Source organism: Bacillus vallismortis, from assembly GCF_004116955.1.
In the GTDB taxonomy this organism is placed as follows: Bacteria; Bacillota; Bacilli; order Bacillales; family Bacillaceae; genus Bacillus; species Bacillus vallismortis.
Window position 1 is genome coordinate 3,242,223 of sequence record NZ_CP026362.1, and the last position, 100,278, is coordinate 3,342,500.

Consider the following 100,278-nt stretch of genomic DNA (forward strand, 5'->3'; position numbering starts at 1 on the left):
TCAGATCCCGAAGACTATAACGAAAAGCTGCGTAACAGCACAATTGACGCTGACAAATCCGTTGAAGGGAACCTTTTCTATATTGTAAATAAAGGAAAGAAATACGAGCTTAATTATATGCCGGAATACTATGGTGATAAAAAACCAAAATCATTTACATTTAAAATTGACGGTAATGATAAAAAAGTCTTAGCAACAGCTGATCAACTTCAAGACTCTGCCAAAGCATTATCTGCTTATATAGATGTGCTCATGTACGGTAAAAACAATCCAGAATTCGAAAAAATCACCGGAGCTAATAAAAACAAAATAGTAAATGAATTTAATCAAAACGCTAAGGATGGCTTTCTGCGAGGTTCAGGCCTGTATAGCAGTGAAGTTAACAATGCATCGCTTGATGGCATTTTAAACGGCATAAAAGCTGGTTTGAGCAAAAGTGCTTCATTCAAAGCCGAGACTACATCTATCTCAGGAGATGAAGCTGTTGTGCAAGCAACAGTAAAACCTATTGACGCCTCTACTCTTTCTGATCGTTTAAAAGAAAGGATGGAAGATTTCTACAACAAAAAGGGCCCTGATGCCGATGATAATGAAGCATTAAAGTACGCGCTGAAAGTTTATCCAGAAGAATTTCAAAAACTTGGGCCAGCATCAACTGAAGAGAAGATTGAAGTCAAAATGAAGAAAAATGACATCGACCAATGGCAGCTTGATATGGACGATTACAGAGCGGCAGATTTAGTCGAAGCTTTCATACAAAAATAAACACCAAAGGAAATAGCCACCGCGGCTATTTCCTTTTTTATGTGAATATCTTGCTGATAAATTCCACTTCATCTTCGGTCAGTTCAATGTTCAAGGTTTTCAAGTTATCTTTCAACTGCTCCGGACGTTTAGCGCCTGGAATGATGGCGTCTATCGCTGGTCTCGTTAACAGCCACGCCAAGGCGACATGTGTCGTCTCCGCTTGTTTCTCCTCCGCCACCGCTTTCAGCTTTTCTACTTTTCTAAGATTGTGAATAAACGTTTCCCCCTGAAATTCCGGCTTATCCTTTCTGAAGTCATGAAAGACCGTATCCTTCGTGAATTTACCTGTCAGCAGTCCGGACGCGAGCGGAAAATAAGGAATAAAGGAAATGCCGTGTTTTTCACAGTATGGAAGAATCCCCTTCTCAGCATCACGCTGAATGAGAGAGTATTCTGCCTGGAAGACCTCCAAATAGCCGTCTGCATTAAATTCCTGCAGCTGCTGATCATCGAGGTTCGAAGCGCCGATCGCTTTGATTTTGCCCTCATCCTTCAACTCCTTCAGCGTGCCTGCCACCTCAGCGAGAGGGGTTTTGCCATCAGGGAAATGAACATAATACAAATCAATGTAATCTGTTTTCAGCCGCTTCAGGCTCTTTTCCACTTCGCCGCGCAGAAACTCACGGCTGTTGTCTAATTCAATGCTGCCATCCGCTTCTTTATGGGCCCCTTTAGTGGCAATGATGAGCTCATTCCGCATGCCGCGTTCCTGCACAACTTTGCCGATTAATTCTTCAGAACGCCCCAATCCGTATATAAAGGCGGTATCGATAAAGTTGACGCCGCCATCCAATGCTGTGCGCACCAAATCCTTCCCTGTCTCATCATTCAGATTTGGAAATAGATTATGCCCGCCGACCGCATTCGCGCCGAATCCGATCCGCTTCACCTGCAGCTTCGTCTTGCCAAGTGTACGTGTTTGATCCATTGTTCCTTCTCCTTTGAAACCAATTTTGATGAAAAATAGGGCAGGGTCACTTTCTGTATTAGATATCCTTTTTCTATTTTCCTTCTTTTTTCAGGATATACAAAAAGGAGAAAGTGTATTTCTCCTTTTGCAAGTTTATTTTGGCAGAACCCATTTATCCTTCAAGAAGAAGGCTCTGGCCAGTAAATAGAATATGGCGATGAGCACGGCGATGGTTCCTGCCGTGTATAGAATGGCAGCTGGGTCAATCATTTGGCCGTTCAACGAAAAGCGGTGCTCATGAAGGCATGGGCACGTACATCATTCAAAAACTGGTGAAAAGCGCTTCCGGCAAATTAGATTTTACCTACCGCCATCCTGTCTTCCGGCTAGAGATCAAGATACCGTTCCAGAAATAAAAAAACCTTGAAAAGCCCGGCTTTTCAAGGTTTTTTCGTTAAGATGATAATGCTTGCGCAAAACGATCCGCTTCATCTTGCAGCGTGCTTTCAATTTCTTTGTAGCGGCTGGAAATCGTTGATGCGCTGACGCCGTATTTTTTCGCCAATTTGGCTTGAGATACGGACACCCCGTTAAGAGAAATCGCATTCACATAATATTCAACTGCCGCTGCAAAAGCTTCCGGCTTTCTGATGACTGGTGATTTTTTCTCGCAGAATGTTTTCCAAATGTCAATGACAGCCGGAATTAGTTCAGTCGGATACTCATCTCCGCTCATGCCTTCTTCGATAGCCGCAGCTGTTTCTTTCTCCAAGTCGTTTGCCCACTCAACATTGCTTTCTTCCGCTGCCTCTGCTTGCGGCTCTTCATCCTTCTCCGCTAACAGTGCGAATAGAACGCTGTTGAATTCTTGCTTCATGAAGTCCTCAGGCGTTTTGCCGTTCTTCACAGCGGCATCCGCATATTTCTTCACCTTGCTGATCAGCGCTTCGGTTCTCTTCACCGGGAAGATCGTGAACTGCATGAAGAATTCCGCTTTTTCGGCCTCATGGATTGGGTATCCGAGAATCAGGCTTCCCACTGGCGGTAAGTCTTGATTGTTGGCGTCCATTTCTACTTCGAATTGTTTTGTCGTAATGACATCCTCAAAGTGAATGACACCTTCTTTCAAGTCTTGCAGCAGCAATAACGCAGGCGTCATGCTCTTCCATGATTCAACGATGTCACGCGTTTTCGGACGAGTGATCGAATCGCCTTTTTTCTGAAGATAATCTTCGAAAATGGTCTTTTCACCAGCAAGAGGGTGGAAGAAGATTCCCCAGATCCCTAAATTAAATACGCTGATATCTTTCGTCTGTCTGTCCATAGCAGAAAGAAATTCATGCTGGTTGATAAATCCTGACATGCTTTCTCTATGTACTGTGAAGGCAAACTCCACTAGGTCTTCCTGAATTTGTTTTGCTTCTTTTGCCGCTAGTTCTGTCGGGAAGTCGACAACTTTACTTCCGCAGCATTTTTTATATTTCTTGCCGCTGCCACATGGGCAAGGAGCATTTCGTTTCACTTTTCCCACAATAAACCCTCCGAATTCTGTTGTAACTTTTCTATTTTAACAAAAATAACTTCTGAGGGCTTGGTTTCGGGCTAAAAAAGAATTTGGCAATATGAAAAGCTTGGTGATCGTGTCTATTTACCTATGATATTTTACCTTTTTTTCGTGATTTAAGACTTATAACCTATTCCATCTAAAGGCCCTTCTTTTTTACAATCATTAGGTGTTTATCAAAATGTAAGGAAGTGTTTATGTTGGAACCAGCTGGTTTTATGCTGCGCGCCTGCGCTTTACTACTTGATGTGATCATAGCAGCCGCAGTGATTGTGGCATCCGGATTTACGTTTGGCGATGGGTCCGCCGGCGTCATTGTTACCGCCATATTGGTGTTGCTTGTGTATCCATTGCTGATGCCGCTGACAAATTGGAAGGGTACACTCGGAAAAAAAATCATCGGGCTGCAAATTGTGAGGGACGAAACCTACGAAAAAATCACCTTCCCACAGGCTATTGCCCGTTACATGATCTCTTGGGTGCATGTGTTCTCCCGCCTGATCTATTTAACAGCCGCCTTTACGAAGAAAAAACAAGCCGTTCATGATATGGCTGCGAAAACCATTGTGCTGAAAGCAGAATAACCTTGAAGAATAGACATTCTTCAAGGTTATGTTTCTTATTAGTTCGTATTTTGGCCCCCGCCGTTGAGCCCTTCTTTAATCAGGCTGTTGACTTGGCTGCTGTATAGAAGCCCGATGTGGCCAACACCATGAATTTGAACGTTTTTGGCACCGTCTAATTTTGATAAGTAATTCATGACAATCATATCGGCACTGCTGTAAATGGATGTGTACAAAATCTTTTGATTAGGATCTGTTCCCGGAAGCGCCTTGCCTGTCGTCAAACGATTCGCGCCGCCAAGCGTTACGACGTTTTCAATTTTATTTCCGCCGTCCAGATTTTTTATGTAATAAAGTGTGTTCGCGCCCCCCATGCTGTGAGCGACAATATCCACTTTTTTCGCACCTGTTTCGTCCAACACCTTTTTCACAAAACGTGATAATACAGGGCCATTGTTATAATTCGTGCCTGTCTTGTCCCAAAAATCAACTGCATACAGCTTGCTCCGTGACCAGCCCTGAGAGACAAGATAACTCTTGATTCCCGAAAAATTGTATGATGCTCCTCCAATACCATGTACCATAACAACAGGATTGTGTTCAGCAGCCTTTGCTGACGGCTGCACCGCAAACAGCGATGTAACTGACAGCGCCAAAATTGTTACAAGTGCAATGAACTTACTTTTTACAAATTTCATAATTTCCTCCTTTTTTGTAACAAATTCTTCAATTATATTACGTTACCAAATTAGTTAGGTAAAGGGTAATTTTACCTTATTTTTAAAGAGATTTTAAGGTTTGGAGAGAGAATATTTTCCTATTTTCGTTTTAAAATATAAATATTGACAATCTCCTCGCCGTTTTTGAGGTCATTCATCTTTGTACTCACGACCAATCAAATGATGAAAGGTTTGAACTTCGCGTTGAATATAGTAAAGGGTTTTGTGTTTGGGGCTTTAGGGGCGTTATTTATGGCAAATATAAGAGAACATTTTTCTTTCACAGTGACAATCATCGTTTTAGTTGTTGTGATGACAGCTGCTTTCATTTTTGATGGTGTGTGGATCAGGCACAAAAAAAAGAGAGAAGGAGAGTAATCCTTTTCTCTTTTTGATTTGGTTTGATTCTCGTCTTTGGGTTTCGTTGATTTCGTGGAGTATCCAGCTGCTAATAAAAAGACAATGGCAAGTAGGTAAGCTAGAATCCCTTGGTGAAATACGTATATTGAAATGACATGAGATGCTGCGGCAAGAAGGATGAGGATCATTGTGTATCTATTGAATCGCAAATGAGGGAGACCTCCCTTATCGGTTTCTTACATCATTTTATCATTAGCAAATTCAAAGATAAAGAAAGCTAAAAGGACCCAGAGACCCTTTAATTTTTGTTTTTCATACAGTCAATTTCTCTTGACAACTGATGGTTGAATCAAGATAATAGACCAGTCACTATATTTTTATTTTTGATTGCAATTCAGTGAGGTGGGAATGTGATGAGTTATGGAGATTCCCGTGAGAAAATTCTTTCAGCAGCTACCCGGTTATTTCAGCTGCAGGGGTATTACGGCACGGGGCTGAGCCAGATTATAAAGGAAAGCGGCGCGCCTAAAGGCTCTCTTTATTACCACTTTCCGGGCGGTAAAGAACAACTCGCGATCGAAGCGGTGAATGAGATGAAGGACTATATCCGCCAGAAAATCGCGGACTGCATGGAAGCCTGCACCGATCCGGCGGAAGGCATTCAATCCTTTTTGAAGGAGCTCTCCTGCCAATTTTCATGTACGGAAGACATTGAAGGCTTGCCTGTCGGCTTGCTTGCGGCTGAGACGTCATTGAAAAGCGAATCATTGAGGGAAGCCTGCCATGAAGCCTACAAAGAGTGGGCATCTGTGTATGAGGAAAAACTGCGGAAGGCGGGCTGCAGCGAGAGCCATGCTAAGGAAGCCAGCACCGTGATTAACGCGATGATTGAAGGCGGTATCCTTCTATCATTGACGGCAAAAAACAGCACACCGCTCCTTCATATCTCCAACCGCATACCCGCCCTGCTGAAGAGATAAAAAGAGACATACTTATATAAGCTGAATGAATACATTCAGCTGACAGAGAGGGGAAATGATTTTGGAAACAGCAGCTAAAGCATCTCCGCAATACAAAGTGATGCCGATTATGATTTCCTTGCTGTTGGCCGGTTTTATCGGCATGTTCAGTGAAACGGCACTGAATATCGCGTTAACCGATCTTATGAAGGAATTAAATATTACAGCAGCAACCGTTCAATGGTTGACGACAGGCTACCTGCTAGTGCTTGGTATCCTCGTTCCTGTATCAGGCCTGCTCTTGCAGTGGTTCACAACAAGACAGCTTTTTACCGTGTCACTGATCTTTTCAATTGCAGGCACCTTGATCGCGGCGCTTGCGCCCAGCTTCCCGTTTTTATTAGCGGCGAGGATCGTTCAGGCTATTGGAACGGGGCTGTTATTGCCGCTGATGTTTAACACGATTTTGGTGATTTTCCCGCCTCATAAACGAGGCGCGGCGATGGGGACGATCGGACTTGTCATTATGTTTGCACCCGCCATCGGCCCGACTTTCTCCGGATTGGTTCTGGAGCATCTCAACTGGCACTGGATTTTCTGGATCTCTCTTCCGTTCCTTGTGCTGGCCCTTGTTTTCGGTATCGCATACATGCAAAATGTATCTGAGATTACAAAGCCGAAAATTGATATATTGTCTATCATCCTGTCCACGATTGGTTTTGGCGGCATCGTGTTTGGATTCAGCAACGCGGGTGAAGGCTCCGGCGGATGGTCCAGCCCGACTGTTATCGTCTCGCTGATTGTTGGCGTTGTCGGTCTTATCCTGTTTTCAATCCGCCAGCTGACGATGAAGCAGCCAATGATCAACCTCCGTGCGTTCAAATATCCGATGTTTATTTTGGGCGTGCTCATGGTGTTCATTTGCATGATGGTCATCCTGTCCTCTATGCTGCTTCTGCCGATGTATTTGCAAGGCGGCTTAGTCCTGACGGCATTTGCCTCTGGCCTTATTCTCTTGCCGGGCGGCGTTTTAAACGGATTTATGTCCCCTGTTACAGGCCGTCTGTTCGACAAATACGGACCGAAATGGCTTGTCATCCCGGGATTTGTGATTGTGACTGTTGTCCTTTGGTTCTTCTCAAACATCACAACCACTTCAACGGCTGTGATGATTATCATCTTGCACACCTGCTTGATGATCGGAATCTCTATGATCATGATGCCTGCGCAGACAAATGGTTTAAACCAGCTTCCGCCTGAGTTTTATCCAGACGGCACCGCCATCATGAATACGCTCCAGCAAATGGCGGGCGCTATCGGAACAGCGGTTGCGGTCAGCATTATGGCTGCGGGCCAGCATGATTATTTGAGCACAGCCAAAAACCCCGCCGATCCGGCAGTCATCCCGCAGGCTTTGACAGCGGGCATACAGCACGCGTTTGTGTTTGCGATGATTGTGGCGATTATCGGTTTAATTGGCGCTTTCTTTTTGAAGCGGGTGAAGGTTGATCATTAATATGGAAAGCCCCTGATCTCAAGGTCAGGGGCTTTTGTTTGTTTACATGTGCCGCAATCAGCGTGCGGAGAAAACCGCCGCGATTTCATCAATCGCATGGCGCAATTCATCCTTCGTGTTGTAAAAGTGGGGAGCGAGACGAATGAGAGTGTCCCGCGGCGCGCAAATCACTTTTTTCTTCTTTAGCAGCGCCGCCGTTTCAGATGCCCGCTCATCCCAGATCGCGACTATACCCGGATGATCCCCCGCTGGTGCCGCCGCCAGCTGCAGGCCTTTATCAGCAGCATATTGACATGCATCAGCACAGATCGTTTTCACATGCTCCCGGATGCGGGAAACTCCGATATGGTTCAGCAGTGATAAAGCCGATGCCGCGGCGTATACACTGATAAAAGCAGGAGTGCCTGTTTGAAAACGACGCGCGCCTGTGGCATAAGCCGCATCAAATCCGTTCCTGCCAAACCAAGCTGATGACTTCGGCTTCAGTGCGTCCGCAAGCTCCTTTCTCACATAAAGAAATGCCATTCCCGGTATGCCGAGCAAATACTTCCGGGTGCCTGCTGCCAGCATATCTACGCCCCACTCCTTCACATCAATGGGAATGTGCCCCGCTGATTGATAAGCATCCACAAATAACAAAGAACCCTTTTTCTTAGACATCTCTGCGATCGCTTTTACATCCTGAACAAAGCCGTCCCGATAATGAACGTGCGGAACACACGTCAGCACTGTTTCATCTGTGATATCTTTTTCATATTGTTTGGGGTGCAATCTACCGTCTATTGTTGGAATGACAGATACGGTATAATCGGATTGCGCCTGCCAAACATGGGACACCGCCGGAAAATCCATCTCCGTATACACAACATGCTTCTTTCGAAAACCAGATAAAGACGATGCGACAGAGACCAGCGCATCAGAAACTGACGGCACAACCGCAATTTCATCCGGTCCAGCCCCTATCAGCTTTGCAAACTCGTTTCTCGCACTCTCTGTTTTTTCGATTGCTTCATTCCAGTTCGTTCCCATAAGCAACAGGCTGTCATGATAGTCTTTGATCGCCCTTGACACAGGCTCTGCCAACGCGCTCTGAGAACAGCTGGCAAGCATCGTATGTGTCTGCACAGTTGGGAACAGCTGGCGATACTGCTGCGGCAAATGCTCCATTGTGATTCACTCCTTTCTATTATTTTGGTGAAAAACCCAAAAATAAACAATAGAATAAAAGAAAAAAGGAGATGGGAAGATGAGAAAAAAAGTGCTGATCACAGGCTTTGACCCTTTTGACAAAGAAAAAGTCAATCCATCATGGGAAGCGGCGAAACAGCTGAATGGCTTCGAGACAGATGGAGCCATCATCACAGCAGCACAAATTCCGACTGTCTTTAAAACCGCTTTGGACACTCTGCGGCAAGCTATTCAGAAGCATCAGCCGGATATCGTGATCTGCGTTGGCCAAGCCGGCGGACGGATGCAGATCACGCCGGAACGGGTCGCGATCAATCTCGCAGACGCGCGCATCCCCGATAATGAAGGCCAGCAGCCGATTGATGAAGAGATTTCTCCAGGCGGGCCTGCCGCATACTGGACCGGGCTTCCCGTGAAAAGGATGACTGAGAAAATGAAGGAAAACGGCATACCAGCCGCTGTTTCTCATACGGCGGGCACATTTGTATGCAACTATTTGTTCTACGGGTTAATGGATCACATTAGCCGGACATCTTCACACATTCGCGGCGGATTTATTCATATTCCTTTCATTCCTGAACAGACCATCGACAAAACAGCGCCGAGCCTCAGCCTGGACACGATTGTCCGGGCATTGAGGATCGCCGCTGTTACGGCAGCACAATACGATCAGGATGTGAAGTCACCCGGCGGTACGCTGCACTAAGCGGCCGCCGTTTCGCTTGTCAGTCTCTTTTTGTAAACAAACGCCGATAAGGTGACACTCACTTCAAACAGGACAAGCAGCGGAATCATGACGAGAAAATCAGAAATGAAATCAGGCGGTGTAATCAATACGGACACGACAATCAACAAAAAATAGGACAGCTTTCTCGCTTTGGCCAGCCGGTAAGGATTTAAGATGCCCAGTCTTGTTAAAAACATCACCACTAAAGGCATTTCAAACAGAAAGCCAAACGGCAGGCTCAAATTCACCATAAACCTGAAATAACGGTCAGCTGTAAACATCGTTTCAAAATGGCCGGAAGACAAATGAGTCAAAAAACTGAGTACGATCGGAAACAAGACAAAGTATCCGAAAGAGATCCCCGCCAAAAACAACGCAAACAACCCGGGTATGTACATGAGCGTCACCTTGCGCTCCGTTTTTGTCAAAGCCGGGGCAACGAAACGCCACAGCTGGTACGCGGCAACAGGGATGGAAGCCGCAATGGCACAAATGCCGGCAAGCATCATATACACCCAGAGGATTTCACTCGGCCCAAGTACAGCCAGCTTCCCATCCAAATCCCTGATCAGCCAGTCATAAATATCCTGCACAAACAAAAAAGCCGTGATGAGAAATAGAAGAAATACCGCGAGAGTCGCGATAATCCGGCGGCGAAGCTCTTCTAAATGCCCGATCAGATGGGTTTCTTTTTTATCCATTCAAAAAAGCCCTCCCTTTTATAAAAAAAGAGGCAGACCCGGTGTCTGCCTCATCAGCACTCAGCCCGCGTTTTTGTCCTGCTTGACCGCTGTCAGCTCAGCCGATTTTTCTTCTTTTTCATCACCAGACACAAGTGATTTTGTGGCGCTTTTAAATTCCAGCAGTGTCCGTCCGGCAGCTCGTCCGATTTCGGGCAGCTTTGAAGGGCCAAAAATAATGAGGGCGATGACAAAGATCAGAATCAAGCCCGGTATCCCAATGTTTGAAAACATACTTATTCACTCCTTAATTCGTGATTTTTGCCCGTTTTTTAATCATTTGTTTTTCATGGGCTGTGTTGTGCGCAAAGAAACGGTCCTCTTCGACTTCATCAGATTGCTTCACGCCGCCTTGGATGGTTGTGGAGGAAACCTTTCTTAACCCGGTTTGGTCCTTTTGATAAACGAATGAAGCCCTTGTTGAAACGGCTGCGCCAGGCTCTGTCACAAACGGCATCACCCGATAATCGGCTTTCCACTGGTGAGGCGTCACAGTACAGCGGACATATCCGCGATAGTCATTAAAGAACTTGATATGCGGATTTTCTTTTAAAATTTTGTCTGTGTCCGCCCGCTTATCCGCGCCGTTTCCTCCAGAAGTGATCGAGGTTCCGACAAATTCAGCCCCGAAAATGTTTGAACTTGTTTTCTCAAAGTCGACATGCAAATTCGATGCCCAGCTTGCGTGTACATCACCTGTCAGCACAACAACATTATTCAGGTTTTTGCTTTTAATAAAATTGATAACCCGCTCGCGCTGGGCAGGGTAGCCGTCCCACGAATCCATGCTGTAGATTGGGCTTGCGCTTGTCCCAAAATTCCACTTCGCAAAGAAAATCTGCTGCGCCAGCACATTCCAGTGCGCGGTCGAGCTGCTCAAATTGTTGAAGAGCCACTGCTCCTGTTCTTTTCCTAAAAGGGTCCGATTCGGATTGCGCGATTCATCAGAAGGCGGCTTATTGCCGTCGTTATTGGCTTGGTCATCCCTGTACTGGCGGGTATCAAGAACATTGAAGGACGCCAGGTTTCCGTACGTAAAGTGACGGTACAGCTGCATATCAGGGCCATTCGGCAGAGAGGAGATGCGAAGCGGCATATGTTCATAGTACGCCTGATACGCAGCCGCACGGCGGAGTACGAATGCTTCAACCGACTGTCCTTTTTCCGGTATTTTATTGGCATAGTTATTTTCGACTTCGTGGTCATCCCACGTCACAACCCAAGGGAACGCCGCATGCGCAGCTTTTAAATTAGCATCAGAGCGGTATTGGGCATGGCGGTTCCGATAGTCTTCCAGCGTAATGATTTCCGCGCTGTTGTGCGTGCGGACATTGCCTGTTTTTGAAACATATTCATTTGGGCCATATTCATAGATGTAATCACCGAGATGGAAGACAAGATCAAGCTTTTCCTTCGCCATATGCTTGTAGGCCGTATAATATCCATGCTCATATTGCTGACAGGAAGCGAACGCAAAAGTCATCTGCGGCACATTGGCGCCCGGGGCAGGCAGCGTTTTTGTTTTTCCGACAGGGCTTAGTTCATGTCCGGTTTTGAAACGGTAATAGTACACTTTGTTCGGCTCAAGCCCGTCCGCCTCAACGTGAACAGAGTGGGCGAGGTTCGGTTTGGCCATCTCGGTGCCCTTTCTCACAATCTTGCGGAAATGTTCATCCTTTGCAACCTCCCATTTGACCGGGACCGCCTGTTTCGGCATTCCCCCGCCGTTCAGCGGATCTGGCGCAAGACGCGTCCAGAGCACGACACTGTCAGAAAGCGGATCTCCAGACGCGACCCCTAATGTAAACGGATAGCTAGAGAACCTAGGCGCAGCATTGACTTCAAATGCACCGATTGACTGAGCGATGGTTAATCCAAGCGAAAGCCCTGCAATCTTCCCCGCACCTTGAATAAATTTGCGGCGGTCAAACGTATTGTTTTGAAAGCTTTCCTCTTTCAGTTTCTGTACCCATTCATCAAAACGATTGTCGTGTGCCATTCAAGATCCCCTCTCTTCTCATTGATCGCCTCCATTATAGGAGATCATTGTTAAACGGCTGTGAAGAAGTATGAACCGATTGTAAGCGTTGAACATCAAAAACAGGTCTTCGCTCACAAACCTGCTGCTGATTCGTATCGAAAGCTGGCTTAATGGCGCTTTTTCCGCTTATCCTGTCGATTGCAAGCCGCCCATTCGAACTATTTTTCTTCACAGGATCTTAAAAAAACAAAAACACCGAGCCATTTCGCAGAATGACTCAGTGCCGTATCAGTTATTTTGAAAACAATCTGCTGAAAAAACCCTTCTTTTTCGGCTTTTCAGCAGGAGGCTCTTGTTCTCTTACAATGCCTTTTTGCCTCGCTTCTTTCAGCCAAAATGGAAATTCAGTAAGCAGAGCATCATAAAGCTCATCATCAGAAATGCGGTCGATTTCTTCAATACGCAGGAAATTCGTATTATCAACAGCGCGTCCTTCTAACGTATCCAGTTTATTGAGAAAATCAAAGTTTCCGTTTCCAATGCCGACAAACTGCCAAAACACCGGCTTGTCAGAAGAGGCTGCAATAATTGGTTTGATCGACTTTTTACAACCTCCGTCATTAATAAAAACGACGAAAGCGGGATAAGAACTCGGTTCCTCTGCAACGTATTTGCGCAGCACGTCCTTCATGACCGGCGGCTCATCATTTCTGCCGAATTTATGCAAGCGGTCATTATGTAAAATTTCACGATCGACATAGCCTGAAAAATCCTTTTCAGAAACTGGCTTTAATCGGGAGAATTCGTTATCATACACCCATACATCCAGTAAGCCGTTATCATCAAATTGATCGGCCACTGCCAATATCCGTTCCACCACGTTTTGAACCGTTCCGTTTTTATAGAGCGCTCTCATGGACCCCGTGATATCAAGCACCAGTCCGACACGGGCCGTCACCTTCGTTAATTGCTTTTTCTCCAGTACGATCTTTACGCTTTTCTTTTGCAGGTCTATTGTTGCCATTCTGTCATCTCCGTTTTTACTTTCATTATCTCACAGGAATATTTTCCATTGTATATTTTTCAAATAAAAGACACCGTTCGATTTGAACGGCGCCCTGTCTCTAAAATGTGTTATATACATTTTCACACGTTTCCCCAGTCGGCTGATAAAAGCAGTGTGACTTGTATCTGGCTACAAATGGTTGATTATACCACTGGGGCGGACAGTCCCCCTCCGGTCTGAAGTACCACAAACTAAATTTTGCAGGCCAGATCCTTTCGCCATTAATCGACCGGCGTGCAAGGCTTTTCTCGCTCTCCCGTGCCCTTTGATAAAAATATCCATGCGTCACCGCCTCAAATGCGTGCGGCTGAAAAATCATCTGCCTGATGGTGCGGAGGCCTTTAAAATCTGAGCAATTTGCCCGCAGCCGATTAATTCCCACATTGCCGACAAGCAGCATTCCCTGCTTGCCTTCGCCTTCCGCTTCAGCTCTGAGCAGCCTTGCCAGCAAATCGATATCCTCGCTCGTTGCTCTTACGACCGCCATCACGTCACCTCCCCTTGATCTCCTTTCATCATATTTCATGACTTCAAAAGTGATGACGGAGGGACAGGAGAAGTTTGTAAATTTATTCATTCGGATTCGCGACAAAGCCTAAAAACAAAAGACTTGTTGTTTGTTCATCAGTAATGGCAAAGAAAAATGGGCGGTCGGCCCTCAAGGTAACGTCTGGGGCCAGTCCCCTCTCAATAACTTCCACTGAAGAGGCAGCCGCGGCTTCGGTTCCTGATTCATCCACCTTGATAAAAGTATGGTGATTCACATCATCAATTGTTACCCCGCGGCCTTCAGTAAACATGTTGGAAAAGTCAGCAGCGGAAAAGACGGATTCCATCCCCATCTCGCGAAGAGCCTGTTTTACCTGATAACTCCCATTCAATGTGAACCGGGGCATACTCAATTTCACTGCTTTGGGCTGAAATGAATTGTCCCATTCTTTTACACTTTGATTTGAAAATAGAGACATGAAAGAAGCCGTTTTTTTCTTTGGCAGAAATAAAGTGAAAGATAGGTGTTGATCTTCATATGGAAGCTTGACTGCTTGAAACAGTTCATTTTCTAAGTAAGCAAGGCGCGCAGTCTGCTTCATCATCAGCAGTTTTTTGCTCGAGCCGTCAGGCAGAAAAAACAGCTCCTCAGCGGTCACGTGCCGGTCAAACGGCAGCGACCACTTTTCTTGAAAATAGACGGCGTTTATCAAAAGCGAAACAGCCTCCGGTGAAAGACGATCCGCTATATCGTCAATATGTCCCTTTGTTTGGTGAGCCGTCCACTGATTGATCGAGTTTTTTGCGGTGTGAATATTATCAGCCATTTTAAAGACACTGCCTGAGTAGAATTGTTTAATCGTTTGTTTAAAGTCTGGCTTAGCTTCAAGCCTTGACCATATGGCATTAGCAGTCAGCAGATCACCTTTAGGCAAAGATTCGAACCTTTTCAAGAGCGCAAACGATGACTCATTTATAACGCTGTCTTGAATGTCCGACAAGTATAGGGCAGCTTTCATTTCTTTTGCTGTATCTCCAGCCGCTCCATTTGCTGTCATTATCAGCACCTGCTGTAAGCTGTATGGAGAAATCAGCAGATTATCCATTAACCTGCCATGGTCTGACATATTTCTGAACAAATCGAATCCGAATGAACGCTCTGCTTCAACAAAACCCTCATGAATATCGTAAGCTTTGTTTTTAGAAGAAGCAGGCAGCCGAGATGATTGAGCAGATGATGCGGGTTCTTCAGCAGACTTGCACCCGCCTCCGAAAAACATACACGTCAGCAAAATGGTCATCACTTTTCCCTTCATAAAAACATTCACTCCCTTATATGGACTGTAAAACGCAATTTATGGTTTAACTTTCTGCATTTGAGGAATCATACATAACAAAATCAAAATATAGAAGGAGGTCTTTTGGAATGACACATGTGAAAGCACTCGCGATTAAAGGTATTATGACAATCATTGTGTTGTATCTCGTGCTGGGTCTGGGTTTTGGTTACACGTTTGGTGATACGCTCTTAATAACACTTGTGTTAGGGATTATTTCTTATTTGCTGGGCGATCTTTATATCTTGCCGAGATGGAATAATATGATTGCAACGTTAGCTGATTTTGGTCTGGCTTTTCTCGTCATTTGGCTGATGGGCATGCCGCTCTCTATGGGTATGACTGGCGGTGAAGTTGCATTGGCGGCTTTATTTGCCGCGGTCGCTATGGCAATCGGTGAATATTGCTTCCATTTCTATATGATGAGCAAAGAGATTGGCAAGAAGCATTATCTTGAAACAAGAACAGATTCATAATCGAAAGGCCGGTGCTGATAGCATAGCACCGGCCTTAGATTGTTGACAAAGACATAAAACGGTTTTTGTTTTATGTCTTTGTCATCTATCAGCGTGATTGAAAACCCTTGAAGTCTAGGAAGGACGAGCATCGGAGCACAGCGAATGTAGGAATTCGTGAGCACCGACGCGCAGGCCTGACAACGAATGCGAGGGTTTGTCGACACGCTGAGGCCGGTGCTGATAGCATCGGCCTTTTATAAGGGGCGCCTTTGTTTACGCATCCTGCTTGTCTGCGTTCCTGATTGCCATGTAGGAAAAAAACAAACCGAAAGCTGCCAAAGATAATGGGATATACACAACAGACGAAATGGAGAAGCCCGGACTTGTTGAACTGATGAGCATCACAATCACTACAGATGAAATGTTTGTTCTTTCGTAAACACTTTTTTAGGATTTGCCGCAAATAGGCACAGCAGCTGCCATTCTGTTGACGTTAGCTGAAGCGGCTGCCCATTTTTCAAAACTGAGACATTGTCTGTATCGATCGCAAGCTGGTGAATCCGGATCATCTTATTCTGAGCCGGTTCCTCCGTCGAATATTGCGTCGCCCGCCGTATCGCAGCCTTTATTCTGGCTGTCAGCTCAATCATCGAAAACGGTTTGGCGATATAATCATCCGCCCCAAACCCCAGTCCCAATGCTTTGTCCACCTCTCCGTCTTTTGCAGAAATCATCAACACCGGAATGTTGCTTTTTTCCCGAATGATTTTCAGAAAATCCATGCCGTTCAGCTTCGGGAGCATGATATCAAGGAGAATCAAATCATATGAGTCCTGGCGAAACAGCCGGATGCCTTCTTCTCCGTCGAAAGCATGCACCATCTCAAAGCCTTCTTTTGTTAAATAATGATCCACCATTTCACTGATGGAATGGTCGTCCTCCACAAGCAATATGCGCTGCATCTTCTCACCTAACCTTTGCAAAATCAAAAAACACACACGTGATTACACATATTGTAATGGAAAAACGTGTGTGTTTTGCAAAAATTATTAACTTTTCCTTTTTTTCTATATCCCATACCTGTTATGAAAATGAAGACTTGCTCGAAACCAATGCCTTGAATAAGTGAAGCCTGTCATCGAGATGTCAAGGCAGGCTCTCCCACTGTTATGCCGGCGGCTTGCTGTGTTCCGATTTCGTTTTTAGCCCATCATGGACCCCTTCGCTATTTTTATCCCAGTCACCATTTTTTACATTATTCCACTTTTAAAAAATGAATTAAGTCACTGGAGCAGGGTTAAACAAGCACAAATCATTATGAAGGCTCCAACGGTCCGCCCACGTTTGTTTACGGCCGCTAGCCACCTCCAGAATCGTTCTGAAGATTTCCCAGCCTACGTCTTCAATACTGGCCTCTCCTGTCGCGATTCGTCCGGCATTGATATCGATTAAATCCGCCCAATGCTCTGATAATGAATGCCGCGTCGATACTTTCAGCACCGGAGCAGCGGCCAGGCCGTACGGTGTTCCTCTTCCTGTCGTAAAAACCTGCAGATTCATGCCTGCCGCCAGCTGGAGGGTACCGCACACGAAATCGCTTGCCGGTGTCGCCGCGAACAGCAGGCCTTTTTGCTCCGCCTTTTCACCTGGTCCGAGCACGCCGGAGATGGAGCTTGTGCCCGATTTGGCTACCGAGCCTAACGCTTTTTCCACCACATTGGATAACCCGCCTTTTTTATTGCCTGGTGACGGGTTTGCGCTTCGATCTGCGTCTCCCCGCCGGAGATAGCTGTCATACCACTTCATCTCTTTGATCAGCGATTGTCCGACCTCTTCGCTGACCGCCCGCGGCGTTAACAAATGAATGGCATCCCGCACCTCTGTCACCTCAGAAAATAAGACCGTCGCACCTGCTCGAACCAATAAATCAGCCGCATACCCTACGGCAGGGTTCGCTGTCACGCCTGAAAACGCGTCACTGCCGCCGCATTGCAGGCCAATGACCAAATCAGAAGCAGGACAGGTCACACGGGTTCTGCTGTTCAGCCTGATTAACCGTTCCTCCGCCATATCCAAAATGGATTGAATCATTGCCGCAAAACCTTGGTGATCTTGGAGTGAGAGGATGTCATCAGGATTCTCAGAAGCGATTCTTGCCGGGAGAAGCTTTTCACATCCTAATCCGATGACCATCACTTCGCCACCGAAGTTCGGATGCTTCGCCAGATTTTGAATTGTGCGGATCGGAATGACAGCACCGGGCGCATTGATCGCCACGCCGCATCCGTATTGATGATGCAGCGGCACAACATCATCGACGTTTGGATAGTTCGGCAGCAGCTCTTCTTTGATCCGTTTAACCGCATAATCCAAAACACCAACCACACATTGAACACTTGTGGTGATACCGAGAATATTTTTCGTCCCGGCACTGCCGTCTGCATTTCGATACCCTTCAAACGTGTAGCCTTCAAGTGACGGCAGCGGCTTCGGCACTCTGTTTGCGAGAGGAAGTTCATCTAAAGCCGGAGGAGCGGGCATTCTTACGAGGGCTTCCCTTATCCAGCTCCCGCGTTTGATCGTCTCATCGGCAAATCCGATTACCTCCCCGTAACGCACGATCTCATCTCCATGATTCAGGTCGGTTAAGGCCACCTTATGGCCTTGAGGGACATCTTCTTCAAGTACGAGCCCGCATGAAAAAACAGTGCCCTTTGGCAGTCCTCCATCATTGACAATAATCGCCGTGTTATCTGTTTCATTCACTTTGATGTAAAGGGGCGCTTGATTCTGTCTGAGGTTCATCACCATATGAAATCACTCCTCATATCATAGTAAGCGTTTTCTAAACCGGTTCAAAAAAACCGCAGCTTTTTCGGTTCAACTGCGGCTGTCTCTACAATTATTTCTCATTCATGCCTTTCAAAATTTTGTCACGGACAAATTTCAGATGCTCATACATGTGGTAATGCGCTTTGTAAGGGTCTCTTTCAGCAAGTGCATCGTAGATTTTTTTGTGATAATCGACCGTTACATCTCTCTCCCTGTAAGGAATTTGGCTGTCAATTTTCGCGTGGGTGATCAAGAGGGACTGAATCATCCCTTCAACAACGGGGTTATTGGCACTTAATGCAATAATTCGATGGAATTCTTTATCTGCTTCACCATAAAGATTGTCAGTGCTGTTGGCGATGTCGTCGATTGTCTTCTGCAAACGCTGAAGCTCATCCTCATTGATTTTTTCGGCGGCAATCGTCACGAGCCCGAGTTCTAACGCCATCCGTGCTTCAATGATAGCCGGAAGATTATCAGTGGCCAAGGCAAGCATGACGGAAAATGGCTGCATGCCAATTTTGTCGTTGAAATACGTGCCGCCGCGGGTTTTTCTCGTAATGACGCCCAACGTTTCAAGTGAACTTAGCGCCTCCCGAAGCACCGGCCTGCTGACATGCAAAATGTCCATCAGTTCCATTTCTGTCGGCAATTTGTCTCCTGCCTTTAACTGTCCGCTCGATAATAAATGGACAATCCGTTCAATGACCTGCTTGGCTAATGTTTTCCGATTGACTGTATCGACTTTCAGATCTTCTAAACCTTCGTACACGAACAACTCTCCCTTCAGTTGTTCAATTGTAAGACAAAATAGCCGGTATGACAATATTTGCAATCAAACTTATCGCACAAGACACGGGCGTTTCCGATCGAACTCCCAGTTGCTGATCAGATACTGCATAGGGATCGCATCATTCCGGGCGCCTAAATTCATTTTTCGATAGAGCTCATGCGCTTTTTCCACTTGTTCCATATCAATGTCAACACCAAGACCGGGCTTATTCGGCACCTTCACACAGCCATCGGCAATCTCAAAAGGCTGTCTCGTCAACCGCTGCCCGTCCTGCCAGATCCAATGGGTATCAATCGCCGTGATGCGTCCCGGAGCTGCTGCTGCCACATGGGTAAACATCGCAAGGGAAATATCAAAGTGGTTGTTGGAGTGGGAGCCCCATGTCAAACCCCAATCATGGCACATTTGCGCAACCCGCACCGAACCCTGCATCGTCCAGAAATGGGGATCAGCCAACGGAATATTCACCGCGTGAAGCTGGATCGCGTGACCCATTTCCCTCCAGTCGGTCGCAATCATATTTGTCGCAGTTGGAAGGCCTGTCGCTCGGCGGAATTCAGCCATTACTTCTCGGGCGGAATAGCCGTTTTCATCCCCGCACGGATCTTCCGCATACGCGAGCACATCATGCTTGCCTTTGCATAATGCAATCGCATCCTCTAATGACCACGCCCCGTTCGGATCAAGGGTGATCCTTGACTCTGGAAAACGTTTCGCCAATGCGGTGACAGCTTCGATTTCTTCCTCCCCCCGCAGCACCCCGCCTTTCAGCTTAAAATCCTGAAAGCCGTAGCGCTCCTGCGCGGATTCAGCAAGACGTACAATGGCCTCTGGGGTCAGCGCTTCCTCATGGCGGAGACGGAACCACCCGCAATCTGACTGCTCATCGCTTTGATATGGCAGGGTCGTCCGCTTTCGATCGCCGATGTAAAAGAGGTAGCCGAGCATTTTCACTTCATCACGCTGTTTTCCTTCACCCAGCAAAGCCGCGACCGGTTCCTGAAGAAACGTTCCGAGCAAATCTAATAAAGCCGCTTCCAGCGCTGTGACGGCATGTACCGTGGTGCGCAAATCAAACGTCTGGATGCCGCGTCCTCCTCTGTCCTGGTCGGCAAACTGCTTTCTGACCGTTTGCAATATCGACTGGTACGCGCCAATGGATTTTCCGACAACAAGCGGCTCCGCCAGCTCCAGTGTGCGGCGAATCTGTTCTCCGCCGGGCACCTCGCCGACACCTTGATTTCCGCTGGTGTCAGTTAAGATCACAATATTTCGGGTGAAAAATGGGCTATGCGCGCCGCTCAAATTCAGCAGCATACTGTCATGTCCCGCAACAGGGATCACCTTCATCTCACAAATTGAAGGAATATTCGATCTCTTTTCTTTTTGAACCTGCTCTTGTAGTGATGAACTCATCTATTTTCCTCCTTTTATAAAGCGCTTTCATAAATGTTAGATAGGCAATGATTGATCGGGGCCCTGCTCTTGTTTCTTTAACACGACCCGTTTGATTGGCCCGACCAGCAGCAAATAGCTAAGGATCGCCGCAACCGCATTCGCGCCGACAAACACGAGCGCGCCATTAAAAGATCCTGTGGCACTTACGATGTAGCCGATGATAATCGGTGTTGTAATCGAGGCAATATTCCCAAACGTGTTGAACAAACCGCCGCTTAATCCTGCACACTCTTTCGGAGACGTGTCCGACACGACAGCCCACCCCAATGCGCCGAACCCTTTTCCGAAAAACGCAAGTGACATAATGACGACGACGAGCCACGCTGAATCTGTATAGTTACAGATGATCATACTGCAAGACAGCAGCATGCCGACAATGATCGGCGCTTTTCTTGCAAAGGTCAGCGAACGGCCTTTTTTGAGTAAGATGTCTGACACGATGCCCCCAAGCACGCCGCCGGCAAATCCGCACAGCGCCGGAAGAGAAGCGACAAACCCAGCTTCAAGAATAGACATGCCGCGGGCCTGAACCAAATATACCGGAAACCATGTGAGAAAGAAATAGGTGAGAGTCGTAATGCAATATTGCGCGATGTATACGCCAATCAGCATGCGGTTCGTTAACAGCTGTTTGATATACGGCCATTTCGATTCTGTTTCTTGCTTGCTTTTGCTGTCATCCATGGAAATCAACCCGCCGCCCTGTTCGATATACGTAAGCTCGGCTTCATTCACCTGCGGATGTTTTTTCGGTTCATATACCGTTTTTAGCCAGACGACAGCTAGAAGAATGCCCGCTGCACCCATGACAACAAAGACGGAATGCCAGCCGAAAGAGTGGGTGAGCCAGCCCATTAAAGGAGAAAAAATGACGATTGCGAAGTATTGAGCTGAATTAAAAAAGGCTGAAGCTGTCCCGCGCTCGGAGCTTGGGAACCATGAGGCAACAACTCTGCCGTTTCCGGGAAATGAGGGCGCTTCGGACAAGCCGACCAGAAAACGCAGGGCAAACAGCAGGATAATCGCTGTGCCGGCGGAGAAAAAACCAATCGCTCCTTGCAGCAGCGTAAAAAACGACCAGAAAAAGATGCTTAACGCTATGACAGTCTTTGAACCAAACCGGTCAAGCAGCCAGCCGCCCGGAAGCTGCCCGATAACATAGGCCCAGCCAAAAGCAGAAAAGACATATCCCATGGCGACCGAGTCCAACCCCAAATCATGCTGGACGGAATCTCCCGTGATAGAAAGTGTCGCCCGATCCGCGTAGTTGATTGAAGTCACAAGAAACAGCATAAAAACGATGAACCAGCGTACAGACGTTTTTTTGCCCGCCGGTGAAACATTCGCATAGTCTTTTTTCATAGTATCTTCTCCTTTTCAAAGTAGAGAATCATATGCTGGCTGTGAGAAAGCTGGGAAAGAGACGTTAGCCTCTTTCCAGCATCATTACGGCTTCACAAAAACGGTTTTGATTGCCGTGAAAAAGTCCTTCGCTGCCTCACCCTGTTCGCGGGAGTGGGAGCTCGACTGTTTCATGCCGCCAAAAGGCGCCTGAAGCTCTACTCCCGCGCTTTCCGCATTGACTCGGACAAGCCCGGCGTCAATTTCATCAACGAATGATAGCATTCGGCCGATATTTCTCGTGAAAATGGATGCGCTTAAGCCGAACTTCACATCATTGGCAATGTCCAGTGCCTCCCCCATCGTGTCCACCTTGATCAGGGCAATCACTGGGCCGAAGATTTCCTCTTGGGCAATCGTCATCTCAGATGTCACATTGTCAAAAATGGCAGGCTGAACATAATAGCCGTTTTGATACTTTCCGTCCTCCAGCTTTTCTCCTCCGATCAAAAGAGTAGCGCCTTCCTGTTTGCCTTTCTCAATGTACGACAGGCAGTTATCAAGCTGATTCTTGCTGGCGATCGGTCCCATCCAGACATCCTCTTGTAAGCTGTCTCCGATCGTAATATCCTTTGTGCGCTGGAACAGTTTTTCTTTAAAACGGTCGTAAATTCCGCTTTGCACGATGACGCGGCTTGTCGCAGTGCACTTCTGGCCGGTTGAACGGAAGGCACCCGTAACGACAGCTTCAGCCGCAGCTTCCAGATCAGCGTCATTAGCTACGATGACCGGGTTTTTGCCGCCCATTTCAAGCTGATATTTGGCTCCTCTCGCTAAAGCGGCCTGCCCGATGATTTTTCCGACCTGATTTGATCCGGTAAACGTAATAGCGTTAACACCGTCATGCTCAGCAAGCCCCTGCCCGACAACAGAACCCGGGCCTGTTATCAAATTGATGACCCCTGCCGGCAGCCCCGCTTCTTCAAAGCAGGCAATCATTTTCGCGCAAGTAACGGCTGTTTCTGTCGCCGGTTTGATGACAACGGTATTGCCGTATACCAATGCCGGGGCCATTTTCCAAATCGGAATCGCGACCGGGAAGTTCCACGGAGAAATCACGCCGACCACACCGAGCGGAACACGGGTTGTGAACATGAGCGCGTCTTTGTCAGTAGACGGAATGACGTCACCCGTTTTGCGCATGCCCTCTCCGGCATAATAGCGCAGAATCGCAATACCCCGAGCCGTTTCTCCTTTCGCTTCCGGCAGTGTTTTTCCCATTTCACGCGTTGCGCAGGCGGCGATTTCCTCCAAGCGCTGTTCCATGATATCCGCCGTTTTGTATAAGTATTGGCCCCGCTCGGCCCCCGTCAGCTTTCTCCAAGCCCTTTTGGCTTTATTGGCGGCGGCGACTGCCCGTTCCACATCATCAGCTGTTGAATTCTGTACATAGCCGACAATATCATTCACATCCGCAGGGTTTTCAACCTTGACCATATCGCCTGACTCAGACTTCACCCACTCTCCGTTAATAAAGTTGAGATACGTGTTTTGTTCCGTGATTACAGACATGCCCATTGCCCCTTTCATGTTTTTTCTGTTCATCAAACCGTCGCGGCTTTTTTCGGAAAACGGTCAGCCGCCTGCTTCAAAATCGCCTCTAATTGCCGATAGTGCTCTTTTTCAACCGGGCCGACAGGCGGTCTGGCTGTGTTTCTCACATTTAACCCCATAATCTCCATGCCCGCTTTAATCAAAGATACAGCGTATCCTTTTCGTTGTTTGCGAATGTCGTTGATCGGCAGAATCACATGCTGATAGAGCTCCTTCACCAGCTCGTCATTTCCGTTTTTCAATGCGTCATAGAACATCCGGGAAATATGCGGGATATAATTTGAAATCGCTGAAGAGTAAGAGTGAAACCCGATCGGCAGGTAAGCCGGCATCGTCACTTCAGCCATCGGCATTCCATTGAGCCATCCTAAACGGTCGCCGAGTGTATAGACGAGGTTAATATTCAAATCCATATTCCCCACCCCGTCCTTCACACCGACAAGCTGTTCACATTCGGTCAGCCGCTTAATCTGTTCAAGAGAAAGAACGGCGTTATCGCGCTGGTAAAGAATCGCATTCAGGTCAGTGCTTTCAATAATCGTTTTCGCATACTGGTACAGCCCCTCCTGTTCGCCATGCACCAAATACGGCGGGAGGATCAAGTAGCCGTCGGCGCCTTTTTTCTCCGACAGGCGCGCCCATTCCAGCGCCGTGCTGAGGTTACCGCCAACCCCCGTGTAAACCGGCACCTTTCCTTCGGCTGCCGAGACTGCAACTTCGACCATTTGCTCGTATTCCTTCTGGCTGAGAGATTGAAATTCACCTGATCCGCAAGCGATAAAAATAGCTTCCAAGCCTTCTTCCAGCAAAAACTCAATGTTTTGAAAAAGAGCTTCTTCCTCCAGTTGTCCTTGTGTGTTAAAAGGCGCAACCGGAAAACCTAAAATGCCAGTGGGTGCTTTTCTGATTCGGTTCATCCACATAACCTCCTGTTAGTTGTGTATACAGCTCCTATCTGAAAGCGCTTTTATTGTTAGTTTGGTTTCACACCCGCTCCTTCCTCTATCCTTTTGTTTAATTGTAAGACAAATAAACAATAAGTCAATATCTTTATTTTCTGATATTTTCCAAAAAATCCGCAAAACGCTGTCCGGCCAGTATTTCTACACAGCAAAAAAACAGCCAGGACGGCTGTTTTTGTTTATATAGGTCTCTGTTTCCTTGTGTCGTGCAAAAGCTTCGCTTCCAAAAAGAACACGTGAATGAATTTTTTCATATTGACTCTCACAGGGGCGAGAGGCTCGTAACTAAGCGGAAACTATTATGATGTCGAAACCAATATCAGTTTTTTAAACAAAAGTGCTGGGGATGATTGTATGTGGCTGTGTTGCCAAAGTCCAGCTCGTCTGGGATCTGGTTTGATGGCCGTCGTGAATTTAACAGCAATTTTCTTACTGTCAAAGGTCGTTTTTGCGGCGCTGCACGACTATACACGCCAGAAAAAAGCGGGCAAAGACCCAGCCTTTTATAAAAATGTGCTTAAAAACCACAATGGCATTGAATGCTGGCCGATTTCTGACACACAGACTGACGCGCACAACAAACAAATATCGTAAAAAAAGGATGTTCAGATAGACGGGCTGAACACCTTTCCCTTTTCGTTTATTGACAAACACGCAAGCCTCCATTACGATTTTCATATCTTTTTTAAAAAATCTGAAAGAAGGCATCGGTACATTCTATGAATCCTATCCAACACATACTAGATACATACCCGCTTATTGTGCTAGACGGCGCCATGGCGACTGAGCTTGAACGCAAAGGCTGTGATTTGAACGACAGTCTCTGGTCAGCCAAAATCCTGATGGAAGAGCCGGAGCTGATCAAACAAGTGCATACTGATTATTTCGCGGCAGGCGCCGACTGTGCGATCACCGCCAGCTATCAATCTACGTTTGAAGGCTTTGCCGCACGCGGGCTGAGCGAAGCCGAAGCACGCCGTCTGATCGAGATGTCCGTCAGCATCGCAGCAGAAGCACGTGATGAATTTTGGGCGTTTGAAGAAAACCGCCTGAATCGTCCGAAACCGATCATCGCAGCTTCTGTAGGCCCTTATGGCGCCTATCTTGCGGACGGTTCTGAGTATCGTGGCCACTACGGAATCTCAGAGGATGAACTTGTTGAATTCCATCGCCCCCGCATGAAGGCGCTGATCGAAGCCGGAGCTGATGTTTTGGCATGCGAAACGATCCCGTGTCTGAGCGAAGCAAAAGCGATTGCGCGGCTGCTGAAGGAATTTCCCGAAGCGTATGCGTGGATCAGCTTCAGCGCAAAAGACAGCCAGCATATCAGTGACGGAACACCTGCCGCTGACTGCGCGTCATGGCTTGATGAGCACCGCCAAATTGCGGCGTTCGGCATCAACTGCACGCCGCTTCAGCATATCCCTTTTTTAATAGAGGAGTTAAAAAAGCACTCATCAAAACCGATCATTGTCTACCCGAATTCAGGCGAGCAATACGACCCCAAGACAAAAACGTGGAACGGCGCAGGATGCGCAGAACCTTACGGAACAAGCGCCCGCACGTGGCATGAAAAAGGGGCGAAGCTGATAGGAGGCTGCTGCCGGACAACACCAGAAGATATCAAAGAAATTGCGTCTTGGGCGCGCTCTTTAAAAACAACTTGACTTATCGGAATTGTTTGTATATTCTATCTAAAAGCCGGTTCGCCGGAATCTCGTGTCACTCGCTGACATGAGATTTTTTATTAGGAAGGAAATAAATCGCCGATAGAAAGTTGGAAAAAGATGAAATCTGTTCACAACAAGAATGAGACAAACTTTCAGAGAAGTATGAAAAGCCGGCACCTCTTTATGCTTTCCTTAGGGGGTGTCATCGGAACCGGGCTGTTTTTAAGCTCTGGCTATACCATTCAGCAGGCAGGCCCGGCGGGAACGATACTCGCCTACTTAGTCGGCGCCGGAATTGTCTATTTGGTTATGCTGTGCCTCGGTGAGCTGTCGGTGGCGATGCCTGTAACAGGCGCCTTTCACACGTATGCGGCCACATACATAGGGCCGGGCACCGGATTTACGGTCGCTTGGCTGTACTGGCTGACATGGACTGTGGCATTGGGATCAGAATTCACAGCAGCAGGCCTGTTAATGCAGCGCTGGTTTCCCCATACATCCGTTTGGATGTGGAGCGCCGTCTTTGCGCTGTTGATTTTCTTGCTGAATGCATTTTCAGTCAAGTTTTTCGCTGAATCAGAATTTTGGTTTTCCAGCATCAAAGTATTAGCCATTATTATGTTTATTCTTTTAGGCGGCTCTGCCATGTTCGGCATCATCCCGATTCAAGGCGGAGAAGCCGCTCCGATGCTGTCCAACTTCACAGCGGAAGGCGGTCTCTTTCCGAATGGATTTGTCCCGATTTTGATGACAATGCTGGCCGTCAACTTTGCCTTTTCGGGAACTGAGCTGATCGGGATTGCCGCCGGAGAAAGCGTCGATCCCGACAAAACAATACCAAAAGCGATAAAAACAACGGTCTGGCGTCTGTCACTCTTCTTTATCGGAACGATTTTTGTCCTGTCAGGGCTGATTCCAATTCAAGAAGCTGGCGTCATCAAAAGCCCGTTTGTCGCTGTCTTTGACAGAGTCGGTGTGCCGTACGCAGCCGATATTATGAATTTTGTCATTCTGACAGCGATCCTGTCAGCGGCTAATTCAGGACTCTACGCCTCTTCCCGGATGCTGTGGTCTTTATCAAAAGAAAAGACGCTTCACCCGGCATTTGCAAAGCTGACGTCAAAAGGAACTCCGTTTAACGCGCTAATGTTCAGCATGATCGGCGGCATTCTGTCATTGCTGTCCGGCGTATTTGCGCCAGACACTGTATACGTTGTGCTCGTGTCGGTTTCTGGTTTTGCGGTCGTTGTTGTGTGGATGGGTATCTCCGCTTCTCAATTTATGTTCAGAAAACGTTATATCGAAGCGGGAAACAAGGTCGCCGATTTAAAATACCGGACCCCTTGGTATCCGTTCGTGCCGATTGCCGCGTTCCTCTTATGTCTGGCTTCCGTCATCGGCATAGCCTTTGATCCGAATCAAAGAATCGCACTGTATTGCGGCATTCCGTTTATGGCCGTCTGCTATGCTGTGTATTATGCGAAAAACCGGAAAAGCAAGCAGACATCTGATATGACTTATTCAAAGTAAAAAGAACCTGCCTCCGAGCAGGTTCTTTTTTCATACTTCACACTTCCACTATCCAGTTAAACGGACCTTTCACTTTGCCAAGCTGAATATCTGTTATCGTTTCATACAGTTTTTTCGATATGTCCCCGATTTGTCCGTCGCCTACAATCACCGTTTTTCCATGAATATTGAGTTCACCGACAGGCGTAACCACAGCTGCCGTGCCCGTGCCGAAGACCTCCGTCAATTCCCCGCGTACAGACGCCGCATAAATGTCATCAATTGAAATTCTATCTTCACGAACCGGAATGCCCCAGCTGCGAATCAGTTCAATGGCAGACGCCCGTGTAACCCCGCTTAAAATGCTTCCGTTTAAAGCCGGGGTGACAGCTTCCCCATTGATGACAAAAAAGATGTTCATGCTTCCGACTTCTTCCACATATTTCTTTTCAATAGCGTCAAGCCACAGCACCTGGTCATAGCCCCGCTCATTCGCTTTTCGCTGCGCTTGAAGGCTGGCCGCGTAATTTCCCGATGTTTTTGCACATCCGACTCCGCCATTCACCGCCCGCACGTACTCATCTTCGACGTAAATTCTAACCGGCTTCAGCTGATCGCCATAATAGGATCCGACAGGCGAAAGCACGATCATAAATGTATAGCTTTTGGATGCCTTCACCCCGAGACTCGGTTCTGTGGCGATAACAAAGGGACGAATATACAATGACGTTCCCTTTTCCTTTGGAACCCAATCTTTCTCCAGTTCAATTAATTGCGTCAATGCTTCAAGCACCAGCTCTTCATCTAAAGGGGGCATACTCATGCGCTCACACGACCTGTTCAGCCGTTTGATATTTTGGTCAGGCCGGAACAGCAGCACTCTGCCATCTTCTGTCCTATACGCTTTTAATCCTTCAAACACAGCCTGGCCGTAATGAAATACAGATGAAGAAGGATCAAGCGTAAGCGGCGCATACGGTGCAATTCTCGGATGATGCCAGCCCATTCCCTCCTCATAATCCATCACAAACATATAATCCGTAAAATATTTTCCGAATTCCAATGATGACGGGTCGGGCTTTTCCTTATGAAATGCCATTTTTTCTCGTTCAATAAGCTTATTCAATCTTAGCACACCTTCCGTAGTTATTTAAATATTCAGTCTTTTTAAAATTACAAAAAACACAGCCGCTTCTTTCATGATACGCCGCTTCCAACCTATAAATTTCAGAATATTCTTTATGATCATGAGCTATTATACACCACATTCATTGTCAAATGAAGATGAAATAAAAGAAAAACAGCCAGATTCAATCCGGCTGTGACATTAGACCGCTAAATACAGGATGACAAGATGACAAATCAGCAAAATATACACTGCGATCACAAATTGCCAATTGACCTTCCGCGCCCATGCAAACACCAACATCATGACAGGCAGTATCACTGTCCCCGCCAGCTTGTGAACCGTCATATCCGGGCTGTTTGTTGCATCATAATGAATCGGCATCTCCGCCGGAAGAAACGGATAACACACAATTGAAAGGATGAAAGCAGCAATGACAGACCCCCACAGCACTTTTCCATTCGTCAAAAGAAACATAGAACCACCATTCCTTTCTTCAACACGTATTCTTTATGAATCATATGACTGTTCTACGGTGAATTTCGTTCGGTCTCCCCGCGTAATCATTTGCGCATATTCCACTATCTCTTCATTTTTATCATAGGTGAGGGATTCTGATAAAAACGCTGGCGCTCCGACATTGGTTAATAAGTGGCCGCTGATCGTTTCATCCGTTAAAATCGGTTCGATCGATTCCGTGCCCCTGCTGATTTCTATATTGTATTTTGTCCTTAATAGTTCAAAAAGCGAGCCGGTGCACTCTTCCTGTGCCAGCCCGGGTGCCGCTTTCCAAGGAATATATGAGGTGTGATACTGCAAGGGTTCCCCCTCGGCGTATCTGACTCTGATCAGCTTATTGACAGGTTCACCCTCTTTCACTTTCAAAAGCTCGGCAATGGAGTGATCAGCAGGAATCACAACCAGTTCAAGCACTTTTGATTCAGAACGCAGACCTCTCATTTGTTCTGCGAAGCTCGTAATCTTATGCGGGATCGGTGTTTGTATTTTTGCGGCTGATACAAATGTTCCTTTTCCTTGAATCCGTTTAATATACCCTTCAAGCTCAAGCTGCTGCAGGGCCAGTCTCACCGTTGTTCTGCTGACATCAAATTGTTCGCAAAACTCGCTTTCCGTCGGCAGCTGATCATTCGCCTGATATTTGCCAGACTTGATTAATTCAATGACTTTAAACTTGATAACAGAATATAAAGCTGTCATTTCATCTCCCCCCCATTCTGTATGCAATCCGTTCTTTTTATTGAGACCATCATACCACTTGCCTTTTCTATATGAAAGATTTGCACTGTCCTTTTATAACAAATTTTCAGAAAATAATATTGACAGTTTCATGATGTCGGTGCTAAATTCGTAATGACAACTATTATAAATTGATTATAACAAATATGGTGCTTGTTTATCTATGAGGGGGTGTCGCATGAGGATTATTGTCGCCGATCACTATGAAGAGCTCTGTAAGTTAAGCGCTAACATTGTTAAGAAACACGTACAGGAAAAGAAAGATGCCGTTCTCGGCTTGGCAACTGGAAGCACGCCGGTCGGCTTGTACAAGCAGCTGATTTCAGACTATCAGTCAGGTGAAATTGATTTTTCAAAGGTTACTACATTTAATTTGGATGAATATGCAGGTCTCTCTCCGTCTCATCCGCAAAGTTATAACCATTTTATGCACGAGTATCTGTTTCAGCATATCAATATGCAGCCTGGCCATATTCATATCCCGCAAGGAGACAATCCGCAGCTTGAGGCTGAATGCAAAGTATACGAGGATCTCATCCGCCGGGCGGGAGGGATTGATATTCAAATTCTCGGCATCGGCGCCAATGGCCACATCGGCTTTAATGAACCGGGCTCTGATTTTGAGGATCGAACACGAATTGTCAAGCTGTCAGAAAGCACAATACAGGCAAATGCGAGATTCTTTGGCGGCGATCCTGTACTGGTCCCGAGACTTGCCATTTCAATGGGCATTCAAACCATCCTGGAATTCAGCAGACATATTGTGCTTTTAGCGAGCGGCGAGGAAAAAGCAGATGCTATTCAGAAGATGGCTGAAGGCCCTGTCACGACAGATGTACCGGCCTCCATTCTTCAAAAACATCATCTAGTAACCGTTATCGCAGACCAAAAAGCAGCCCAAAAATTAAAGATTGAAACATACTCATAACTCAATAAAAGGAGACTGTCATGTTTAAAAAGGCATTTCAAATTCTGCAGCAGCTTGGACGCGCATTGATGACTCCCGTTGCCGTCCTGCCGGCAGCCGGTCTGTTGCTCCGTTTCGGTGACAAGGATTTGCTGAATATCCCTATTATTAAGGATGCGGGCGGCGTTGTATTCGATAACCTCCCGCTGATTTTCGCCGTGGGGGTTGCGATCGGTTTAGCCGCAGGCGAAGGTGTAGCCGGACTTGCCGCTGTCATCGGGTACTTAATTTTAACCGTCACCCTCGACAACATGGGGAAATTACTCGGCCTCCAGCCTCCGTATGAAGGCGCCGAGCACCTGATTGATATGGGCGTATTCGGAGGCATCATCATCGGGCTTCTCGCCGCCTATTTATATAAACGTTTTTCAACAATTGAACTGCATCCGGTCCTTGGATTTTTCTCTGGAAAACGGTTTGTCCCGATTATCACTTCCATCAGTTCATTGGTGATCGGCGTTATTTTCTCATTTGTTTGGCCGCTGATCCAAAACGGAATTAACGCAGCCAGCAGTTTAATTGCCGATTCAACGGTCGGCCTGTTCTTTTATGCAACGATCTATCGTTTGCTGATTCCTTTTGGCCTGCATCATATTTTTTATACACCTTTCTATTTTATGATGGGAGAATACACAGACCCGTCAACAGGCAGCACCGTAACCGGCGACCTGACAAGGTTTTTTGCGGGAGACCCGACTGCCGGGCGCTTTATGATGGGAGATTTCCCTTACATGATTTTCTGTCTGCCGGCAGTTGCACTTGCCATTATCCATACCGCACGTCCTGAAAAGAAAAAAATGATCTCCGGCGTGATGATTTCTGCGGCGCTCACATCTATGCTGACGGGTATTACAGAGCCGGTTGAATTCTCTTTCTTGTTCGTTGCGCCCGTGCTCTATTTGATTAACTCGATTCTCGCCGGCGTCATCTTTGTCGTTTGTGATTTATTCCATGTCCGCCATGGCTATACGTTCTCGGGCGGCGGTATTGATTACGTTTTAAACTATGGACTGTCGACAAATGGCTGGGTTGTCATTCCTGTCGGGATTGTATTTGCTATCATTTATTATTATTTGTTCCGATTTGCGATTTTGAGATGGAATTTAAAAACGCCGGGCCGTGAAACAGATGAAGCTGATCAGAATGAGGCAAAAGCGCCTGTTGCAAAAGGCCAGCTAGCCTTTCAAGTGCTTCAGGCCTTAGGCGGACAGCAAAATATCGCAAACCTGGACGCGTGTATCACAAGGCTTCGTGTGACTGTTCATCAGCCAAGCCAAGTCAGCAAGGATGCATTAAAACAGCTTGGCGCAGTAGGTGTGCTGGAAGTCAACAACAACTTCCAGGCGATATTCGGGACAAAATCCGATGCCTTAAAAGACGACATCAAAACGATCATGGCTGGGGGCGTACCTGATGCCGCCGCGCTGGATTCAGAGGCTGACATCCGGCAGAAAACCGATCCCGAAGAAACCTTTATTTATCCGCTCAAAGGAGAAACAGTCTCTTTAACAGACGTGCCTGATCCAGTTTTTTCAGAAAAAATGATGGGCGAGGGGTTTGCGATTGATCCATCGGAAGGAAAAGTCATTGCCCCAGCAGACGGCGAAATCGTCTCCATTTTTCCGACGAAGCACGCTATAGGCTTTAAGAGCGCCGGCGGCACCGAAATCTTGATCCATGTTGGCATTGATACGGTCAAATTAAACGGGGAAGGCTTTGAAGCACATGTGACGAGCGGACAAGCCGTCAAACAAGGTGAACTGCTTCTCACATTTGATCTCGAAACCATCAAACAGCATGCCGCTTCAGCTGTAACACCGATTATTTTCACAAATGCATCTGAGGAAGAGATGAAGCACATTCAAATAAAGTAAAAAAAACCCCCTCTACGGGGGATTTTTTCGTTCAAGTATGAAAACATCGCCACAATAAAAAAGACAAAATCCCAAAACGAAACTTTTAGGATTTTGTCAACAATCTAACAACACCTTAAAAACAAGGTGCACTATCTATTATTCAGCAGCAGCGTGATCTTCTTTTTCAATCGCTGCCAGTCTTGCGTTTACTTCTTCTTCTGTCATATTGTGCTCTTTGACATACAGGTTTCTTGAGTTCGTGCGGCATTCGTGGCTGCAGCTGCGCATATACTTATACTCATTTTCCGGTGTGCATATCATTTTTTTGTTGCAAGATGGATTTGCGCAGTTCACATAACGCTCACACGGTTCACCTGTAAAGTGGTCTTTTCCGACAATCACATGCTCGACACGGTTGACAGGCACGCTGATTCTTTCATCGAATACGTAGCACTGGCCGTCCCAAAGCTTGCCTTGCACCTCAGGATCTTTTCCGTATGTCACGATTCCGCCGTCAAGCTGTGATACATCTTCAAAACCTTGTTTCATCAGCCAACCTGAGAATTTTTCACAGCGCACGCCGCCTGTGCAGTACGTTAAAATCTGTTTGCCTTCAAGCATGTCTTTGTTTTCTTCGATCCACTCAGGCAATTCACGGAAGGCTTCGATATCAGGACGGACAGCGCCTCTGAAATGGCCAAGATCATACTCGTAATCGTTACGCGCGTCGATCACAATTGTGTTTGGGTCCTGCATTTTCTCGTAAAATTCCGCAGGCTTCAAATGCTGTCCCGTTGTTTCATTCGGATCCACATCATCTTCAAGACGAAGCGTTACAAGCTCTTCCTTATGGCGGACGAAGATTTTCTTGAACGCATGGCCTTCTTCCTCATCAATTTTAAATACCATATCCGCAAAACGAGAATCAGCTTTCATTGTTTCCATATATTTTTCAGTCTGCTCAACCGTACCTGATACCGTACCGTTAATTCCTTCAGAAGAAACAAGGATACGGCCTAGCAAACCAAGCTCCTTACAAAAAGCCAGATGCTGCTCTCTAAACGCCTCTGGATCTTCAATCGGAACATATTTATAGTAAAGTAATACTCTGTATTGTTTTTCCATGATTTAAACACCCTGTTCAATTATAGTTAGTTGCTATGCACACTCTTACTATATCATACAGGAAAGTGCCATAAAGTTGAACCTATCAGCCCACACTCTATTTTCAGAGCAGAATGGCTGATACATGGGGACGAAAAAGGGTGTTGATCAATTCGGTATGGTTTTTTCCATTCATTTACTAATAGGTTGATTTCCTGTTTATCCTACTCCACCTCTTCTTCAAACGATAAATTCACGGGTTCTTCCAAAAGTTCAGAAGCCACTTCCATATTCGTAGACGGCACATGTTTATCCCCTTCTTCAAAAGGCACTTGATCAATCCAAGTCTGGCCCGGACCGGACAATAAAACGCCAAATGAAATCACAGCGCTATTTTCCGGAACATCTAACACGATAGAATAATAATTCCAATTCGTTGTCCCAGTAATCGGCCTATTACTCATATTCTAGAATTGAAGAATATCTCCCGCCACACTATCCACCCTCATCCAAAGTGAGGAGAATTGCTGAACCGGTTTCGTCTGAATAAACTCCGAAAGCCTGATTCTTTTTCATATATAACGCCCGGTTTTAAACTGCTACATCATCGTAGAAAAGTCACCGGCATCCTGTACCGTTTTAGACTTTACATACCCCGACACCTTTCCTTGATGAACATTTTCATGATCAACCCCCATTTCAAAATGAATAGACATCACAAAAGTCTCCTTTTCCAGTATCAAAAAGCTTGTTGACCTGCCCTCAGTTAGGCTAATCAACAAGCTTATTCCATTCTAGATATCTTTATATTTCCCTGTCACTTCTCCCGGTTTACTTTCCCTTTCTTCAAAGATTTATGTTTTAAGCGCTTCGTTTTATTTTTCTCTCATGACCTGTTGAAAATAAAACCGATACGTGTTCCCCAAAAACGTCTCGACAGGCAATTGCACCTCTTGCCGATATTTACCGATGATACATGGAAAATGGTCCATTCCTTTTTGCCGAAGGTCATCTGCTTTTTCCGGCTCATTCTCTTTTACAAGCTCACGAATGAGTGTCTCTGCAACCGGCCAACATGCATTTCGAAGATTCAGAAGGGATTCATGATCCCCTGTTTGCTGAAAACGCTGTATCCAGTTCATCAGTTGTTCATCCATCATCATCACCTCCTTCAATGATAAGCCGACAGACATCATCTGCCAATCTGTTCGTTGATCGCTTGTCAGATTTTCTTCATGCGGTCCTGTTTATATTTGTTTCTATGCTCCCGCCTTTCGTAGACCTTTTTTCCCTGTTTTTCGTTTGAGTGATGATCCATCTCATATCAGCATCGTTTTCATCTATTTTCCATATTGATTAGACATAATCAAACTTGTAAAATGTACCACAATATGTAACCTAACAAAGCATATCAACTCATTTGTCAGATTACCTCCATTATATTTTCATACTTGAAGAAAAAGGAGTATTGAAACATGCATACCTTAGAAGATGTAAAACAACCCAACTTACAGGCCGCAGTAAATTATGTAAATAAAGTGTATAAAGCTGTGGAGCAGCGCAACCCTCATGAAGCGGAGTTTCTTCAAGCTGTAAAAGAAATATTCGATTCCCTCACACCAGTCTTAGCCAAACATCCAGAATACATCAAACACAATATCCTTGAAAGAATCGCAGAACCTGAACGAATGATAACGTTTCGCGTCCCATGGGTTGATGATCAGGGCTGTGTTCAGGTCAACCGCGGATTCCGCGTACAATTCAATAGCGCGATTGGCCCTTACAAAGGCGGTTTGCGGTTCCACCCTTCCGTCAATGCCAGCATTACAAAATTTCTGGGATTTGAGCAGATTTTCAAGAACTCCTTAACAGGCCAGCCGATCGGAGGAGGAAAAGGTGGATCAGATTTTGATCCAAAAGGGAAATCAGACGGAGAAGTAATGCGCTTTACCCAAAGCTTCATGACAGAGCTCTGTAAATATATAGGACCGGATCAGGATGTGCCTGCTGGCGATATCGGCGTCGGGGCGAGAGAAATCGGATACATGTTCGGACAGTATAAGAAAATAAAAGGCGGATATGAGGCCGGCGTATTAACTGGGAAAAGCCCAGGCTTTGGCGGAAGCTTAATCCGCACAGAAGCTACCGGCTACGGCACGGTTTACTTTATGCAAGAGCTCTTAAAAGACAATGGCCTTACTTTTGAAGGCAGCACCGTTGTTGTTTCCGGCTCTGGAAATGTGGCCATCTATGCGATAGAAAAAGCCGCTGAACTCGGTGCATCGGTTGTGGCATGCAGCGATTCAAACGGTTATATTTATGACGAAAACGGCATCAACCTCAGTACACTGAAGCGTTTAAAAGAGGTTGAACGCAAACGACTCAGCGAGTATGTAAAAGAGCATCCGCACGCGCAGTATGTCGAAGACGGCTCTGGTATATGGTCCATTCCATGTGACATCGCTTTGCCGTGCGCAACACAAAATGAAATTGACGAGACAGACGCGAACATTCTCGTGAGAAACGGCGTAAAGGCTGTTGGAGAAGGCGCGAACATGCCATCTACATTGGATGCCATCGAAGTGTTCAGAAGCAATCAAATTCTTTTCGGTCCTGCGAAAGCAGCCAATGCGGGCGGTGTCTCCGTCTCAGCCCTTGAAATGGCGCAAAACAGCGCCAGATTATCTTGGCCAGCGGAAAAAGTAGATGCTAAACTGCGCGATATTATGGTCACTATTTATCGTGACAGTATGACGGCGGCTGAAAAATATGGCCAGCCGGGGGACTTGATCACAGGCGCCAATATCGCCGGGTTCCTAAAAGTAGCAGACGCCATGGTTTCTCAAGGCGTTATATAAAAACAAAGAGGCGCCGGCTTTTAAAAGCCGGCGCCTCTTTATTTATTTCATATAGCCAATTGCCTGTCCCACTTGGACTTCTTGGCCTTCTGTTAAATGGGCGGCCGGCTGGAACGCGTCTTTTTCAAAAATCAAAATGACGGTTGAGCCGAATGAAAAGTATCCAAGCTCCTCGCCGATCTTCAATTCACCCCGGGTGCTCGTCTGCACGATAGAGTTAATATTCATCGCGCCGACAGGAATCATCAGGACACTTCGGGTGCCGCCATTCAACTCGTACACAAACCGGTAATTTTTCGAAAGCACATCTTTTCCGTATTGTAACCCTAATTGATTGACCGGATATGAGCGATTTCCGAGCTCGGCCAGCTTTTGATACGTGCAGCTGATCGGGGAATGGAAACGGTGATAATGCCGCGGGCTTAGATACAGTACGATGAAGTATCCGCCGTTATATTGATGGTCCGCGCTTTTACAGCCGGTCAGCTCAGCGAATGAGTAATCTTTTCCCTTTACCGTAAAGGTCTGGTTTGGATTAATTGTTCCTATCGTCTGAACCACACCGTCAACAGGGCTGACCACCGCGTCCGCCTCTTTTGAAACAGGGCGCCGCTCCAAATTAATATGCCGAATGAACAATTCGGAAAGCGAGCCGTAATCAGCGGCCGAGCCATCTACATCGTCCCAGTTGATCCGAAAATGTTTTGAGAAAAGCGGAATGACCGGTTTGCTCATGTTAGACTCGCAAAATCTTTTAATCAGATAGGAAGACAGACGATGATTTGTCAGCTCTATCAATGAACGATACAGAATCTTTACAGCTGTGTTAAACATGAATAATCCCTATTACCCTTCCGATTGTAATAAAAATAAAGCACCATAAAAAGGCGCCGACTGCTGCAAACACAATATACGTTTTCAGCTCCATTTTGCCGATTCCTGAAAAGTAGCACGTCATATGTCTGACGCCGGGTATGAAATAACCAAAAATGAGCGAATATGGACCGTATTTCTTCATCCATTTTTCCACTTTGATCATTCTCTTTTCTTTTAATCCGACCCACTTGCCGTACTTGTCGATAAACGGGCGGCCGGCTTTTCTGCCGATCATGTAGCTGATCAGCATACCTGACAAAGCTCCGACAAAGCTGATGAATATTGAAAGCTCATAATTCAGCACGTCCGTATTTGTGAAGTAGCCGACAACAGTCATCATCACTTCATCTGGAATCGGCAATCCAACAATCCCTAATACCAGCATCAAAAAAATAGCGAGATAACCGTAATCCGCTATGAGATCCTGAACTAATTCCATCTCCCGGACTCCAGGTTTTCTGCCGCATGTTTTTTAAAATGAGGGAATTTGATTTTACTCACCATTAAATATGAAAGTCCGCAAGCTCCGATTGCCAGCAGGATCGGGTGATAGGTAAAGCTGAGAAGCACAAGACACATACCCGCAAATGGAATCGGCATTCCGATAAATGTCGGAAGCTTACTTTGTTCAATGTTAAATTTAGAGAGGCGAAGCATTCCGCAAATGCTGTACGTCAATGCGCATAAAATCCCGATAAATGGAAGGGAATATAATGCGACACTGTAAGCAAGCATGGAAGGAGCCACACCAAACGTCACCAGGTCGGCAAACGAATCCAGTTCTTTGCCCATATCAGAAACGGCATTTAGCTTACGTGCAGCCATCCCGTCAAAAAGGTCGAGAAGCATGCCGGTAAAAATGAAAAGCACTGCTGAATGAATGTTATGATATAACAAGGAATGAATCGCCAGCAGGCCGCAAATAAAATTTCCTATTGTAATCATACAGGGGATATAATTCACAGTGTAACCAAACCTCCAATTGTAAAACCATCTATCATTATTCGACGTTATAGGCCGAATAGCGTTACAGGAAAAATTTTCTCTATTAAGCATAATAACATAAAAGGCCCGACAAAAAGCAGCACTCAAATTCTATTATTATACAACATTTGTTACCTTTTGAAAAATGAATGCCATTCTTTTCTTGTTTCTGGCAATTTTTATTCTCCGCTCAAAAAGGACAAGACGCGTTGATTGACGTATTCCGGCTGCTCCAGAGATAACAGATGTCCGGCGTTCTTCACGATTTCAGCCTGAATTCCCGGTACCAATATGGAAGCACGCTCTAAAGCCATTTGCTGATGATACATGACTTCGTGCTCGCCAAACATCAGCAGCATCGGGACCGAAACCGATTTCAATTCCCGGTCTGTGAACACGTACGGAAAGCCGTTTTCTGTCGGTTTCAGGCTTCTTTGTTCATCCCGCCATTCCACACCCGCCACAATTTGTTTTCGCAGCACAGGATGCAGATCATAACGGCTAGCCGTGATCCACTCGATATAAGCCTCAGCTCCTCTTGCTCCTGTAAGTCCCGCAGTAAATTTATAGACATCTGGATCATAAGATATAAAGGCTTCAGCAGGGCTCATCACAATTGCCCGCTTTACTCTTTCGGGTGCTTGAAGCAAGAAATTTACGATATAGGATCCACCCAGCGAGAGGCCGGCCAGGTGGGCGCTCTCAAGTTCAAGCGAATCTAAGACGTCTTTCAGCCATTCTGCGGAATCTGCTCTCGTATCCAGAGCAGCTGACGGTATACTTTTATTTTTGTCTCCTATTATATCGACCGCATATGTACGAAATTGACTGCTCCACGCCGCGATATTCGGATACCACATAACAGAGCTGAAGAGTCCCCTGTGAAGCAATACGAGTGAAGGTGCGTCCTTTGGCCCTTTTGCCATGATATGTGTTTTGCCAAAACGAGTAGAAACATAGAATGATTCCGGCTCAATCGGCCACAAAGAAAGGCTGTGATCATATGCCTGGCAAAAGCGAAGACCGCTTTCAGCCGAGGCAAGCTGCATCGAATCTTGTGTCATCTTCTTCTTTTTCCTCCGGGTTTGATTGATATAAAATTAAGGATAATGCTCCTTTCATCTCATAAGAAAAAATACCTATTTATCATTATCTCACATTCTAAATTTCCAGTATATAGTTTGACTTCCCGGATAAATAAAAAAAGGCCGTTTCCCCTTGAAACCAAGGAAACCGCCTATTCTTTGAAGGCTAATGAAATGGCCTTATCTTTCTGATCCTCTGTTAATGAGATGTGATGGGTTACTGACTTTTCATCCTTCGTCAATGCGACTGAGTAGTCACCTTTTTTGCCGGTATCCCATTTGACGTCTCCATTTTTATCTGTTTTGCCGAGTATCTCGCCAATCTCTATACTCGGCTCTTGATCTGAGGCCGGTGCTGCGACAATCGTCACTTGCACCCCTTCAACCGGCAGCCCCTCGGCATCCTCCACATGAAGAGTGACAGGAATCGTTGTTTCTTTCTGAGCAGATTGGGTCGGTGAACCGCACCCGCATAAAAACAAAATAAACATGAAAATGGCTAATTTGCTGTACTTATTGATTTGCCCAATATTGAATATTGTTGAATACATCATTCGTCACCCTTGTTCCCAAGTTGTATGACGATCCTCCGTTCGTGTGAATTGCAATAGCTGTCTGGCCTGTGTCACTGTAGTTTCGATAAACAGGTGAGCCGCTTTGGCAGCCATACGTATCGGTTGTATAGGTTAGCTTATATGTTTCAGCGGATCGAATCGGCTTTGTACCAGACCACATTGTGCCAAATGTTTTGTCACATGGGAATCCTGTCACTGACGAGGAAAGGCCCACAGGACTGCTGCTGTTTGTTGTCCGGTAGCCGTACCAGCCAACCGTGTTTCCGGGAGAACCGTTTAATTTTATAGCTCCGTAATCATAATTGGTGTTATTGCTTTCCGTCCATCCTTTAACAGAGTAAAACATCGTGCCTGAATAAGTTCCATATGGATATGACGAACCATTGCGGCCCGGCGCGGCTGTTATCGTTGAAGCCCAGCCATGATCCTGGCTGTACACACAATGTCCAGCCGTTACGACTGTATTGGCATTGACTAAAAACCCGGTGCAGCCATATGTGCTTGAGGTGTTGGGATACTTGATTGAAAGTTGGACAGTTGCTCTGTAAGGAAAAGATGTAGTGCTGGAGATTCTGGTGCGTTCATCGGTTCCGATGATACTCGAAGGCTGTAAGGCTTGAATGTTTTTTTCCAGTTCCTTTTGGCCGTATAGCGATTTACTTGTTTTCCCGGTTCCCTCATAAGGAGCGGAAACCTGTTCTTCTTTTGACGTTTGGTTTTTCGTAGCATCAGCTTCTTTACCGGTATTCGATACAGACATTTGCGGGTTCTCCGCCGCTTTTGCCGGGGCGCCGAAAGATACCGACGCTGCTAATGCCAAACATAAAACCGTTACGTAAGCGAACCACCGTTTTCTGAATGTTGGAACTAATTTCATTTTGTCATCTCCCTCCCTTTGTGTCAACCACCCTTAACAGTGGAAGACTTTTACATTATAATCACGTTTCTGATTCTTATGATAAAACTTTTATCAGGAATGAAAAAAGGCCTTGTACCCTGACAAGGCCTGCTTTCGCTCTATGTTATAGATAGCTGATCCAACGCTTTCTTTGCGTTATTTCTCGCTGTTTCAACTGTATCAGCCGCAGAAAGCGCAACCGCCATACGGCGTCCGGCTTTCGTTATCGGCTTACCAAAGACGCGAACTTGAGTTTTCGGTACTGCCAGTGCGTTTTCCAGCCCTTCAACTGTGTAATCCGCTGATTCTTCCGGTGCTTTGAGGGGCCGGCTGGCGCCAGGAGAAAGCTGTGTGATTTCTGTAATCGGAAAACCGAGAATCGCCCGGACATGCAGCGCGAACTCTGACAAATTTTGCGTCACCAGCGTGACCAGGCCCGTATCATGCGGACGAGGAGAAACCTCACTGAAATACACCTTATCTTTCGCAAGGAAAAGCTCAACACCAAACAGGCCGTATCCGCCAAGCTCATCCGTAATGGCTTTCGCAATATGCTTCGCTTCTTCCATTTGCTGCTCTGTCATATGATGCGGCTGCCATGATTCGATATAGTCTCCGTCCTTTTGCACATGGCCGATCGGCTCGCAAAATGCCGTGCCGTTTACCGCTCGTACGGTTAAGAGCGTAATTTCTGATTCGAACGGGATAAACTCCTCAACGATCACGCGCCCATTTTTCACACGTCCGCCTTCTATGGCTGTCTCCCAGCAGCTCTTTACATCTGCTTCAGAGCGGCATACGCTCTGGCCTTTTCCAGAAGAACTCATCAATGGTTTAACGACACAAGGAAAGCCAATCTGAGCTGCCGCTTGTACAAATTCGTCATATGTATTCGCAAACTCATAGCCAGCCGTCGGAAGTTCGAGCGTTTCCGCCGCAAGCCGCCTGATCCCTTCCCGATCCATCGTTAGCTTTGCAGCACGCGCATTCGGGATGACGTGAAACCCTTCCTCCTCTAGCTTCAGCAATTCATCGGTCGCGATCGCCTCAACCTCAGGCACAATCAAATCCGGCTTTTCTTTCTCAATAATGGTTCTGATCTGCTCGCGATCCAGCATATCAACGACATAACTATTGTGTGCGACCTGCATCGCCGGAGCGTGCTCATAACTGTCAACTGCCACTGTCTGCACCCCTAGACGCTGAGCTTCAATCACTACCTCTTTTCCTAACTCACCTGAACCTAACAACAAAACCTTCTTTGATTGATACATCTTTGCCCCTCCTATCTATTTCCAACCATTATAACTGAAATATTTGAAAAATAAATTTTTATTCAAAAAGACGAAATTAGAAATCATCATGAGCTTGCAACAGAGATTTTTTCATAAGAATGCAGGTGAGCTCCACATATACCGTAGAGAATCACCTAAAATTTATTTGCACAAGATCAGTGTAGAAACCGGCATATGGGCATGACAGCTAATTCAGCAGCTTTCCCTGTCTGCGAGTAAAATGAATAAATAGAATCAGTAAAAAAGTACTGTTTTTCCTTGATTATTCAGTTTACGCTCCTTTCCTCAATTCACCATGGTACCATATTTACAGGAAAATTCAGGCGAAAGGACACAGTACATTGAAAACACTTGAAGCAAATACAATTTTAGAAGCTGCTGAAACGCGCCTTAAAGCCTATCAAACATTAAGAGAGCATATGGCTGTTCTAAAGAAACAGTTCAAAGAGATGGCAAATTTGGATGATGCTATGACAGGCAAGGGTGCTAACGCAATTAAAGCATTCTATAAGGAACAAGCGGCAGGAGCGGAACTGTGGCTGGACCTCATTGACATGAGAATTGCTTTTTTCAAAAACGTGCCAGCTGCAATTGAGGAAGCAACATTCGATGACGATGCATACGTTGAGGAATCTTATCTCGATAATGAATTGCATAACGGACTTGTCAAAGCTGATGGCATTATAGAGGCACAGCATAAAGAAATGAAATCAATCCTGAATTCAATTGATGACATTTTGCCGTTATCCCTCTTCGATCAATCTACTGTCACCGATAAACTGGATAAAGCAGATAAAAAACGAAAAAAAACGGTTACACACCTGCATGACCTAGATGAGAAACTAAACAGTGATTACGAGGCCTCAGAAGCTGTGGAACATGAGGTTCGGGCATTTTTCGAAGCATTGACAGGCGCCACCAGCAAAGGCGGAAGCACAAATCCAATGAACTTTAACGCAAAAGCCTTTCACGAAACAGACGCTTATCAAAACAAAGAAGATATTCACAAACAATCCCAGCAGTTCATCAAAGCAAAAAAACAGGAAGAAATCGAGTATCTTATGAAAAAACTCGACAAAACTACTGATCCTGAGGAATACTTGAAAATTGCAGACAAGATTGGCACTGACAACCTGAACGCTGAGCAATTACAATATTATTCAAGCATTGTTCAAATGAAGGCACAGCAAGAAACAGGAAAAATGCTTGTCGAAGGCGGAAAGGGTGTAATTGTCGGGCTCTGGGATGCCGGAAAAGATATCGTCACCGGGGCATGCGACCTCGCAGTCGGCGCTTACGATCTTGCTGTATGGTCTTATAGAGCGCAGGGTAAGATGGGCATCGAGGAACAAGTCAAAGCCGGACAGGAACTCCAAAATGTGATCTATAGCGCGCCCGAGACTTTTGAATATATGGTCGATTCATTCAAAACATCTTGGAACGACAATATGGTTCATGGTGATGTATATAGCCGCTCCCATTACATCACCTACGCACTTGCTTCCCTTTTTGGAGCAAAAGGACTCGGAAAAGTGTCATCAGCAACAAAAGCCGGAAAATTCGTGACAAAGGAAACAAAAGCTTTTGTGAACGATCATAAATCTTTAGCAAAGAACATTACTGATAAAGCGAAACCTTATTTCACATTGCCAAATAACAATCATCTAGAACCTGCAATACAGGGCGCTGGGGGTTTTGAGAATCCTGTTTCGAAGCTGAAGAAGGAACTGGATAAGAAGCAAGAGAGTGTTATGCGATTTGATAGCGACCAAAATTTAAAAAGTGAACCGAGCAAGAAATTAATAGCGCAACTGAGCAACGTAGAAAATTTTAGACCTAAAGCGTTAGAACACATCTTTGAAGGCGAGGTAAACTATAGAGAAGCAGCCGTTGGATATCATTATGAGGGATTAGATGATACTGCAGGAAAAGTCATTTCAGGAACAAAAACTGACAAAAATGAACACGGTGTTTACAAAGGGAAAGTTGAAGTAAATGGCAAAAAGAAATTTAGCAACAATGGGTTTTCAACATTTTTCCCTGAAGAATGGACTCCTCAACAAGTCGTTGACTCCATAAATGAAGCATATGAAAATAAAGAATTTATTCCTGGAACAAAAAACACATATGAAGGACGGACAAAAGACAATTTAAGAATTAGAATGTTTATCGATAGCAACGGGAAAATCATTTCAAGTTTTCCGATTTATCCGTAAGTGTAGGAGGACCATATGAAATACAATTATAAATTTGACCAAGTTAGATTTAAGAACGGAAGTAAAAGCCTTGTTATCATATTACCTGAGCGTATTCAATTAGTGGCAGAATTTCTAATGTCAGATGTTCAAGGAGATCCTACCTTTGAATATGAAGTAATAGATAAAGTACTAAACGGGACAAGTGAGTACGAGGAACTAAATGGGAATGTTTGTGGATTAGAAATTAAAAAAGATAAAACTTTTATTTACGATAATCTTGCAGAATACGCAGCTGAAGATGAAGATGATCCCGAAGCATATATAAAAAGCAGAACCTGTGAAATAGAAACAAGAGAACTTAGACAATTAATTGAAATATGGGTAAATGCCCTAAAAGAGTTTAGAGAAAAAAATCCTCAGTAATTATTTTTAAGACGAATCATTATTTTCCTAAATAATGATTCAAACAGTATTATTAGAGAAATATAGGCAGCCGATGATGAAACATTTGTCATTTAGTAGCAGGTGATGAAATCACCTGCTTTCCCTTTTTATCACAGGAACATCATATAAAAAATCCCCAAAAATCATACTACACGCAACCCAAGACCACCACACCGACAGGAGGCATCCCACGCAAAACAAGTCTCGATATAACGAACAATTAAGTAGTAGCTCAACTTTCTGGTGTATTATTGGCCATTTTTGCTTATTATACTGGCTACTTTAATACAAAACTGCATGAACATAAGTTAAAATATGCTCATGCAGTTTTTTAGTTTATTTATGATCTTTTGGAGGTTTATCAAAAATGAAGAATGATCAAATCGTTTTTGAAAAAACAAGGACCATCGCTCATGATATCGATCAGATGCAAAATCAACAGGAGAAAATAGATTATCTTTTTCGCCAAGATTCTCTTACACTCAACCAGTTGAAGCAATATTATTCTGAACCTTTCCTTCCGCTTCATTTTCTAGTGAAAGTAGCAGTTTTATGCATGTTTATATCTATGGCTTTAGCTTCTTTCTTTTTTATTCAAGCAAAAGAAGTCTTCATCAATCCTATATTATCAAATATTTCACCTGCAGTTTTTTCTATTTTTACAGTCATATGTATGTTTATGACTTATACCAACGTCATAAAAAGAGGATATAAAAACAAAGGAGAAGCATCCCTTATTCAACAATCTGAATTCTATGAGAAAAACAAGTTAATTAATACAATACTTTATAAAAAATATAAAGTGGATCAACAAAACATACAAGCAAATGAACCAACTGCCTCTGATAAAGAAGATTCAATGAATTTTCATGCTGTATTGAACCATGTACTTACAATTAGTAAAAATGATAAAGAGCTTTTGGCCTACTTAGATACAAAAGATATTGCTGTGCTAAACCAATTAAAAGCATATTTTTCTGCTCGTCCATTTTCCCTTTCACATTATATGAGTTTAATGTTTTGCGGAAGTATAATTGTCATTTATGCAACTACTCTATTTTCAGGACAAATTAATTACATTGACATACCAGATATGTTTATCTATCTTTTATTCATCATTTTTTTGAAAATCCTTATTGATTTGATAAAGCTTTTAAATATTTCTAGAAAAGGACAATTACATACTGTTCTGCACTTTGTGCAGAGAGCCGAATATTTGCGAATGAAAGGAGTTATAGATTTTATTCTAACTGAAAGATATAACAAAAAAATTCTTTAGTTTTGTTTCAACTTGAATTAAGAAAAGAAATACGCAATTTTTATAATTAGGAGATGTATGTATTGAATGTAGACCTACACACATATAAAGAAACCGAAATAGCAGCGAAGTTTATTTTAGAACATGCAAAAGATGATAAAGAACTTTTGATTTTCCTAAACAAACATGACTCCATCATGCTTAATCAATTAAAAGTATTCTTTAGCGAACCGCAACTCACATTCAAACACACCGTCAAAATCGTTTGTTTCGTGACATTCGTAACTTTATATATTTATTTTTTCAGCACTCGTTTTAATGAATTAATACAATTATCTGTACAAATGTTTTTTGCCTTGATCGGCCTTTTTTGGGTTTTTGTTGTTTTTCCATTCTCAAGAAAAGTTCAAATCTCTGACCGCTTCAAACAAAAATCCGAAAACGCCCGTATTGTCGGCATGATTGACTTCGTATTAGAACAAAAATACAAAAAAAGCATCTCTGAATAATGCCATCATCAGAGATGCTCCTTCTCTCTTACACCTTCTCCGCCATAGCCGCACTGTCACTCGTTACCTCCGCGGGCTCCCTCAGCATCACATTCATCACACTTGCCAGCACAAGCATTCCAATCGACAAATAAAAAGCCATTGTATACTCACCCGTTACCGTATAGATGACGCCTGGGATATACGCGCCGAGTGCCGAGCCAATTTGATGGGCGAGCGACAGCCAGCCGATCATAAGGCCGATCGAGTAGTTTTGAAAATATCGGGTGGCGAGCATTTGAGTCGGCGCAACGGTAGCGAAGTCCACTAATCCAAACAGAATTGCAAAACCTAGAAGCAAGTAGGGTTCGTGGCTGTAAATCAGAATCACAATCGAAAGCGCGCGTACCGCATATAAAAAGCACAGGATTTTCCGGCTGCTCCACCGGTCCGCTACCATTCCGGACAGTAAGATGCCAGCGATATTAAAGCCGGCAAGCAGACTGACAGCGGCACTTGTGACTGTCGTTGAAAAGCCGTGATCGTGAGAAAACGGAATCAAATGGGTATCCATCAGTCCCACGGTCGTAAACCCGCAGATCAAAAACGGCAAAATCAAAAACCAGAATTGCCTCATCCGAAACATTCCAGTCACTGAAAGAGCAGTTGTGTTGGGCGCTGTTTCTTTTTTTGCAGCAGTCAATCCGCCTATCGGCTCTGCATTCTTTTCTGAAGGATTGTTCCGCAGCATCAGCAGTGCAGCCGGAAAAACAATCACGATTAACAGCAAGCCCAATACTACCACCGTCAGCTTCCAGCTAAACCAATGGATCAGCATGAGTGAGCCTGGAACGAGAAGCATTTGCCCCGCTCCAAAACCTGCTTCCATGATCCCAAAGGCTAGTCCCCGCTTTTTGCTGAACCAATTGACGACCAACACACTTGCTGCCACATTCGATGCCCCCCCAACTCCAAGCGAGACACCTAATCCATAAAGCAGAAACAGCTGCCAAGGCGAAGTGACAAAGCATGTTAAGAAAATGCTGATCCCTGTCAGCAGCGCACTCCATGACAAAACAGCCCGGGCACCCCATTTGTCCACAAGCCGCCCAATCACAGGCTGAGATATGCCATAGACAATAAAACTTATTGTAGAAATCAGCGAGATGGTGCCTCGATCCATTGAAAACTGCCGTTCCCACGGCTCCACAAACGCTCCAAACGACAGGCGCACCCCCTGAACGGCCAATAAGATCAAAAAGGTGACGGAAACGATGATCCACGCGTAGTGCAGTCTTTTCATGACAGCTCCAAATCCCACCGTTCTTCTGTCAGACGCTGGCCCCATAATGGCGCTTCTTCTTTCACTTCACTTACCCTGAAACCAAATTTTTCGTAGAGCGGACGAGCCTCAGCCATGGTGCTCACCGTCCAAAGAAAAATGCGTTCAAACCCCATATCCCTGCAATATGTAACCAGGTGCTCCAGCAATTGTGTGCCCAGCCCCCTGCCTCGAAAAGCGTCATCAACTAGGAACCACCTAAGCTGCACGGTCTTTTCATCATGTTTGACCAACCCAACAGAGCCAGCAAATTTCCCGCCGCTTTCCGCAATCCATATGGTTTCAATATCAGCATCAAAGGTCTCATGAAGATAAGCTAAAAACGTGTCGTCCCAGCCATGGGCTTCCGCATAAAATTGTCTCTGTTTTTCGATGAGAAGCTGGAGATCATCCGAAAGAAAATAATCTCTAATCGATATGTCTGACGTTCTGGAAGAAAGCGACTGTGAGAGGATCGCTTCAATTTCTTCCATCGCCTCCGCAAGCTTCCGCTGGTCCTTTTGGTCAATTTCTTTGAGCATCCGTTCTACTTGTTCGTTCGCTTTCTCTTCCAGCTTTTTATAAATCGTTTTTCCTGTTTCCGTGACATAAATATAATGATGGCGGGCATCCTCTTTGCTCTTTTGTTTATAGATTAAATTTTCTTTTTCAAACTGTTTCAACATCCTGCTGACATAACCCCGATCTAGCCCTAGCTTATCCTGGAGGGCTTTGGCTGTACAATTTGGCGTATTATACATTTCAAATAAAATCCGCGTTTCTGTTAAGGAAAACGGACTGTCGTAAATGTGCTCATTAAGGAAGCCAAGGACATTCGTATAAAATCGATTGAACTTTCTGAATTTTAACCCGACAGATGTCTCACTAGTTTTCAAATCAATCCCCACTTTCTTGTATCGTTGATTAAGGCAATTATAACCAAACATAGTTGCCATAGTCAACGATATCTTAAAAAAGTGGGCATTTTCACTTTTTTGATGCTTTCCTTTTCCTGACCACACTCAGTGTGATATACGATATAGCGGTTGAAATCAGAGTATAGACAACAACCCACCCCAAAAATGATGGATTAAAAACGGTAAACGTGAGCACTAGCGAAATCACCAAACTAATCATCGGCATCAGATACACGTTTTGATAGACACAAGTCCCGGCAACCGATAACACGATAATTCCTAACGGCAAAATACCGAATGCGAGTTCTAATTCATCCATCTGCAACAGCCTCCCTCCAGATTTTTATGCTGCTTGCAAAAAAACATAACCACAATAAGTAAAAGGGTATTATTCACTTTTCGAAAAATCCAGTTTTAAAATTAACCGTTTACATTCACTTCTGACTATGATAATTTAAGAAAGCGCTATCATAATAAGTTAATAGCTTGGATGGAGATGAGGAGAGCCAGGAATCTAACCCCTTTTATACAAGGGGAGTTTCTGGCTCTTTTTGTTTTTCAGAAAGGAGGCACGCCACACATCCGGCACATACAGCAAAGGGGGATGATTTTGATGTTTCACATCTTTAAACCGGCTCCTCACATTGAGAGACTGGATGATTCAAAGACGGATGAGGCTTATAAACGGCTTAGGCTCCAAGTATTCATTGGTATTTTCGTCGGTTACGCGGGCTACTACCTGCTGCGGAAAAACTTTGCCTTTGCCATTCCTTATCTGCAGGAACAGGGATTTTCAAAAACGGAACTGGGCTTGGTGCTGGCCGCTGTGTCCATTGCATACGGCTTCAGCAAATTCATTATGGGGATGGTGTCTGACCGCTGCAATCCGAGATATTTCCTCGCGACAGGCCTGTTTTTATCAGCAATCGTTAATATTCTTTTCGTTTCAATGCCTTGGGTGACTTCAAGCGTTACCATCATGTTTATTTTTATGTTTATCAACGGATGGTTTCAGGGAATGGGCTGGCCGCCATGCGGCAGGACAATGGCCCACTGGTTTTCTATTAGTGAACGAGGCACAAAAATGTCAATCTGGAATGTTGCCCATAACATAGGCGGCGGTATCCTGGCTCCGCTTGTCACTCTTGGCATTGCGATGTTTGTGACTTGGAAAAGCGTGTTTTTCTTCCCAGCCATCATTGCCATTATCATTTCATTTTTAATTGTTTTATTGGTTCGCGATACGCCTCAATCTTGCGGCCTCCCGCCAATTGAAGAGTATCGGAATGACTACCCGACACACGCTTTTAAAAATCAGGAAAAAGAATTAACAACAAAAGAAATCCTTTTTCAATATGTGCTGAACAACAAATTTCTATGGTTCATCGCGCTTGCCAACGTTTTTGTCTATTTTGTGCGATACGGCGTGGTTGACTGGGCGCCTACTTACTTAACTGAAGCCAAAGGCTTTTCTCCTGAGGACTCGCGTTGGTCGTATTTTCTGTACGAATACGCCGGCATACCGGGAACGATCCTGTGCGGTTGGATCAGTGACCGATTTTTCAGAAGCCGCCGGGCACCGGCAGGCGTTTTGTTTATGGCGGGCGTTTTCATTGCCGTATTGGTGTACTGGCTGAATCCGGCCGGCCATCCGCTCGTCGACAACATCGCCCTGATCAGCATTGGCTTCTTAATCTATGGACCGGTTATGCTGATCGGCCTGCAAGCGATTGATCTCGCGCCGAAAAAAGCAGCCGGAACCGCGGCCGGTTTGACCGGATTCTTTGGATACATCGGCGGATCTGCTTTCGCAAACGCCATTATGGGCTTTGTCGTAGACCGATATGATTGGAACGGCGGCTTTATCATGCTGGTCTCTTCCTGCATTCTCGCCATCGTCTTCTTGGCCCTGACATGGAATACAGGAAAACGGGCGGAGCACGTTTAAGAAAGAAACATAAAAGATTAATCATTTACCAATACGACGTTTACATCTGTTTTTTAATATGAAAGACAGTTATTGATAAGGAGGAGAAATCATGCGAAAAAATAGAATACTAGCCTTGGTTCTTCTGTCGCTCGGCTTACTCTCATTTATGGTAACCCCAGTGTCTGCAGCGTCAAAAGGAAACCTGCTGTCACCTGACCGTATCCTGACGGTTGCGCATAGAGGGGCTTCCGGATATGTGCCTGAACATACGATCCTGTCTTACGAAACCGCTCAGAAAATGAAAGCAGATTATATTGAATTGGATCTGCAAATGACAAAAGACGGCATATTGATTGTCATGCACGATGAAAAACTGGACCGTACCACAAACGGAACAGGCTGGGTGAAAGACCATACGCTCGCAGACATTAAGAAACTTGACGCCGGTTCATGGTTTAATGAAGCCTATCCGGAAAAAGCAAAACCACGGTACGCCGGTCTTACAGTTCCTACATTAGACGAAGTATTAGACCGTTTTGGAAAACACGCGAACTACTACATTGAAACAAAATCGCCCGACACTTATCCAGGTATGGAAGAAAAACTGCTCGCTTCTTTGCAGAAACATAAATTACTGGGCAAACATGCTAAAAACGGCCAAGTGATCATTCAATCGTTCAGCAAAGAAAGCCTGGTAAAAGTCCATCATTTACAGCCAAACCTGCCTACCGTACAATTACTGGATGCCAAACAAATGGCGTCCATGACAGATGCTGGCCTAGAGGACATCAAAACATACGCTGTCGGTGCGGGACCGAGTTATAAAGCCTTAAATCAAGAAAACGTCCGCATGATCCGCAGTCACGGCCTCCTGCTTCATCCTTACACAGTCAATACGGAAGCAGATATGCGCCGTCTGCTTGACTGGGGAGTGACAGGAGTGTTCACAAATTACCCTGATGTCTTCCAGCATGTTAAAAAAGACTACAAAAAACGCTGAGAACCTAAGATTCTCAGCGTTTTTCTTATTGATTTTCACCAATAACTGCTTCTGCAATATTGACCGCATGATCACCGATACGCTCCAGGTTGCTGATCATATCGACAAAGACAATGCCCGCTTGTCCAGTGCACAGCCCTTCATTCAGACGGATAATATGCTTTTTGCGAAGCTTCCGTTCCATTTTGTCAATCTCATCTTCTTTTTCAATAACTTGTTCAGCGATCTTCACATCATTGTGGTGCAAAGCATCCATGGACGCCTTCACAGTAGAAATCGTCAAATCCATCATTTTCGTTAAATCCTCCATGGCGGATTCAGTAAGAACCACACGATGCGCCTGCTGATATTCAATCAGTTCATTCACGTTTTCGAAGTGATCCCCGATTCTTTCAATGTCTCTGACTGTATCCATCAGCATATGATGCTCTTCAGACTCGTGCTCTGAAAGAGAGCTTGAAGAAAGCTCAATCAAATAATCAGTAATTTTTCGGTCAAGATTGTTAACTGCATCCTCTAGCTGGTAGGCACTTGCCGCATATTTCGGCTGTTTTGTGACCATGAACTGTTTTGTGACCTCCAGCCCCTGTACCGCAAAGTTCCCCATTTGCAGAACTTCTTCTTTTGCTTGTCCGAGAGCAATAGATGGAGATTGCTCAATAAAAATCGGATCAAGATGCGACTTGTATTCCACCATTGAATCCTTGCCCGGAATCAGTTTTGTTACGATCAAAGCCAATATCCCCACAAAAGGAAGCTGTATCAATGTATTGGATGTATTAAAGATTCCATGCGCAAAGGCAATCGTCATTTTAGGATCAAGCCCCATTGAAGCCTGCAACCATAAGGTCAAAGAAGTAAACGGTTTGAGCAAAATCAGGAAAATCGTTGTCCCGATAAGGTTAAACAGCACATGAGTAGCCGCAGCACGTCTCGCGGCAACAGATGCCCCGAGAGACGCAAGAATCGCGGTGATCGTCGTTCCGATATTGTCCCCGAATAACACCGGAAGCGCGCCGTTAATATCAATGAGACCATCTGAAAATAAACCTTGCAGGATACCGATCGTGGCGCTGGAACTTTGTACGAGTACCGTAAACAATGTCCCAATGACAACACCTAGAACCGGGTTGGTGCTCATACTAACCGTTAAATCATGAAAGGCCTCAAGTGAACGGAGCGGTTTCATGCCGCCGCTCATTAACTCCAACCCGTAAAACAGAGCCCCGAATCCAAATACAACCTGCCCAGCATTTTGCACATTTTTATGTTTAAAGAAGAACAGTAAAAATCCGCCGGCGGCAATAATCGGCAAGGCATAGGCCCCTATGTCGATTCCGATAATAAACGCGGTAACCGTTGTTCCAATATTGGCCCCCATAATAACGCCGATGGCCTGGCGAAGCGTCATAAAGCCCGCACTGACAAGCCCAACGGTGATCACCGTTGTTCCGGAACTGCTCTGAATCAAAACCGTCACAATGATCCCCGCCAATACACCCATCAGCGGATTGCTTGTAAAACGGTCTAAAATATTTCTTAATCTATCTCCAGCCGATTTCTGAAGTCCCTCTCCCATGAACTTAATCCCAATCAGGAAAATACCGAGACCCCCGAGAAATTCGAACAGTAATGTTTGTAAATCAATCGCCAACATGTTCACCTCTATTTAGACATTATTCAGCAAACTCTCTTCGATTATGTTTCAAGTTCAATTGGTTGTAAATAAAACAATCGCTGAATTTACAATAACTTAACAATCAGCCTTATGGTCCTATTTCAGATTTACATTCGTGTAATATTCCGCGATGAACATGACCAATCGACTACAAAAATCTTACATCATCACAAGGTTTTATCATGGGCATTATTCTTTCCTTATCCAGCTTTCCCTATACTGAAACAAGCACCCTCTGTACAGTTCTCCTAAGACAACCGGCAAGGTTTAGTGATCATGAGAACGGGAATGATATAGGAAACACTACTCTTACAATAGAAAGGAGTATCACCATGAAACAAAAGCTGTTACTTTCAGGTCTCGCTGTTTCAACTGTCGGCATCACTTCTTATCTATTAAAAGACCCGTCAAATCGCCAAAAAGCACGAGAATTCATTCACAGCATGAAAATGAAAATGAAAATGACAAAACAACCTGAAATGGAAAAGTTCCCAGTCGATAAAGCCGGCCACCCACACCCGCAAGATATTGAGGACAATAAAATGGTATCCGAAGGCTCCATGTACCCCGTCCAATATTATGATGAAAAAAAGAAGTAATTTAAAGGCTCTCTTCGATAAGGAAGAGAGCTTTTGCATTTACCCTTTCCGTCTGATTCCGCTCATCACAAATCCGCTTTCAGGCAATGATGGCATTCTGGCAAGACTGTAATGCAGCGATTGTTCCGGGACGTCGTATTCTACCTTATTCACAAGAAAATCCAGGCTTGCTTTCATGACTTCAATTGTTATCCCTTCCCCTGGACAGCGATGGCCTTTCTCCGCGTGGCCCCCGCCTTGAGGAATCAAATCAAACGGATTTTCCTCCCGCCCCTCAAATCGTTCAGGCCGAAATTCATCAGGATTGTCCCATAAGCGGGGATCGTGATTCGTTCCATATACATCAAGCAATACCGATGTACCCTTCTTAAACTGACAGTTATTCCATTCAAAATCCTTTTTAACAAGCGCCCCTAAAAACGGGCCAAATGGGTAATATCGGCGGACCTCCTGCACAAACATTTCTCTTTCCCGGCTGCTTCCAGAACGCAGCCATTCTCTATACGCAGGATTCTCATGAAGCGCCAAAGCTGAAAACACAAGAAAGTAAGAAATCGCAACAATCGGCCGCAGTACATTAATCAGCTCGATGGCGGCCATCCTGGAATCCAGCTGGTTGCCATCTTCTTGCGTGTGAAACGCCATTTCATGCAGCGCTGTTCCGGCAGGTGTCTTCAACAAGCCGGCACGAACATCTTCAATCATTCTTTCAATCCACTCTTCCGCACGCGGCCTCGCTCTTCTTCCCTTCCAATGCCTCGGCCCCACGGCACCAAACGCGTCAACCATATCGATGAAATCATCCGCTCTCTCTTTCACTTCCGTTTCCTTCAGCGGAACACCTGCCCAATAGCACGCCACCCTGCACAGGATTTCTTTTGCTTCCTCAAATAACACAACCTGATCTGCCTTCTCCCATCTTGTGACTGCCGCTTCCCACTCCTCTGTCATCAGTTCAGCCAAACGCTTTTGATGCGGCGGCGTCATTAATGACAGAAAAAGCAGCTTCCGATGAAGATGAGCTTCACCATCCATTGTCTGGATCGCATTCACCCCAAACAGCGATTTCTGCACTCGTTTCGGGAGAGCCCCCTGCCGCTGAAATCGCTCCGTATCATAGAATACCTTCGCGGCCTCCGCGCCGCTCATACAAATAAATGTTTTTCCAAGCAAACGTGCCTGAAACAAATCCGACTGGTAATGCTCTTTTCTATTCTTTATAAACAAATATCCTTCCCGCATCAAAGCCAGACTGTTATCAAGGCTTTTGTCATGTGGAATATGCTCATTCATCCTGCAACCCCGCCTTCCTTTTTACCCTCTTTTTTCACGTTATCACACGCAGATAAACCCAATTACAGTATTTGTTTTCAAAACCAAATTTACGCATTCTTTTAAAAGGAAGTACAAAAGAAATAGAGAAAAGATAATTGACCAAAGCAAAGGGGAGAACCAAATGAAGAAATGGACATATGTTGTGCTTGTGCTGAGTATTGCAGGGATCGTCGGTTTTTCCGTTTACGCATCATCGTCTGCCCATGAAAAGCATCTGAATGTCAGCCAAATGAAAGTCGATAACGAATTCAAAGATACGGATGGAACCTTCATTCTTCACGATGTGCAAAAGGACAAGACCTTTATATACAACAGAAAACGTGCAAACAAAAGACAAACTCCGCAGTCCACCTTCAAGGTCGTAAATGCCTTAATCGGTTTGCAAGTAAAAGCTGTTCGAGATGAATACGATGTCAAACGGTGGGACGGGGTCAAGCGTGAGTTCGATTCATGGAACCGCGACCACACGCTTGGATCGGCCATGCGTGAATCGGCAATCTGGTATTATCAGGAACTGGCGAGGGATATCGGCGAAAAAAGGATGAAGGTCTGGCTCCATACTTTGTCGTACGGCAACGAGGATATCAGCGGCGGCATCGGCCAATTTTGGCTGCAGAGCTCGCTTGCAATTTCTCCGCTGGAACAAGAAGCCTTTTTGAAGAAACTTTTTCATGAGACACTTCCCTTTGATCAATCAGTGATGAAAACCGTCAAGCGCATGATGATTCAAGAGGAAGGAGATCATTACACGCTCTTTGGGAAAACCGGAACCCGCTTGACAGATATGGGATTAGGCTGGTTTGTCGGATTCATCAAAACAGAGCATGGTTCGTATATTTTTGTCACCAATGTCGATGATTCCGGCACAAAAGCCAAAAACATTACAGTGAATATCCTGAAAAAATACGGCCTGATCACATCCTAAATGAAAGGAGCCCTGCATAATGGGCAGGGCTCTAAATCTCATGCTCGAAACAATAATGATTCACAAGCTCTTCAATCAAATCGTGATCTGGATATTCTCCGTTACATTCAAATTCAATTTCTTCCACAAATTCGCCGTGATGGTATACATGGATGGCTCCGTTTTGTCGGATAACACTAAACTCCGGCTGAAATGTATATCCGTTTCGTTCAATTGCTCCCATTTCTTACCCGCCTTTCAAAGCAGTAATTCATACACCTCGTTTAATTCCTTGGCCCGTTTTTGATCCTGTTCATTCTGCGCATACTTAATTTCTTTTTCTAATACATGGTTCAAAAAAGACATTTCATTGTCATCCAAATCTTTTACAAATTCCTCTTCATTCACATAACGCTTCGCCAGCATCTTCTTGCAAATCCGCTGGCAGACTTCATTTTCAAGGTGGTTCGAAAGTGATTCACGCAAATAACCGAGTGTAACATCCATGTTATGAACACCTTTCCTTCCGCTATCTTTACCCTATAGCTTGCGGAAACAGGAAAATTCCATACGCCAAAAATAAAAAAAGAGACATCCGTGAATGTCTCTTTTTCCATGTTATTCAACCGATTGATCGCTTTTTGCCAAATTGGCCTGCGAACGCTTGCCAATCCCAAACACATAATAACTAATGACCACAAGCGCTAAGAAAATCACACCGACAACCAGAGAGATACGAGTATCATCATTGAACCACATGCCGACAAGAACCATCAGCAAGAAAGCAATCGTCACATAGTTTGTGAAAGGCGCAAACGGCATTTTGAATGGATGTTTATCTAATGCAGCGCCCTTCGCTTTTCTGAATCCGATGTGGCTGATCAAGATGACAAACCAAGGAATCATACCAGGCAGCACGCTGGCGCTGTAAACATATACAAAAATCTTCGGCGGCGCGATATAGTTCAGCACAACACCAACAGCCAAACCGATCATTACAGCAATTGTGCCGTAGAGCGGCACCCCATTGCGTGAAATCTTCGTAAAGAATTTTGGTGCTTGTCCATTTACCCCCAGTGTATAAAGCATGCGTCCTGCACTGAAAATACCGCTATTACAGCCGGACATTGCCGCTGTAATCACGACAAAGTTAATAATGCCGGCAGCTGCTGTAACACCAATTTTCGCGAACGTAGACACGAACGGACTTCCAAGTGAATTGAGCTCATCCCAAGGATACACTGTCACAATCACAAAAATAGCACCAATATAGAAAATCAAAATGCGCCAAATAATACTTTGAATCGCACTTCTTAGCGTGTTTTTCGGGTCTTTTGCTTCACCGGCTGTAATCCCGATCAGCTCAACCCCTTGATAAGCCGCAATAACAAGAGAAAGCGCAAAGAAGAAGCCAGAGAAGCCGTTAGTAAAGAATCCTCCGTGGGACCACAGATTCGACAATCCGATCGGATCTCCGCCGTTGCCGAATCCGAAGAAAATAATCCCGATTCCCGCAATAATCATCAAAATAATCGTCACGATTTTAATCATCGCAAACCAAAACTCAAACTCGCCAAATGACTTAACAGAAATTAAATTCGCCGCACCGAGAATCACCATTGCCACGATACCAGGTATCCAAGCGGGCAAATCCGGGAACCAATACTTCATGTAGGAACCGACAGCGATAATTTCTGACATGCCGACGATAACCCACTGAAACCAGTTGCTCCATGCTGTCATATAACCTGCCAGCGGATGAATATAGTTATGGCCGAATGTCGCAAAAGAACCCGTGCTCGGTTCGACATACAGCATTTCACCCATCGCGCGCATGATAAAAAAGATAAAAATCCCACATATTGCATAAGCCAAAAGGACAGACGGCCCAGTCCATGAAATCGTGCTGGCAGAACCCATAAACAAGCCAACACCAATCGTGCCGCCCAAGGCGATCATTTGAATGTGACGAGCGCCTAATCCCCTCTTTAATTCTTGATTTGCCACTTCTCTTCCTCCTCTTAATAAAATTCTCGAAATCTTCCTCTGTAACAATCTGAAAATTCAAACGGAATATTGTTATATAATCTCTAAAATTACTTATTTCATCATAATAAATTTCTCTGGAAAATACAATTGTTTTTTTCAGGTAAACACTTTTAGTCAGAGTTTTTCATCAACACTTCATTTTAAATTTTTTATATAAATATAATGAAATTGTTTGAATTTTATAATTCCTTTTCTTTTCATAAAAAAAGAGCTGTTCCCAATGAACAGCTCACCTAATAATGCACGCCAGTTTGACGCTTTAATATTTCAAGCCACTCGGTATCTCCGGTGCCATAGCTCTTGCTTTGCCCTGCATCTCTCAAAGATCCATTGCTGTAATCAATTGAAAGGATGAAATCCGGGATGGCATCATACCCGGCTTCCGCCAGTTTACTAAGCGCCAAACGATAGTGGGATATAGCATAGGGGGCCGTTTGTTTTTGGACAGGATCTTTTTCAAGCTCTTCTTTATAAACGTCTATTACGTCACGTCCATCAGGTGTTATGTACCGCCCGTCTATCACTTCTAAATCCTTCAACCGATAGCCTGTGACATCGTACATCTCACGAGCAGCTTGATACTTTTGATATGCCTCTTGGGAATATTGTGTCGAATCAGCGCTTAGGCTTTTCATGATATGTAAAAATAGCTCTTTGCTGTTGTCTCCAGATTGCAGCATTTGCTCAATTTGCTCAATCAGTGCCTCATCGTCTGTCCCGCTCACCTGTACCTTATAGTCAATCGGCGTAATCGTAAACGTAAGCTCCGTCCCTTGTGGAATGTGAATATCGTTTCGGTTCAACAGCACTTGCAGCTGCTGGTTCACCTGGCTTCGCTGATACACCTTTGCATTCTCATCCTCCACTTCTCCATGAAACGTGACATGGCGAAATGCGGCATCCTGCAAGTTATAGTTTTGCGCCTTCCCTTTGAATAGCCATTCTGTTTCATTATCATAAGCAGCCTGTCTTTCCGCAGCAGACAGATCACTTCTGAAATAAGGAGACTTTGAATTTTGGTACTTATCCTTGATATAGCCTAATGGATCAGACTTCATTTTGTTAATCGCATTGATCCTGCTGTATTTTTCATCTAGTATCTTGATTCTGATATCACTCTCAGACTCATAGGGGTTATTGGATTGAATCACTGTTTCCTCCCCTGTGTCCCTCACTGTTCGTTCATTCGCTGATCGATACACTTTGCTGAAAGTCCCGCTGTTTCCCGCCACACTGGTTTTCGAATAATTAATCTGATTAATCCCCTCATTATAAGACCGTGACTCGAGCTTACTGTATGCCTTCTCCAGCACCGCTGCTGTTTTTTCAGATGCATTCTTGTGTGTACCAGCCACATTTCTATTCAATATGTTCTGTGCCATCAGCTGTGTGCGGATAAATTGCCGATTCAGACGCATTGGATTCCCTCCTGAACAATTTTCTCTTACTCTTTTTTATCGGCAAACCCAATGTATATATTAACCTATAAAAACATTTATTTACACAGTAAACATTATTATGTATGATGGAAATAAAAGGAGGTTGTTTGTATGACAAAAAAATGGCTTATCTCATTCGCGTTGATACTGTCTGTCTTATTCACCTTTACTTATTCGGCATCAGCCGCCGGGGTTACTGCGATTACAGGAAACAATTCATTCGATACCGCAGCGCCAATCGGTTATTGGAAATATAAGAATATCGATACAACGATTTTGGAAGCTGGGCAGGATGAAGCCTATTTCACGTTTACAGCTAATAAGGGAGAAAAAGTCTATGTGAGAAGTACATATCAAAGCGCGTACACAGGGATGAAAATTGAAATTTACGATAGAAACAGAGTACCTGTTTCACAAGGCACTGAAGTCATTAATCCTAATACGTACTCTTCTTTTATTTATGCCAATGCTGACGCCCAAAACACGACGGATACCTTCTATGTAAAAGTGTCATGCGGCTCCTATACCGGGAACATGTATTTCACACTTTCAATTGAAAATCGAATCAAATCCGGCAGCGGAACGTTCCCATTCAGCGGCGTTGCTGAAAATAAAGGAAACACTGCCCTTAGCCCCTCAGGTTCTGACTCCAGCGTGATCAAGGTTGATTTAACAAACCAAGCCGGAATACCACGCGATGCCATTGTCACTAGAGTACAAACAACAGCCACTCAAACACCAAGCCAGGGAAATACACGCCATCTGATCATGACAAGCGAAAACAACGAATGGCGCCGTGCTCTTGTAAACAGCTCGACGTCAGGGTCTTATGATATATCATTGTCAGATCAACTCAGTGTCGCAAAAGTATGGAGTTTTAAATATAATACTTTAGCGACAGCCAGATCGACGATGAGTAATGTCAAAGCAAAAATAGATTATGAATACGATGTCACAAAGCAATTTTAATTCATACTGAGCTGGTTCAAATTCCTTGAGCCGGCTCTTTTTTATTCTTAGCCTAAAAGGTAAACTATAGTCAGTACAACCAAGGGAAGTGCAGACATGGCATTAAAACAGCTGAAAAAACTGTTATTTGACCGCCCTCTAAAGGACGGCGTGATCCTGAACAACCAATACAAAATCGAAGAATGCCTCGGCATGGGCGGGTATGGCCTAGTTTATTTGTGCACCAATGTCCGTACGCAAACACCTTATGTCTTAAAACAGCTGCGGCAGACAAAAGCGAAAAAGGAAAAAGAAAGAGTCCGGTTCCAGCAGGAAATGAAGCTGCTCAAAAGCATTCACCACCCGCACATTCCAGCCTTTATAGAAGATTTCATCATAGACGGACAGGCTTATTTTGTCATGCAGTTCATCGAGGGAGAAAATATAGAAGAGTTATTGTTTTTTCAAAAACAGCCGTTTACAGAGCTCATGGCTTTACAGCTGATTTCGCAGCTGCTTGAGATTGTAGAATACTTGCATGCGCGCCTGATTTTTCACAGTGACATCAGAACGCCTAATATCATCATCAATCAAGGCAAGCTCAGCCTCATCGATTTCGGCCTTGCAAAGCAATTGACTCCCGAAGAAACGGAGGAGGCACAGGTAAGAAAACAGGATGACTTCTTCGATCTAGGAGAAACGCTATTGTTCCTGCTGTACTCTCAATATAAAGGAAAAAAGAAGAAAAACGGCACTTGGCTGGAGGAACTAACGCTGACAAAAGAAGTAACCTTGCTGCTGAAAAAATTATTGGGCATTGATGAAGAGTACCAGCACACCGCTCTCATTCGCGAAGACCTAAACCGCGCCATTCAATCGGTCTCATAAAAAAACCCTTGTCCCAAGACGGAACAAGAACTTTTTTGAAATTAACTGCTGCTGTAGCTCCGGCGCTTGTAGCGATGACTGCCGCCATATCGATCGTAGTGTCTTCTTTTGCCTGAGCTGCTGCTGTAGCTGCGGTGATATCTGCGCCGGCTGCTGCTGTAATGCCGATGTCTGCGATAGCGATCACTCGAGCTGCTTGAGAGGCGCTTGATCGTTTTAATGATTTTTTTAAACATATGCTGATCACCCCATTTCTTTCTTCCTATTATATATAGTTAATAGGAGAAAGAAAAACTTCAGCGGGGTCACTCTTTTGAAAACAAGAATCCCGTTCCATTCTCATTTGTCTGCAGCACATAAGTCATCGCGAGCAGCCTGCATATATCCTCAATAATCTTTAACCCAAGCCCCTCACTGTTCTCATTCTGATCAAATCCAATACCATCATCGCGAATAGAAACAGTGCCATTTTCAATCATGACTTCCATTTTTTTAGCTTTTGAATGCTTTAACGTATTTTGAAAAATATTATCAAACAGCCTTTGCATCCATAACACGTTGCTCATCCATATCACATCTTGATCTGCCGGTTTAAAGCGCAATTCAATCCCATTCACACTATATAAATAATCCCACTTTTTCACCGCTGTTTCTAACAGCTCGTTAAGACGCACTTCTTCATTTACGATATAAGAACTTTCTAGCGTCTCGGCGGAATATAGATTGAATTCATTGGTTAATTCCGAGATATATTCGATTTGCTGATACAACGATTCGAATACGGCCTGATCATGATACTGGCCTTCCAAATAAAACAACTGCAGCCTGAGAGCTGTTAAAGGTGTGTTAATGTCATGACGCAGTTTTTGCAAAAGCTCCTTTTTGATTTCCTCCTGCTGTTTCAGTTCCAGTTCACGATATGTCGTCCGTTCAATTAACAAATTGACAGACTTGATCAGCTCCCCGATTTCATCAACGTGTTTCACTTCTATTTTATCCGGCACCTTTTGATCACTCGCCAGATACCGAATGGTATGATGTAATAGATTGATTTTATGCAGCAGAGAATGAATCGACTTCGAAAATAAAAAAGCTAACAATAAGAGTGATAACAAAAATACAATGAGCATTGCCGGATACGCAAACGACCTATGAAAAGGTATACCGTGATTCATTGATTTAAACACGTTGTCATAAATGACAGACATCAAAATACTAACCGCCAGCAATAGCACCGGCACACTAATGACAGCCGTACATAATAACAACATATATTTTGTCTTTAACTTCATTTCCTCACAATGGTATTCAGCCGATACCCTTCTCCATATATATTTTCAATAATTTCACCCGCTTGATCGTTGATTTTGGCTCTGATTTTTTTAATGTGCACATTGACGATATTCGGGTTTCTGTCTTCGAGCTGCCACAGATATTCAAAGAAATGTTCCTTTGTCAGGGTGCTGCCCCTATTTTCATATAAGTAAAAGAAAATTTTCCGCTCAATCGCAGTAAACAACACCTCTTCATGCAGGCTTTCATTGAACACTTTTTTGGTTTCAGCATTAATATACAAGTGCTTGATTTGCGTAAAGGTTCCATAATGATGCTCAAGCATATTCTGCATCCTCAACAGCAGCTCCCTCGGATCAAAGGGCTTCACCATATAATCCTCGCCGATTTTCAACCCTTGGAGTTTGCTGTCCATGTCATTGCGGGCCGAAAGAAAAATGACCGGAATACGCAGTCCCAGCTTTTTGATTTTTGCAGACATTTGATACCCGTCTTCACCCGGCAGCATCACATCCATAATGACCAAATCCACCTTCTGTATGACCGATAGCACTTCCGCTCCATCGGTTTTCCACATCACATGATAGCCCTCACGCTGCAAAATCTTTTGCAGCAGACCGCCAATCATCACATCGTCTTCCACGATTAAAATATGATAACCCTTCATCCTAGCGAACCTTTCTCATAAACTCCATGGAAAGTTTATATATTTGATCAGGCTGATATAAATAAATACTGTGTGTACCCCTCAGTTCCTTTATATCGGCTGTATTGAATTGAGCCGCGAATGCCTCATAATCTTTTCTGTTTTGTATGGCATATTTTGAGTTTCTATTTTGGTCAGAGACCGCATCTAACAATAAGACAGGAGTTTCTTTTGGGGCCGGCAGATTCACAGATTTGCTCCCGTTTTGGTAAGACTGTAAAAGCTCATGCTCCATATCAGCATTAAAAAATTGCTTAAGGTTAATGGCTTTATAGATTTCTTTTTCTTTATCGGTTAAAAACGACTGACGAATCACCTCAGGGTTATATACAGCGGAAGGCATAAATCGATGAAAACCAATCGACGTTAACAGATGGAAGCCTCTCACTTTCAGTCTGTTGATCCCGCTCAACTTATACGTGACATACTGCTGAGGCAAGCCAATATCCATCGCAATAATGGCCTTGATTTCTTTAGGATATTTCTGTGCCCAATACATCGCCTCGATCCCGGATATGGAATGAGGCATTAAAATATAAGGAGGCTTATTCCCGCTTTTCATAAGCGCTTTCCTTGTCTGTTCCAGAACCGTATCAATATCTCTGTCATCGTTAGACACATCACTGTATCCATAACCTGCCCGATCAACAACAGCAATCTTATTTTCTTTTGAAAATTTGCTGTACAAACCTTTCATCTCATAAGCAGGCGCAGCAATCCCCGAGCCGGACATAAACACAAACGTATCCTTCCCGCTTCCCTCTTCATACACATTCATCTTTTCCCCATCAACATCGACTACTGTGCCTTTACCTTTCAGCAGTGCCGCTTCCTTATTTAATTGATAGTGGTGATATATAAATACCGAGACGGATACAAGCAAAACCAAAGCAGCCAAGCAGCCAAAAACAATCTTTAGGACGTTCCATAATGTTTTCATATGATGCTCCTTTCACGTGATACGGAAAGGATACGATAAGAAAATAAATTTCTGATTAACTTTGGAAAGATTTTATTTTGACATTTGACTTTGCCCTTACGGAAAGGTGTACATTGAAAGCATGGAGGTGATCGCTTGCTGTCGATCGGTGAATTTTCAAAGATATGCAAAGTATCAACAAAAACACTTCGATACTACGATGAAATCGGATTACTTCACCCCGAAGACATTCATCCTGAAAGTGGATATCGATATTATTCTATCAAGCAGCTGAAAGAAATGCTCTTGATTAACCGTTTCAAGTCGTATCATTTTTCTCTGGAGGAAATTAAAACCATTCTCAATGCAGAAGAGGATCAGGCGGAAGAAATGCTTGGTTTAGCCCTTCAGCGAAAAAGACAAGAAGTTCACGCAAAAATAAGTGCATATGAATATACGCTTACAAAAATGAACCAAGATATTTTGCGTGCAGAGATGGGCAAATCAATGAGGTCATGGTTTGACGATATAGAAGTAGAGCTTTCCGATACCCAGACAAGGAACATCCTTTACATACGCCAAATGCTGAGCAGTGAAGACTACGCCTTAGGATATGAGAAGTATTTTAGCAGACTCTATGAAAGAATTGCCGTTGAAAAATTCACTCTACTAGCCACGCCCATGACAATTTATCACAGCCCTGAGTTCAACCCTGCCGGCAATGATACAGAGTTTGCGATTCCAATAGAGGAGACGGTAAAGGGAACAAGAGATTTGCCCGGTGGGCTTTGTGCAAAGTCTGTATTAAAGGGCCCCTATGCAGAATTGACCTCGATATACGCTAAGCTGAGAGAGTGGGTCGAAGATGAGGGCTATGAATTAGCCCAATCACCATATGAAGTGTATGTAACCGATCACCAGCAAGCCCCTGTGCCAGAGGATATTGTGACCGAAGTGTATTTTCCAATCAAGAAAAAAGAGAGGTAACTATCATGAAAAGAAACGACTGGCCAACTGCAGCCCCGGCAGCCTTGGGCATAGACGCTGAAAAACTGTCTGAGCTTGACCTAAAAATCAAATCCGAATACAGCAATATAAACGGTATGGTGGTTGTGAAAAATGGATACATCGCTTATGAGCGATATAATCATGGCTATGGCCCGAATGATACGCATCATGTAGCATCAGTAACCAAAAGTATTATATCGGCTCTCATTGGAATTGCGATACATGGAGGATATATCAAAAGTGTCGATCAAAACGTGCTCGACTTTTTCCCGGAATACGTCCCTGATCCTTATAATCAACAAAAACAAAACATCACCATACGCCACCTCCTCACAATGACAGCTCCCTATCCATTTGAAGACTGGCACGAACCGCTCGACAAGATGTGCGTACAGCCTGATTGGATCATCTATACACTCGATATGCTGGGCCAAGGAGGCACAATCGGCACTTTTAAATACTCCACCGCAGGTGCACACCTGCTGTCAGCCATCATTACCCGCACCACAGGCAAGAGCGCCCGCGAATTTGCTAACGAGCACTTATTTAAACCAATCGGCATGAAAGAAATTCCGCATTATGAAATGAAATCATTCGGCTTTGACGACCTTTTCGGAAAAGATGTGAAGGGATGGGTAAATGATCCGGACGGAAACTCAACCGGAGGATGGGGGCTTACGCTGACTCCGCGGGATATGGCTCGGTTTGGTTATCTTTATTTGAATCATGGTACTTGGGACAATCAACGCATTATTCCAAGATCATGGATTGACGAATCAACAAAGATGAACGCCAATCACTATGGTTATCTATGGTGGCTTCGTGATGAGGACAGTGTTTTTTCATACTCAGCTCTGGGTGATGGCGGGAATGTGATTTGCTGTGTTCCGGAGAATGACCTGGTTGTAGCGATCGCATCAGGGTTTATCATGAATCCACGTGACAGGTGGAAGTTAATTAAGGAATATGTAGTTTCTCGGACAAATTAGGAAAATAGACAGACGAGAACTTCAGATACGAGCCTTCTCCAAGAAGCAAGACATTGAGAAGGCTGTCGGTTTTATCGATTCTTTTCCACAACATCATGCTGCGATATTCAGTTCATTTTCTTCTTGATAAACAGATCATTTTCAACGACTGCCTAGAACTGAAAAAAGCGCCAAAAGCAACGCTCATCCCCGGATTGGACCTCCACATTTAAAACTTCAACACTTCTCTTTCCACTAAAGGTAAACCTCAATATGTGGCTTGTATGCCTAGCAGCTTTCACTTTGATAACATGTTTACCAATTTCGCAGCCTCCCTCCAATTAAATAACCATATGAAAAACCCCTTTGGCTATTATAACCAAAGGGGTTAGAACCTTTCCATTTCTATATCTTAAAGACTTTTCTCTAGATCATTACATAATTTAAACACCATCACCCGTTCACCTGTCCGAGAGCTTAAATCAGTATGAAAGCTTTTCACTTCTTCTCCGGTTATCGTGAGGATAATATCCTTAAGGCCTTCTACCCCAGACTCAACTAACTCCGAACGAGTTTGTTTGATAGATAACAGCCCCTCTTTTGATTCACAAACTGCATATTCAGCCGGTGTTAAAATTCCTTTTAAATTAACAATGATCATGTCACGCAAGATATCAGTCTTAACAGATACAGACCCTCGCCCAAGATAATCCTTTTCCCATTGAGTAATGGACTTACTGATCTCTGATTCAAAAGAACCTTTCGATTTTTTCATATATAAAACCTCTCCTGAGCAACAAAAATTGCATATTCTATTTTGTGATTTCGTCTCATTAATATTCTCTTACAACATATCCTTCATATACATCTTCAATAACCAAATCAGTTTTTCCGTTCCTTGTGACCACTACCATTTTGGATAACATATTTTCTTCCATCATGGAGTGTATATGCAAAAATCGAATGCTTCCTAAATGGGTTTCCTCAACCTCTTCATAAGATTGCATATGATAATAATCAATTGCTTTTCTTATTATTTTTTTCATATCTTCCATATTTTCACGATCAAACGGACTCATTTCCTCTATTGTTTTGGTTACAAAATCAGTTACATTCGAGGCCATACGTTCTCCTTAAAACTGTTTTTTCATATATGAGTACTGAGAAGTTAACCCTTCCGTTTATCGTGACAAGCAATGATCAGGGTATACTTGATCTGTTTTGGTCACAGGAACATCCACAATTGAAGATGTTCCATCCTTTGGATTCACGATTAAACCTCTCACTTTCACATAGGACGGCACTAGTGGATGATTGCGAATGATTTCAACACTTTTTTCAATAGCGCCACTGCTATTTCCATCTAGCCATTCATCGACGGTACCGCCAAAAAATTCAGGCTTGCAATGTTGAAAAAGATAATCCAATGTTTGTATTTTATCTTTCATTATTTCAAGTTGAGTTCGTACATAGCCTGTGGAAGATTTCTTATCTTTTGTTCCTACAACAAAAATCTCTTCAACATCTTCCTGATAAATGGCAATGATAACAGACCTCATGATTTCTCCATAAGGATGTGAGATAGCGGCACCATAGCTTTGTAGAGTCAGCATATTTCCTGCTGAAGTGTTCGTCGCTTCTAGTAAAATAGGCTCTAAGCCGTTTTCAATGTCTGTCAAACATAATACTTTTTTATTTACATTCATACAGCACACCTCTTCTATATGTTTATCATTTTATATTGAGCACCAAATCCATCTGATCATTGTTTATATAAAAGTTACCAGTTTTCCCAATGCCCTTCTGGATCAACACTAGCCAGTCGAACCCATCCATTTTGAACTTTTTGCAGAAATACTGAGTCTTTATTTAATAATCGTTCTACATGTTCTCTAGGTGCTTGAATGACAATCAGCAAACGAAGAGGAGAATGATAAGCCTCATGATCTGATTGCATAACGGATTGCCAAGGCAGTCCGGCTAATAAGTCACTTGCATTCCCCTGCATAACGCCAAGACCTGCAGTAACGGTTTGAGTGGCTTTATTTCCGCTTCCATAATAATGAGGTGCTACCGTTGATGCGTAATATTGTAAATTAATCCATTGGGCCACAGTTCCAGGCCCTGCAATAATATTTGCTAGGAGTTCACCGCTTTCATCCTGCTTCCAATCATAATTATGAAGAAAGGCTCTTCCTTCCAAATCACAATCCTGAGTGAGTTCACGTTGGCCGATAATAAAAGAGGCATTACGAGCCAGTCCCCATTCGGGACGGATCTCACTCCAATCCTCCGCAAATCGGTTTGCCTCTGCCTTCGGGTTTTTAAGTCTTTCTTGGACATTCGGTAATTGGGCTAGACGTTCTGCATTTACACGATGTCTCACCGTCGGCATAATAGCTTCGATACGTTCAAATGCTTCTTGAGCAGCTTCAGAAAGCTCTGGCACATAAAGCCAATGTAATTCATCCACCGTTGTATGATGTTCAGCGGCGGCAAAAACCGTATCTTCAGGAATGATCATTCCTTCAGTTGCAAGAGCTTCTCTTACCTCAGGAAGATTACATAAAGCAGCTAAAACTCGCGCATTGAATCCACCGGCCGCTCCACCGCAGGCACCGCAGTCAAGAGCCGCGGCATAAGGATTATTCGCACTTTGACTGCCATGTCCGCATATCACGACCAATGGTGCGATATTCTCCGTTAACCCCATCATTTTTAAAGCTTGGCGAGCATAGGTCACTTTTTCTTCTTCAGAAAAACCAACAGGTATATCTGCCACTGTGTCATACTCATGATGTAGCGAGAGTGTTGTATCGGGTTTGCGCAACCAAGTCTCACGAAGATGACGAATGAAACGATCTGATCTGCTTGGCACAAAGCTGCGCGCTACCATTTGCAGACTAAGCCAAGGCCCGCTTAGCTCAGGCAGAAGTAAGCTCGTCAGTACATTCTGTTTCATCTTTTTAAATGTCTCGCTTACGGAATGAACTGCCTGCTTGCGTTGATTGTATTTTTCGAGTATATCTTCATCTGCGAACTCTTTTATTTGATGTTGCGGTTTTAGGATGACCGGCAAGGAGGCATGACTGTGTTTGCTGCCAAGTTCACAAGTTGCAATCGGCATCCCGAAGAAACCAGCCATACCAATCGTTTCAAACGGACCTTCTTTTTCAAGGTGGCGGCGAAAAGGTTCTGATCGGACATCGATGCAGAATGCCAATTGAGCCAATGCAGATTTTTCATCCTTGGTTTTACGTTGTTTCGAGATGATCTTCTGGCTTAATCGATCTGTGTGTGTGTGTTCCCAAGCTTCTAGCCAAAGTTTCTTGCGAAGTTTCTCATCAAAACGATAGGCAAATGATACATATTCGTTTTGTACTGCGTCCGACATCTGAGACCATTCCTCTAATGTAAGGCCTCCCCAATGAATCCAAGCTGCTAAAAGGGGAGCAATCGACATTTGTTTCTGCTCAGATCGTTGATGAGCCAAAGGCAAATATGGCTGTATAAGGGCCCACTCCATGGATATTCGAACCGCTAAATATTCTGTTAGGAGTGCATGTTCATGGCTCGATTGTTGGGAGCGCCAAAGCATCATTCCTGCCCATCCAGGCAAGGAAAGCAAATGGCCTTCAAGATAAGTCTGGATGTCTGCTTCCGGAACTTCTAGTGCAAATAACGCTTCCTGTAAAGCCAAATGTGCCTCTTGCGGCAAACCTTTCAACCTCTCACGCTGCTTTTTACTAAGTGCTGGATCATATTGAATGAGATGCTGCCAAGCGCGATAGAAACCTTCCTCACGATTAGGCATTTTCCAACCTGCTTGAGAATCATCGAGATATAATTTACACCACTTAATGACATGATGATCTAGTATATTGACTAACCTTTCACCTTCTTGATTCTCTATATTTGAACTGATTGGCTGCATAAAAACATTCTCGATACGATTCAGTTCACTACATGTATGTTCCAATTCCTTCAGCTTGTGTGATGATAAAAGATCGGATGGCAGCGGGTCTAATGTTAATCCAGCTCGACAAAATCGTTCTGCCACGTCCCGCGGGATGTTAAAGGATTGTGAATCAAGCCAACGCTGCAGCCCCATTTCCACAAAATCTTCATCAATCTCACCTTTATTCTTTGCTGAACGGATCATAGATGCACTTGGGTATATATCAACATCGCGAGTATTTTTCAACCACCTTGCAATCTGATCAAAAGATTGGTTTTCTAGACCCATCCAAGGATTACGTGCAGCAAAGGTAGAAATAGGCCAAAGCGGCGCAATCACTCGGCTGGCGGATTCAATGAAAACGCGAATATCTTTTTCTTGAACATCAAGATCGATTTCTTTTACATTTTCTTTCGTTAATACGGCTGTAATGCCCATCATTGATGACCTCCTTATGATAAATATTGTTTAAGGTAGTCTGGATGACTCTCTACTGTCTTTGGTTTTGCTTCACCTAATCGTACTAACCAAAGGTAGACAACTGCGGAGAAAACTGAAGAACGATGACGGGCAATCCACGTACCCATAACACTGCCGAATAGTAAGAGAGATACGACAATGATGACAGCTGACATTGGAGGCTGAACACTTTGAAAAGCAATTGTATGCAACCACTCATAGAAGAGATGATGAATGATAAAATATACGAGAGCTGCTCCTCCTAAACATGTTAAACCTACAATTCGGCCAAGTCTCCCCTCTCCAAAAGCTACGAGCTGAGTCCAAGAAACGGACAATGACCACCCCAAGATTAGCGCACTAATGAATCGATACCCCTCACCAGGAGCCGTGAGCCAAAAAGAAACACCTATAACTAAGGATAAAATCCAGCCAGCTATGATCCATAGATAGGATGTTCCTTCATGAGCACGACTTGATATTTTATGAGACCGTACTGCTGAACCAGCTTGTAAAAACAACGTAGCTTTGAATAAACCATGTAAAATAAGATGAATAATGGCTGCGATATAGGCGCCTAATGCACACTGAATGAGCATAAACCCCATTTGACCAATCGTGGAGCCTACTAACTGGCGTTTATAGTCAACCTGGACCAAACTAATGCCAGTTCCAATCAATACAGAGATGCCCGCAATCAAAAGTAAAATAATCGAAGCTATACCTCCATTAAATAGAGGTGAAAATCGGGCTAGTATAATCCCGCCTGCATTGACTAAACCAGCGTGCATAATCGCAGAAACAGGAGTTGGAGCAACAATAGACTCAATTAACCATCTTTGGAATGGCCATTGAGCCGCAGGAATGATCACTGCTAATACAATCAATAATTGAATCCCTGTTCTCTCCCATACCTCCAGCTGAGCTAAGCTATCATGTGTTAAAGCCAATGATAACTGCCATTGGCCTGTAACTTGAAAAAGCCAGATCATCGCGACAAACAACGAAAACCAACTTAACAAAAATAATCGGCCAGAAACCTTGGCCGCTTCACCAGCCACTTGCCAAGCACTGTTTAACCGTATAAGCAAGGTTAAACCGACAAGAGTTGCTCCCCAACATATAACCATCAAGCGAAGATCACCACTTAACCATGCAATCGAAGCAGCACCTGTCGTGAAAGTGAAAAGCGGAAAATATTTTCGATAAGATCGATCCCCCATTAAGTAACGTACAGAAAAACGCTGAATGATTAGACCAATTGCCAAAACAAAGAATGCCATTAACCAAGCTAAGGAATCTAAGTGCCAAGGGCCAAGAGTTCCACCCACACTGCGATTGGCAAGAATCACTAAGGAAACCAACGGCGGCAAAGCCAAGATACCAATATGAATGCGAACATAACTCAAAGGTACGCGTGGATGTAAAAAAACTAGTCCACTTATCCCAGAAGCAATAAGCATAATAAAAAATAATGTTAATAATGATGACGAAACGAACATTTCTAACTTCTCCCTTTTTAAATGTCGATATTGTTCAAAAGACCTTTATATCAGATCATATTTTTCTATCATGTATTACAACTTTTATTATTCTCTATTTTTTCCCAATAAAAAAACCGACAACTTCAAGATTCAATGATGATGTTAGTCATTGAATCTTGAAAATTGTCGGCTTCACTTCAACTAACTTCAGCCGAAGTTTTTTGAAGAGCTACCTTATTATTGGTCATTTTCTATATGCTATGTTTTCATTTCCTCTAAAGGAATTATCGTTACGATTTTAATGTAGTTCGTTGATTATAGATTAAATCGATTAATGTTATTCTTCCCTTTTTATATTAGAATACTTTTTCATCCCGTCAAGATTAAAAGTTAATATTAAAAGAATGCTAAAGACCTAATGATCCAAAAGGGCAAAAATAAACATCTATACCGATTAATTTAGTTATGTATAAGATATGATAAAATTGAAACATTGTCAACACAAACTCATACTCTTATTAATTGATGATTGGAACAGGAAAGAAGGTTTACATCCTCTTTCCCTTTGGAATGATATCCTGAGTTTTTAACTAAAGCTTGTCTTAATTTTTTAGAAACCCAAGAAAAAATATATACATAACCGACCGGTCAAATAATGTATACAGTTCCTGCTTATAGCCTTTTTGATACACAATTATTTCGATAACAGCTAGTCCAACCGATAGATAGAATTCTCGTGTATAAGCATTCACTTCGCTATAATAAAAACACGCCTAGCCATTCTTTGGCGTTAAAACGCATAATTAGTTACTCCACCGTCAATAAAAAGATTTTGACCAGTAATATAACTTGCATGATCAGAACAAAACATGACAACAGGAGCAATAACTTCTTCTAATTGACCAAGGCGTTTCATCGGTGTCCTGCTTTCTAATAGACTTCGGAATTCCTCGTTTTCTAACGCTTTTGCATTTAATGATGTTTTAAAAAACCAAGGGCTTATCGCATTAACCGTAATTCCTTGTGTTGCCCACTCATTTGCCATTTGGCGAGTTAATTGAACGACACCTGCTTTGCTTGGTCCGTATGGTGTTCCCGATGATAACGTCAATGTAGATGCCACTGAGGCTACATTTATGACTCTTCCTGAATTTTGTTTCATCATATATCTTCCAACGGCTTTGGACATCAAGAAAACTGACTTAAAGTTAACGTCCATGACTTTATCCCAGTTTTCTTCTGATAAATCAAATGTTGTTTCACGGACACTAATCCCCGCATTATTAACTAAAATATCAAGATGTCCAAAATGCTCATACGCCGTGCTCACGGTATCATTCACAGCCTCTGCATCAGTAACATCACAAACCAATGCTAGTGTTTTACGACCTGTGTTTTTAGATATTTCATTTGCCGCATTATTCACTTCTTCTTCTGTTCGAGCAACTAGGACAACATCTGCTCCAGCGTTAGCCAAACCTTCAGCAAGTGTTCTTCCAATACCTCTCCCAGCTCCTGTAATGATGGCTGCTTTGCCACTTAAGTCAAACATTTCGTTCATCTTATTCTCCTCTCCCTTATTTTTTTCTTTTTATGCGCCTTCACTCATTCTTACCCATTAACTCAGAAGTTAAAGAATCTCGACTGATTATCTGTCCCAACTGCATAGGCTCTTTCTTTTAAAATCGCCTGATTTTCATCATATCTTGTTCGAAGCGGATCGGAAGGATATTAAATAAAGCCGATGTCTATCGTTTATTCGAATCCTTCTGTTTCAAATTCTTTAATTTTAGCATTCGGGCTTAATACTTTCTCAGGCTGGAACTCTGCTATACGCTCCCCGTTTTTCACTTTTTCTACCCAGTCATGGTTCGCTAGGGCACCTTTACCTAAAGTAATTACATCCGCCTCCCCTTTTTCAATAATTTCTCTAGCCTTGGCAGGATCCTCAAGATGACCATTGGCAATTACGGGCAAGTTACTATATGTTTTTGCTAAACGAGCCATTGAGGACCCACCATCACCAAAAGCTGAGTCGGTTGCAGTCGTCCCTTCCCCTTCCGGAAATGCTGGTTGCCATGCTTCATATTCCGTGACATGGATAAAATCGAGACCAGCTTGGCCTAACTGACCAAAGATTATTTCAGCATCCTTATCTTTACCCTGCCATTTGTGTGTGTAGCATTCACTTTCCCTTGTGAAATTCGGATCCCAACGGTGAAATCCTGTCCAACAGCTTCCCGAACAGCTTTTGAGACTTCCACCAGTAAACGCACACGATTTTCAGCAGAACCGCCATATTCATCTGTACGATGATTGGTGTAATCTGTTAGGAATTGATCTAATAAATAACCATTCGCTCCATGAATTTCAACCCCATCAAAACCAGCTGTTTTGGCTTTTTTAGCCGCATTGACAAATCCCTTGATCACTTCTGTTATGTCTTCTTTTGTCACTTCTCTTGGTATCGAGAATGGCCCTTTACCTCCATAAAACTCCATCTGTTCTCCTTTTGGCTGAACAGAAGAAGGCGCAATCGTTTCATTCACAAAACGATTTCCTTGTGACAGTGCCCCTGCGTGCATGAGCTGCGCAAATATTCTAGCTCCAGCTCGGTGAACAGAATCCACCACTTTCTTCCATGCTTTTACTTGTTCTTCGTAGACAATACCAGGCTGATTCAAATATCCTTGACTATACTGATCATCCGGATAAATTCCTTCTGTAATAATCAGCCCAAACCCGCCACGGGCAAATGATGTATAATACGAAACCATTTGTTCGGTTGCATACCCATCCGGCGTGGCGCTCGTACGTGTCATTGGGGCTACGCCTACCCGATTGTCTATTGATGTACTACCTAAAGTCACTTTTTCAAACAACAAGTCTTTATTACTCATAAGTCAAACTCCTTCTTCGTTAAATCATTTAGTATCGGTCATTAACGCAAGTTAGCCTCCCATTACTATTCGTTGTTTTTGTTTATTTGATTCATCTTTTAAGAATGTTCTAGCGTTTCTTCTGTATTCGTATCGATAAAATGTCTAAAATAGCAGCGGTTTTTGTTTTTTTATTGTTTGTATCTTGCTTAAACTTGGTAGGTAGGTCGACCTTAATTACTTTAGGGGAATGTAGACTCCGACAAAGTTACAGAGAGGGAGGAGAAATGCCAACGGAACCATTTACTGTACATTCATAGCTTCTTCGTTTTCCGTATTGTTATATAATTTTCTTCAAAGGAACCATCTTTTTAGCAATGGAAAAGTAGCTATACAATTAAGTAAAAGCTCAAAACAGTTCATTCTAGCAGAAAAAACCCCTTTGGGCTTATAACCAAAGGGGTTAAACATTTATTACTCCACAGTAACACTCTTCGCAAGGTTACGAGGCTTATCAACATCACAGCCGCGATGCAGTGCAGCATAGTAAGCGATCAGCTGCAGTGGAACAACAGAAACCAACGGAGCAAGCGCTGGATTTACTTCCGGAAGTACGAATCTGTCATCCGCATCGTCTAGGCCTTTCAGTGAGATGATGCATGTGTTTGCTCCGCGAGCGGCAACTTCTTTGACGTTTCCGCGGATACTTAGGTTTACGTGCTCTTGTGTTGCCAGTGCGATTACTGGTGTACCTTGCTCGATCAAGGCAATCGTCCCGTGCTTCAGCTCTCCGCCGGCAAAGCCTTCTGCCTGGATGTAAGAAATCTCTTTCAGCTTCAGTGAGCCTTCAACACATACGAAGTAGTCAAGGCCGCGTCCAATGAAGAAAGCGTTTCTGGATACAGTCAGGTATTCACGGGCGATCATTTCCATTTCGTCTTTCTGGTCGCAAAGGGCTTCCATTGCATTCGCCGCGATACCGAGTTCTTGAACGAGGTCAAATCCGATATCAATGCCGTTTTTCTCAGCAGCTACAGATGCCAGAACCGCAAGAACTGCGATTTGTGCAGTGTATGCTTTCGTTGACGCAACAGCGATTTCAGGGCCCGCATGAAGCAGCAATGTGTAATCAGCTTCACGAGAAAGCGTTGATCCCGGTACGTTTGTGATTGTCAGCGCTTTGTGCCCGAGCGCTTTGACTTGGACAAGAACCGCGCGGCTGTCTGCTGTTTCTCCGCTTTGAGAAAGGAAAATAAAGAGCGGTTTCTTAGACAGAAGCGGCATGTTGTAAGAGAATTCACTCGCTACATGCACTTCAACCGGCACGTTTGCCCACATTTCAATATATTGTTTACCGACAAGTCCTGCATGGTAGCTTGTTCCGCAGCCAATGATATAGATGCGGTCCGCTTCCGCTACCGCGGCAGCGATATCGCCAGGCACTGACAGTTTGCCGTTTTCATCTTGGTACGTTTGGATGATTTTGCGCATGACAACAGGCTGCTCATCCGTTTCTTTCAACATGTAGTGAGGGTACGTGCCTTTTTCGATATCACTGGCATCCAGCTCAGCGATATAAGAAGCACGTGTAATGACGTCACCATCAAGATTCTTGATGACAACTTGATCATCAGTGACGATGACCATTTCTTTATCCATCAGCTCTACGTATTCATTGGTTACTTGAAGCATCGCCATCGCATCAGATGCTACAACGTTGAATGTATCTCCAAGACCGACTAATAGAGGGCTTTTGTTTTTCGCTACAAAAATCGTTTCTCTGTTTTCGTTGTCGAATAAAGCAATTGCATAAGAGCCTTTTAACAGTGTAAGTGTTTTGCGGAACGCTTCTTCTGTTTCAAGTCCTCCGTTTACAAATTGCTCGATTACTTGAACAACTACCTCTGTATCGGTGTCACTTTTGAGCTCAACATCTTGCAAATACTCTTGTTTCAGCTGAACATAGTTCTCGATCACGCCGTTATGAACAAGTGTAAAGCGGCCCAGTGCGCTTTGATGCGGGTGAGCGTTCAGATAGCTTGGTTCGCCGTGCGTTGCCCAGCGAGTATGGCCAATTCCAGCTTTCGCTTCTGCATTGGCATCCACAACTTCACGAAGATCAGCAATGCGTCCTTTTTCTTTGAACACATGGACTCCCTGTTCGTTGGCAACAGCGATACCCGCAGAGTCATATCCGCGGTACTCAAGCTTTTCTAACCCTTTCAACAAAATTTCCTTCGCATCAAGCTGACCGATATAACCTACGATTCCACACATATTTTTCTTCCTCCTAAGATTGTAAAAGGAGACGAAGAAAGTCAAATTTCAAGGGGACTTTCAATCGTCCCCTCCTACATGTTTTTGGAAGATCATGTAATTTCTCTTTGTTCAAGGAGTCACCCCCTTGGTTTGAAGAAATCCTTACGGCTGTGATCTGCATAGTCAGCCGGGAGGCATCCGCCGAAAATTCGATAACCTCCATCCTCGTCAACTAAGCCTTTTTTCGGGCGCTTAGTCCGGGCGCTATCATTATAAGTGAAGCAATTATCCCGTCTTTTCTTCCTCAGAGAAAATAAAAACAAGACAAGCTTGATTTTACAGCATGTGCCATGAACGGTCAATTGTTTTTTAAACAACTTTCCCACATGTCTCACAATTATCATATGTAAACCTCGCTTGTCTTGTTCGCTCTCTGATGATAGACTTCGTTACTCCAATCCCATTTCTGACCGCACAACTTCAGCAATGCGATTCACATACTCATCGCACAGCTCCTTCGTCTTCGCTTCAGCCATAACGCGCACGAGCGGTTCAGTGCCTGAAGGGCGCACCAAAATCCGGCCGTCTCCATTCATTTCTTTTTCAACTTCAGAAATAACAGCTTTTACTTTATCGTTTTCTTCGACTTTATATTTATCAGTTACTCTTACATTGACTAACAGCTGCGGGAACTTCTGCATTTCAGCCGCAAGCTCTGACAGCGGCTTGCCTGTCGCCTTCAATGTGTTCATCAGCATAATAGCTGACAATAATCCGTCCCCTGTCGTGTTGTAATCAAGGAAAATCAGATGTCCTGACTGCTCTCCGCCGACATTATAGCCGTCATTTTTCATCGCTTCCACTACATAGCGGTCACCGACAGCTGTCTGTACGCTTTTGATGCCTTCTTGTTCAAGCGCCTTATAAAAACCAAGGTTGCTCATCACAGTTGAAACGACTGTATCATCCTTTAAACGGCCCTCTGATTTCAAGTATTTTGAGCATATGTACATGATTTGGTCGCCGTCAACGATATTTCCTTTTTCATCGACAGCGATCAGGCGGTCACCATCACCGTCAAATGCAAGACCAAGATCGGCGTTTTTCTCTTTGACAAACGCGCTGAGCGCTTCTGGATGTGTCGATCCGACGCCGTCATTAATATTTAATCCGTTCGGAGATGTTCCCATAGTTGAAACATCTGCATCTAAATCCGCAAACAGGTGTGTCGCCAAGGACGATGTTGCGCCATGGGCACAGTCAAGCGCCACATGAATGCCTGTGAAATCTTCATCAGCTGTCTGTTTTAAGAATTGCAGATATTTTTGGCCGCCTTCAAAATAGTCATTTACAAGCCCTAGATCAGCTCCAACCGGTCTTGGCAGCTTATCCTCCGGTTCGTCCATCAGGCCTTCAATTTCAGCCTCCTGTTCATCAGAAAGCTTAAATCCGTCTCCCCCAAAGAACTTGATGCCATTATCCTGTACTGGGTTATGAGAAGCAGAAATCATGACGCCTGCCTCTGCATCCATCGCTTTTGTTAAATAGGATACACCAGGTGTAGAAATGACACCCAGACGCATGACTTCTGCGCCAATAGATAAAAGTCCGGCGACAAGGGCCCCCTCCAGCATATGGCCGGAGATCCGTGTATCGCGGCCTATCAGTACTTTTGGACGTTGTTTATCTTTTGTCAGCACATACCCGCCGAAACGCCCGACTTTAAAGGCCAGCTCAGGTGTAAGCTCACTATTGGCGACACCTCTTACACCATCTGTTCCAAAATACTTGCCCATTTTATAATCGCTCCTTTTTTATTCTGATGAGGATTGTGAATCCGCAGCGGATTCGTCCTCATCCTGATCTTGGTTTTGGTCTTTATTTACGTCTTGTTTTTGATCATTGCTGTTTTTATTACTGTTCGTTGTATCTTCTTGCTGATTTTGATCATTCGTTTGTTTATCTGTGCCATCCTGGTTCCCTGATGTATTGCTGTTGTCATGAGTTGATGTATTGCTTTTTTTAGACGTCAGCTTGATTTTGGCGCTTTTTTGCCCCAAGGACCAGGTTACATTCTGAGGCCCGTTTACTTCAAGCTTCACGCTATGCTCCCCGTCATCTAAATCTGATACATTCACATACAATTCTATATCTGATTTTTTCAGCTTTTTTATATTGCCGGGAGAACCTTTAGCCGTCACGTCTATGGCTTGCGATTCAGGCTCAAGAAATTCAATGGTTTGCGAGCTGTTCAGCCCTACAGTCTTTATAGGGACATTTTCAAAATTCTGGTCCGCTTCACTATCAACCTCTATATGCAACGTCACCTTTGACGGCGAGATTTTTTTGACGCCGTCGGGAAGCGGAATATCTGCCTCGATATCTGAATCCTTGTTGATTTTGCTTAAATCTAAGCTGACGCCGTCAATAAATTCAAGAGAATCCAACACATCCTGCGAGCCGTAAACCGTTACCTCACTGGGGCTGGATTCAATATTCGCTATGCTGACACCGTCAGGAAGGCTTCCTGTCCGTTCAATTTTAAAGGGCACTTTTTTACTTGGGCTTGTCACCGGAACGGTAATCTTGATGACCGAGGGCTCCACGTCCACAGGAAGCGCGTTTCCATCTTTATCATAGACAGTCACTTTCGCTTCCTTTTCGATCGTTTCATCTGCTTTTTCCAGATTCACCGAAGCTTTCACAAGAGAAATATGATCAATCACATCTTTAGATCCGGTGATCTGCACATTTTTCGGGCTGACAATCGGCTGCTCCGGAGAATAGCCTTTTTTCATCTTGCTTTTATTATAATACTCCACTTCTACAGGAAAGCTTTTGGTCGTTCGTTCTTGAATTGTAACTGTCGTAACCGATGGATTAATCGAGATTGTGAGTCCATCCGACACGTTTTTGGCCTTAAGCTCGACCTTATGTGTGCCGGTTTTCAAGTCCTCCATGTCGGCATATATTTCAAAGTTCTTTGTCTGTCTGGCCTTTTTCACGGCGCTTGTCGAACCTTTTATTGTGACATTCACTGTTTGCGGAACACCTGTCACGACGTAGTTTTCATCATCGTAATACGCTTTAACCGGAATGTCGGTCAGTGTTGCCTCATCAATCGTTGATGTCGGAAAAAAAGATTCACCTGGTTTTTTCGGAGTCGGTGCTTGATTGCTGTTAACCGCCACATAAAGCAAGAGCGCGAAAAGCAGAGCAATGATTTTTACAGCCCAGCGGTTGTTTAAGAATTTATCCATTTTTCTTGCCCCTCCAATACCAGCGGTTAGAAGAAGTGTCTCTGGTGTTTTTCTTAAACTCGGCTTCAAGCATTTCTTTCAGCGCTTCTTCAGTCAGTTCTCTGTGAAGGTCGCCGTTCTTTGCCACACTGACGCCGCCGGTCTCTTCCGACACAATAATCGTCAAACTGTCTGTCACTTCACTGATGCCGACAGCCGCTCTATGCCGCGTGCCCAGTTCTTTTGAAATAAACGGGCTTTCAGAAAGCGGCAGATAACAGGCGGCAGCGGCAATTTCATTATTCTTCATAATCACCGCACCGTCATGCAGCGGAGTGTTCGGAATAAAAATATTGATCAGCAGCTCGGAGCTGACTTTGGCATTCAATGGGATGCCAGTCTCTATATAATCGCCCATTCCAGTGTCCCGCTCAATGGTCAGCAGGGCTCCTATACGGCGTTTCGCCATATAATTGATCGCCTTTGTGATGGCCTCAATCGTTTTCTGTTGCGCTTCCTCCACAGGCGTGCCGCTCCTTGAGAAAAAGCGGCCGCGGCCAAGCTGCTCAAGCGCTCTTCTCAGCTCAGGCTGAAAAATAATAATGATTGCTAAAAATCCCCATGTTATCGCTTGGTCCATCAGCCATTGAAGCGTACCGAGGCCCAAATATTGGCTTGCCATACGAACAAGCACGATCACGACAATTCCTTTTAACAGCTGAACCGCTTTCGTGCCGCGTATGACCATAATAAGCTTATATATCACATACCAAACAAGGAGAATATCAACGGCATTGCCGAGGTACTGCAAAAAAGGGATATCCTCAAAAGCCATTTCCTCGTCCTCCAAGATTTCAGTCATTTCGTATTTTGTGTTTAACGTGTTACGCATATGTACTTAACATAGCGAGCCCATTATACCACATTTCGATTTGGCAAGTGAAATGCGCCAGCTCTTTCAGCCCGTAAAAAAAGAGCAAAGCGGCGACACGCTTTACTCTTTGTCATTCGGTTTTAATGCATTGAGTACACTTTTCCCCGTGGACTTCAATTTGTACCATGTCCAGTCGAATAATTGATTGATTTCATCAATCTGACCGGTGACTTGTCCAGCAGAGGCCATATACTTTTCGCCATTTACAACGGTTACATCCCCGTCTATTTTGCCTTTAATAATGAGCTTGCCGTTTTTGACAGTCACATCACCTTTGACCGTCTCACCTTCAGGTACGATTACAGTATGATTCTGCACCACAAGATTCGGCTGCTTGGACACGCTGAAGTTATGGTCATTATGCCAGCTGTTTAAAAACCCCCCGCCCATCAAAATGATGAATACCGCAGCAGCTGCGATAACAGGATGGGTTCTGAACCATCTTTTCACAGAAGCTCTTTTCTTCTCCTTAGGCAATTTCGCCATGACATTAGCGGTAAAATCCGCAGGGGCTTCGACATGCGATGTGCTCCGCACGAGCGCTATAGATTTTTCCATCTCATAAAAATGCTTTCTGCATTTCTCGCATGTCTCAAGATGTTCATTTAATACGCGTTCATCTTTCGGAAGGATATCTCCATCAAGATGCATATGCATAAGCTGCACAATTTGTTCAGGACAGCTCATTTCATCACCCCACTTAAAGATCCCTTAATTGTTTTCGAAGAGCCTCTCTCCCTCTGTGAATCCGCGTTTTCACAGTCCCCACAGGAATGTTCAGAATCTCGCCGATTTCAATTAATGAGAGTTCGTCAATATACTTTAATACGATTACTGTTCTGTATTTGTCAGGAAGCTTTAAAATTTTCTGTTGAATCGTGTTTGATAGCTCCAGCGACACTATTGCATCTTCTGGCAAAACTCCGTCTGCGGCGATTTGTGAATACATGGTCAAGCCTTCCGTACCAGCCACCTCTGCATCGAGGTAATAATCCGGCTTCTTTTTGCGAATGCGGTCAATCGTCAAATTGGTCGCAATTCGATAAAGCCAAGTTGAAAATTTCCGGTTCGTATCAAAACTGTCGATATTAACGTACGCCCTGATGAAAGCCTCCTGTGCAATATCCTCCGCCTCATGCACATTGCCGAGCATACGGTAGCAAAGCTGATAAATTTTATCCTTGTAAATATCAACGATGTCCGCAAATGCATTTTGGTCGCCTTTTTTGACTTGCTTAATTCTCTTTTTAATCATCATTTCCATATTTATCTAACCTCTGCCTTCACCGGTCTGTATGTATACGAGCTTCGTTTGAAAAGGTTTCAATTTTTTATAAAATAAGTTTAACAAATTTTTGGCAGGGTGTAGATGGTAATTCGCCAATAAACTACCTTAACATATGATTAAAATTATTATACAGACTGAACAGTTAGAAGTTGGAATAATCATCACAAAAGAAAAAAGACACCTTTTGGTCAAAGGTGTCTGTGACTGGGCTAGCTGGATTCGAACCAACGCATGACGGAGTCAAAGTCCGTTGCCTTACCGCTTGGCTATAGCCCAATAATGGTGGAGGGGGGCAGATTCGAACTGCCGAACCCTGAGGGAGCGGATTTACAGTCCGCCGCGTTTAGCCACTTCGCTACCCCTCCACATAAAATTTTGAAAAAACAGTGCCGGCAAGAGGACTTGAACCCCCAACCTACTGATTACAAGTCAGTTGCTCTACCAATTGAGCTACACCGGCAAGATGGTGGAGGATGACGGGCTCGAACCGCCGACCCTCTGCTTGTAAGGCAGATGCTCTCCCAGCTGAGCTAATCCTCCAAATGGTGACCCGTACGGGATTCGAACCCGTGTTACCGCCGTGAAAGGGCGGTGTCTTAACCGCTTGACCAACGGGCCGTTTGTGTTCTCGTCGAGCTGACAAAAGTTATTATATACAGGTTGACCTCCATTTGTAAAGAGAAAAATTGAATTTTTTATTTTCAAACTTTTTAACCCCTTTTTTAAGTGAAAAAGCCTACCAACATTAGTCATTTATTTTATGATAGAAATAAGCGAATCCGAGGGAGGAGTAACCAAAATGATTCTAGTCAGTTCTTGTCTTGGCGGCATTGAATGCAGATACAACGGCTCTCACGCCGCATCAGAGAAAATCAGAAAACTAGTCGATGAAAAGAAAGCAGTCATGGCTTGCCCTGAGCTTCTCGGCGGCTTCTGCACGCCCCGTGAGCCTGCAGAAATCATCGGAGGCACTGGCGAGGATGTACTCAATGGAACCGCGAAAATCATGACGGCTTCAGGAGAAGATGTAACAGAATTATATATGAAAGGCGCCGCTAAAACATTAGCTTACGCAAGAGAAATCAATGCTTCTGCCGTCATATTAAAAGAAAACAGTCCGTCATGCGGAAGCAATTTTATTTATAATGGCACATTCTCTGGCAGAAAAATCGCCGGCAGGGGAGTGACCGCCGCACTATTAATACAAGCAGGCTACCGCGTCATTTCAGAAAATCAGCTAGACGACATATTGTAAGGAGGCCGCTACATGACTCTAGACATATCTTTATCATTCTATAAACCTGAACATTTGCAGGAACTTCAATCATTCACGTTAAACAACGATGACAAACGCTTTACCTCTCTTCCCAAAGAGGTGCTGACTCAGACCTTAGGCGTAAAAGACCGATATCCGGTTGTCATTCTAAAAAACGATCTGCCGGTCGGCTTTTTCATTCTATATACGTCAAAAGAAACGCTTGCTCCCTATACTAACAATCCATTTGCTTTACTGCTCAGTTCCCTGTCAGTAAACGCTGCACATCATGGAAAAGGCTATGCAAAAAAAGCAATGCTTCAGCTACCCTCGTTTGTGAGCGGTTATTTTCCATGGTGTGATGAAATCATTTTGGCCGTCAATTACCTAAACACACGCGCAAAACAACTTTACATGAAAAGCGGATTCCTGGATAAAGGAAGGAGGAGAATCGGGCCGCTAGGAGAACAGCTGATTCTTCATTATTTCTTATAGTCTCAGATGAAATAAAATTTCAAAAATAAAAAACAGAGTTGAAATACAATGACAGAAATGAATATACTGAATATTGAAATACATTATATTGAAACAGGGGGCATCCTCATGTCAGAACCATTAAACCTTCACCGTCTCACAACGGAATCACGCAATAGCCAAACAGCTGACATCCATAAAGCAAACACACTCGGCATCCTCAAAATGATCAACAACGAAGATTTGAAAGTCGCAGCCGCCGTTCAGCAGGTTCTCCCCAAAATCAAAACAGCTGTAGACTGCGCCTGCGACTCGTTTCAAAATGGGGCCCGGCTCATATACACAGGCGCCGGCACAAGCGGCAGACTCGGTGTCATGGATGCTGTTGAATGTCCTCCCACCTTTAGCGTAAGCCCAGATCAGGTCATTGGAATCATGGCTGGAGGCTCCGAAGCATTTTTGCAGGCAGCAGAGGGCATTGAAGACAGTGAAGAAGCAGGAGCCGAAGATTTAAAAAACATACAGCTTACATCAAACGATACCGTCATTGCCATCGCAGCAAGCGGCCGCACACCTTATGCCGCAGGCGCCCTCACATACGCCCGTAAAGTCGGAGCACATACCATCGCCCTTACCAGTAATGAAAATTCCGCCATCAGCAAGGAAGCTGATCACAGCATTGAGGTTGTCGTCGGACCTGAGGCTATAACCGGATCAACACGTATGAAAGCCGCATCTGCTCATAAAATGATTCTAAACATGATATCCACCGCTGTCATGGTCAAAATCGGCAAGGTTTACGAAAACTTGATGGTAGACGTCAACGTCAGCAACAAAAAACTAAAAGAACGCGCCATCAGCATCATCCAAAGCCTTACAAATGCTTCATACGACACAGCCAGACAAACTCTGGAACAAGCCGATCATCACGTCAAAACGGCAATCGTCATGCTCAAAACAAGCACAGATCAGGAGCAAGCTAAAATATTACTAGATGAAGCAAACGGTTTTATAGACAAAGCTATCGAAAATCACCATTCAGGATAAGGAGAGAACGAGCATGGCAACAGGCGGTATAGCGATCATCCAATCAATGAAGCACAAGCTCCCTCCATCGGAGCGTAAACTTGCGGATTACATCCTAACTCATCCCCACAAAGCAATCGAAAGCACTGTCAGCGAAATCAGCGTCTTAGCCAATTCAAGTGACGCTGCCGTCATCAGGCTCTGCAAATCACTCGGACTAAAGGGCTTTCAAGATTTAAAAATGAGAGTGGCAGGCGATCTGGCAAAGCCTGCTACTCAAGGCTACCGGGACATTTCGCCCCACGAACCGCTGTCCTCCATTTCTGAAAAAGCGGCCGGCAATGCCATCCAGGCCATTCAGGATACTTCAGACCTGATGGACTACAAAAAGCTGGAACAAGCGGTGTCTCTGCTTCTCAAAGCTCATACCGTGCATTTTATCGGCCTCGGGGCTTCCGGCATTGTCGCTAAGGACGCCCAGCAAAAGTGGCTTCGGATTCATAAACAAGCAACCGCGTTCACAGACACTCACCTTGTGGCATCATTAATCGCAAATGCAGATAAGGATGATATCGCATTCGCCATTTCGTTTTCAGGAGAGACCCAGGAAATCATTGAATTGCTCACGATGGCTAAGAAAAAAGGCATCAAAACGATCAGCCTCACACAATTCAGTCAGACATCCGTCTCCGCGCTGGCTGATGTCCCATTGCACACAGCATATTCCAACGAAGCCCTGATTCGAAGTGCAGCCACTTCCTCCCGCCTCGCCCAGCTTTTTATGATTGATGTTTTGTTTTTAGGCATGGCGGCTGAGCGGTACGAAGAAACAACCGGCTATATCGATAAAACAAGAGCAGCCATACAATCTTTGAGAAAAAAATAAGGCAGCTAGAAGAGGAGGGGTTTTGATGAGCAAAGAAAAGAACTACCATCATCTCGCAAAGAAAATCCTTGAGCTATGCGGAGGAACGGGCAATATTTCCTCGTATACGCATTGCATGACGCGTCTGCGTATTACGCCTTACGACAAAAGCAAAGCAGATGCCCATGCTTTAAGAGAGCTTGACGGCGTATTGGGTGTCGTTGAAGCTGAAACCTTACAAATCATTCTCGGAACCGGAGTCGTCAATCATGTCTCAGCCGCTTTCTCGAAGCTCGTGTCAGCTGGAGAAGGTGTGGACGTCAAAGATGCAGCAGCCAAAAAGAAAGCCGACATAAACCGAAAAAACGCCACTCCTTTTAAACGTTTCTTACGTAAAATGGCCAGCATCTTCATCCCTCTTATTCCCGCACTCGTCGCTTCCGGTTTAATTACCGGGATTACCAAGGCAATCATTCAAGCCGGCTGGCTCTCTGCAGAATCACAAGTCGCTGTTATCCTGACAGTCATCGGCTCAGGGTTGTTCACTTATCTCGGCATTCTTGTCGGCATTAACGCATCGAAAGAATTTGGCGGGACACCCGCTCTTGGAGCTCTGGCAGGGATCTTGATTATGAATCCGGAGATCGCAAAGATCAGTTTATTCGGAGAACAGCTTCTTCCGGGCAGGGGAGGTCTGATCGGAGTTCTTTTCGCAGCCATATTCATTGCTTACACTGAACAAAGTATCCGCCGTTTTATTCCTCAATCACTTGATATCATTGTCACCCCAACCGTTTCACTGTTAATCACCGGAATCGTAACATATGTCGTATTTATGCCTTTAGGCGGCTTCATTTCTGATGCTATTACAGACGGTCTTCTGTCCATCTTGGATATCGGCGGCATCGCTGCAGGCTTTATTCTGGGCGCTACCTTTCTTCCCCTCGTCGTGACCGGACTGCATCAAGGCTTGACGCCTGTGCACATGGAACTGATCCATTCAATCGGAAATGATCCTCTGCTCCCTATTTTGGCTATGGGAGGCGCGGGACAGGTAGGCGCGGCCTTTGCCATCTTTGTCAAAACGAAAAAAACAACATTGAGAAAAGCGATCGCCGGAGGACTGCCTTCGGGGCTGCTCGGCATTGGTGAACCGCTGATCTTCGGGGTCACGCTGCCACTTGGACGCCCGTTTCTAACAGCCTGCTTAGGAGCCGGAATCGGCGGCGCCTTTCAAGCTTATTTTCAGATAGCTACCATTGCGATTGGTGTCTCCGGACTGCCGCTTTCCTTTCTCGTCCTATCTTCGCAAATCATTCTGTATATCATCGGACTCTTTATTTCCTACACGGCCGGCTTTTTATTAACGTTTGCGTTTGGCTATAAAGATGAAATGGCTTCTCAGTTCGATTAAATAGTTTCTGTTTTAGGGATAGTAAACAGGATAAACGCAAGGAAAGGAGCAAACCTATGAAAACAAAGACACTTTCCTTATTCAGTGCCATATTCATTCTATCTATACTGGCGCCCAACGAAACCATCGCGCAAACAGCAGATAACCAGATTGAGCCGAAAACCATCAATGCAGAAATTGCACAATTCTCGTCGAAGAAACTAAGGAAGGTTGATCGGATGATAGAACGCGATGTTGAAGCAGGATTTCCTGGCGCTGTTCTTGTCATCGTGAAGGACGGCCGCGTCATTAAAAAAGAAGCGTACGGCTACAGTAAAAAGTACGAAGAATCAGAGCTGTTGCGCCGTCCGGTTAAAATGAGAACCCGCACGATGTTTGACTTAGCCTCAAATACGAAAATGTACGCAACTAATTTCGCATTGCAGCGTTTAGTCAGCCAAGGAAAGCTCGACGTCTATGAAATGGTTTCTGCATATTTGCCTGATTTCAAAGATCAGCCAGGAGACCTTATGAAAGGAAAAGACAAGATTCGTGTCATTGATGTTCTCCAGCACCAATCAGGGCTCCCCGCAAGCTTTTACTTTTACACGCCGGAAAAAGCCGGTATGTACTTTTCTCAGGAGCGGGACAAAACAATTAAATATCTGTCGAAAATTCCGCTCGATTATCAAACAGGGACAAAACACGTATACAGTGACATCGGATACATGATCCTCGGCTGTATTGTCGAAAAGCTCACCGAAAAACCGCTTGATGTCTACGCTGAGCAAGAACTTTACAGACCGTTGGGACTCAAACATACCTTATACAATCCGTTGCAAAAAGGCTTCAAACCGAAGCAGTTCGCAGCGACTGAACGTATGGGCAACACGCGGGACGGCGTTATTCATTTCCCTAACATCCGCACAAACACGCTGCAAGGAGAAGTGCACGACGAAAAAGCGTTTTACTCAATGGGAGGCGTGTCCGGCCATGCTGGATTGTTCTCAAATGCTGATGATATGGCTATTCTGCTGCAGGTCATGTTAAACAAAGGATCATACCGAAACGTTTCTTTATTTGATCAGTACACAGCCGACCTGTTTACAGCCCCTTCAGCAACAGATCCAACATACGCTCTTGGCTGGCGGCGAAACGGAAATAAAAGCATGGAATGGATGTTTGGCCCTTACGCCAGCGAACATGCTTATGGACATACCGGATGGACAGGGACAGTTACAATCATTGATCCTACTTACAATTTAGGCATCGCATTGTTAACAAACAAAAAGCATTCACCAGTTGCTGATCCAGAGGAAAATCCAAATGGGTTTGAGGGCGATCAATTTCCAACAGGCAGTTATGGAAGCGTCATTACCGCGATCTATAAAGCGATGGAATGAATGATTCGACGATAGGAGGAAGCTTTCTATGAAAACCGTATTTCCGCTTATCCTTTCAACCGTTCTCTTTCTATCATGTTTTCTCGGCGTCAGCCAGACAATAGCTGCTTCAGCCAGCAGCTCAGCTGACGCCAAGCAGCTTGTCAATCGCATGACGTTAGATGAAAAACTCGGCCAGATGTTGATGCCGGATTTTAGAAATTGGCAAAAAGAAGGCGTTTCTTCTCCTCAAGCCTTTACAGAAATGAATGAAGAAGTCGCTAGTCTTATCAACAAATATCATTTCGGCGGCGTGATCCTTTTTGCAGAAAACGTAAAAACAACAAAGCAAACCGTTCAATTGACAGACGCTTACCAAAGGGCCAGCCCCAACATCCCGCTCATTCTGAGTATTGATCAGGAAGGCGGCATTGTTACGAGATTAGGGGAGGGGACTAATTTCCCGGGGAATATGGCACTGGGTGCTGCCAGAAGCAGAATCAATGCCTACCAGACTGGCACCATCATTGGGAAAGAGCTTTCTGCCTTAGGCATTAATACAAATTTCAGCCCTGTCATGGACATTAATAATAATCCTGATAATCCGGTGATTGGCGTACGGTCATTCAGCTCGAATCGGAACCTGACAGCACGACTCGGTTTATATACGATGAAAGGGCTGCAGCGGCAAGATATCGCCTCTGCCCTCAAACATTTCCCGGGACATGGAGACACGGACGTTGACAGCCATTACGGACTGCCTCTTGTTTCCCATAGTCAAGAACGCCTTCGTGAGATCGAGCTCTATCCCTTTCAAAGAGCTATTGATGCCGGTGCTGATATGGTGATGACAGCTCACGTTCAATTTCCTGCCTTTGATGACACCACGTACAAAAGCAAACTCGATGGATCGGACATTCTGGTTCCGGCGACACTCTCGAAAAAGGTGATGACCGGTCTTCTTCGTCAGGAAATGGGCTTTGACGGCGTCATCGTTACCGATGCCCTCAATATGAAAGCAATCGCAGATCATTTCGGCCAGGAAGAGGCTGTGGTCATGGCTGTAAAAGCGGGCGTCGATATTGCCTTAATGCCCGCCTCAGTTACTTCTCTGAAAGAAGAACAGAAATTCGCACGTGTTATTCAAGCGTTAAAAGAAACAGTGAAAAACGGAGACATTCCTGAACTTCAAATCAACAAATCAGTTGAAAGAATCATTTCCCTGAAAATAAAACGCGGTATGTATCCAGCTCGAAACGATGACAGCATAAAAGAAAAAATAGACAAAGCCCAGAAAATCGTAGGAAGTAAACATCACCTGAAAGCGGAGAAAAAAATAGCTGAAAAAGCAGTGACCGTATTAAAAAATGAACAGCACACCTTGCCGTTCAAGCCTAAAAAAGACAGCCGGATCTTAATTGTCGCGCCTTACGAAGAACAAACGGCTTCGATTGAACAAACCATTCACGATCTCGTCAAGCGAAAGAAAATCAAACCCGTGTCCCTCAGCAAAATGAATTTTGCCAACCAAGTATTTAATGCCGAGCATGAAAAACAAGTAAAAGAGGCTGATTATATCATAACCGGATCTTATGTCGTGAAAAATGACCCTGTCGTCAACGACGGTGTCATCGACGACACCATATCGGATTCAAGCAAATGGTCCACCGTATTTCCGAGAGCTGTCATGAAGACTGCACTGCAGCACAACAAACCATTTGTCTTAATGAGCCTGCGCAACCCATATGATGCAGCCAATTTTGAAGAATCTAAGGCGCTCATAGCTGTCTATGGATTTAAAGGGTACGCGAATGGCCGTTATCTACAACCCAATATTCCCGCCGGAGTTATGGCGATATTCGGCCAGGCAAAACCTAAAGGCACACTTCCAGTCGACATTCCGTCAGTCACGAAACCGGGAGACATCCTGTATCCATATGGCTACGGTTTAAATATCAAAACGGGAAAACCGCTCTAATAAGGAGGGACACATGAGAAAAACAATATTCGCATTTCTCACAGGGTTCATTATGTTTGGAACGATAACGGCTGCCTCAGCATCACCCGATTCCAAGAATCAAACAGTTAAAAAACCTAAAGTCCAGACCGGTATAGATACGCTTTTGCCAGCTTATAAAAAACAGCTCAAAGGAAAAAGAGTCGGATTCATCACCAATCCAACAGGCGTAAATGCATCTTTGAAAAGCAGTGTCGATATTCTTTATGAAAACCCAGATATCAAACTGACAGCGTTATTCGGCCCTGAGCACGGCGTCCGCGGCGACGCTCAGGCAGGAGACGAAATTGGCTCTTACATTGATGAAAAAACCGGGATTCCCGTATATAGCCTTTACGGGAAAACGAAAAAACCGACACCAGAGATGCTGAGAAATGTCGATGTTCTTATGTTTGACATTCAGGATGTCGGGACCCGTTACTACACGTACATTTATACAATGGCCTACGCCATGGAAGCCGCTAAAGAAAATGACATTCCTTTTATGGTGCTGGACCGCCCCAATCCTCAAGGCGGAAAACATATTGAAGGGCCAGTCTTAGAACCTGAATACGCTTCATTTGTCGGACTGTATCCCATTCCGCTAAAGCACGGAATGACCATAGGTGAATTGGCTGTACTGTTCAACAAAGAATTTGACATTGGTGCCGATCTCACAGTAGTGAAAATGAAACATTGGAAACGAAAAATGGATTTTAACGATACCCGACTGCCTTTCGTCCTCCCTTCACCGAACATGCCGACTGTGGAAAGTACATTTGTTTATCCCGCAACCGGTCTGATTGAAGGAACAAATATATCCGAAGGGCGGGGTACCACAAAGCCATTCGAATTCATTGGGGCTCCCTTTATCAAAAGTACCGAGCTTGAAGAAATATTGAACAGTAACAATCTGCCTGGCGTGACATTCAGAGCAGCTTCATTCACACCGACGTTTTCTAAATATCAGGGAACGCTTTGCCATGGTGTGCAGCTCTATGTGACAGACAGAGAAACGTTTGAAGCGACCAGAACAGGTCTATCACTCATTAAAACCCTACATGATCTCTATCCTGAGGATTTTGAGTTCCTTTCAACAGGGTCATTTGATAAACTGGCAGGCAACGGCTGGATCAAAACAGAAATTGAAAATGGCACTTCTATAGAAGACATCATAGATCGCTATGAAAAACCACTCAAACAATTCAGCAAAACAAGAAAAAAATATCTCATCTATTAAGACGTAAGCATCGTATGTTACACGTGTAACATATTCTTACCGAACAAAAGACCCTTACGTTCAAACGAGAGTAAGGGTTTTTTCATGACAAAAACCCACCCGCTTCATATAGGAAAACTTTCATTTATTTGGTACAATTCAATTGAAAATGATTATCAATTGAATGTTTCTGAAAAGGTGGTCTACTCTTGCAAAATACAGTCATTTATCATCCGATACAAATTGAATATCTTAAAAAAACAAGCGATCTCTTCTCAGAACAGCAATTAGCCGATTCATTCGTGCTGATCTTTCATTTAAGAGGAAACGGTCATATTTCGATCGGAACAAGTATCAACCCTCTGCAAAAAAAGACACTTTATGTTTGTCCGCCTAATGAGACCTTCGGCTTTTCACCTTCAGCCGAGGGAGATATAGATACTTGTCTGATCAGGCTTCAAAGCTATATCCAGAATTCCAGACAAGATCTCTTAGCGCCATATACAGATACGGAACTAGCCAAACTGAAGCATGTGAATGTTTCACCTATCGAAAACCTAGCAGCCCGGCTACATGAGCTTGCAGCGCTGTGGAGTGAGTCGTCTCATCTTTCTCAGTTAAAATGTGTGATTGAAGTACAAAGCCTGATTTATGACCTCTTCACTGCCAGTTTATCTGATCAGACGGATACACATTCAGCCATCGAAAAAACAAAGCAATACATCGAAACCCATGCCCATACAAAAATGACTCTTGCCCAGTTGTCGCAAATGGCGGGAATCAGCGCCAAACACTACAGCGAAACCTTTAAAAAACGGACGGGCCAGAGCGTAACAGAATTTATCACAAAAACGCGAATCACCCGAGCAAAACGGCTCATGGCAAGATCAAACTGCAAATTAAAAGAAATCGCTCATCAAACAGGCTATCAAGATGAGTTTTATTTCAGCAGAATCTTTAAAAAGCATACAGGCTGTTCACCTACAAGCTATATGAAAAATCGCCGAAAAAAAATTGCCGCATACGGAAAGGGCACAATGGGCCATCTCATCCCACTGAATCACATACCGATTGCGGCCGCACTCCATCCGAAGTGGACGTCTTACTACTATCAGCATTATTCGGCAGATATACCCGTCCATCTCAGCGCATACCGGTCTAATGAAAAATGGGAAGAAAACCTGCAGATGTTAGCTCAGGCTGAACCCGATGTGGTTTTCAGCATGGATTCCATTTCTCCAGAAGAACAAAATAAGCTCAATCGCATCGCAAAAGTCATATATCTTCCTTCAGAAGAAAGCTGGAGAAATCACTTTCTGCAAACTTCCTTATTCTTAAGGGAAGAGTCCGAAGCAGAAAAGTGGCTTGCGGCTTATGACCAGCAAACGGAGACTGCAAAAAAAATACTTCACCACACCCAAGGCCTGCGTTTTCTGTTTCTGAGGCTGCACAAGCAAAACTTCTATCCGGCACATCATCGAAGCGTCCGTGAAGTCTTTTTTGGAGATTTAGGATTCAACTCCGCATTAACAGCAGACACGCCTTCAGAGCAAGCGATTCCGTTAGAAAATATCGCAAACTGCGAAGCTGACTGCATCATGCTTTTTCTATTTAAAGAGCCTGAAACCATCGCTTACTTCAAGCAATTACAGCAGACAGAAGTGTGGCAAAACCTAAGCGCGGTGCGTAACAAACGAGTTTATCTTCTATCCTTCGACCCTTGGAATGAATACTCGGCTTTCGGGCACGAACGGATCGTAAAGCAAGCCATTTCTTTACTATCCGGTGAAAGTCCATGATAAATATGAATTTTATCCATGGTGTTATATCCGTTCATTCTCTATAATTCCAATTGATAATAGTTATCAATTGAACAGGAGGCTCTATAGATGAAAAAGATTTCTCTTACCTTATTAATCTTGCTTCTCGCGCTAACGGCGGCAGCTTGCGGCAGCAAAAACGAATCGACTGCCAGCAAGGCAAGCGGTTCAGCATCTGAGAAGAAGACTATTGAATACCTGGATAAAACCTATGAAGTATCTGTACCAACAGACAAAATTGCCATTACGGGAAGCGTCGAATCAATGGAAGACGCGAAACTGCTTGACGTTCATCCGCAAGGCGCGATTTCATTTTCCGGCAAGTTCCCTGATATGTACAAAGATATCACTGATAATGCCCAACCAACCGGAGAAAAAATGGAGCCAAACATTGAAAAAATTCTTGAAATGAAGCCAGATGTCATCCTTGCTTCAACAAAGTTCCCGGAAAAAACACTGCAAAAAATCAGCACAGCCGGCACGACAATCCCGGTCTCTCATATCTCTTCAAACTGGAAAGAAAACATGATGCTGCTTGCCCAGCTGACTGGAAAAGAGAAAAAGGCGAAAACAATCATTGCAGACTATGAACAGGATCTAAAAGAAACAAAAACAAAAATCAGCGATAAAGCAAAAGATTCAAAAGCGCTTGTCATTAGAATCAGACAAGGCAACATTTACATTTATCCTGAACAGGTGTACTTCAACTCCACTCTATATGGTGACTTAGGCCTTAAAGCGCCGGACGAAGTAAAAGCGGCAAAAGCGCAGGAGCTGATTTCGTTAGAAAAATTAAGCGAAATGGACCCGGACCATATCTTCGTCCAATTTTCTGATGATGAAAATGCAGACAAACCTGAAGCGTTAAAAGATTTAGAGAAGAATCCAATCTGGAAAAGCCTTAAAGCAGTCAAAGAAGATCATGTGTACGTCAACTCAGTGGATCCTCTCGCACAAGGCGGCACAGCGTGGAGCAAAGTCCGCTTCCTGAAAGCGGCTGCTGAAAAATTGACACAAAACTAATTCAGAGTAGGTTTTTTGTATGTATTCAAAACAGTGGACACGTATCATATTGATTACTTCTCCATTTGCTATCGCACTATCGCTGTTGCTTTCGATCCTATACGGCGCGAAGCATCTAAACACAGATATTGTTTTTACATCTCTTATTCATTTCGATCCGGGAAATACAGACCATCAAATTATATGGCATTCTCGGATTCCAAGGGCTGCCGGCGCTCTGCTCATAGGGGCAGCCCTTGCTGTTTCTGGAGCGCTTATGCAAGGCATTACACGAAATTATTTAGCTTCGCCTTCTATTATGGGCGTCTCAGATGGTTCTGCGTTTATTATCACGCTTTGTATGGTTCTGCTCCCGCAATCGTCTTCGTTTGAAATGATCATTTACTCTTTTATCGGCTCAGCATTAGGAGCTGTGTTAGTATTCAGCCTTGCCGCCATGATGCCTAACGGGTTTTCCCCCGTACAGCTTGCCATCATCGGCACAGTCACAAGCATGCTGCTCAGCAGTTTATCAGCGGCCATGTCAATTTATTTTCAAATTTCACAGGATCTCAGTTTCTGGTACAGTGCCAGACTTCATCAAATGAGTCCGGATTTCCTGAAGCTAGCCGCTCCGTTTTTCCTAATTGGCATCGTGATAGCCGTTTCTCTCAGCAAAAAGGTGACCGCTGTATCATTAGGCGAAGACATTTCTAAAAGCCTGGGACAAAAGAAAAAAACCATTAAGATCATGGCGATGCTTTCTGTCATCATTTTAACCGGCAGTGCCGTAGCGCTCGCCGGTAAAATTGCGTTTGTCGGATTGGTTGTTCCGCATATCACAAGATTTCTTGTTGGCTCAGATTACAGCAGGCTGATTCCGTGTTCATGCATTTTGGGCGGAGTCTTTTTAACCTTGTGTGATCTCGCAAGCAGATTTATCAATTATCCGTTTGAAACACCGATTGAAGTCGTGACATCCATAATCGGTGTGCCTTTCTTCCTTTATTTGATTAAACGAAAAGGAGGGGAGCAAAATGGCTAAAAAATATGCCTTATTCATTGCTTTGGTTCTCGTTGTCAGCTATTTCAGCTTAACGAGCGGATCATTTTCCGTTCGTCCTGCTGAGCTGCTCTCCACTCTTTTTCAGATTGATCCGAATCCGCAGTATGAAATTTTGCTGTTCGATTTAAGACTGCCGCGAATTGTCATGGCGGCCATTATTGGACTCGGTCTGGGCATTGCGGGCGCCGTCATCCAAGCCATCACACGTAACGGCCTCGCAGACCCTGGAATACTCGGGATCAACGCGGGGGCGGGAGCTGGGATAGTCGCGTTTATGCTCTTGTTCCAAGGCCAAAAAGAAGTGACATCCTTAGCTGCGGCGATGGGAATGCCGATCTTCGGATTGTTAGGCGGACTGATTGCAGCGATCCTGATTTACATATTTGCATGGCATAGAGGCAACCTAGATTCAGGAAGAATTATTCTAGTGGGAATCGCGATCAATTCTGGATTCAGCGCCCTGTCTTTGTTTTTATCATTAAAAATGGACCCGCAAGACTATCAAATGGCCATGGTGTGGAAAAACGGAAGCATCTGGTCTGCCAATTGGACTTACATCACAGCCGTCCTCCCATGGATGCTGCTGTTTATCCCTATTCTTATCGGGAAGTCCCGCTTGCTGGACACCATTCGTTTTGATGAAGACACAGTCAGAAGCCTCGGTATTTCATCAAATAGGGAAAAAACCATCCTGCTCGTCGCCTGTGTAGCAATCATCAGCGCCTGTGTCTCCGTAGCGGGAAGCATGGCGTTTGTCGGCTTAATTGCTCCTCATATTTCAAGGAGACTGGCTGGTGTCGAACATCGTGACATCCTGCCGCTGAGCGGTGTAATCGGCATGCTGCTAGTCATAAGTGCAGACTTTGCCGGAAAGCTGTTTTTTCAGCCAGCGGAAGTGCCCGCAGGAATCATTTTGGCGATCCTCGGTGTTCCTTATTTCTTATATCTGCTTTTCAAGCAAAAAAAGGGGGGGAATGCTTGAACGGATCCCTCTCAGAACACAAAGCCGGCAAAAGGAGGTTCAATTTGTACCTCCCTCCTTCCTACAACCCAAACAGCAGAAGATTTCCTCCTGTTTACGTGCAGGATGGAAATTCTTTATTTCAAGACCAAATCAAAGTATTAGAAAGCGCATTTCAACAGCGAACGCTCCCAGAACTCGTCCTGATTGGTATCGAACCTGAAAACCGGCTGGATGAATACACCCCTTGGCCAGCTGCTTCGCTTAGTGATCGGTTCCCAGACTTCGGAGGCATGGGTTATCACTATCTGTCTGACATCATAAACCGGCTCATTCCATTTATTGAAGCCAACTGGAACGTTAGCAGAGAATCTAGAGGGTTGATCGGCTCCTCATTAGGAGGCCTCATCTCAATGTTCGCTTTATTAAAGCATGCGTCAGTGTTTGAAAAGATAGGCTCTATCTCAGGCTCCTATTGGTATGAGAACACAGTGGAAACCATTCGTTCATCTTCTTTAAAGCCCGGCACTGCACGTGTCTTTATGTCTGTCGGCAGTGAAGAAGGCCGTGAAAAACAATCCATTCAGCGACATATGCTACAGAATACAAAGCAAGTGCATCAAAGTTTAAAAGAAAAAGGCTTCACTGAAGATCAGCTGTGTCTTTCAATAGAAAAAGGGGCAGTGCACCACCACAAGTACTTCTCCGAACAGTTCATCATCGCGCTCGAATGGCTATACGGAAAAACCCGCTCACACAATTGAGCGGGTTTTTCATGCTTTCTGCAATACAGGTTTTAACTCAAAACGATTCAGCATATAGCCAAACAAAGCAGCCAGAATCTGCTGAAACAACATGCCGATCACCACCGGAACGGCAACCTGAGACGGAAAGAACGTAACGGCAAGAACTGCGCCGGCACTAATATTTCTCATGCCTCCCGTAAAAATAAGAGATACAATTTCCTCCTGGCGCCTTTTCATCATTTTTCCGATCAGCCAAGCAACAGCATAGCCTGTTAACGCGATAAAGAAAACCGTCGCCGCTATTCCTACGAATCTCCAATCAACGGCTTTGAAATAAGGGGCAATCGCAGCACTGTTAATCGCAATCACTGCCATCAGGCAAAGTTTTGAAAAAGGAGACAGCATACTGCTCATAGATGCAGTTCTTTCTGGAGATGACATCTGATTAAACAGCATACCCAGAAAAGAAGGAATCACGACCATCACAATCAACCCTTTCATCATTCCCCACACATCCATATGAACCTGAGCGCCTGCTAGCAATGAAAGGCTCAGCGGAACGATCAACGGAGACAGTACCGTATCAACTAAGATAATTGAAAGCGTCAATCCGACATTCCCTTTGTACATCGCTGCCCAAATCAAGCTTGTAATCCCCGTAGGAATCACAACAGCCAATGTTAAGCCGGTGATCGTCAAAGGATCGCCTTTAAAGATAAGATGGCCGCTGCCCCAAGCAAAAAGCGGCATAAAAATATGAAGAACAAATAATGCAAGAATCATAGGAAGGGGATGTGACAATGCGTGCCTCAATGATTGAAAGTTAGCGCTCAAACTGCCTGCAAACGTAATAAAAGCAAAGATCCAAGGCACAGCGCTTTCATACCCATTTAAAAATTGAGCCAGCAGCACGCCCAGCACCACGCTAGTCGGCGTTAAAAGCGGCATCACCCTCCCCAATATACGGTTAAGCTTCTGAAGCATCATACGCAAGTCCCCTATTTACATTTCTTTTCTCTCTATTATATCAATGCTGTTCAGCCGTATGTTATATAAAAAAGCCCAGATCTCATCAATCTGGACTTTCACACTTTATGTCATTTGCTTCATAAGAGCTTTACTAGCTTTATTTAAACCCTTTACTTCAGCTTCAATTCCTTGCTCTTTAAACTTCGCAACAATCTTATCAAGCGCCGCCGCTCCTGAATCATCCCATACGTGGGCCTCAGTTAAGTCAATCACGACTCGCTCAATATCTTCTTGGTAAATAAACGCATTCGTAAGATCAGTCACTGAGGCAAAAAAGATTTGTCCCTTTACTCGATACGTTCTCAGCTTTTGATCCTCTGCATGAGAAACGATTTTCAGCTTTGAGATTTTCGCCACAAAGAACACCGCACTTAAGATAACGCCGACGAATACACCTTTAGATAAGTCATCCGTCACCACAACCGTAATCACAGTCACAATCATGACAATAGAGTCAGTGAGCGGCGCTTTCTTGAGGCCTTTTAAAGAAGACCAATCAAATGTACCGACAGAAACCATAACCATAACGGCCACTAACGCAGCCATTGGAATTTTCATGACGACAGTACTCAAGATGGCAATTAAAAACATCAGAAAAGCACCGGCAACAAATGCTGATAAGCGCCCGCGCCCGCCAGCTTTTGTATTAATGACAGATTGTCCGATCATAGCGCAGCCTGCCATGCCGCCAAAGAATCCAGTCACGATATTCGCAATTCCCTGTCCGCGGCTCTCTTTATTTTTATCACTGTCCGTATCCGTCATTTCATCAATAATCTGTGCTGTCAGCAAAGATTCAAGTAATCCGAC

At 44.4% G+C, this 100,278-nt stretch carries 91 protein-coding genes, 5 tRNA genes and 11 pseudogenes (2 of these 107 running past the window's edge); 40 read left to right on the forward strand and 67 right to left on the reverse strand.

Going from position 1 to position 100,278, the window contains the following annotated elements:
* Positions 1-765, forward strand: the 3' portion of a protein-coding gene (locus BV11031_RS17020; RefSeq protein ID WP_010331395.1) for a DUF5105 domain-containing protein. The gene continues 303 nt to the left of window position 1, outside the view; the window shows 765 of its 1,068 coding nt (coding positions 304-1,068); the start codon falls outside the window, past its left edge; the stop codon is at positions 763-765.
* Positions 766-802: 37 nt separating this feature from the next.
* On the opposite strand, the gene BV11031_RS17025 is transcribed toward BV11031_RS17020, so the two are convergent.
* The gene (locus BV11031_RS17025; protein ID WP_010331396.1) at positions 803-1,735 is read right to left on the reverse strand and encodes an aldo/keto reductase; all 933 of its coding nucleotides are present in this window, start codon (positions 1,733-1,735) and stop codon (positions 803-805) included.
* Between the two features lie 135 nt (positions 1,736-1,870).
* Positions 1,871-1,987: pseudogene (locus BV11031_RS17030) on the reverse strand (sodium ABC transporter permease); the annotation flags it as partial.
* Here BV11031_RS17030 and BV11031_RS17035 point away from each other — a divergent pair.
* Positions 1,981-2,133 (forward strand): annotated as a pseudogene (locus BV11031_RS17035) (ATP-binding protein); the annotation flags it as partial. The pseudogenes BV11031_RS17030 and BV11031_RS17035 sit on opposite strands and share 7 nt — an antisense overlap.
* 38 nt (positions 2,134-2,171) lie before the next feature.
* Here BV11031_RS17035 and BV11031_RS17040 read toward each other — a convergent pair.
* Positions 2,172-3,248: a helix-turn-helix domain-containing protein gene (locus tag BV11031_RS17040; RefSeq protein ID WP_010331398.1), complete on the reverse strand. Its 1,077-nt coding sequence runs from the start codon at positions 3,246-3,248 to the stop codon at positions 2,172-2,174.
* A gap of 233 nt (positions 3,249-3,481) precedes the next feature.
* Between BV11031_RS17040 and BV11031_RS17045 the strand changes: the two genes are divergently transcribed.
* Positions 3,482-3,865 carry an RDD family protein gene (locus BV11031_RS17045; protein ID WP_010331399.1) on the forward strand — a complete coding sequence of 128 codons (384 nt, stop codon included), beginning with the start codon at positions 3,482-3,484 and terminating at the stop codon, positions 3,863-3,865.
* A gap of 38 nt (positions 3,866-3,903) precedes the next feature.
* On the opposite strand, the gene estA is transcribed toward BV11031_RS17045, so the two are convergent.
* Positions 3,904-4,542, reverse strand: a complete 639-nt coding sequence (estA, locus tag BV11031_RS17050; protein ID WP_010331400.1) for a lipase EstA — start codon at positions 4,540-4,542, stop codon at positions 3,904-3,906.
* A gap of 273 nt (positions 4,543-4,815) precedes the next feature.
* Here estA and BV11031_RS23195 point away from each other — a divergent pair, with 273 nt between their 5' ends.
* The 3 genes from BV11031_RS23195 to lmr(B) all read left to right on the forward strand — a co-directional run bounded on the left by BV11031_RS23195 (position 4,816) and on the right by lmr(B) (position 7,398).
* Positions 4,816-4,941, forward strand: a complete 126-nt coding sequence (locus tag BV11031_RS23195; RefSeq protein ID WP_257392331.1) for a hypothetical protein — start codon at positions 4,816-4,818, stop codon at positions 4,939-4,941.
* A 395-nt stretch (positions 4,942-5,336) separates the two neighbouring features.
* Entirely contained in the window at positions 5,337-5,903 is a 567-nt protein-coding gene (gene lmrA / locus BV11031_RS17055) for a transcriptional regulator LmrA (RefSeq protein ID WP_010331401.1), read from the forward strand.
* A 55-nt stretch (positions 5,904-5,958) separates the two neighbouring features.
* Positions 5,959-7,398 (forward strand): lincomycin efflux MFS transporter Lmr(B), encoded by a 1,440-nt coding sequence (gene lmr(B), locus BV11031_RS17060; protein WP_082246421.1) that lies wholly within the window; start codon positions 5,959-5,961, stop codon positions 7,396-7,398.
* Positions 7,399-7,455: 57 nt separating this feature from the next.
* Here the strand turns inward: lmr(B) and BV11031_RS17065 are convergent, their stop codons facing one another.
* On the reverse strand, positions 7,456-8,565 hold the full coding sequence (locus BV11031_RS17065; protein WP_010331403.1) for an aminotransferase class V-fold PLP-dependent enzyme: 1,110 nt from the start codon (positions 8,563-8,565) through the stop codon (positions 7,456-7,458).
* Positions 8,566-8,644: 79 nt separating this feature from the next.
* On the opposite strand from BV11031_RS17065, the gene pcp reads away from it, so the two are divergent.
* Entirely contained in the window at positions 8,645-9,292 is a 648-nt protein-coding gene (pcp, locus tag BV11031_RS17070) for a pyroglutamyl-peptidase I (protein ID WP_010331404.1), read from the forward strand.
* On the opposite strand, the gene tatC is transcribed toward pcp, so the two are convergent.
* From tatC to BV11031_RS17105, 7 genes and pseudogenes are all read right to left on the reverse strand, one after another.
* The gene (tatC, locus tag BV11031_RS17075; RefSeq protein ID WP_010331405.1) at positions 9,289-10,014 is read right to left on the reverse strand and encodes a twin-arginine translocase subunit TatC; all 726 of its coding nucleotides are present in this window, start codon (positions 10,012-10,014) and stop codon (positions 9,289-9,291) included. The two genes, pcp and tatC, sit on opposite strands and share 4 nt — an antisense overlap.
* Before the next feature lie 60 nt (positions 10,015-10,074).
* Entirely contained in the window at positions 10,075-10,287 is a 213-nt protein-coding gene (tatAD, locus tag BV11031_RS17080) for a sec-independent protein translocase protein TatAD (protein ID WP_003223835.1), read from the reverse strand.
* Between the two features lie 13 nt (positions 10,288-10,300).
* The gene (phoD, locus tag BV11031_RS17085; RefSeq protein WP_010331406.1) at positions 10,301-12,052 is read right to left on the reverse strand and encodes an alkaline phosphatase PhoD; all 1,752 of its coding nucleotides are present in this window, start codon (positions 12,050-12,052) and stop codon (positions 10,301-10,303) included.
* 18 nt (positions 12,053-12,070) lie between these two features.
* Positions 12,071-12,247 (reverse strand): annotated as a pseudogene (locus BV11031_RS17090) (hypothetical protein).
* Positions 12,248-12,326: 79 nt separating this feature from the next.
* Complete coding sequence (locus BV11031_RS17095) at positions 12,327-13,058, reverse strand: vWA domain-containing protein (RefSeq protein ID WP_010331408.1); 732 nt, start codon at positions 13,056-13,058, stop codon at positions 12,327-12,329.
* A gap of 100 nt (positions 13,059-13,158) precedes the next feature.
* The gene (locus tag BV11031_RS17100) at positions 13,159-13,587 is read right to left on the reverse strand and encodes a cell wall hydrolase (RefSeq protein WP_010331409.1); all 429 of its coding nucleotides are present in this window, start codon (positions 13,585-13,587) and stop codon (positions 13,159-13,161) included.
* An 82-nt stretch (positions 13,588-13,669) separates the two neighbouring features.
* Entirely contained in the window at positions 13,670-14,905 is a 1,236-nt protein-coding gene (locus BV11031_RS17105) for a serpin family protein (protein WP_010331410.1), read from the reverse strand.
* A gap of 110 nt (positions 14,906-15,015) precedes the next feature.
* Here BV11031_RS17105 and BV11031_RS17110 point away from each other — a divergent pair, with 110 nt between their 5' ends.
* Positions 15,016-15,402, forward strand: coding sequence for a DUF2512 family protein (locus BV11031_RS17110; RefSeq protein ID WP_010331411.1), 387 nt, complete (start codon positions 15,016-15,018; stop codon positions 15,400-15,402).
* A gap of 203 nt (positions 15,403-15,605) precedes the next feature.
* A pseudogene (locus BV11031_RS23045) lies at positions 15,606-15,697 on the forward strand (hypothetical protein); the annotation flags it as partial.
* On the opposite strand, the pseudogene BV11031_RS17115 reads toward BV11031_RS23045, so the two are convergent.
* From BV11031_RS17115 to BV11031_RS17155, 9 genes and pseudogenes are all read right to left on the reverse strand, one after another.
* A pseudogene (locus BV11031_RS17115) lies at positions 15,658-15,813 on the reverse strand (ABC transporter permease); the annotation flags it as partial. The pseudogenes BV11031_RS23045 and BV11031_RS17115 overlap by 40 nt on opposite strands.
* Positions 15,804-16,334: pseudogene (locus tag BV11031_RS17120) on the reverse strand (response regulator transcription factor); the annotation flags it as partial. The pseudogenes BV11031_RS17120 and BV11031_RS17115, both read right to left, overlap by 10 nt.
* 328 nt (positions 16,335-16,662) lie before the next feature.
* Positions 16,663-18,195, reverse strand: a complete 1,533-nt coding sequence (garD, locus tag BV11031_RS17125) for a galactarate dehydratase (RefSeq protein ID WP_026014589.1) — start codon at positions 18,193-18,195, stop codon at positions 16,663-16,665.
* A gap of 91 nt (positions 18,196-18,286) precedes the next feature.
* The gene (locus tag BV11031_RS17130) at positions 18,287-18,988 is read right to left on the reverse strand and encodes a FadR/GntR family transcriptional regulator (protein ID WP_010331416.1); all 702 of its coding nucleotides are present in this window, start codon (positions 18,986-18,988) and stop codon (positions 18,287-18,289) included.
* A gap of 69 nt (positions 18,989-19,057) precedes the next feature.
* Positions 19,058-20,425 carry a glucarate dehydratase gene (gudD, locus tag BV11031_RS17135; protein ID WP_010331417.1) on the reverse strand — a complete coding sequence of 456 codons (1,368 nt, stop codon included), beginning with the start codon at positions 20,423-20,425 and terminating at the stop codon, positions 19,058-19,060.
* Between the two features lie 36 nt (positions 20,426-20,461).
* Entirely contained in the window at positions 20,462-21,829 is a 1,368-nt protein-coding gene (gene gudP, locus BV11031_RS17140) for a glucarate transporter GudP (RefSeq protein ID WP_010331418.1), read from the reverse strand.
* Positions 21,830-21,913: 84 nt separating this feature from the next.
* Positions 21,914-23,380, reverse strand: a complete 1,467-nt coding sequence (gene gucD, locus BV11031_RS17145) for an alpha-ketoglutaric semialdehyde dehydrogenase GucD (RefSeq protein WP_010331419.1) — start codon at positions 23,378-23,380, stop codon at positions 21,914-21,916.
* Positions 23,381-23,412: 32 nt separating this feature from the next.
* Positions 23,413-24,339 carry a 5-dehydro-4-deoxyglucarate dehydratase gene (gene kdgD, locus BV11031_RS17150; protein ID WP_010331420.1) on the reverse strand — a complete coding sequence of 309 codons (927 nt, stop codon included), beginning with the start codon at positions 24,337-24,339 and terminating at the stop codon, positions 23,413-23,415.
* A gap of 224 nt (positions 24,340-24,563) precedes the next feature.
* Positions 24,564-24,665: pseudogene (locus BV11031_RS17155) on the reverse strand (transcriptional regulator); the annotation flags it as partial.
* Between the two features lie 4 nt (positions 24,666-24,669).
* On the opposite strand from BV11031_RS17155, the pseudogene BV11031_RS17160 reads away from it, so the two are divergent.
* The 3 genes and pseudogenes from BV11031_RS17160 to mmuP all read left to right on the forward strand — a co-directional run.
* Positions 24,670-24,978: pseudogene (locus tag BV11031_RS17160) on the forward strand (alanine:cation symporter family protein); the annotation flags it as partial.
* Positions 24,979-25,103: 125 nt separating this feature from the next.
* On the forward strand, positions 25,104-26,051 hold the full coding sequence (gene mmuM / locus BV11031_RS17170; RefSeq protein ID WP_010331422.1) for a homocysteine S-methyltransferase: 948 nt from the start codon (positions 25,104-25,106) through the stop codon (positions 26,049-26,051).
* A gap of 120 nt (positions 26,052-26,171) precedes the next feature.
* Complete coding sequence (gene mmuP, locus BV11031_RS17175) at positions 26,172-27,584, forward strand: S-methylmethionine permease (protein ID WP_010331423.1); 1,413 nt, start codon at positions 26,172-26,174, stop codon at positions 27,582-27,584.
* A 37-nt stretch (positions 27,585-27,621) separates the two neighbouring features.
* Here the strand turns inward: mmuP and BV11031_RS17180 are convergent, their stop codons facing one another.
* From BV11031_RS17180 to gamR, 3 genes are all read right to left on the reverse strand, one after another.
* Positions 27,622-28,689, reverse strand: a complete 1,068-nt coding sequence (locus BV11031_RS17180) for a branched-chain amino acid aminotransferase (RefSeq protein WP_010331424.1) — start codon at positions 28,687-28,689, stop codon at positions 27,622-27,624.
* A 201-nt stretch (positions 28,690-28,890) separates the two neighbouring features.
* Positions 28,891-29,166 carry a DUF1648 domain-containing protein gene (locus BV11031_RS17185; RefSeq protein WP_010331425.1) on the reverse strand — a complete coding sequence of 92 codons (276 nt, stop codon included), beginning with the start codon at positions 29,164-29,166 and terminating at the stop codon, positions 28,891-28,893.
* A gap of 33 nt (positions 29,167-29,199) precedes the next feature.
* Positions 29,200-29,907: a transcriptional regulator GamR gene (gene gamR / locus BV11031_RS17190; RefSeq protein WP_010331426.1), complete on the reverse strand. Its 708-nt coding sequence runs from the start codon at positions 29,905-29,907 to the stop codon at positions 29,200-29,202.
* A gap of 217 nt (positions 29,908-30,124) precedes the next feature.
* Between gamR and nagB the strand changes: the two genes are divergently transcribed.
* Together nagB and ptsG are read left to right on the forward strand one after the other, a co-directional pair.
* A complete protein-coding gene (gene nagB, locus BV11031_RS17195; RefSeq protein WP_010331427.1) occupies positions 30,125-30,874 on the forward strand; it encodes a glucosamine-6-phosphate deaminase in 750 nt (249 codons plus the stop codon).
* Between the two features lie 20 nt (positions 30,875-30,894).
* Positions 30,895-32,787 (forward strand): glucose-specific PTS transporter subunit IIBC, encoded by a 1,893-nt coding sequence (ptsG, locus tag BV11031_RS17200; RefSeq protein WP_010331428.1) that lies wholly within the window; start codon positions 30,895-30,897, stop codon positions 32,785-32,787.
* Between the two features lie 138 nt (positions 32,788-32,925).
* Here the strand turns inward: ptsG and trhO are convergent, their stop codons facing one another.
* The 3 genes and pseudogenes from trhO to BV11031_RS17215 all read right to left on the reverse strand — a co-directional run bounded on the left by trhO (position 32,926) and on the right by BV11031_RS17215 (position 35,030).
* Positions 32,926-33,894, reverse strand: coding sequence for an oxygen-dependent tRNA uridine(34) hydroxylase TrhO (gene trhO / locus BV11031_RS17205; protein ID WP_010331429.1), 969 nt, complete (start codon positions 33,892-33,894; stop codon positions 32,926-32,928).
* A 203-nt stretch (positions 33,895-34,097) separates the two neighbouring features.
* A pseudogene (locus BV11031_RS17210) lies at positions 34,098-34,583 on the reverse strand (AraC family transcriptional regulator); the annotation flags it as partial.
* Between the two features lie 165 nt (positions 34,584-34,748).
* Complete coding sequence (locus BV11031_RS17215; RefSeq protein ID WP_010331430.1) at positions 34,749-35,030, reverse strand: hypothetical protein; 282 nt, start codon at positions 35,028-35,030, stop codon at positions 34,749-34,751.
* A gap of 318 nt (positions 35,031-35,348) precedes the next feature.
* Here BV11031_RS17215 and gdhA point away from each other — a divergent pair, with 318 nt between their 5' ends.
* Positions 35,349-36,731, forward strand: coding sequence for an NADP-specific glutamate dehydrogenase (gene gdhA, locus BV11031_RS17220; protein ID WP_010331431.1), 1,383 nt, complete (start codon positions 35,349-35,351; stop codon positions 36,729-36,731).
* A 42-nt stretch (positions 36,732-36,773) separates the two neighbouring features.
* On the opposite strand, the gene BV11031_RS17225 is transcribed toward gdhA, so the two are convergent.
* The 7 genes from BV11031_RS17225 to purT all read right to left on the reverse strand — a co-directional run bounded on the left by BV11031_RS17225 (position 36,774) and on the right by purT (position 42,423).
* Positions 36,774-37,565 (reverse strand): phosphatidylserine decarboxylase, encoded by a 792-nt coding sequence (locus tag BV11031_RS17225; protein ID WP_010331432.1) that lies wholly within the window; start codon positions 37,563-37,565, stop codon positions 36,774-36,776.
* On the reverse strand, positions 37,558-38,046 hold the full coding sequence (locus BV11031_RS17230) for a DedA family protein (protein WP_010331433.1): 489 nt from the start codon (positions 38,044-38,046) through the stop codon (positions 37,558-37,560). Before BV11031_RS17230 ends, BV11031_RS17225 begins: the two co-directional genes overlap by 8 nt.
* Entirely contained in the window at positions 38,037-38,570 is a 534-nt protein-coding gene (gene pssA / locus BV11031_RS17235; protein WP_010331434.1) for a CDP-diacylglycerol--serine O-phosphatidyltransferase, read from the reverse strand. The genes BV11031_RS17230 and pssA overlap by 10 nt, the downstream gene beginning before the upstream one ends.
* A 200-nt stretch (positions 38,571-38,770) precedes the next feature.
* Positions 38,771-39,655 (reverse strand): enantioselective carboxylesterase CesB, encoded by an 885-nt coding sequence (gene cesB, locus BV11031_RS17240; protein ID WP_010331435.1) that lies wholly within the window; start codon positions 39,653-39,655, stop codon positions 38,771-38,773.
* Between the two features lie 173 nt (positions 39,656-39,828).
* Complete coding sequence (locus tag BV11031_RS17245; protein WP_010331436.1) at positions 39,829-40,227, reverse strand: DUF2606 family protein; 399 nt, start codon at positions 40,225-40,227, stop codon at positions 39,829-39,831.
* Positions 40,190-41,128, reverse strand: coding sequence for an extracellular metalloprotease Mpr (gene mpr, locus BV11031_RS17250; protein WP_010331437.1), 939 nt, complete (start codon positions 41,126-41,128; stop codon positions 40,190-40,192). The genes BV11031_RS17245 and mpr overlap by 38 nt, the downstream gene beginning before the upstream one ends.
* A 140-nt stretch (positions 41,129-41,268) precedes the next feature.
* Complete coding sequence (gene purT, locus BV11031_RS17255; protein WP_010331438.1) at positions 41,269-42,423, reverse strand: phosphoribosylglycinamide formyltransferase 2; 1,155 nt, start codon at positions 42,421-42,423, stop codon at positions 41,269-41,271.
* A gap of 362 nt (positions 42,424-42,785) precedes the next feature.
* On the opposite strand from purT, the gene BV11031_RS17260 reads away from it, so the two are divergent.
* The 4 genes from BV11031_RS17260 to BV11031_RS17275 all read left to right on the forward strand — a co-directional run bounded on the left by BV11031_RS17260 (position 42,786) and on the right by BV11031_RS17275 (position 46,853).
* A complete protein-coding gene (locus tag BV11031_RS17260) occupies positions 42,786-44,660 on the forward strand; it encodes a T7SS effector LXG polymorphic toxin (protein ID WP_164998437.1) in 1,875 nt (624 codons plus the stop codon).
* A gap of 15 nt (positions 44,661-44,675) precedes the next feature.
* Positions 44,676-45,065, forward strand: a complete 390-nt coding sequence (locus BV11031_RS17265; RefSeq protein WP_010331441.1) for a hypothetical protein — start codon at positions 44,676-44,678, stop codon at positions 45,063-45,065.
* 388 nt (positions 45,066-45,453) lie between these two features.
* On the forward strand, positions 45,454-46,365 hold the full coding sequence (locus BV11031_RS17270; RefSeq protein ID WP_010331442.1) for a hypothetical protein: 912 nt from the start codon (positions 45,454-45,456) through the stop codon (positions 46,363-46,365).
* Between the two features lie 62 nt (positions 46,366-46,427).
* Positions 46,428-46,853 carry a hypothetical protein gene (locus BV11031_RS17275; protein ID WP_010331443.1) on the forward strand — a complete coding sequence of 142 codons (426 nt, stop codon included), beginning with the start codon at positions 46,428-46,430 and terminating at the stop codon, positions 46,851-46,853.
* Between the two features lie 28 nt (positions 46,854-46,881).
* Here the strand turns inward: BV11031_RS17275 and BV11031_RS17280 are convergent, their stop codons facing one another.
* The 3 genes from BV11031_RS17280 to BV11031_RS17290 form a co-directional block, all read right to left on the reverse strand.
* Positions 46,882-48,135: an MFS transporter gene (locus BV11031_RS17280; protein WP_010331444.1), complete on the reverse strand. Its 1,254-nt coding sequence runs from the start codon at positions 48,133-48,135 to the stop codon at positions 46,882-46,884.
* Positions 48,132-49,049, reverse strand: coding sequence for a bifunctional helix-turn-helix transcriptional regulator/GNAT family N-acetyltransferase (locus tag BV11031_RS17285; RefSeq protein ID WP_010331445.1), 918 nt, complete (start codon positions 49,047-49,049; stop codon positions 48,132-48,134). The genes BV11031_RS17280 and BV11031_RS17285 overlap by 4 nt, the downstream gene beginning before the upstream one ends.
* 91 nt (positions 49,050-49,140) lie before the next feature.
* Positions 49,141-49,389 carry a YbeF family protein gene (locus BV11031_RS17290; protein WP_010331446.1) on the reverse strand — a complete coding sequence of 83 codons (249 nt, stop codon included), beginning with the start codon at positions 49,387-49,389 and terminating at the stop codon, positions 49,141-49,143.
* Positions 49,390-49,683: 294 nt separating this feature from the next.
* Here BV11031_RS17290 and glpT point away from each other — a divergent pair, with 294 nt between their 5' ends.
* Together glpT and BV11031_RS17305 are read left to right on the forward strand one after the other, a co-directional pair.
* Positions 49,684-51,018 (forward strand): glycerol-3-phosphate transporter, encoded by a 1,335-nt coding sequence (glpT, locus tag BV11031_RS17300; RefSeq protein ID WP_010331447.1) that lies wholly within the window; start codon positions 49,684-49,686, stop codon positions 51,016-51,018.
* A 91-nt stretch (positions 51,019-51,109) separates the two neighbouring features.
* A complete protein-coding gene (locus tag BV11031_RS17305) occupies positions 51,110-52,000 on the forward strand; it encodes a glycerophosphodiester phosphodiesterase (RefSeq protein WP_010331448.1) in 891 nt (296 codons plus the stop codon).
* Between the two features lie 25 nt (positions 52,001-52,025).
* Here BV11031_RS17305 and BV11031_RS17310 read toward each other — a convergent pair whose 3' ends face one another.
* Positions 52,026-53,654, reverse strand: coding sequence for a Na/Pi cotransporter family protein (locus BV11031_RS17310; protein WP_010331449.1), 1,629 nt, complete (start codon positions 53,652-53,654; stop codon positions 52,026-52,028).
* Between the two features lie 356 nt (positions 53,655-54,010).
* Here BV11031_RS17310 and BV11031_RS17315 point away from each other — a divergent pair, with 356 nt between their 5' ends.
* Positions 54,011-54,277, forward strand: a complete 267-nt coding sequence (locus tag BV11031_RS17315) for a hypothetical protein (protein WP_010331450.1) — start codon at positions 54,011-54,013, stop codon at positions 54,275-54,277.
* A 39-nt stretch (positions 54,278-54,316) separates the two neighbouring features.
* Here BV11031_RS17315 and cypC read toward each other — a convergent pair whose 3' ends face one another.
* Positions 54,317-55,570: a CYP152 family fatty-acid peroxygenase CypC gene (cypC, locus tag BV11031_RS17320; protein ID WP_010331451.1), complete on the reverse strand. Its 1,254-nt coding sequence runs from the start codon at positions 55,568-55,570 to the stop codon at positions 54,317-54,319.
* Positions 55,571-55,733: 163 nt separating this feature from the next.
* Between cypC and blaOXA the strand changes: the two genes are divergently transcribed.
* A complete protein-coding gene (gene blaOXA / locus BV11031_RS17325; RefSeq protein WP_010331452.1) occupies positions 55,734-56,537 on the forward strand; it encodes a class D beta-lactamase in 804 nt (267 codons plus the stop codon).
* A 31-nt stretch (positions 56,538-56,568) separates the two neighbouring features.
* Here the strand turns inward: blaOXA and BV11031_RS17330 are convergent, their stop codons facing one another.
* From BV11031_RS17330 to BV11031_RS17345, 4 genes are all read right to left on the reverse strand, one after another.
* On the reverse strand, positions 56,569-56,760 hold the full coding sequence (locus tag BV11031_RS17330) for a YbxH family protein (RefSeq protein WP_010331453.1): 192 nt from the start codon (positions 56,758-56,760) through the stop codon (positions 56,569-56,571).
* Positions 56,761-56,774: 14 nt separating this feature from the next.
* Complete coding sequence (gene csgA / locus BV11031_RS17335) at positions 56,775-57,023, reverse strand: sigma-G-dependent sporulation-specific acid-soluble spore protein CsgA (protein ID WP_003241413.1); 249 nt, start codon at positions 57,021-57,023, stop codon at positions 56,775-56,777.
* Between the two features lie 111 nt (positions 57,024-57,134).
* Entirely contained in the window at positions 57,135-58,523 is a 1,389-nt protein-coding gene (locus tag BV11031_RS17340) for an amino acid permease (RefSeq protein ID WP_010331454.1), read from the reverse strand.
* Between the two features lie 275 nt (positions 58,524-58,798).
* Positions 58,799-59,983 (reverse strand): DUF4885 domain-containing protein, encoded by a 1,185-nt coding sequence (locus BV11031_RS17345; RefSeq protein ID WP_010331455.1) that lies wholly within the window; start codon positions 59,981-59,983, stop codon positions 58,799-58,801.
* A 132-nt stretch (positions 59,984-60,115) separates the two neighbouring features.
* Between BV11031_RS17345 and BV11031_RS17350 the strand changes: the two genes are divergently transcribed.
* On the forward strand, positions 60,116-60,973 hold the full coding sequence (locus tag BV11031_RS17350) for a hypothetical protein (protein ID WP_010331456.1): 858 nt from the start codon (positions 60,116-60,118) through the stop codon (positions 60,971-60,973).
* Between the two features lie 96 nt (positions 60,974-61,069).
* Complete coding sequence (locus BV11031_RS17355) at positions 61,070-61,840, forward strand: serine/threonine protein kinase (protein WP_010331457.1); 771 nt, start codon at positions 61,070-61,072, stop codon at positions 61,838-61,840.
* Here BV11031_RS17355 and BV11031_RS17360 read toward each other — a convergent pair.
* From BV11031_RS17360 to BV11031_RS17375, 4 genes and pseudogenes are all read right to left on the reverse strand, one after another.
* Positions 61,825-62,087: pseudogene (locus BV11031_RS17360) on the reverse strand (hypothetical protein). The gene BV11031_RS17355 and the pseudogene BV11031_RS17360 sit on opposite strands and share 16 nt — an antisense overlap.
* A 58-nt stretch (positions 62,088-62,145) precedes the next feature.
* Positions 62,146-63,132 carry a two-component system sensor histidine kinase YbdK gene (gene ybdK / locus BV11031_RS17365; protein WP_010331459.1) on the reverse strand — a complete coding sequence of 329 codons (987 nt, stop codon included), beginning with the start codon at positions 63,130-63,132 and terminating at the stop codon, positions 62,146-62,148.
* Positions 63,129-63,800 (reverse strand): two-component system response regulator YbdJ, encoded by a 672-nt coding sequence (gene ybdJ, locus BV11031_RS17370; RefSeq protein ID WP_010331460.1) that lies wholly within the window; start codon positions 63,798-63,800, stop codon positions 63,129-63,131. The genes ybdK and ybdJ overlap by 4 nt, the downstream gene beginning before the upstream one ends.
* 1 nt (position 63,801) lies before the next feature.
* Positions 63,802-64,779, reverse strand: coding sequence for an alpha/beta hydrolase (locus BV11031_RS17375; protein ID WP_010331461.1), 978 nt, complete (start codon positions 64,777-64,779; stop codon positions 63,802-63,804).
* Between the two features lie 135 nt (positions 64,780-64,914).
* Between BV11031_RS17375 and BV11031_RS17380 the strand changes: the two genes are divergently transcribed.
* Positions 64,915-65,745, forward strand: coding sequence for a MerR family transcriptional regulator (locus BV11031_RS17380; RefSeq protein ID WP_010331462.1), 831 nt, complete (start codon positions 64,915-64,917; stop codon positions 65,743-65,745).
* 5 nt (positions 65,746-65,750) lie between these two features.
* The gene (locus BV11031_RS17385) at positions 65,751-66,755 is read left to right on the forward strand and encodes a serine hydrolase domain-containing protein (protein ID WP_010331463.1); all 1,005 of its coding nucleotides are present in this window, start codon (positions 65,751-65,753) and stop codon (positions 66,753-66,755) included.
* Positions 66,756-67,146: 391 nt separating this feature from the next.
* Here BV11031_RS17385 and BV11031_RS17390 read toward each other — a convergent pair whose 3' ends face one another.
* The 18 genes and pseudogenes from BV11031_RS17390 to BV11031_RS17480 all read right to left on the reverse strand — a co-directional run bounded on the left by BV11031_RS17390 (position 67,147) and on the right by BV11031_RS17480 (position 83,852).
* Positions 67,147-67,509, reverse strand: coding sequence for a Na-translocating system protein MpsC family protein (locus BV11031_RS17390; protein WP_010331464.1), 363 nt, complete (start codon positions 67,507-67,509; stop codon positions 67,147-67,149).
* A gap of 58 nt (positions 67,510-67,567) precedes the next feature.
* On the reverse strand, positions 67,568-67,858 hold the full coding sequence (locus BV11031_RS17395) for a DUF6407 family protein (RefSeq protein WP_010331465.1): 291 nt from the start codon (positions 67,856-67,858) through the stop codon (positions 67,568-67,570).
* Positions 67,859-67,915: 57 nt separating this feature from the next.
* Positions 67,916-68,440, reverse strand: a complete 525-nt coding sequence (locus tag BV11031_RS17400) for a carbonic anhydrase (protein WP_010331466.1) — start codon at positions 68,438-68,440, stop codon at positions 67,916-67,918.
* A 74-nt stretch (positions 68,441-68,514) separates the two neighbouring features.
* Positions 68,515-71,130, reverse strand: coding sequence for a DUF2309 domain-containing protein (locus tag BV11031_RS17405; RefSeq protein ID WP_010331467.1), 2,616 nt, complete (start codon positions 71,128-71,130; stop codon positions 68,515-68,517).
* A 14-nt stretch (positions 71,131-71,144) separates the two neighbouring features.
* Positions 71,145-72,653, reverse strand: coding sequence for an NADH dehydrogenase subunit 5 (locus BV11031_RS17410; RefSeq protein ID WP_010331468.1), 1,509 nt, complete (start codon positions 72,651-72,653; stop codon positions 71,145-71,147).
* Between the two features lie 772 nt (positions 72,654-73,425).
* Positions 73,426-74,196 carry an SDR family NAD(P)-dependent oxidoreductase gene (locus BV11031_RS17415; protein WP_010331469.1) on the reverse strand — a complete coding sequence of 257 codons (771 nt, stop codon included), beginning with the start codon at positions 74,194-74,196 and terminating at the stop codon, positions 73,426-73,428.
* A 194-nt stretch (positions 74,197-74,390) separates the two neighbouring features.
* Positions 74,391-75,535 (reverse strand): annotated as a pseudogene (locus tag BV11031_RS17420) (NADH:flavin oxidoreductase).
* A 453-nt stretch (positions 75,536-75,988) separates the two neighbouring features.
* Positions 75,989-77,791 (reverse strand): glutamine--fructose-6-phosphate transaminase (isomerizing), encoded by a 1,803-nt coding sequence (glmS, locus tag BV11031_RS17425; protein WP_010331470.1) that lies wholly within the window; start codon positions 77,789-77,791, stop codon positions 75,989-75,991.
* A 431-nt stretch (positions 77,792-78,222) separates the two neighbouring features.
* Complete coding sequence (gene glmM, locus BV11031_RS17435) at positions 78,223-79,569, reverse strand: phosphoglucosamine mutase (protein WP_010331472.1); 1,347 nt, start codon at positions 79,567-79,569, stop codon at positions 78,223-78,225.
* An 18-nt stretch (positions 79,570-79,587) separates the two neighbouring features.
* Positions 79,588-81,033, reverse strand: a complete 1,446-nt coding sequence (gene cdaR / locus BV11031_RS17440; RefSeq protein WP_010331473.1) for a CdaA regulatory protein CdaR — start codon at positions 81,031-81,033, stop codon at positions 79,588-79,590.
* Positions 81,026-81,847 (reverse strand): diadenylate cyclase CdaA, encoded by an 822-nt coding sequence (gene cdaA, locus BV11031_RS17445; RefSeq protein WP_010331474.1) that lies wholly within the window; start codon positions 81,845-81,847, stop codon positions 81,026-81,028. The genes cdaR and cdaA overlap by 8 nt, the downstream gene beginning before the upstream one ends.
* A gap of 159 nt (positions 81,848-82,006) precedes the next feature.
* Entirely contained in the window at positions 82,007-82,633 is a 627-nt protein-coding gene (gene rsiW / locus BV11031_RS17450; protein WP_010331475.1) for an anti-sigma-W factor RsiW, read from the reverse strand.
* Positions 82,634-82,646: 13 nt separating this feature from the next.
* The gene (gene sigW / locus BV11031_RS17455; protein ID WP_010331476.1) at positions 82,647-83,210 is read right to left on the reverse strand and encodes an RNA polymerase sigma factor SigW; all 564 of its coding nucleotides are present in this window, start codon (positions 83,208-83,210) and stop codon (positions 82,647-82,649) included.
* Positions 83,211-83,438: 228 nt separating this feature from the next.
* Positions 83,439-83,510 (reverse strand) — tRNA-Gln (locus tag BV11031_RS17460).
* Between the two features lie 4 nt (positions 83,511-83,514).
* A tRNA-Tyr gene (locus tag BV11031_RS17465) sits at positions 83,515-83,599 on the reverse strand.
* 22 nt (positions 83,600-83,621) lie between these two features.
* Positions 83,622-83,694: transfer RNA gene (locus tag BV11031_RS17470), tRNA-Thr, on the reverse strand.
* Positions 83,695-83,698: 4 nt separating this feature from the next.
* A tRNA-Val gene (locus BV11031_RS17475) sits at positions 83,699-83,774 on the reverse strand.
* A 3-nt stretch (positions 83,775-83,777) separates the two neighbouring features.
* Positions 83,778-83,852: transfer RNA gene (locus tag BV11031_RS17480), tRNA-Glu, on the reverse strand.
* A gap of 181 nt (positions 83,853-84,033) precedes the next feature.
* On the opposite strand from BV11031_RS17480, the gene BV11031_RS17485 reads away from it, so the two are divergent.
* The 13 genes from BV11031_RS17485 to BV11031_RS17550 all read left to right on the forward strand — a co-directional run bounded on the left by BV11031_RS17485 (position 84,034) and on the right by BV11031_RS17550 (position 98,457).
* Positions 84,034-84,489: a 2-thiouracil desulfurase family protein gene (locus BV11031_RS17485; protein WP_010331477.1), complete on the forward strand. Its 456-nt coding sequence runs from the start codon at positions 84,034-84,036 to the stop codon at positions 84,487-84,489.
* Positions 84,490-84,501: 12 nt separating this feature from the next.
* Complete coding sequence (locus BV11031_RS17490; protein ID WP_010330386.1) at positions 84,502-84,984, forward strand: GNAT family N-acetyltransferase; 483 nt, start codon at positions 84,502-84,504, stop codon at positions 84,982-84,984.
* A 108-nt stretch (positions 84,985-85,092) separates the two neighbouring features.
* On the forward strand, positions 85,093-86,010 hold the full coding sequence (murQ, locus tag BV11031_RS17495; protein ID WP_010331478.1) for an N-acetylmuramic acid 6-phosphate etherase: 918 nt from the start codon (positions 85,093-85,095) through the stop codon (positions 86,008-86,010).
* Between the two features lie 13 nt (positions 86,011-86,023).
* Positions 86,024-86,875: a MurR/RpiR family transcriptional regulator gene (locus BV11031_RS17500; RefSeq protein ID WP_010331479.1), complete on the forward strand. Its 852-nt coding sequence runs from the start codon at positions 86,024-86,026 to the stop codon at positions 86,873-86,875.
* A 25-nt stretch (positions 86,876-86,900) separates the two neighbouring features.
* Complete coding sequence (locus BV11031_RS17505) at positions 86,901-88,268, forward strand: PTS transporter subunit EIIC (RefSeq protein ID WP_010331480.1); 1,368 nt, start codon at positions 86,901-86,903, stop codon at positions 88,266-88,268.
* Between the two features lie 56 nt (positions 88,269-88,324).
* Positions 88,325-89,650 (forward strand): penicillin binding protein PBP4B, encoded by a 1,326-nt coding sequence (pbp4b, locus tag BV11031_RS17510; protein ID WP_010331481.1) that lies wholly within the window; start codon positions 88,325-88,327, stop codon positions 89,648-89,650.
* A gap of 28 nt (positions 89,651-89,678) precedes the next feature.
* The gene (locus tag BV11031_RS17515) at positions 89,679-91,607 is read left to right on the forward strand and encodes a glycoside hydrolase family 3 protein (RefSeq protein WP_010331482.1); all 1,929 of its coding nucleotides are present in this window, start codon (positions 89,679-89,681) and stop codon (positions 91,605-91,607) included.
* Positions 91,608-91,620: 13 nt separating this feature from the next.
* Entirely contained in the window at positions 91,621-92,865 is a 1,245-nt protein-coding gene (locus BV11031_RS17520; protein WP_010331483.1) for an exo-beta-N-acetylmuramidase NamZ family protein, read from the forward strand.
* A gap of 188 nt (positions 92,866-93,053) precedes the next feature.
* Positions 93,054-94,643: a bacillibactin transport transcriptional regulator Btr gene (gene btr, locus BV11031_RS17530; protein ID WP_010331484.1), complete on the forward strand. Its 1,590-nt coding sequence runs from the start codon at positions 93,054-93,056 to the stop codon at positions 94,641-94,643.
* A gap of 90 nt (positions 94,644-94,733) precedes the next feature.
* Positions 94,734-95,687, forward strand: a complete 954-nt coding sequence (gene feuA / locus BV11031_RS17535; protein WP_010331485.1) for an iron ABC transporter substrate-binding protein FeuA — start codon at positions 94,734-94,736, stop codon at positions 95,685-95,687.
* A gap of 19 nt (positions 95,688-95,706) precedes the next feature.
* Positions 95,707-96,711: a FecCD family ABC transporter permease gene (locus tag BV11031_RS17540; protein WP_010331486.1), complete on the forward strand. Its 1,005-nt coding sequence runs from the start codon at positions 95,707-95,709 to the stop codon at positions 96,709-96,711.
* Positions 96,704-97,714, forward strand: coding sequence for an iron ABC transporter permease FeuC (feuC, locus tag BV11031_RS17545; RefSeq protein WP_010331487.1), 1,011 nt, complete (start codon positions 96,704-96,706; stop codon positions 97,712-97,714). Before BV11031_RS17540 ends, feuC begins: the two co-directional genes overlap by 8 nt.
* On the forward strand, positions 97,711-98,457 hold the full coding sequence (locus BV11031_RS17550; protein ID WP_010331488.1) for an alpha/beta hydrolase: 747 nt from the start codon (positions 97,711-97,713) through the stop codon (positions 98,455-98,457). The genes feuC and BV11031_RS17550 overlap by 4 nt, the downstream gene beginning before the upstream one ends.
* A gap of 9 nt (positions 98,458-98,466) precedes the next feature.
* Here the strand turns inward: BV11031_RS17550 and BV11031_RS17555 are convergent, their stop codons facing one another.
* Positions 98,467-99,387: a bile acid:sodium symporter family protein gene (locus BV11031_RS17555; RefSeq protein ID WP_082246426.1), complete on the reverse strand. Its 921-nt coding sequence runs from the start codon at positions 99,385-99,387 to the stop codon at positions 98,467-98,469.
* 144 nt (positions 99,388-99,531) lie between these two features.
* On the reverse strand, positions 99,532-100,278 hold the 3' portion of the coding sequence (locus BV11031_RS17560; protein WP_010331490.1) for a SulP family inorganic anion transporter. The gene runs 690 nt beyond the window's last position; the window shows 747 of its 1,437 coding nt (coding positions 691-1,437); its start codon lies beyond the right edge, outside the window — the gene reads right to left on this strand; it ends in the stop codon at positions 99,532-99,534.

Coding starts and splice junctions, on each gene's coding strand:
- BV11031_RS17025 (WP_010331396.1), bottom strand. CDS start 1,735: ATGGATCAAACACGTACACTTGGCAAGACGAAGCTGCAGGTGAAGCGG.
- estA (WP_010331400.1), bottom strand. CDS start 4,542: ATGAAATTTGTAAAAAGTAAGTTCATTGCACTTGTAACAATTTTGGCG.
- BV11031_RS23195 (WP_257392331.1), top strand. CDS start 4,816: ATGGCAAATATAAGAGAACATTTTTCTTTCACAGTGACAATCATCGTT.
- lmrA (WP_010331401.1), top strand. CDS start 5,337: ATGAGTTATGGAGATTCCCGTGAGAAAATTCTTTCAGCAGCTACCCGG.
- BV11031_RS17065 (WP_010331403.1), bottom strand. CDS start 8,565: ATGGAGCATTTGCCGCAGCAGTATCGCCAGCTGTTCCCAACTGTGCAG.
- pcp (WP_010331404.1), top strand. CDS start 8,645: ATGAGAAAAAAAGTGCTGATCACAGGCTTTGACCCTTTTGACAAAGAA.
- tatC (WP_010331405.1), bottom strand. CDS start 10,014: ATGGATAAAAAAGAAACCCATCTGATCGGGCATTTAGAAGAGCTTCGC.
- tatAD (WP_003223835.1), bottom strand. CDS start 10,287: ATGTTTTCAAACATTGGGATACCGGGCTTGATTCTGATCTTTGTCATC.
- phoD (WP_010331406.1), bottom strand. CDS start 12,052: ATGGCACACGACAATCGTTTTGATGAATGGGTACAGAAACTGAAAGAG.
- BV11031_RS17095 (WP_010331408.1), bottom strand. CDS start 13,058: ATGGCAACAATAGACCTGCAAAAGAAAAGCGTAAAGATCGTACTGGAG.
- BV11031_RS17100 (WP_010331409.1), bottom strand. CDS start 13,587: ATGGCGGTCGTAAGAGCAACGAGCGAGGATATCGATTTGCTGGCAAGG.
- BV11031_RS17105 (WP_010331410.1), bottom strand. CDS start 14,905: ATGAAGGGAAAAGTGATGACCATTTTGCTGACGTGTATGTTTTTCGGA.
- BV11031_RS17110 (WP_010331411.1), top strand. CDS start 15,016: ATGACACATGTGAAAGCACTCGCGATTAAAGGTATTATGACAATCATT.
- garD (WP_026014589.1), bottom strand. CDS start 18,195: ATGGTGATGAACCTCAGACAGAATCAAGCGCCCCTTTACATCAAAGTG.
- gudD (WP_010331417.1), bottom strand. CDS start 20,425: ATGAGTTCATCACTACAAGAGCAGGTTCAAAAAGAAAAGAGATCGAAT.
- gudP (WP_010331418.1), bottom strand. CDS start 21,829: ATGAAAAAAGACTATGCGAATGTTTCACCGGCGGGCAAAAAAACGTCT.
- gucD (WP_010331419.1), bottom strand. CDS start 23,380: ATGTCTGTAATCACGGAACAAAACACGTATCTCAACTTTATTAACGGA.
- kdgD (WP_010331420.1), bottom strand. CDS start 24,339: ATGAACCGAATCAGAAAAGCACCCACTGGCATTTTAGGTTTTCCGGTT.
- mmuM (WP_010331422.1), top strand. CDS start 25,104: ATGAATCCTATCCAACACATACTAGATACATACCCGCTTATTGTGCTA.
- mmuP (WP_010331423.1), top strand. CDS start 26,172: ATGAAATCTGTTCACAACAAGAATGAGACAAACTTTCAGAGAAGTATG.
- BV11031_RS17185 (WP_010331425.1), bottom strand. CDS start 29,166: ATGTTTCTTTTGACGAATGGAAAAGTGCTGTGGGGGTCTGTCATTGCT.
- gamR (WP_010331426.1), bottom strand. CDS start 29,907: ATGACAGCTTTATATTCTGTTATCAAGTTTAAAGTCATTGAATTAATC.
- nagB (WP_010331427.1), top strand. CDS start 30,125: ATGAGGATTATTGTCGCCGATCACTATGAAGAGCTCTGTAAGTTAAGC.
- ptsG (WP_010331428.1), top strand. CDS start 30,895: ATGTTTAAAAAGGCATTTCAAATTCTGCAGCAGCTTGGACGCGCATTG.
- trhO (WP_010331429.1), bottom strand. CDS start 33,894: ATGGAAAAACAATACAGAGTATTACTTTACTATAAATATGTTCCGATT.
- BV11031_RS17215 (WP_010331430.1), bottom strand. CDS start 35,030: ATGGATGAACAACTGATGAACTGGATACAGCGTTTTCAGCAAACAGGG.
- gdhA (WP_010331431.1), top strand. CDS start 35,349: ATGCATACCTTAGAAGATGTAAAACAACCCAACTTACAGGCCGCAGTA.
- BV11031_RS17225 (WP_010331432.1), bottom strand. CDS start 37,565: ATGTTTAACACAGCTGTAAAGATTCTGTATCGTTCATTGATAGAGCTG.
- BV11031_RS17230 (WP_010331433.1), bottom strand. CDS start 38,046: ATGGAATTAGTTCAGGATCTCATAGCGGATTACGGTTATCTCGCTATT.
- cesB (WP_010331435.1), bottom strand. CDS start 39,655: ATGACACAAGATTCGATGCAGCTTGCCTCGGCTGAAAGCGGTCTTCGC.
- BV11031_RS17245 (WP_010331436.1), bottom strand. CDS start 40,227: ATGTATTCAACAATATTCAATATTGGGCAAATCAATAAGTACAGCAAA.
- mpr (WP_010331437.1), bottom strand. CDS start 41,128: ATGAAATTAGTTCCAACATTCAGAAAACGGTGGTTCGCTTACGTAACG.
- purT (WP_010331438.1), bottom strand. CDS start 42,423: ATGTATCAATCAAAGAAGGTTTTGTTGTTAGGTTCAGGTGAGTTAGGA.
- BV11031_RS17265 (WP_010331441.1), top strand. CDS start 44,676: ATGAAATACAATTATAAATTTGACCAAGTTAGATTTAAGAACGGAAGT.
- BV11031_RS17270 (WP_010331442.1), top strand. CDS start 45,454: ATGAAGAATGATCAAATCGTTTTTGAAAAAACAAGGACCATCGCTCAT.
- BV11031_RS17280 (WP_010331444.1), bottom strand. CDS start 48,135: ATGAAAAGACTGCACTACGCGTGGATCATCGTTTCCGTCACCTTTTTG.
- BV11031_RS17290 (WP_010331446.1), bottom strand. CDS start 49,389: ATGGATGAATTAGAACTCGCATTCGGTATTTTGCCGTTAGGAATTATC.
- glpT (WP_010331447.1), top strand. CDS start 49,684: ATGTTTCACATCTTTAAACCGGCTCCTCACATTGAGAGACTGGATGAT.
- BV11031_RS17305 (WP_010331448.1), top strand. CDS start 51,110: ATGCGAAAAAATAGAATACTAGCCTTGGTTCTTCTGTCGCTCGGCTTA.
- BV11031_RS17315 (WP_010331450.1), top strand. CDS start 54,011: ATGAAACAAAAGCTGTTACTTTCAGGTCTCGCTGTTTCAACTGTCGGC.
- cypC (WP_010331451.1), bottom strand. CDS start 55,570: ATGAATGAGCATATTCCACATGACAAAAGCCTTGATAACAGTCTGGCT.
- blaOXA (WP_010331452.1), top strand. CDS start 55,734: ATGAAGAAATGGACATATGTTGTGCTTGTGCTGAGTATTGCAGGGATC.
- BV11031_RS17330 (WP_010331453.1), bottom strand. CDS start 56,760: ATGGGAGCAATTGAACGAAACGGATATACATTTCAGCCGGAGTTTAGT.
- csgA (WP_003241413.1), bottom strand. CDS start 57,023: ATGGATGTTACACTCGGTTATTTGCGTGAATCACTTTCGAACCACCTT.
- BV11031_RS17345 (WP_010331455.1), bottom strand. CDS start 59,983: ATGCGTCTGAATCGGCAATTTATCCGCACACAGCTGATGGCACAGAAC.
- BV11031_RS17350 (WP_010331456.1), top strand. CDS start 60,116: ATGACAAAAAAATGGCTTATCTCATTCGCGTTGATACTGTCTGTCTTA.
- BV11031_RS17355 (WP_010331457.1), top strand. CDS start 61,070: ATGGCATTAAAACAGCTGAAAAAACTGTTATTTGACCGCCCTCTAAAG.
- ybdK (WP_010331459.1), bottom strand. CDS start 63,132: ATGAAGTTAAAGACAAAATATATGTTGTTATTATGTACGGCTGTCATT.
- ybdJ (WP_010331460.1), bottom strand. CDS start 63,800: ATGAAGGGTTATCATATTTTAATCGTGGAAGACGATGTGATGATTGGC.
- BV11031_RS17375 (WP_010331461.1), bottom strand. CDS start 64,779: ATGAAAACATTATGGAACGTCCTAAAGATTGTTTTTGGCTGCTTGGCT.
- BV11031_RS17385 (WP_010331463.1), top strand. CDS start 65,751: ATGAAAAGAAACGACTGGCCAACTGCAGCCCCGGCAGCCTTGGGCATA.
- BV11031_RS17390 (WP_010331464.1), bottom strand. CDS start 67,509: ATGAAAAAATCGAAAGGTTCTTTTGAATCAGAGATCAGTAAGTCCATT.
- BV11031_RS17395 (WP_010331465.1), bottom strand. CDS start 67,858: ATGGCCTCGAATGTAACTGATTTTGTAACCAAAACAATAGAGGAAATG.
- BV11031_RS17400 (WP_010331466.1), bottom strand. CDS start 68,440: ATGAATGTAAATAAAAAAGTATTATGTTTGACAGACATTGAAAACGGC.
- BV11031_RS17405 (WP_010331467.1), bottom strand. CDS start 71,130: ATGGGCATTACAGCCGTATTAACGAAAGAAAATGTAAAAGAAATCGAT.
- BV11031_RS17410 (WP_010331468.1), bottom strand. CDS start 72,653: ATGTTCGTTTCGTCATCATTATTAACATTATTTTTTATTATGCTTATT.
- BV11031_RS17415 (WP_010331469.1), bottom strand. CDS start 74,196: ATGAACGAAATGTTTGACTTAAGTGGCAAAGCAGCCATCATTACAGGA.
- glmS (WP_010331470.1), bottom strand. CDS start 77,791: ATGTGTGGAATCGTAGGTTATATCGGTCAGCTTGATGCGAAGGAAATT.
- glmM (WP_010331472.1), bottom strand. CDS start 79,569: ATGGGCAAGTATTTTGGAACAGATGGTGTAAGAGGTGTCGCCAATAGT.
- cdaR (WP_010331473.1), bottom strand. CDS start 81,033: ATGGATAAATTCTTAAACAACCGCTGGGCTGTAAAAATCATTGCTCTG.
- cdaA (WP_010331474.1), bottom strand. CDS start 81,847: ATGGCTTTTGAGGATATCCCTTTTTTGCAGTACCTCGGCAATGCCGTT.
- rsiW (WP_010331475.1), bottom strand. CDS start 82,633: ATGAGCTGTCCTGAACAAATTGTGCAGCTTATGCATATGCATCTTGAT.
- sigW (WP_010331476.1), bottom strand. CDS start 83,210: ATGGAAATGATGATTAAAAAGAGAATTAAGCAAGTCAAAAAAGGCGAC.
- BV11031_RS17485 (WP_010331477.1), top strand. CDS start 84,034: ATGATTCTAGTCAGTTCTTGTCTTGGCGGCATTGAATGCAGATACAAC.
- BV11031_RS17490 (WP_010330386.1), top strand. CDS start 84,502: ATGACTCTAGACATATCTTTATCATTCTATAAACCTGAACATTTGCAG.
- murQ (WP_010331478.1), top strand. CDS start 85,093: ATGTCAGAACCATTAAACCTTCACCGTCTCACAACGGAATCACGCAAT.
- BV11031_RS17500 (WP_010331479.1), top strand. CDS start 86,024: ATGGCAACAGGCGGTATAGCGATCATCCAATCAATGAAGCACAAGCTC.
- BV11031_RS17505 (WP_010331480.1), top strand. CDS start 86,901: ATGAGCAAAGAAAAGAACTACCATCATCTCGCAAAGAAAATCCTTGAG.
- pbp4b (WP_010331481.1), top strand. CDS start 88,325: ATGAAAACAAAGACACTTTCCTTATTCAGTGCCATATTCATTCTATCT.
- BV11031_RS17515 (WP_010331482.1), top strand. CDS start 89,679: ATGAAAACCGTATTTCCGCTTATCCTTTCAACCGTTCTCTTTCTATCA.
- BV11031_RS17520 (WP_010331483.1), top strand. CDS start 91,621: ATGAGAAAAACAATATTCGCATTTCTCACAGGGTTCATTATGTTTGGA.
- feuA (WP_010331485.1), top strand. CDS start 94,734: ATGAAAAAGATTTCTCTTACCTTATTAATCTTGCTTCTCGCGCTAACG.
- BV11031_RS17540 (WP_010331486.1), top strand. CDS start 95,707: ATGTATTCAAAACAGTGGACACGTATCATATTGATTACTTCTCCATTT.
- feuC (WP_010331487.1), top strand. CDS start 96,704: ATGGCTAAAAAATATGCCTTATTCATTGCTTTGGTTCTCGTTGTCAGC.
- BV11031_RS17555 (WP_082246426.1), bottom strand. CDS start 99,387: ATGCCGCTTTTAACGCCGACTAGCGTGGTGCTGGGCGTGCTGCTGGCT.